The sequence below is a fragment of the Streptococcaceae bacterium ESL0729 genome (assembly GCA_029391995.1).
In the GTDB taxonomy this organism is placed as follows: Bacteria; Bacillota; Bacilli; order Lactobacillales; family Streptococcaceae; genus Floricoccus.
Map to the genome: position 1 here is coordinate 1330074 of CP113924.1, position 99927 is coordinate 1430000.

The 99927-nt window shown below is 40.1% G+C and carries 97 protein-coding genes and 2 tRNA genes (2 of these 99 running past the window's edge); 16 read left to right on the forward strand and 83 right to left on the reverse strand.

Going from position 1 to position 99927, the window contains the following annotated elements:
• The 5 genes from rpoB to nrdD all read right to left on the reverse strand — a co-directional run.
• Positions 1–2191, reverse strand: the 5' portion of a protein-coding gene (gene rpoB, locus OZX68_06565; GenBank protein ID WEV60577.1) for a DNA-directed RNA polymerase subunit beta. 1433 nt of this gene lie to the left of the window's left edge; 2191 of the gene's 3624 nt are visible here — the first part of the coding sequence; its start codon is at positions 2189–2191; the stop codon falls past the left edge of the window.
• A gap of 319 nt (positions 2192–2510) precedes the next feature.
• Positions 2511–4391: a peptidase M13 gene (locus tag OZX68_06570; protein WEV60578.1), complete on the reverse strand. Its 1881-nt coding sequence runs from the start codon at positions 4389–4391 to the stop codon at positions 2511–2513.
• Positions 4392–4496: 105 nt separating this feature from the next.
• A complete protein-coding gene (nrdG, locus tag OZX68_06575) occupies positions 4497–5096 on the reverse strand; it encodes an anaerobic ribonucleoside-triphosphate reductase activating protein (GenBank protein ID WEV60579.1) in 600 nt (199 codons plus the stop codon).
• On the reverse strand, positions 5077–5241 hold the full coding sequence (locus tag OZX68_06580; protein WEV60580.1) for a hypothetical protein: 165 nt from the start codon (positions 5239–5241) through the stop codon (positions 5077–5079). Before OZX68_06580 ends, nrdG begins: the two co-directional genes overlap by 20 nt.
• 89 nt (positions 5242–5330) lie before the next feature.
• Positions 5331–7508 (reverse strand): anaerobic ribonucleoside-triphosphate reductase, encoded by a 2178-nt coding sequence (nrdD, locus tag OZX68_06585; GenBank protein ID WEV61394.1) that lies wholly within the window; start codon positions 7506–7508, stop codon positions 5331–5333.
• A 352-nt stretch (positions 7509–7860) separates the two neighbouring features.
• Here nrdD and OZX68_06590 point away from each other — a divergent pair, with 352 nt between their 5' ends.
• Complete coding sequence (locus OZX68_06590; GenBank protein ID WEV60581.1) at positions 7861–8940, forward strand: M42 family metallopeptidase; 1080 nt, start codon at positions 7861–7863, stop codon at positions 8938–8940.
• Positions 8941–8985: 45 nt separating this feature from the next.
• Here the strand turns inward: OZX68_06590 and OZX68_06595 are convergent, their stop codons facing one another.
• The 10 genes from OZX68_06595 to OZX68_06640 all read right to left on the reverse strand — a co-directional run bounded on the left by OZX68_06595 (position 8986) and on the right by OZX68_06640 (position 17228).
• Positions 8986–10698 (reverse strand): hypothetical protein, encoded by a 1713-nt coding sequence (locus OZX68_06595; protein ID WEV60582.1) that lies wholly within the window; start codon positions 10696–10698, stop codon positions 8986–8988.
• A 143-nt stretch (positions 10699–10841) separates the two neighbouring features.
• Positions 10842–11162 carry a DUF1292 domain-containing protein gene (locus OZX68_06600; protein WEV60583.1) on the reverse strand — a complete coding sequence of 107 codons (321 nt, stop codon included), beginning with the start codon at positions 11160–11162 and terminating at the stop codon, positions 10842–10844.
• A gap of 27 nt (positions 11163–11189) precedes the next feature.
• Positions 11190–11609, reverse strand: a complete 420-nt coding sequence (gene ruvX, locus OZX68_06605; protein WEV60584.1) for a Holliday junction resolvase RuvX — start codon at positions 11607–11609, stop codon at positions 11190–11192.
• On the reverse strand, positions 11609–11875 hold the full coding sequence (locus OZX68_06610) for an IreB family regulatory phosphoprotein (protein ID WEV60585.1): 267 nt from the start codon (positions 11873–11875) through the stop codon (positions 11609–11611). Before OZX68_06610 ends, ruvX begins: the two co-directional genes overlap by 1 nt.
• Before the next feature lie 151 nt (positions 11876–12026).
• Complete coding sequence (rpmH, locus tag OZX68_06615) at positions 12027–12161, reverse strand: 50S ribosomal protein L34 (protein ID WEV60586.1); 135 nt, start codon at positions 12159–12161, stop codon at positions 12027–12029.
• A gap of 154 nt (positions 12162–12315) precedes the next feature.
• The gene (locus OZX68_06620; GenBank protein WEV60587.1) at positions 12316–13254 is read right to left on the reverse strand and encodes a Jag N-terminal domain-containing protein; all 939 of its coding nucleotides are present in this window, start codon (positions 13252–13254) and stop codon (positions 12316–12318) included.
• Between the two features lie 44 nt (positions 13255–13298).
• Positions 13299–14108: a YidC/Oxa1 family membrane protein insertase gene (locus OZX68_06625; protein WEV60588.1), complete on the reverse strand. Its 810-nt coding sequence runs from the start codon at positions 14106–14108 to the stop codon at positions 13299–13301.
• The gene (rnpA, locus tag OZX68_06630) at positions 14109–14456 is read right to left on the reverse strand and encodes a ribonuclease P protein component (GenBank protein ID WEV60589.1); all 348 of its coding nucleotides are present in this window, start codon (positions 14454–14456) and stop codon (positions 14109–14111) included.
• Between the two features lie 96 nt (positions 14457–14552).
• Positions 14553–15929 (reverse strand): argininosuccinate lyase, encoded by a 1377-nt coding sequence (gene argH, locus OZX68_06635; protein WEV60590.1) that lies wholly within the window; start codon positions 15927–15929, stop codon positions 14553–14555.
• Between the two features lie 63 nt (positions 15930–15992).
• Positions 15993–17228, reverse strand: a complete 1236-nt coding sequence (locus OZX68_06640; protein ID WEV60591.1) for an argininosuccinate synthase — start codon at positions 17226–17228, stop codon at positions 15993–15995.
• Positions 17229–17906: 678 nt separating this feature from the next.
• Between OZX68_06640 and OZX68_06645 the strand changes: the two genes are divergently transcribed.
• Both OZX68_06645 and OZX68_06650 read left to right on the forward strand, forming a co-directional pair.
• Positions 17907–18227 (forward strand): hypothetical protein, encoded by a 321-nt coding sequence (locus OZX68_06645; GenBank protein ID WEV60592.1) that lies wholly within the window; start codon positions 17907–17909, stop codon positions 18225–18227.
• A gap of 214 nt (positions 18228–18441) precedes the next feature.
• Positions 18442–18527 (forward strand) — tRNA-Leu (locus tag OZX68_06650).
• Between the two features lie 785 nt (positions 18528–19312).
• Here OZX68_06650 and OZX68_06655 read toward each other — a convergent pair.
• Positions 19313–19837 (reverse strand): dihydrofolate reductase family protein, encoded by a 525-nt coding sequence (locus OZX68_06655; GenBank protein WEV61395.1) that lies wholly within the window; start codon positions 19835–19837, stop codon positions 19313–19315.
• Positions 19838–20031: 194 nt separating this feature from the next.
• On the opposite strand from OZX68_06655, the gene OZX68_06660 reads away from it, so the two are divergent.
• The 3 genes from OZX68_06660 to OZX68_06670 all read left to right on the forward strand — a co-directional run bounded on the left by OZX68_06660 (position 20032) and on the right by OZX68_06670 (position 21883).
• Complete coding sequence (locus tag OZX68_06660; protein ID WEV60593.1) at positions 20032–20697, forward strand: VTT domain-containing protein; 666 nt, start codon at positions 20032–20034, stop codon at positions 20695–20697.
• A gap of 92 nt (positions 20698–20789) precedes the next feature.
• Positions 20790–21188: a CidA/LrgA family protein gene (locus tag OZX68_06665; GenBank protein ID WEV60594.1), complete on the forward strand. Its 399-nt coding sequence runs from the start codon at positions 20790–20792 to the stop codon at positions 21186–21188.
• Positions 21185–21883 (forward strand): LrgB family protein, encoded by a 699-nt coding sequence (locus OZX68_06670; GenBank protein WEV60595.1) that lies wholly within the window; start codon positions 21185–21187, stop codon positions 21881–21883. The genes OZX68_06665 and OZX68_06670 overlap by 4 nt, the downstream gene beginning before the upstream one ends.
• Before the next feature lie 73 nt (positions 21884–21956).
• On the opposite strand, the gene OZX68_06675 is transcribed toward OZX68_06670, so the two are convergent.
• The 14 genes from OZX68_06675 to OZX68_06740 all read right to left on the reverse strand — a co-directional run bounded on the left by OZX68_06675 (position 21957) and on the right by OZX68_06740 (position 37854).
• A complete protein-coding gene (locus OZX68_06675; protein ID WEV60596.1) occupies positions 21957–22664 on the reverse strand; it encodes an aquaporin family protein in 708 nt (235 codons plus the stop codon).
• A gap of 1 nt (position 22665) precedes the next feature.
• The gene (gene glpO, locus OZX68_06680) at positions 22666–24504 is read right to left on the reverse strand and encodes a type 1 glycerol-3-phosphate oxidase (protein WEV60597.1); all 1839 of its coding nucleotides are present in this window, start codon (positions 24502–24504) and stop codon (positions 22666–22668) included.
• A complete protein-coding gene (gene glpK, locus OZX68_06685) occupies positions 24504–26021 on the reverse strand; it encodes a glycerol kinase GlpK (GenBank protein WEV61396.1) in 1518 nt (505 codons plus the stop codon). The genes glpO and glpK overlap by 1 nt, the downstream gene beginning before the upstream one ends.
• Before the next feature lie 120 nt (positions 26022–26141).
• A complete protein-coding gene (locus tag OZX68_06690) occupies positions 26142–27644 on the reverse strand; it encodes a helix-turn-helix domain-containing protein (GenBank protein WEV60598.1) in 1503 nt (500 codons plus the stop codon).
• Positions 27645–27748: 104 nt separating this feature from the next.
• Positions 27749–28414 (reverse strand): metal-dependent transcriptional regulator, encoded by a 666-nt coding sequence (locus OZX68_06695; protein ID WEV60599.1) that lies wholly within the window; start codon positions 28412–28414, stop codon positions 27749–27751.
• Positions 28415–28492: 78 nt separating this feature from the next.
• Complete coding sequence (locus OZX68_06700) at positions 28493–29122, reverse strand: hypothetical protein (protein ID WEV60600.1); 630 nt, start codon at positions 29120–29122, stop codon at positions 28493–28495.
• A 255-nt stretch (positions 29123–29377) separates the two neighbouring features.
• Positions 29378–30295 (reverse strand): metal ABC transporter substrate-binding protein, encoded by a 918-nt coding sequence (locus tag OZX68_06705; GenBank protein ID WEV60601.1) that lies wholly within the window; start codon positions 30293–30295, stop codon positions 29378–29380.
• A gap of 2 nt (positions 30296–30297) precedes the next feature.
• On the reverse strand, positions 30298–31152 hold the full coding sequence (locus OZX68_06710) for a metal ABC transporter permease (protein ID WEV60602.1): 855 nt from the start codon (positions 31150–31152) through the stop codon (positions 30298–30300).
• Positions 31152–31889 carry a metal ABC transporter ATP-binding protein gene (locus OZX68_06715; protein ID WEV60603.1) on the reverse strand — a complete coding sequence of 246 codons (738 nt, stop codon included), beginning with the start codon at positions 31887–31889 and terminating at the stop codon, positions 31152–31154. Before OZX68_06715 ends, OZX68_06710 begins: the two co-directional genes overlap by 1 nt.
• A gap of 141 nt (positions 31890–32030) precedes the next feature.
• Positions 32031–33443, reverse strand: coding sequence for a dihydrolipoyl dehydrogenase (gene lpdA, locus OZX68_06720; protein ID WEV60604.1), 1413 nt, complete (start codon positions 33441–33443; stop codon positions 32031–32033).
• Positions 33444–33446: 3 nt separating this feature from the next.
• Positions 33447–34772 (reverse strand): dihydrolipoamide acetyltransferase family protein, encoded by a 1326-nt coding sequence (locus tag OZX68_06725; protein ID WEV60605.1) that lies wholly within the window; start codon positions 34770–34772, stop codon positions 33447–33449.
• Entirely contained in the window at positions 34765–35745 is a 981-nt protein-coding gene (locus tag OZX68_06730) for an alpha-ketoacid dehydrogenase subunit beta (protein WEV60606.1), read from the reverse strand. The genes OZX68_06725 and OZX68_06730 overlap by 8 nt, the downstream gene beginning before the upstream one ends.
• Positions 35746–36855: a thiamine pyrophosphate-dependent dehydrogenase E1 component subunit alpha gene (locus tag OZX68_06735; GenBank protein WEV60607.1), complete on the reverse strand. Its 1110-nt coding sequence runs from the start codon at positions 36853–36855 to the stop codon at positions 35746–35748.
• A 3-nt stretch (positions 36856–36858) separates the two neighbouring features.
• A complete protein-coding gene (locus OZX68_06740; protein ID WEV60608.1) occupies positions 36859–37854 on the reverse strand; it encodes a lipoate--protein ligase in 996 nt (331 codons plus the stop codon).
• 228 nt (positions 37855–38082) lie between these two features.
• Here OZX68_06740 and OZX68_06745 point away from each other — a divergent pair, with 228 nt between their 5' ends.
• Positions 38083–38790, forward strand: a complete 708-nt coding sequence (locus OZX68_06745; protein WEV60609.1) for a gamma-glutamyl-gamma-aminobutyrate hydrolase family protein — start codon at positions 38083–38085, stop codon at positions 38788–38790.
• Between the two features lie 41 nt (positions 38791–38831).
• Here the strand turns inward: OZX68_06745 and gltX are convergent, their stop codons facing one another.
• The 9 genes from gltX to OZX68_06790 all read right to left on the reverse strand — a co-directional run bounded on the left by gltX (position 38832) and on the right by OZX68_06790 (position 47146).
• The gene (gltX, locus tag OZX68_06750; GenBank protein ID WEV60610.1) at positions 38832–40292 is read right to left on the reverse strand and encodes a glutamate--tRNA ligase; all 1461 of its coding nucleotides are present in this window, start codon (positions 40290–40292) and stop codon (positions 38832–38834) included.
• A 104-nt stretch (positions 40293–40396) separates the two neighbouring features.
• Positions 40397–40876: a 2-C-methyl-D-erythritol 2,4-cyclodiphosphate synthase gene (gene ispF, locus OZX68_06755; protein ID WEV60611.1), complete on the reverse strand. Its 480-nt coding sequence runs from the start codon at positions 40874–40876 to the stop codon at positions 40397–40399.
• Positions 40866–41531 carry a 2-C-methyl-D-erythritol 4-phosphate cytidylyltransferase gene (gene ispD / locus OZX68_06760; protein WEV60612.1) on the reverse strand — a complete coding sequence of 222 codons (666 nt, stop codon included), beginning with the start codon at positions 41529–41531 and terminating at the stop codon, positions 40866–40868. The genes ispF and ispD overlap by 11 nt, the downstream gene beginning before the upstream one ends.
• Positions 41532–41567: 36 nt before the next feature.
• Positions 41568–42647, reverse strand: a complete 1080-nt coding sequence (locus OZX68_06765) for a PIN/TRAM domain-containing protein (protein WEV60613.1) — start codon at positions 42645–42647, stop codon at positions 41568–41570.
• Positions 42648–42821: 174 nt separating this feature from the next.
• Positions 42822–44186: a DNA repair protein RadA gene (gene radA / locus OZX68_06770; GenBank protein ID WEV60614.1), complete on the reverse strand. Its 1365-nt coding sequence runs from the start codon at positions 44184–44186 to the stop codon at positions 42822–42824.
• 24 nt (positions 44187–44210) lie between these two features.
• A complete protein-coding gene (locus OZX68_06775; GenBank protein WEV60615.1) occupies positions 44211–44657 on the reverse strand; it encodes a dUTP diphosphatase in 447 nt (148 codons plus the stop codon).
• A 74-nt stretch (positions 44658–44731) separates the two neighbouring features.
• Positions 44732–45490 (reverse strand): DUF975 family protein, encoded by a 759-nt coding sequence (locus tag OZX68_06780; protein WEV60616.1) that lies wholly within the window; start codon positions 45488–45490, stop codon positions 44732–44734.
• A gap of 427 nt (positions 45491–45917) precedes the next feature.
• The gene (locus tag OZX68_06785; GenBank protein ID WEV60617.1) at positions 45918–46604 is read right to left on the reverse strand and encodes a rhomboid family intramembrane serine protease; all 687 of its coding nucleotides are present in this window, start codon (positions 46602–46604) and stop codon (positions 45918–45920) included.
• Positions 46601–47146 (reverse strand): 5-formyltetrahydrofolate cyclo-ligase, encoded by a 546-nt coding sequence (locus OZX68_06790; protein ID WEV60618.1) that lies wholly within the window; start codon positions 47144–47146, stop codon positions 46601–46603. Before OZX68_06790 ends, OZX68_06785 begins: the two co-directional genes overlap by 4 nt.
• 137 nt (positions 47147–47283) lie before the next feature.
• On the opposite strand from OZX68_06790, the gene OZX68_06795 reads away from it, so the two are divergent.
• Together OZX68_06795 and OZX68_06800 are read left to right on the forward strand one after the other, a co-directional pair.
• Positions 47284–47484 (forward strand): cold-shock protein, encoded by a 201-nt coding sequence (locus OZX68_06795; GenBank protein ID WEV60619.1) that lies wholly within the window; start codon positions 47284–47286, stop codon positions 47482–47484.
• A gap of 168 nt (positions 47485–47652) precedes the next feature.
• Positions 47653–49209: a zinc ABC transporter substrate-binding protein AdcA gene (locus OZX68_06800; protein ID WEV60620.1), complete on the forward strand. Its 1557-nt coding sequence runs from the start codon at positions 47653–47655 to the stop codon at positions 49207–49209.
• A gap of 25 nt (positions 49210–49234) precedes the next feature.
• On the opposite strand, the gene OZX68_06805 is transcribed toward OZX68_06800, so the two are convergent.
• From OZX68_06805 to OZX68_06865, 13 genes are all read right to left on the reverse strand, one after another.
• Complete coding sequence (locus tag OZX68_06805; protein WEV60621.1) at positions 49235–50386, reverse strand: N-acetyldiaminopimelate deacetylase; 1152 nt, start codon at positions 50384–50386, stop codon at positions 49235–49237.
• Positions 50387–50404: 18 nt separating this feature from the next.
• A complete protein-coding gene (dapD, locus tag OZX68_06810; protein ID WEV60622.1) occupies positions 50405–51112 on the reverse strand; it encodes a 2,3,4,5-tetrahydropyridine-2,6-dicarboxylate N-acetyltransferase in 708 nt (235 codons plus the stop codon).
• A 54-nt stretch (positions 51113–51166) separates the two neighbouring features.
• A complete protein-coding gene (locus OZX68_06815; protein WEV60623.1) occupies positions 51167–51967 on the reverse strand; it encodes an energy-coupling factor transporter transmembrane protein EcfT in 801 nt (266 codons plus the stop codon).
• Positions 51960–52814, reverse strand: coding sequence for an energy-coupling factor ABC transporter ATP-binding protein (locus OZX68_06820; protein WEV60624.1), 855 nt, complete (start codon positions 52812–52814; stop codon positions 51960–51962). Before OZX68_06820 ends, OZX68_06815 begins: the two co-directional genes overlap by 8 nt.
• Positions 52790–53629, reverse strand: coding sequence for an energy-coupling factor ABC transporter ATP-binding protein (locus OZX68_06825; GenBank protein ID WEV60625.1), 840 nt, complete (start codon positions 53627–53629; stop codon positions 52790–52792). The genes OZX68_06820 and OZX68_06825 overlap by 25 nt, the downstream gene beginning before the upstream one ends.
• Before the next feature lie 105 nt (positions 53630–53734).
• Positions 53735–54331 carry a hypothetical protein gene (locus tag OZX68_06830; protein ID WEV60626.1) on the reverse strand — a complete coding sequence of 199 codons (597 nt, stop codon included), beginning with the start codon at positions 54329–54331 and terminating at the stop codon, positions 53735–53737.
• Between the two features lie 167 nt (positions 54332–54498).
• The gene (locus tag OZX68_06835; protein WEV60627.1) at positions 54499–55224 is read right to left on the reverse strand and encodes a WxL domain-containing protein; all 726 of its coding nucleotides are present in this window, start codon (positions 55222–55224) and stop codon (positions 54499–54501) included.
• A 435-nt stretch (positions 55225–55659) separates the two neighbouring features.
• Positions 55660–57978, reverse strand: coding sequence for a hypothetical protein (locus tag OZX68_06840; GenBank protein ID WEV60628.1), 2319 nt, complete (start codon positions 57976–57978; stop codon positions 55660–55662).
• Between the two features lie 279 nt (positions 57979–58257).
• The gene (locus OZX68_06845) at positions 58258–60516 is read right to left on the reverse strand and encodes a hypothetical protein (GenBank protein WEV60629.1); all 2259 of its coding nucleotides are present in this window, start codon (positions 60514–60516) and stop codon (positions 58258–58260) included.
• A gap of 364 nt (positions 60517–60880) precedes the next feature.
• On the reverse strand, positions 60881–61426 hold the full coding sequence (gene pgsA / locus OZX68_06850; GenBank protein WEV61397.1) for a CDP-diacylglycerol--glycerol-3-phosphate 3-phosphatidyltransferase: 546 nt from the start codon (positions 61424–61426) through the stop codon (positions 60881–60883).
• Between the two features lie 24 nt (positions 61427–61450).
• Positions 61451–62380, reverse strand: coding sequence for a helix-turn-helix domain-containing protein (locus OZX68_06855; GenBank protein ID WEV60630.1), 930 nt, complete (start codon positions 62378–62380; stop codon positions 61451–61453).
• Positions 62381–62463: 83 nt separating this feature from the next.
• A complete protein-coding gene (locus OZX68_06860; protein ID WEV60631.1) occupies positions 62464–63759 on the reverse strand; it encodes a pitrilysin family protein in 1296 nt (431 codons plus the stop codon).
• On the reverse strand, positions 63752–65044 hold the full coding sequence (locus OZX68_06865; GenBank protein WEV60632.1) for a pitrilysin family protein: 1293 nt from the start codon (positions 65042–65044) through the stop codon (positions 63752–63754). The genes OZX68_06860 and OZX68_06865 overlap by 8 nt, the downstream gene beginning before the upstream one ends.
• Before the next feature lie 145 nt (positions 65045–65189).
• Between OZX68_06865 and yaaA the strand changes: the two genes are divergently transcribed.
• Positions 65190–65540 carry a S4 domain-containing protein YaaA gene (yaaA, locus tag OZX68_06870; GenBank protein ID WEV60633.1) on the forward strand — a complete coding sequence of 117 codons (351 nt, stop codon included), beginning with the start codon at positions 65190–65192 and terminating at the stop codon, positions 65538–65540.
• The gene (gene recF / locus OZX68_06875) at positions 65541–66668 is read left to right on the forward strand and encodes a DNA replication/repair protein RecF (protein WEV60634.1); all 1128 of its coding nucleotides are present in this window, start codon (positions 65541–65543) and stop codon (positions 66666–66668) included.
• 34 nt (positions 66669–66702) lie between these two features.
• Here recF and OZX68_06880 read toward each other — a convergent pair whose 3' ends face one another.
• From OZX68_06880 to rpsB, 3 genes are all read right to left on the reverse strand, one after another.
• The gene (locus OZX68_06880; protein ID WEV60635.1) at positions 66703–68442 is read right to left on the reverse strand and encodes a septation ring formation regulator EzrA; all 1740 of its coding nucleotides are present in this window, start codon (positions 68440–68442) and stop codon (positions 66703–66705) included.
• Positions 68443–68668: 226 nt separating this feature from the next.
• Positions 68669–69703 carry a translation elongation factor Ts gene (gene tsf, locus OZX68_06885; protein ID WEV60636.1) on the reverse strand — a complete coding sequence of 345 codons (1035 nt, stop codon included), beginning with the start codon at positions 69701–69703 and terminating at the stop codon, positions 68669–68671.
• A 90-nt stretch (positions 69704–69793) separates the two neighbouring features.
• Positions 69794–70579, reverse strand: a complete 786-nt coding sequence (rpsB, locus tag OZX68_06890) for a 30S ribosomal protein S2 (protein WEV60637.1) — start codon at positions 70577–70579, stop codon at positions 69794–69796.
• A 262-nt stretch (positions 70580–70841) separates the two neighbouring features.
• On the opposite strand from rpsB, the gene OZX68_06895 reads away from it, so the two are divergent.
• A tRNA-Cys gene (locus OZX68_06895) sits at positions 70842–70912 on the forward strand.
• A 37-nt stretch (positions 70913–70949) separates the two neighbouring features.
• On the opposite strand, the gene OZX68_06900 is transcribed toward OZX68_06895, so the two are convergent.
• The 11 genes from OZX68_06900 to argR all read right to left on the reverse strand — a co-directional run bounded on the left by OZX68_06900 (position 70950) and on the right by argR (position 84400).
• Positions 70950–71171: a hypothetical protein gene (locus OZX68_06900; GenBank protein ID WEV60638.1), complete on the reverse strand. Its 222-nt coding sequence runs from the start codon at positions 71169–71171 to the stop codon at positions 70950–70952.
• 99 nt (positions 71172–71270) lie between these two features.
• Entirely contained in the window at positions 71271–73871 is a 2601-nt protein-coding gene (gene adhE / locus OZX68_06905; protein ID WEV60639.1) for a bifunctional acetaldehyde-CoA/alcohol dehydrogenase, read from the reverse strand.
• Positions 73872–74111: 240 nt separating this feature from the next.
• Positions 74112–74555 carry a low molecular weight phosphotyrosine protein phosphatase gene (locus OZX68_06910; GenBank protein WEV60640.1) on the reverse strand — a complete coding sequence of 148 codons (444 nt, stop codon included), beginning with the start codon at positions 74553–74555 and terminating at the stop codon, positions 74112–74114.
• Between the two features lie 21 nt (positions 74556–74576).
• On the reverse strand, positions 74577–76817 hold the full coding sequence (locus OZX68_06915; protein ID WEV60641.1) for an HAD-IC family P-type ATPase: 2241 nt from the start codon (positions 76815–76817) through the stop codon (positions 74577–74579).
• A gap of 31 nt (positions 76818–76848) precedes the next feature.
• Positions 76849–77853, reverse strand: coding sequence for a Holliday junction branch migration DNA helicase RuvB (gene ruvB, locus OZX68_06920; protein WEV60642.1), 1005 nt, complete (start codon positions 77851–77853; stop codon positions 76849–76851).
• 164 nt (positions 77854–78017) lie between these two features.
• A complete protein-coding gene (locus OZX68_06925) occupies positions 78018–78185 on the reverse strand; it encodes a hypothetical protein (protein WEV60643.1) in 168 nt (55 codons plus the stop codon).
• Positions 78186–78280: 95 nt separating this feature from the next.
• Entirely contained in the window at positions 78281–78871 is a 591-nt protein-coding gene (gene ruvA / locus OZX68_06930) for a Holliday junction branch migration protein RuvA (protein ID WEV60644.1), read from the reverse strand.
• Between the two features lie 14 nt (positions 78872–78885).
• On the reverse strand, positions 78886–80871 hold the full coding sequence (mutL, locus tag OZX68_06935) for a DNA mismatch repair endonuclease MutL (GenBank protein ID WEV60645.1): 1986 nt from the start codon (positions 80869–80871) through the stop codon (positions 78886–78888).
• 100 nt (positions 80872–80971) lie between these two features.
• Positions 80972–83548 carry a DNA mismatch repair protein MutS gene (mutS, locus tag OZX68_06940; protein WEV60646.1) on the reverse strand — a complete coding sequence of 859 codons (2577 nt, stop codon included), beginning with the start codon at positions 83546–83548 and terminating at the stop codon, positions 80972–80974.
• A gap of 23 nt (positions 83549–83571) precedes the next feature.
• The gene (locus OZX68_06945; protein WEV60647.1) at positions 83572–83955 is read right to left on the reverse strand and encodes a YlbF family regulator; all 384 of its coding nucleotides are present in this window, start codon (positions 83953–83955) and stop codon (positions 83572–83574) included.
• Positions 83945–84400 carry an arginine repressor gene (gene argR / locus OZX68_06950; GenBank protein ID WEV60648.1) on the reverse strand — a complete coding sequence of 152 codons (456 nt, stop codon included), beginning with the start codon at positions 84398–84400 and terminating at the stop codon, positions 83945–83947. Before argR ends, OZX68_06945 begins: the two co-directional genes overlap by 11 nt.
• A gap of 202 nt (positions 84401–84602) precedes the next feature.
• Here argR and argS point away from each other — a divergent pair, with 202 nt between their 5' ends.
• On the forward strand, positions 84603–86294 hold the full coding sequence (gene argS / locus OZX68_06955) for an arginine--tRNA ligase (GenBank protein ID WEV60649.1): 1692 nt from the start codon (positions 84603–84605) through the stop codon (positions 86292–86294).
• Positions 86295–86392: 98 nt separating this feature from the next.
• Entirely contained in the window at positions 86393–86575 is a 183-nt protein-coding gene (locus OZX68_06960) for a hypothetical protein (GenBank protein WEV60650.1), read from the forward strand.
• A 95-nt stretch (positions 86576–86670) separates the two neighbouring features.
• On the opposite strand, the gene rpsU is transcribed toward OZX68_06960, so the two are convergent.
• From rpsU to OZX68_07030, 14 genes are all read right to left on the reverse strand, one after another.
• Positions 86671–86847, reverse strand: a complete 177-nt coding sequence (rpsU, locus tag OZX68_06965) for a 30S ribosomal protein S21 (protein WEV60651.1) — start codon at positions 86845–86847, stop codon at positions 86671–86673.
• 307 nt (positions 86848–87154) lie between these two features.
• On the reverse strand, positions 87155–87868 hold the full coding sequence (locus tag OZX68_06970) for a YebC/PmpR family DNA-binding transcriptional regulator (protein ID WEV60652.1): 714 nt from the start codon (positions 87866–87868) through the stop codon (positions 87155–87157).
• Between the two features lie 65 nt (positions 87869–87933).
• Positions 87934–89052: a nucleotidyltransferase gene (locus OZX68_06975; GenBank protein ID WEV60653.1), complete on the reverse strand. Its 1119-nt coding sequence runs from the start codon at positions 89050–89052 to the stop codon at positions 87934–87936.
• Between the two features lie 5 nt (positions 89053–89057).
• Positions 89058–89795, reverse strand: coding sequence for a class I SAM-dependent methyltransferase (locus OZX68_06980; GenBank protein WEV60654.1), 738 nt, complete (start codon positions 89793–89795; stop codon positions 89058–89060).
• Between the two features lies 1 nt (position 89796).
• Positions 89797–90156: a ribosome silencing factor gene (gene rsfS / locus OZX68_06985; protein WEV60655.1), complete on the reverse strand. Its 360-nt coding sequence runs from the start codon at positions 90154–90156 to the stop codon at positions 89797–89799.
• 32 nt (positions 90157–90188) lie between these two features.
• Positions 90189–90779 (reverse strand): bis(5'-nucleosyl)-tetraphosphatase (symmetrical) YqeK, encoded by a 591-nt coding sequence (yqeK, locus tag OZX68_06990; protein WEV60656.1) that lies wholly within the window; start codon positions 90777–90779, stop codon positions 90189–90191.
• Entirely contained in the window at positions 90772–91374 is a 603-nt protein-coding gene (locus tag OZX68_06995) for a nicotinate-nicotinamide nucleotide adenylyltransferase (protein ID WEV60657.1), read from the reverse strand. The genes yqeK and OZX68_06995 overlap by 8 nt, the downstream gene beginning before the upstream one ends.
• Before the next feature lie 21 nt (positions 91375–91395).
• Positions 91396–91704, reverse strand: coding sequence for a ribosome assembly RNA-binding protein YhbY (gene yhbY, locus OZX68_07000; protein WEV60658.1), 309 nt, complete (start codon positions 91702–91704; stop codon positions 91396–91398).
• Entirely contained in the window at positions 91705–92826 is a 1122-nt protein-coding gene (yqeH, locus tag OZX68_07005; GenBank protein ID WEV60659.1) for a ribosome biogenesis GTPase YqeH, read from the reverse strand.
• A gap of 72 nt (positions 92827–92898) precedes the next feature.
• Positions 92899–93438: an ECF transporter S component gene (locus OZX68_07010; protein ID WEV60660.1), complete on the reverse strand. Its 540-nt coding sequence runs from the start codon at positions 93436–93438 to the stop codon at positions 92899–92901.
• 1 nt (position 93439) lies between these two features.
• Positions 93440–94258: a bifunctional hydroxymethylpyrimidine kinase/phosphomethylpyrimidine kinase gene (gene thiD / locus OZX68_07015; protein WEV60661.1), complete on the reverse strand. Its 819-nt coding sequence runs from the start codon at positions 94256–94258 to the stop codon at positions 93440–93442.
• Between the two features lie 96 nt (positions 94259–94354).
• Positions 94355–94882, reverse strand: coding sequence for a YqeG family HAD IIIA-type phosphatase (locus OZX68_07020; GenBank protein ID WEV60662.1), 528 nt, complete (start codon positions 94880–94882; stop codon positions 94355–94357).
• A 61-nt stretch (positions 94883–94943) separates the two neighbouring features.
• Positions 94944–96098 carry a molecular chaperone DnaJ gene (dnaJ, locus tag OZX68_07025; protein ID WEV60663.1) on the reverse strand — a complete coding sequence of 385 codons (1155 nt, stop codon included), beginning with the start codon at positions 96096–96098 and terminating at the stop codon, positions 94944–94946.
• A 120-nt stretch (positions 96099–96218) separates the two neighbouring features.
• On the reverse strand, positions 96219–96839 hold the full coding sequence (locus tag OZX68_07030) for a 1-acyl-sn-glycerol-3-phosphate acyltransferase (protein WEV60664.1): 621 nt from the start codon (positions 96837–96839) through the stop codon (positions 96219–96221).
• A gap of 123 nt (positions 96840–96962) precedes the next feature.
• Here OZX68_07030 and OZX68_07035 point away from each other — a divergent pair, with 123 nt between their 5' ends.
• Positions 96963–97715: a tRNA1(Val) (adenine(37)-N6)-methyltransferase gene (locus OZX68_07035; protein WEV60665.1), complete on the forward strand. Its 753-nt coding sequence runs from the start codon at positions 96963–96965 to the stop codon at positions 97713–97715.
• Positions 97702–97986: a GIY-YIG nuclease family protein gene (locus OZX68_07040; protein WEV60666.1), complete on the forward strand. Its 285-nt coding sequence runs from the start codon at positions 97702–97704 to the stop codon at positions 97984–97986. The genes OZX68_07035 and OZX68_07040 overlap by 14 nt, the downstream gene beginning before the upstream one ends.
• Before the next feature lie 18 nt (positions 97987–98004).
• Here OZX68_07040 and OZX68_07045 read toward each other — a convergent pair whose 3' ends face one another.
• From OZX68_07045 to OZX68_07055, 3 genes are all read right to left on the reverse strand, one after another.
• Positions 98005–98229: a DUF1797 family protein gene (locus OZX68_07045; protein WEV60667.1), complete on the reverse strand. Its 225-nt coding sequence runs from the start codon at positions 98227–98229 to the stop codon at positions 98005–98007.
• A 127-nt stretch (positions 98230–98356) separates the two neighbouring features.
• Positions 98357–99688, reverse strand: a complete 1332-nt coding sequence (locus tag OZX68_07050) for a glycosyltransferase family 4 protein (protein WEV60668.1) — start codon at positions 99686–99688, stop codon at positions 98357–98359.
• A protein-coding gene (locus OZX68_07055; protein WEV60669.1) for a glycosyltransferase family 4 protein crosses the window boundary here: on the reverse strand, positions 99685–99927 show its end. It continues 756 nt past the right edge of the window; 243 of the gene's 999 nt are visible here — the last part of the coding sequence; its start codon lies beyond the right edge, outside the window; the stop codon is at positions 99685–99687. Before OZX68_07055 ends, OZX68_07050 begins: the two co-directional genes overlap by 4 nt.

A 99927-nucleotide genomic window follows, 5' to 3' on the forward strand; every position in this document is an offset into this window, starting at 1 on the left:
TGTCTCCAACCTTAACAAGAGTACGTTGGTTGTAAGAAGTTCCTGAGTTTGAACGACGGAACTTAGTTACGTTGTAGATATCAAGTTCTCCAGATTCACGGCGGATGCGGATTTCAGCAGCATCAGCGAACTCAACAGTTCCTGCGTGTTTTGAAATCAGAGCCGCTCCTGAATCGTGGGCTGCTTGGTGTTCCATACCAGTTCCGATGAATGGTGCGTGTGGATCAATAAGTGGTACTGCCTGACGTTGCATGTTCGCTCCCATAAGGGCACGGTTTGAGTCATCGTTTTCCAAGAAAGGAATACAAGCTGTCGCAACCGCTACTACCTGTTTAGGTGATACGTCCATGTAGTCAATAAGTTCAGTTGATACCTCAATATTGTTACCTGTGTGACGAGCCATTACAGTATCATTTGCAAAAGTTCCATCTTCATTAAGTGGAGAGTTTGCCTGTGCTACTGTGTAGTTATCTTCTTCATCAGCTGTTAGCCAGTGGATGTCGCTAGTTACAAGACCTGACGCACGGTCAACCTTACGGTATGGGCTTTGGATGAATCCGTATTTGTTGATTTTTCCGTAGCTTGAAAGGTTGTTGATAAGCCCGATATTTGGTCCCTCAGGGGTCTCGATTGGACACATACGACCATAGTGGGTGTAGTGTACGTCACGAACTTCATATCCAGCACGGTCACGTGTAAGACCACCAGGCCCAAGGGCTGATAGACGACGTTTGTGCGAAAGCTCTGAAAGCGGGTTATGTTGGTCCATGAATTGTGAAAGTTGAGATGACCCAAAGAATTCTTTGATTGCAGCTACAACTGGACGGATGTTAAGTAGAGCTTGAGGAGTCATGTTCTCATTGTCTTGACTTGACATACGTTCACGGATAACACGTTCCATACGGCTAAGACCGATACGAACTTGGTTTTGAAGTAGTTCACCTACTGAACGGATACGACGGTTACCAAGGTGGTCGATATCGTCAACCTTACCAATGTTATCATTTAGACCAAGCCAGTAGTTGATGCTTGCAATGATATCAGCTGGGGTAATTGTACGAACTTCAGAGTCAATTTGACCATTACTAATCACGTTAACCACACGTTCTGGGTCAAGAGGTGAGTAAACTTTAACTACTTGAAGGTTAACAGCTTCGTTTAATACTGCATCATCTGACGGGTAGTAAGTAACTGTAGCTAAACCATTATCAAGAGCTTCAGTGATATTATCAAGAACTTCACGAGTTACAAGAGTATCAGCCTCAACTAGGATTTCTCCTGTTTCTTGATCAACTAAAGGTTCAGCAAGTGTAAGACCTAAAAGACGGTTCTTAAGAGCTAGTTTTTTGTTTACCTTGTAACGTCCAACTGGTGCTAGGTCATAACGACGTGGGTCGAAGAATCTTGCCACAAGAAGGTTACGAGATGAGTCAGCAGTTTTTGGTTCACCTGGACGGATACGGTCGTAGATGTCTTTAAGAGCTTCTTCAACACGAGTGTCGTTTTGATTCTTGTGGATGTCTTTTTCGATTGTGTTACGAAGGATTTCTGAGTCCCCAAGAATCTCAAAGATTTCTGAATCAGCACCAAACCCTAGGGCACGCATCATTACTGTAAATGGTAGTTTACGAGTACGGTCAATACGAGCATAACCGATATCTTTAGCATCTGTATCAAGTTCGAACCAGGCACCACGGTTAGGGATGGCAGTGTGGCCATATCCAACTTTACCGTTTTTATCTACTTTATCGTGGAAGTAAACACCAGGGCTACGAACCAACTGACTCACGATGATACGTTCAGCTCCGTTGATAACGAAGGTTCCCATTTCAGTCATAAGTGGGAAGTCACCAAAGAAGACTTCCTGAGTTTTGATTTCTCCAGTTTCCTTATTAATAAGGCGGAAGGTTACAAAGATTGGTGCTGAGTAGTTTGCGTCATGAGCACGAGCTTCTTCGATTGTATATTTAGGCTCACGCATTTCATAACCAACAAACTCAAGCTCCATTGTATCTGTGAAGTTATTAATTGGAAGCATTTCTTGGAATACATCCTTAAAGCCTTCATCAAGAAATTGCTGGTAGCTATCTGTTTGGATTTCAATTAAATTTGGCAAATCAAGAACTTCTTTGATTCGCGAAAAACTGCGTCTTGTACGGTGTTTACCGTAGGCAACATCATGTCCTGCCAATGTAGTTTCTCCTCTTTCCTATTTTACAAATCATTGCTTATAAATAGTTATTTTAAAGTAGTCTGAAAATTTAGAAGGTTTAAGTTTCAGTAACTTAGCCTGAAAAATAAGGTCTAAAACGGCAAAAAAAGCAACGGTCAATTCCTTCACCGCTGCTCACTACACCCGTATGGACAATATTTCATACCAGGTGTACCGACAAACTATTTCTTTCCATTATACACTAGTTAGTATTAATGTCAAGCTTTTTTTATATTTTTTTACATTTTATTTTTGATAAAAATACTCTGATAAAAGTTCCTCATAAATAGAAAGCTTTTTACCAAATTTTAACCCTATCTTCTGGGGCCCGCCACATAGAGTCTCCTTCTTTAACATCAAAGACTTCAAAGAATTCGTCCAGGTTGGTTGGTTGGACATTTGCCCGAAGTTTGGCTGGAGCATGGACATCAGAGCTTAATAACATTTGTGTGTATTCGTCCTTGGCTTTATTCCGCCAAACGGTAGCCCATTGCTCAAAGACCTCACGCAGATTAGCATCTGGCTCCAGCTGGCTTGCTGTCATGGCTGCTGTAAGCCCTCCAGCATCTGCGATGTTTTCACTAACAACAAGGGTTCCATTAACCTTGCCACCTGCAATCTCAAGTCCTTCAAACTCATCAATCATCAGCTTTTGCTTCTCTTCAAAGGCCTTGAAATCTTCTTCAGTCCACCAATTTTCCATGTTACCGAATTTATCAAAGAGAGCACCATTATTGTCAAAGGCGTGTGAGATTTCATGAGCAATAACAGCTCCAATCCCCCCGTAATTTTGACTACTGCTTTGACTTACACTATAGAAAGGTTCTTGGAGAATAGCTGCTGGGAAGACAATGGTATTACTGTCTGGACTAAAGTAGGCATTTACCATGTGAGCTGGCATATGCCATTCAGTCTTGTCTACATCCTCAGAGTATTTTTCATAGTGCCTACGAGTGCGGATTTTGCTAAAGCCTTGAACATCCTCATAGATACTAGCGTCTCCTACCCTAAATTTGTTGTAGATTTCAGGTAACTTGTCTGGATAGCCAATAAAAACTGTCATGGCATCAAGTTTTTCAATGGCCTTACCAATTGTTTCCTTAGACAACCAATTATTGTCACTTAGACGCTCCTGGTAGATTTTAATCATTTGAGCAGTCATACGTTTAACATCCTGCTTGGCCTCTTCACCAAAATACTTATGACCATAATAAAGTCCAACTGCTTGAGAAAATTGCCCTGTCGCAAGGTCATAGGCATGTTTTTCCTGGCTACGGGCCTCAGAAATACCGCTTAGGAAACGACCAAAGGCTCCACCTAAAATTCGAAGATCATCTGATAGGTAACCTGTCGCAGATCTCGCTGCCATAACAAGCATGTATGACTTGATAAGTTCAAAATTTTCTTCATTTACAAGGCTATTAAAGTTTTCAAAGAACCTTTTCTCATAAACAAGAACTCGGTCAGGAAGCTCCCCAATCAGCCCTCTCATTAAGCGGTCGAAATCAACTGTTGTAAGCTTACCTACAAATTCGCCAATCTCTACTGGATTATAAAGATCTGCATATTTAGCCCACTCCTCACTTGTATTTACATAAGGAACCAAGAGAGAATCAAACTTCAATGTATCATCAGCTAATTTTTCAGCCCTGTTCTGGTCATAGCCAAACTCCTTTAAAATATCAATGGTATTTTGACGGTAAAAGGCTAAAAGTTCATCTTTTCTAGGATGATTTTCTGCGTAATAGCTTGTATCAGGCAGGATGAGTCCAACACTTGAAAAATATAAGGCATTATGGATGGCATCCTTCATATCAGGAGATACTGAAAGTCCAAAAGGCGGTGTTGTACTTGAATTTAAAATAAGATCTGCCAAATTTTCATCAAAATCAGCAAAGTCTTTAATTCCTTCAATTCGGGCCAACTCAGCTTTTACAGGCTCCACTCCAAAATTCTTACGAGCTTCAAAATCTCCTGCTTTTTTATAAAATTTAATAAATTCATGCATTACAGGCTCTGCAAAATCAACAGGACCTGAAAAATCTTCCATGAGGGTTTTCTCATTATTAATCACCAGCTCATCAAAGGCAGACATTCTTGGTTTGTCACTTGGAATCTCACTTTTTTCCAACCAATCCTTGTTAACTGCTTCAAATAAATCATCTTGTATACGAACCATATCTTCCTCCTTTATTTTAATAGTATTGTATCAAAAATTCTGAATAATTTCTAAACTTATAGAGACTATAGAAAAAAACACCCGTACTTTAAACGAGTGTTCCTTTTATAATAATTTATTGCGGTCAACCTGCTCAAAGCTTGTACTACCATCCTTCAGTTTATCCCAAAGAATAAGGCGCCCTGCTTCAAGTGATTTTTTTACATCAATAATCCTTTGATTGCTTGATCCCCTAAACTGAAGAAGAAGATTCTTTTTATTAATATCAAAACGACCATCGACCAAAATATCAATATTCTCCAGTAATTCAAGTTTATCCGTGCTATCAAGTGCGAGCTCCTCCCAGGTATAGCCTGTCCATGACCAAATATCCTTTTGAGGAAGCTCCCTTCTGATTCTTTTAACCAGTGGAAGAACTACGCCTGTGTTCAAAAAGGGTTCACCGCCAAGAAGGGTCAAGCCCTGAACATAAGATTCTCTCATGTCAGCCATAATCCTCTCCTCAATCTCCTTAGTATAGGGGCTACCGAAGCGGAAACTTTGAGCACTTGCATTATAACAGCCCTCACAGGCGAAAGGACAACCCGATACATAGAGACTATTTCTCACACCTTCGCCGTCAACAAAGTTAAAGGGCTTATAATCAGCTATGTAATTCTGGCTTAAATCTTCTGCTAGCCACTCTTTAGGCTTTGGATTCTTCATTAGCAGCTTGTCCTTTTTTACCAGCTAAAAATTTAGCACGCATCTCTAAAATTCGAGCCTGCTTGTCTGATTTTACATTAGAATGTTTCTCGTGGAACTTTTGATTTTGAGCACGTCCCTTGTCATCTAATTGATATTTTCCCATAACTACCTCCTTATCTTTTTTTAATACTTATTCCTAATTTTCTAAGGTTCTATTAATTAATGTTCTATTTTAGATAATTAACCAACTAATTAATCAGCTAAAATATGGCCAACTGAACCGTTCATATGCTTAACCCGGCTGCTGATTTCCTTGTGGCGACCATTCACCATTGGACGAGCCTGAGGATTCCCCAGGTAACCGCAGGTTCTTTTAACCACATCAACTGTTGCAGGATTTGAATTACCGCAGTTAGGGCATTTAAAGCCTCGCTCAGTTGGTGCAAAATCGCCCTCATAATGACATTCATAGCATTTGTCGATTGGAGTATTGGTACCAAGGTAGCCAACTCGGTCATAGGCATAGTCCCAAACAGCTTCTAAAGCCTTTGGATTCTGCTGGAGCATGGGGTATTCACAGTAGTGAATGAATCCGCCACTGGCATAGACTGGATAGTCTTTTTCAAAGTCCAGCTTCTCAAATGGGGTTGGGTTCTTTCTGACGTCATAGTGGAAACTATTTGTATAGTATTCCTTGTCTGTGATGTCTTCAATGACACCAAATTTTTCCGTATCAAGCTTGCAGAAGCGGTCAGTCAGTGACTCTGAAGGAGTTGAGTAGACTGAGAAATGGTAGTCATACTCGTCTGACCAGGCTTCAGCGGTCTGCTTCATTAATTTTAGGATGTCCAGGGTAAACTCTTTAGCCTCAGGATTCGACTCCCAGTTCCCCCCGTAGAAGACTGTCGCAACCTCATAAAGCCCAATGTATCCCATGGAAACTGTAGCCCTGCGATTTTTGAAGAGCTCATCAACTGAGTCTGTTTTAGCCAAGCGTCCTCCGAAGGCCCCATTTTGGTAAAGAATCGGAGCATTGGCTGGGCTTGCTTCTTTGACGCGTTCAATCCGGTAGACAAGGGCATCACGCAAGATGTCCAAACGTTCTCCAAAAATATCCCAGAAACGGTTCATGTCACCTTTTGATTCAAGAGCAATCCTTGGCAAGTTAAGGGTCACAACCCCCAGGTTCATGCGGCCTTCAACCTCATCTTCACCCTGGTCATTCTTCCAGCCCTGTAAGAATGACCTACAACCCATTGGAACCTTGTAGCTGCCTGTGAGCTCAACAATCTTGTCATAGCTTAAGACATCTGGATACATGCGTTTTGTGGCACATTCAAGAGCTAGCTCTTTGATGTCATAATTGGGCTCGCCCTCATGTAGATTTAGCCCATCTTTTAAAGTAAAGATAAGTTTTGGGAAGATGGCTGTCCGTCCCTCGCGGCCAAGTCCCTTTAGTCTGATTTCTAAAATGGCCCTTTGAATCTCACGGGCAAACCAGTCTTCTCCCAGACCAAAACCTAAAGATGTAAATGGGGTTTGACCATTTGATGTAAAGAGGGTGTTAATCTCATACTCAAGAGACTGCATGGCATCATAGATGTCTTTTTTAGTCTTGGCATAGGCATACTCTTCCTGACGGTCTTCTGCTACCCACTCGCGGGCATCAGCCAAGTGTTTTTCAAAGTTCAATTTGGCGTAGGGAGCAAGTAGTTCGTCAACCCGGTTGGCTGAACAGCCCCCATACTGACTTGAAGCAACATTTGCGATGATTTGGCTCATCTGAGCTGTTGCCGTTTGAATCGACTTGGGTGATACCACCTCAGCATTACCAATGTTAAAGCCGTCACGAAGCATGCCCTTAAAGTCAATCAAACAACAGTTGGTCATGGGCGTATACGGATGGTAATCAAGGTCATGGTAGTGAATATCACCCTTTTGGTGGGCATTGGCCACATGACTTGGCAAAAGACGCAGACCAATTGACTTACCAACAATCCCCGCCGTCAAATCCCTTTGGGTGTTAAAGACATCACTGTCCTTGTTGGCATTTTCATTGACCACAGCCTGATCCTTATTTAAAAGTTTATCAATGGTAAAGTTAATGTCAGTTGCCTGCTTACGAGCCTCATCTTGTTTAATCCTATAGGTCCTATAGGATTCATACAGATTGAACTCTCCATTTTCTTTAAGAATTCTTTCAATGAGGTTTTGAATTTCAGAGACTTCAATTTGCTGACTAGAATTTGTGGCAAGATCTGATAAGATGCTATCAAGCAGCTGGCTGACTTTAGCTGATTCATCTCCACCTTCTATTTTACTAGCCTTAAGTAGGGAATTGTAGATTTTTTCAACTTCAAAATCAAGCACCCTACCATCACGCTTAATAACTTGAATTTCCATAATTTTTTCATCCTCTAATTTTTCAATTAAATCCATTTGGCTCTCCTTGTATAGATTTAAGTATAACAAAATAATATTTAATTTCAATCTTGACTACCACCATATATTGTGTTATTTCCGTCCTAAAACAACATCTAACACTATATGTAGTATCTATAAGACAAGATGCAAAAGTCTTAATTCATCAAAAAAACTTGTCCAAGCTTGATTATAACTTGATGGATTATCTGGCTTATAGGTCAATCGAAAGTGCATTGAGCTGATTTTTTAACCAGGAAAATCCAGGATTTCAAGATATGCTATGTCCCAGAAAAAACAGTGACACTTTAATATATGAGAAACTTATGATAGAATGAACATGAATTTTAGGAGGTTAAAAATGAACATTAATGAAGAACAATTCTTATATGAACTAAGTAATGCCGACGGTATTGCTGGTCATGAGGGTGAAGTCCGTGAGATTTTCAAAAGGGAAGCTAAAAAATATACTTCTGATATTGAATTTGACGGTCTTGGAAGTGTTGTTGCACGCCTTGGTCAAGAAGGACCGCGTGTCCTTATGGCAAGCCACATGGACGAGGTTGGTTTCATGGTAACAAAAATCACTGATAATGGTTTTATCGAATTCCAGACCATCGGTGGTTGGTGGGCACAAGTAATGCTTGCCCAACAGGTTACTATTACAACAAGAAAAGGGGACAAGATTCAAGGTGTTACTGGATCTAAGCCACCGCACGTTTTAAGCCCTGAGGTTCGTAACAAGGTTTATGACATTAAGGACATGTTTATCGATCTTGGTATGTCAAGCCGCGAAGAGGTTGAAGCCCTTGGGATTCGTCCTGGTGACATGATTACACCAAGAATTGAGGCAACTCGTTTAAATGGTGGTAAATTCCTCCTTGGTAAGGCTTGGGATAACCGTATCGGAACTGCTATTGTCCTTAAGGTACTTGAAAACCTTAAAGGTGACGACACAGTCCACAACCAAATGTTCCTTGGAGCAGATGTTCAGGAAGAAGTTGGTCTAAGAGGAGCTCAAACCTTAACCCACCTAGTTAACCCAGACATCGCCTTTGCTGTTGATACTGGTACAGCTGGTGATACTCCAGGGATGACTCCTAAGGAAGCTGATAGCGTGCTTGGTAAGGGGCCTCAAATCCTTATCTTTGACGCTTCAATGATTCCCCATCAAAAACTTTTAAACTTTGTAACTGATGTAGCTGACGAATTACACATTCCTTACCAGCTAACAGTAATCGCTGGTGGTGGGACTGATGCTGGTAAAATGCACCTAAGCCACAATGGTGTACCAAGCCTTGCGGTCACTGTTCCTGTGCGTTACCTCCACAGTCACACTTCAATCATCCACGAAGATGATTACCTAAACACAGTTAAACTTCTAACTGAAGTAGCCCGTCGTTTGGATGACAAAACTGTAGCTGAAATCAAAGCTTATTAAAAGAAGGTAAGAAAAGTAAAAAAAATCCTACTCACGTAGGATTTTTTAATTACTAAAATTTTCCGTATCTGCGGGCATCTCATCATCAGATATGATTAGACCACTTACATCAAGAACTTCTGAGCTACTTTCAGAAGCTGGCTCACTAGTTGCAGGTTCACTAGAAGATCTTGCGATTGCCTCATCACTAAGTGCTTTTTCGTAAATACTATAACTTGGTGCATCAAATTTGACCGGTAGATAAGCTTCTTCTAAAATTCTAGCTATATTTTCTGGGACTTCCTTTTGGCTGTCAGCAATAATAAACTTAGGTGTTTTTTCATTAAAGCGTTGGTTATAATCAGTCATATATTTAGCTGGATAGTAGCTAGGGACTGGAACAGCACTAGCCACCCTCCTTGATAGATTATAAATATCCTTACCGTCGTCAAGAATAAGAATCTTATCATTTGCTTCACTGGCTGAGCTAATCATATTGGCAACCAGCATCTCCTCCTGATAAGGCTCCATACTCTTTAAAAGCCCAAAGAGTGAGTAGGAACCAAGGGCCAAGATTCCCACTACAGGTAAGAACCAATTGAGCTTAAGATAGGTCAAGATACTAAGTTTTTGCCTAGGAATATCCTCAAACATCGATGGTATAAATGGAACCACCAAAGGAAGGATAATAATTAAAGAGGCAAAGGAATTATTTGGTAGAAAGGCTAAAACTAGAATGGTAAGAAGGGCACTCATAAAGAGGCTTAGGAAGAAGGGCCTTCTAGCTCTTAAACCACCCACTAGTTTGGGACCAAATAAACTTAGGAAAATAAGAAGGTAGAGGCCTGCTGTTTTCAAACCTTCCATATCAAAGGCCATTCCCTTGAAAGGTAGGACAAACATCTGTTCATAGGCAAGGCCCAGATACTGATCCTTCAAAGGAAGGTAGCAGGCTGGATAGATGACAAGCATGGCTCCAAGAAGTAAAAGAATCAACTGATATAAAGTTTGACCAAATGCCTTTCTTGCAAGACCGCAAACCAGATAAGATAAAATCCCTACGACGGCAAAGATAAATACTACAGGCATTATAAGGATTCCCACAGTCAGGTAAAGACCTAAAAGGAAAAACTTACCATCAGAAACCTCTCCCTTGAAGTAATCAAGAAGAATATCGACTGAAGCTATCAGCGGTATGATAGCCATCTGAGCTGAAGAGTCTCCCCCTCCTGCCAGGATAAAAATTAGGACAAGGTTAAAAATACTAGAAATTCTCGCTAATTTATAGCTGCCGCCATTTTTAAGGATAAGTCTGCCCAGCATGATTGATGAAACAATCAAGCATAAAAGCTCAATCCCCCATAAAATCCAAGTATCATTACTTAGATTCCCCAGCTGATTTATCAAAAAGAAGATAATCCCGTCATTTGAATAAAAATGCTCATAAGGATATTGACCGTGACTCATGGCAAGCCCAGAATAAAGATTTTCTGCAACCTTTTCTGCTGGACTAAAAGGGTTTAGGGGCATAGATTTAAAGCTAAAGGACACTAAAATAGCCAAAAGAATAATCAAGGGATAGGTCTTCAACTTTCTATAGCTTTCAGCATATCCGCTGGTACTATGGGTAGGCTGATTTTCAATTGCCTCTTCTTCTAGGTATTCAAATGTTGACTCTAAGTCCTCATCATCCCTTAATGGTTCATCTATGGGTTTACTGGGTTCATTATTGGCACGCCCATTTTTACTAAAACGGCGGGCATAGGTTTTTTTACTCATCTTAACTCCATCTCCAAAATATTAAGTCAATAATAGCAAAAAAAGGAAGTTTTCGCAATTAAGGTAAACAAGGGTCTCCTTGTCCTCCAATAAGCAGAGGCTTCAAAAGTAAAAAAAATCCTGGGATTACTCCCAGAACTTTTTTATTCTTCTGTTTCTTCAACAAATGAATTGAATACTTCTTCAATCATATTCCATTCTTCTTCAGCATCCTCAGCGATTGGTTGAAGTTCCCCTTCAACGCCATTTTCGTCTTGAGTATAAGCATAGGCTTGAATTTCAATCTCGCCATTTTCATCTTCCTCAACACCGCTTGGAACAACAAGAATGTAGTTTTTACCAAATTCTTCTTGGCCATCAATGGTCAAAAGAATTTCATAAAGTGACTCATTTCCTGCTTCATCAATTAAAGTAATGAATTCTTGATTGTGGTCGTGATTGTGATCATGATTATGTTCTGTCATTGTCTTCTCTTTCCTATCTTTATTTTCTTATCTGTGGATTTCTAAATAGTTTTGCAGGATAATTACCGCCGCTAACTTATCGATAACCTGCTTACGCTTACCACGGCTGGTATCATTTGAAATAAGCATCCGCTCAGCTTCTGCTGTTGATAAACGCTCGTCTTGGTAGTCAACTGGAAGACCATAACGCTCTTCAAGAAGAGCCCCGTACCTTTGGCTGGCCTCAGCCCTTGGGCCAAGTGTGTTGTTCATGTTCTTTGGTAGACCCAGGACAAAACGACCTGGTTTTTGCTCTTTTACAAGCTCATCCATCCGTTCTAATCCAAAATCACCTGCTTCTTCGTCAATCCTTATGATTTCAAGACCTTGGGCAGTAATTCCAAGGAGATCACTTACAGCAACTCCCACAGTCTTACTACCTACGTCTAGGCCTAAAATTCTTTCCATCAAATATCTGCACCTTGATTCTTTAAATATGATTTGATTAACTCTTCAACGATATCATCACGATCAAAGCGACGAATCATGTTTCGAGCATCATTGTGACGAGGGATATATGCCGGGTCCCCTGATAAGACATAACCTACCATTTGATTAATCGGACTATAACCCTTTTCTTCAAGTGCCCTGTAAACAGAAAGAAGAGTCTCACTCATCTCTTTTTTACTTGAATCATCAAATTCAAAGCGAACTGTTTCATCTGTGAATCCCATAATCTCACCTCTTTCTAACTATAGGTCTAATTATAAGGTATTTTGTGGATATTTTCAAATTATCCTACCCGTATAAGAAAGGATATAAAGGTCACGCGGGCAATAAAAAAATCGCAAGCGCTCGAGTTCGCTCTACGATTTTTTTGAACTATTATGCAGAGATTACTGCACGTCCTTTACGACGACGTGACGCTAATACGCGACGTCCGTTTTTAGTAGCCATACGTTTACGGAAACCGTGTGTTTTTTGGCGTTTACGTTTACTTGGTTGGTAAGTACGTTTCATTTCTGGAACCCTCCTGTTTTATTCTATTTATGTCTAGCCTAGGCTTTACTTGTTCGAATACTAAACATACCAAACTATTTTAATATATTTAAGTCTAGTTTGTCAATAGCATCTTTTGTAATTTTATTCATTTGTTCATTAAGTAGTAAGGAATCTACATGCCCTTTTCCCTATAAACAATAACAGACCTTTTTGAATCTTGTCCCTTAGAATAGCTTGTGATTCCTGCTTCTTCTGAAATAAGATTGTGAATGAACTTTCTCTCATGGGACTGTAAATCCTCAAGTTCAACAACCTCGCCAGCTTGGGCTTTTTCAACGGATTTTCGAGCCAAGGACTTTAGGTAAAGCTCCCGTTTGACCAAATAACCTGCAACATCAATGGTTATTTTAATGTAATCTTTGGCTAAAAGACTTGCATAGGCCTGGGTTAGGGCTTGCAGGCTTTGTAAAATTTTACCGTGCTTGCCAATCAAGAGGCCGCCTTGATCAGAGCTTAAATCAATTTTTATGAGGCCATGATTCTCCATATAAGAAGAGCTGATAGAGGCCTTAATCCCCATATTAAAAATTATCTCAAGCAGGTAGTTTTCAACCTGGATCAAAAGTTCATCTTTGGGCTCACTTACTTTTTCAAGTGATTTTTCTATATCAGGCAAATCTTCCTTACCTGTCTCTGAAATAAGCTTTTTAACCCCTAAATTATCGTCAAGGGCCAGATTAAAACTTTCCCTGGCCTCCTTCATGATCAACTCTTTTTCCAGATCACTAAGGCCTGTTTGACTCTCTTTTTCAGCCAGGCGAACAGCCTTAACAACATGACTGAGCTCAAGGGTCAAATCCTTATTACTTTTAACTTTTTTTCGGTCAAAGCTCTTTATCCGGCTGCCCTTTAAAACTTCATAATCAGCCCTTCTTTGGGTTTCTTCATCAATTATTTCAATATCAACCCGGGCTCTTTTAACTCCAAAGCCCAAAAAACCCTTTTTCTCATGCTGAACAATACTTATATGAACTTTTTCACGGCCAACATTAAGACCTCTAAGACCTCTTTCAATTGCTTTTTCAACCGTTTCGCCAGTAAAAATAGTCATATTTCTCCTTCAAAATCACTTTCCGCTAAAATAAATTTTAGCTATCATTTTTTCTTTGTCGCCTTTTTCAGGGCTTTTTCCTTGGCACGAATCTTGGCCTTTTCTGCTTCAAGGCTTGCTTCACGTTCCCTTTGAATCTTGAATGGATTATTTAAAAGCAAGGTCTGGAAGGCTTGGAAGGCATTTGATACCGTCCAGTAAAGGGTCACCCCACTTGCCATATTTAAGGACATAAAAAGAATCATTACAGGCAAAAGGTAGGTCATGCTTGTGGTCATATTGTTTTTTTCACTTGTAGCCTTCATGGTTAGCCATGAGCTTACAAAAGTAAAGAGGGCCGCAAGAATTGGAAGGATGTAGTAGGGATCCTTTTGGGAGATGTCAAGCCATAAAAAATGACCATCCCTTAGAAAATCAACACGGGTTAAGGCTTGATAGAGCCCCGTTAAAATTGGAAGTTGGATTAAAAGGGGGAGGCATCCAATCATGGGATTGGCATTATTTTCTGAATAAAGAATTTGCGTTTCTTCGCTTAAAAGCCTGCGGCTTTCAGGATCTTTACCAGGATACTTAGCCTGAAGGGCCTTAAGTTGTGGCTGAATCTCTTGTAGTCTTCTGCTTGATTTGATTTGAATATTCATCAAAGGCAAAAGAGCTGTCCTAATAATTAGGGTAAATAAAATAATACCAATACTAATTGAGCCACCAAAGGATAAGAATTTAATAATCTGAGCAAAGGCATAAACCAATTTTTCCCAAACTCCAGGTGTTGCTGCTGTAACATCACTTCTTCCACAGCCTGTAAGGACTAGAAGCATGACGAGGCTTAAAAGGCCCGCTAATCTTTTTTTCACTTAATCTAAGTCTCCATCTCTATAAATATTTGCATGCTTTAAGGCATGTTTGAGGTTCTTTTTGAGGTCCACAAAGTCCAAATCCTCAGCACCCGCACGGGCGATAACCAAAAAATCATAATCCTCAATACTTGGAGAAAATTCCATTAGGGCATGGCGAATGAGCCTTTTTACTCTGTTTCTACAAACAGCATTACCAAGCTTCTTGCCTACTGATATTCCCACCCTGAAATTTTCCTTTTGGGCTTCATCCCTGTAGACAACAAATTTTTTATTGGCAAAACTATTCCTTTTTCCTAAGATTCTTTGAAAGTCTTGGGAGCTTTTGATTCGATATGATTTTTTCATTGAATCCTCACTTTACTAAATTACATTCAATCTTCCCAATTATAACATAAAAGCCTAAAAACGTACATAAACAGTACATTTTTAGACCCTAATTTCTTAAAAATCTTCTTTTTTAGCTCTTCTTATCTGGTCTTTGACTGAATCAAATCCTGTTCCCCCATAAGAATTACGCCTAGCTACAGCAGTTTTTGACTCTAAATAATGGTAGATATCTCCATCAATCAAATCTGACAAACTTTGATAGTAATCAAGGGGTAAATCTTGCAGGTAACAAGCCCTTTTAGTACACTCCAAGACTAGTTTACCCACAAGCTCATGGGCTTTTCTAAAGGGTAGACCCTTTGAAGCTAAGTAATCAGCGAGTTCAGTCGCATTTGAAAAATCTTTCTTGGTTGACTCTTCCATGACCTCCTTGTTTACTGTCATAGTCTCAAGCATCGAAGCCATAATATCAATGGATTTCATAATGGTATCTGCTGTATCAAACATCCCCTCCTTATCTTCCTGTAAGTCCTTATTATAAGCCAGAGGAAGGGACTTCATGACGGTCAAAAGACCAATCAAATCGCCATATACCCTCCCTGTTTTCCCCCTAATTAACTCCGCCATATCAGGATTTTTCTTCTGGGGCATGATACTTGAGCCGGTTGAAAATTTATCAGAAAGGCTTATAAAATTAAATTCATGGCTGCACCAAAGGATTATCTCCTCACAAAAGCGACTCAGATGCATCATAAGGATACTTGCATTACTTAAAAATTCCAGGATAAAATCCCTATCGCTGACAGCATCCAAGGAATTTTCATAGGGCTTTTCAAAGCCTAGTAAATCTGAAGTAAGCTTTCGGTCAATGGGAAATGTGGTCCCCGCAAGGGCTGCTGCCCCGAGAGGCGACAGGTCAGTGTGCTTTAGATTAAAGTTAAAGCGTTCAGTATCCCTTGTAAACATTTGATAATAGGCCAGAAGATGGTGACCAAAACTTATGGGCTGGGCGTGCTGCAAGTGGGTATAGCCTGGCATTATGGTCTCAGTATGCTCACTTGCAAGTTTTAATAGAACCTTTCGTAAATTTGTAAGTTTTTCATCGACCTTCAAAAGAACCTTCTTGAGATACAGGTGCATGTCTGTTGCAACCTGATCATTTCGGCTACGAGCCGTGTGAAGTTTCCCAGCCAAGGCTCCAATCTCTTTATGAAGCTTAACTTCCATATTCATATGGATATCTTCATTGGCTTTGTCAAATTCAAGCTCACCTGCTGCACATTTATCCTCAAGGGTCAAAAGACCACTCCTGATGATTTCAGCCTCTTCCTCATTTAAGACTCCTGTTTGAGCAAGCATGCTTAAATGAGCTAGACTTCCTGTTAAATCCTCTTGAGCCAGCTTTTGGTCAAAGTCAATCGACGCTCCAAATTCCTCCACCCAGTCATCAAGAGAAGCTTCAAAACGACCTCCCCAAAGTTTTTCTTCCATCTTCCTACCCCTATCTTTACTTTACTTATCTTTATTCAACCCATGTAATTTTATGCAGCTATTTTAGTGGGCCCCATTAGATTCTTTGACACCCTCAGCTTCCTTAAGGACCTTGGCCTGAACCTCGCTATTGACCTTTGTTGGTAGGCCCCAAAGCTTGATGAAACCAACGGCAGCATCCTGATCAAAGGTATCAGAACTTGTATAGGTTGCAAGATTTTCATCATAAAGGGAATTAGGTGATTTTCTGCCGACAACCACAGCCATGCCCTTAAATAAACGAACCCGAGCCACTCCATTGACTGGCTTTTGGGTCTCCTTAATGTAAGAAATCAAGCTATCAGTTGCTGGATTAAACCAAAGTCCATTATAGATTAGATTTGAAAATTCATTTTCAATAATGGGTTTAAAATGTGCCATCTCCCTAACTGTTGTCAAATCTTCTAGCTCCTTGTGAGCAGCCAGTAAGGTCACAGCAGCAGGACATTCATAGATTTCACGAGATTTAATCCCGACCAACCTATTTTCTACATGGTCAATCCGACCAATCCCGTGGTTACCAGAAAGGCCATTCAATTTCTCAATCAAATCAGCAAGCTTTAATTCCTCCCCATCTAAGGCTGTAGGAACTCCCTTTTCAAAGGTAATTTCAATATATTCTGGCTGATCAGGTGTGTCACTGATGGCCTTAGTGATACCATAAGCATCTTCAGGAGCCTCAATCCAAGGATTTTCTAAAATACCACATTCATTGGCCCGCCCCCAAAGGTTTTGATCCACTGAATAAGGACTGTCTAAAACAGCAGGAACCGGGATACCGTGAGCCTTAGCGTAGTCAATCTCCTCCTCCCGGCTCCACTTCCATTCACGCACAGGAGCAATGACCTTAAGACTAGGATCTAAGGCATTTATGGCAACCTCAAACCTGACCTGATCATTTCCCTTGCCCGTACAGCCGTGGGCAATGGTTGTTGCTCCGTACTCATGAGCCGCCTCTACCAATTTTTTAGAAATCAAGGGGCGAGATAGGGCCGATACTAGGGGATACTTTTGTTCATAGTAAGCATGACCTTGCAGGGCATAGAGGACATAGTTCTCTGCAAACTCATCCTTCACATCAATCACCTTAGAGATGATAGCACCTGTTGCTAGAGCCTTATCATGGATAAAATCCAAATCCTTGCCCTCACCTAAATCAAGACACACAGCTATAACATCATAGTCCTCAGCAAGCCACTTAATGGCTACAGATGTATCAAGTCCCCCAGAATACGCCAAAATAATCTTTTCCTTCTCCATCACTTACTCCTTTTTATGTATAATAATTCATTTGTACGTATAATAATACATAAATATGAATCAGTCAAGTATTTTGTTAATTTTTATTTACTTTCGAGATAATATTTTAATTATTTATAATCAAAAATTCATTAAATATAAAAAGCACCCATCAATCAAAGGGTGCTAGAAGTGCTAGTTAACCGAATCAATATGGCTATAAATAAATCCCATCAAAAGAGCAAAGATTATTGTTAGAGGACCCTTGATAAAATGTCCTCCTAATAAACCACATACCCCTAAGTAAAACAATTGCAAGCAGCAGATTAGTAGTATTACCTTCTTAATTCTTCCCTTGCTCATAGGGCAATCATTGTTGGAAGCCATGCAGCTATCCAAATCATCCTAATAAACATAAAATCCTCCCAATAATGTGCTTATTGTATCATGGTTTTTTCCCAGAGAACAAGGCTCTTCCTGCTCATATTCCTAGTAAGTTTTCTAAAGGGGAAACTGATTGGCTAGCAGATTCTGATAACAAAAGGACAGACAAATTAGACGTAAACAATTCCTGAGGGACTCAGACCCAAAGGCCCTCTAAGTTATAAGTTGACCATGCGACAAGTTTAAATTTGAGTAAGACCAGGGCTTATGTTACATTTAGGTTGTCGCCGAACCATCTTATTATAAGGAGAATTTATGAAAAAGAAAATTTTAACTCTAGCCTGTCTACTTGGGCTTACAGGTCTTGCAGGCTTCCAATTTTTAGGAAACACCAAGACAGCAAGTGCCAATGACTTACAAACAGTAAGCTCCCAGCAAGTAAATCTTGTGACGACTGACCTTCTGGCTAAGTCAGATCAGGATAAGAAAGAGGATAAAAAAGAGCACGGATACCACTGGAAATGTTGGACTTGCGGTTATTCTAGCCACAAACACATCTTTGCATCCACAGCTGTTAGTGCAGCAAATCTTCATTACATAAAATATGAACACAGGACTTCCGTTATTCCAAACTAAATTATAAAAGGGCTATCAAGGAGCAGGTTTGCTCCTTTTTTGTATCTGATGAAGTTTATAGGCTTTAGGAGATATGTTAGGAAAATTTAACCACCTTTTTAGCATAGCCCATAAAGCTACTTGCTAAAAATCCCTTAAGCTTAGCCAAATTTACTAAAATTTCAAAATTAATCTTGTCAAAGTAGGTTACTAATGTTATACTAGTAGGGTACTAGCGGAGATGGCGGAATTGGCAGACGCGCAAGACTAAGGATCTTGTGACCGTTTTAGGTCGTGAGGGTTCAAGTCCCTTTCTCCGCATTGAGTATGTAGAGTCCTAAGGGGCTCTTTTTTTATCCTTTTGTTTATCTCCTAACTGGGCTTAAGGGTCACTAGAGGACGATTAAAACTTATATTATAGACATTTGCGTAAATACAGGCATACAAAAAGCAATCATCTCGATTGCTTTTTAATTATTCCACAGACTTGCAAGCATTTTGAAATCTGATTTTCCTGTCGCTTTCCTACTCAAAAAAGTAACTATTTAATCACTCTTTTATGATAAATAGATTTTATACAAGAAACAACTAGCACTGATAGGTAGATAAGATTAAGCATAAATAGAATAACCACAAGGTTAATACCAAAGCTTGAAGAGATGATCATAATCAGTAAGGTCAAGAAAAGTAAGGGATAATACAATGTTAAAAATGATATTGTCCTTGTATCAAATATCGCTCTCATCATTAAACTTGATTTAATCCATGATGTTAGAAAAATGGTGCCAACTACATCACCTATCGAAAAAAACAAAAGGACTAAGTATTTGTTGTGCCTTGATGTAGAATCCCCCAAGCCAGCAAAATGGGAAGCAATATTTTCCGGCAAAAAGGGTAGGGATAGGAGGAATAAAACAAGTGTAACTATTAGCACTAAAAGTAAACTTTTGGATTTCATCTTACTACTTTCCTTCTTCAATCTAAAAATTAAGGTAGATTATGCCAAGTTTTTCTCTATTTTACGACTTTCATAAGCCTTATACAATAAGCATAGGTTAATTAACAACATCTAATCAAGATATGGGCCTTTTAACAAGCCATATCCCTTAAACTTTTTTCTTAAAATGAAGTTCGACCATCTCACCCATGACCGTTGAATCAAGGAAATCAAGCCGGTAGTTATAATCACCCTCCTCAAACAATCGCTTACCCCTTCCAAGTAAAACAGGGGCAATCTGCACCCAATATTCATCAATTAAATTTTCCTCCAAAAGGGGCTTTAAAATACCGCCACCACCAACAATCCAAATGGCTCCGCCTGTTTTTACCTGTTGGGCCTTAATGATATCAAGGACGTCACCCTCAACAAAGGTCGTATTGGGATGCTTGCCCGTCTTTTGATGTGAAAAAACAAGCTTTTCCTTACCAGGATAGAGCTCAGCCTCCCCAAGCATCTTTTTGGTCTCCTCATAGGTCTTTCTACCCATCACAAAGGTTTCGACAGCCGCTTCAAATTTTTCATAGGTTGAAACATTGTTTAAATCAGTCTGTAAGAGCCAGTCCAAATTATCATTTTCATCAGCTAAAAAACCATCCAAACTTATGGCCCCATAAAATACAATTTTCCTCATCATCTTCCTCCCCGCAAGTTTCTAATATCTTCATAGGAATGATAATATAAATTTATCTATAAAACAATTTAAAGCTCACAAAATCATAGATAGCCCTAAAATCCCTAGTTTGAACCCTAATATTTTCGCCCTATGCTATAATAATGTTAAGATAAGAATCAAGCTTCATAGAAAAAGAGAGAAAAAGGAGGATTATGAAAAAACTACTCACCCCAAGAAATGTGATTGTTGCTACAAGCTTATTGATTTCAGCCATTATCCTATATAAAATAATTTTAGAATATCTACCAGATTTAAAACTCCTTGTTAATCCAGCAGGCAACAAGGAATTATTTGTTGAACAATTTAGGTCCCACGGCAATAATGTCATCTTTTTTTTAATTATTCTTATTACCATTATTAATGCCACACCAGGCCTATCATCTGCCTTTATCTGCATTCTTTCAGGGCTGACTTTTGGGCCCCTACTAGGTAGCCTTGTTAACATCGTAGGTAGCCTACTTGGCAACCTGCTTTCCATTGTTGTCATGGGAAAATTTACTACCCTGGCAGAGAAGGCCAGATCCAAAAAATGGGTTAAAAAGATTGAACACGCTAAAAATCCCAGCCTAGAACTTGTAATCGCCTATATCATTCCTATAATTCCCGTTTTTTTGGTCAACTACACCCTAAGTATCTTCAAATTTTCCCTGGCCAAAAAAATATTCATCATCCTCCTAGGTGTCCTCCCTACCTCAATTATTTATGCCTACGGGGGAAATTCCATCCTTGAAGGTCATATTAAGGGAATCATCATCTTTGTAGCCATTACTCTAGTTATCGTCTTTTTTACCTATTTGCTTAAAAAAAGTGATGACTAGTTGAATAAACTTCAATCCACCCTTAAAAGAATTGAATTTTACAGGTCAAAGGACTATCATAGATGTGAACTTTAAATATCTAGGAGATTTCCATGAAAATATACTTTCAACTACTAATCATCTTCGGCCTATCCTTCATTGGGGACAGCCTATCAAACTTCTTCAACCTGCCCGTTCCAGGAAGCATTATTGGCATGATTATCCTCTTTCTTTGCCTGCAATTCAAACTTCTTGACCTTGAAAAAATTGAAGAGGTCGGTGATTTTTTGATCAACAATATGACCATCCTCTTTCTTCCAGCAGGGGTTGGAATTATGGCCAAGTGGTCGATGATTTCTGCCTACTGGTGGCAAATAAGCCTCATTATCCTTTTGATGATGATTATCAATATTTTTATTTTGGGCCGGGTGGTACAGTTTGTTAAAAACAAATACGAAGGAGATTATCCAGGACTTGTAGACCTTACAGAAGACAAGGGGGACGCAAAATGATGCAACTTACTCAGTCGCCCCTCTTTGGTCTAACCCTAACCATCTTAATCTTTACCCTCTCTTCAAAGGTCAATGAAAATGTACCTAGAGCCTGGACCAATCCCCTCCTTCTTTCAACCCTTGCCATTATTGGATTTTTACTTGTTTTTAAAATTCCCTATGATAATTACTACAAGGGAGGCGAAATTTTAAATGATTTAATTGGCCCATCAACAGTCGCCCTGGGTATCCCCCTTTATAAGACCTTCCATCTAATGAAGCATCATATTAGGTCAATCACCATAAGTATTGGGCTTGCGGCCCTTGTAAATACTACAATCACAGCCCTTTTAGTAAAATTTTTGGGCCTACCAAAACTTGCTCAATTGTCCCTCTTTCCTAAATCAGTAACGACTGCCATGGCCATGGGAATTACAGATAAAATCCACGGGGTCGTCACCATAACAATTGTAGTGGTTGTAGCAACAGGTATCCTAACAAGTGCCCTGGGTATCCCCCTTTTAAAATTATTTAAAATAGATGATCCAGTAGCTCAAGGCATTGCCCTAGGTGGCACAGGACATGCCGTTGGTACAGGATCAGCCATCATGCTTGGAAAAACCCAAGCTGCTATGGCAGCTCTTTCAATTGGGATGACTGGTATCATGTATGTTATCTTTGTGCCCCTTGCAGCCCACATCATCTTAGGCTATTAGACTGAAAGAAAAAGAAAAAAGAACCCGCCTTATCCTTATTGAACTATTAGGTAAGGCTAGGTTCTTTTTTATTTTAAAGGGGAAGGACTGAAAAGACTAAAGCAGCAAGCACTGCCCCAACAATTGGTCCAAAGATTGGCACCCATGAATAGGCCCAGTCAGAGTCACCCTTGCCCTTGATGGGAAGGATTTGATGGGCTAAACGAGGGCCCAAATCCCGAGCTGGATTTAAGGCGTAACCTGTAGGGCCTCCAAGTGATAGCCCAAGGGCTAGGATTAGGCCACCGACTGCAAAGATATTAACGCCACCTGCAAAATCCTGCATGCCAAACGATAGGATTCCAAAGAGGAGGACAAAGGTTCCAATTGCTTCTGTGACGAAGTTTGCTGCATAATTCCTTACAGCAGGCCCTGTCGCAAAGGTTCCCAAAATTGCATCCTGATTCTTAGTTTGATCCCAGTGGGGCAAGTAGGCAAGCCAGACCAAGATAGCCCCCAAGAAAGCTCCTGCCAGCTGGGCTAGAATAAAGGGGATAACCTGCGAATAAGGTGTAGCTCCATTGATGGCCATGGCGATGGTCACAGCTGGATTAAGATGGGCTGGGCCCAAGTAACTTGACATGAAGGCCGCCATGGTAACAGCCATACTCCAACCAAAGGCTATGGCAAGCCAACCTGCTCCTTCTGCCTTTGACTTCTTAAGATTTACAGCAGCACAGACACCATCTCCCAAGAGGACAAGAAAGAGGGTTCCGATAAATTCTCCTAAAACTGGTGCCATTTTACATATCTCCATTCTTTAAGTAGGCAAGGTCTGACTCAGCAACAACCTCCTTAAGCTTATCTAAGGCAAGCTCCTTCTTAGACTCATCCCAGGCCAGATAGTCAGCCATTGCTTCAACAACAGGACTTATTAGATCATCAAGGCTGTCCCTTTCAAAAAGAATATGATTAGTTCTTCTCATTAGATAATCACTAGGCCACAAGGTCATCTCTTCACTAAGGGCATAGAGGAGGCGAGCTGATTCAGCCAGGCTAAGGCCAGGATAGGCTTCCATGTCACGAGCTAAATCAAATATTTTAAGGGAGTTCATGCCATAAAAATCAGCTATGTACCTTGCCTCTTCTTCAGAAAGACCTGCCAGAAGACCTGCCTTCATATTTTTTTCAACCGTCTCTTCAACCTTAGTATTGTCAAAGTCTCCACCTGACACTGGATATTCCTTGGAATCAACTTCTTTAAACTTTTGTCCGTACTTACTTTCCAGTAAATCACGAATTAAATCAAGGGCCCCTTGAGCCATCTTACGGTAGTCAGTAATTTTACCACCAGCTAAGGTAATCAAGCCATCGTCTTCTACATCAAGGTAAGAGCCACGAGATACCTGTGAGGGAGAAAGCTCTTTTTCAGCTCGGCTGCTTTCAAGATTATTAAGGACTTCCTCCACATCTTCTTTGGTGGCCTTCTTGTCCTTATAATCAAGGACGATATCAATAACCTGCTCAAAACTCTTGTCTGATACACTTCCATTATCGCCCCCATTGTAGTCAGAGCCAGAATTCCCACCTAAAAGAGGTCGAAGGCCTGCCCAACTTGATTCAATATCAGAAAGCTTGATATCTGCTTGAGGGTATCTGTAGTTAATGACCTCTAGGAGGTAGTCAACATCCTCCTGGGTAACCTTGGGGTCAAGATAATCTCCCTTATAGTCAGTATCAGTTGTTCCAAAATAAGTCTTATCCTCTCTTGGAATGGCAAAGACCATTCGACCATCGTGCTTTCCAGTATCAAAGTAGGTAGGTTGAGGTACAGGAAGTTTTTTGGCATCAACCACCAAATGAACTCCCTTGGTTGGTCGCATCATAGCTTTTACAGGGCGGGTAAAATTAAGGCTTCTTACCTTATCAACCCAGGGACCACCAGTATTAATCACAAGCTTGGCCTTAATTTCAATTACTTGATCACCTTCAAGATCACGAGCCTTAACGCCATTTATTTTTTGCTGGTCATCATAGGTAAAACCTACAACTTTCATCCGACTGATGGCATAGGCTCCGTCTTCAACGGCCTTTTTAATATTTTCAATTACAAGCCTTGCATCGTTATTTCTAAAATCAAGGTAGACCCCAGCCCCCTCTAAGCCGTCCTTTTTAATATAAGGCTCACGCTCTAAAACCTGCTCAGGTGTTAGGGTGTAGTTTTCATATTTTGTACCAGTAACATTAGCCAGTCTATCATATAAGTCCATAGCCACCTTGACTGAAAACATATCAAAGGTTGTTGGCCCTTCGTCATTATAAATCGGTAAAAGCATGGGGTCTGGCTTAGGAATATGGGGAGCAATCCTTTGTACGACTGCCCTTTCTCCTACTGTATCAGCCACAACTTCCACATCAAAATTCTTAAGGTAACGAATGCCTCCGTGGACTAGCTTGGTTGACCTTGATGAGGTTCCTTCAGCAAAGTCCTGCATTTCAATAATTCCTGTTTTCATGCCAGCCGCTGCTGCTTGAAGGGCTACACCAGCCCCTGTGATACCTCCACCAATGACTAATAAGTCAAGCTCACCCTCTTGAATTTTTTCTATTGATTTTTCCCTCGAATACTTCGAAAACTCCATTATTTTTCCCCTTCCTTATCACTAGCAAATAACCTGGTCGCCTTAACAGCACGTTTCCAACCCTTGTATAAATCTTCCCTGCGACCTGCATCCATATCGGCTTCAAACATATCTCCTAGGGCATAAAATTCACGGATTTCATCAATGTCCTTCCAATAACCTACTGCAAGACCTGCTAGAAAGGCTGCACCAAGGGCTGTAGTCTCAAGATTTCCAGCCTTTTGAACGGGTACATCTAAGATGTCTGACTGAAACTGCATGAGGTAGCTATTGTTGGCAGCTCCCCCATCAACCTTGAGGACAGGAATGTTGATCCCCGTATCAGCCTCCATGGTCTCAATAACATCACGCACCTGGTAGGCAATTGATTGCAGGGTAGCCTTAACAATATCGTTGTCGCTTGTTCCGCGGGTTAGACCAAACATCGAACCCCTTGCTTCCTGATCCCAATAGGGAGCACCAAGTCCAACAAAGGCTGGCACCACATAAACTTCATCATCATTGGTCGATTTTTTAGCGGCCGCTTCTGAATCACTTGAGTTTTCAATCATATGTAGGCCATCTCTCAACCACTGGATAGATGAGCCGGCTACAAAGATACTTCCTTCAAGGGCATAGTAGATTTTTCCGTTAATACCGTATCCAATAGTTGTAAGTAGCTTGTTGTCTGAATACTGAGGACTTTCCCCTGTATTCATAACGATGAAGGAACCAGTCCCGTAGGTATTTTTCACCATCCCAGGCTCAAAGGCCATCTGACCAAAGAGTGCTGCCTGCTGGTCTCCTGCCATTCCTGAAATTGGAACCTTACTACCAAAGAAGTGATAGGCCTGAGTTTCTCCGTAAATTTCTGAATTTGAAGCCACCCTTGGAAGCATGGCCACAGGTATATTTAGGAGGTCCAAAATCTCTTGGTCCCACTTCAAGTCATTAATATTAAAGAGCATGGTTCTGCTGGCATTAGAGTAGTCAGTCACGTGGACATCACCATCAGTAAGCTTCCAAACCAACCAGCTATCAATGGTACCAAATAAAAGCTCTCCCTTTTCAGCTCGCTCCTGGGCACCTTCAACATTATCTAAAATCCAGCGAATCTTGGTTGCTGAAAAATAAGCATCGATTACAAGCCCTGTTTTCTTGTGGAAAAAGTCCTCATAACCATCCTTCTTGAGCTGATTAGCGATACCTGCTGACTGCCTTGACTGCCAGACAATGGCATTATAGATGGGCCTACCTGTCTCCTTCTCCCAAATAATGGTTGTTTCACGCTGGTTAGTAATACCAATTCCTGCAATCTGATCAGGCTTAATCCCTGACTCAATAAAAGAACCTGCTATTACTGATTGCACTGAATTCCAGATTTCATTGGCATTATGCTCAACCCAACCTTCTTGGGGGAAGTACTGGGTGAATTCCTTTTGGGAACTACTTATGTGATTACCTTTTTTATCATAAATAATTGCCCTTGAGCTTGTTGTACCTTGGTCGATGGCCATAATATATTTGTCTTCCACAATTTTTCCTCCTAATGTATCCGCTTTCTATAAAGCTATAATATCCTTTTTTTAAAAACTTTTACCATCAAAATATCACATGATTTCATCAATTTTTGACAGTTTTTTCTAAAAAACCTTATTTTATATGCCTTCAGAAAGATTATTTGAAATCTTAATTTCTTCGATTAAGGCTTCAATCTGCCTTAAATCATAATTACTTTCATATTCAGACAGACGATACAACTTGCAATTTTTATTGACCTTGATTGACTGCCGGCAGGTTATTAGAAGATCATAATCCTGCTTGGGATTATAGCTTTCAATATTGATCCCCTCCTGACCCATTCTTAAATTTTGATAAAGATAGTGACTATAATTTAGGGCAAATATGGGCAGACTTTCTTGGTCGATGGCAATATTGACTAAACCTGTACTATTAAAGTCAATGAAGGAGAGGATATTGATATAGCTTACCAGCAGGTAATTTTTGACCCCGCAGGCAGGTTCCTCCTTCTTATAGTTCTTAAGCTCCTTGAGGGCAATAGCCTGTAATTTACTAGCCAGCCTAAACAAATCCCTACTTATGAGATTTTTTTGCCTCCTTAAAAGATTAGTCCAGTCATACCTTTCTAGGGAACCATCAAAGAAAAAAAGGCGATTACTACTTTTAGCCAAATAAAAGCCAACCTGCTTTTCAAGCTTAAGCGATATCCTCCTAGTCGGATAGTGCTTCAAAATATACTCCCTAATATAGACATCAAGCATGGCTGTCGGAAGCCTCTTACTCCGCAAAAGCTCATAGCCATACTGCCTCTTCTCATCAAGAAGACCCAAGGAGTTGACAAAGGCATAGAGGGCCAGACTTTCAAAGTCAACATTCTTAGAATGAAGCTTCCTAGCATAGACCTCAACAAAGGGCCTAATATCCTGGTAGAGTTGGTCCACCTGAAAAATTTTATTAGCCCGTCTTAAGGGAATTTTTTTATCACCCAGTAAACGAATCCGCAAGCGACTGATTTCCAGCCAAATTAAGAGCCTGGCCTCAAGGTCTGAGCTGACCTTATCAAGGGAAAATTCAGCCAACAAATCTCTTGCTACCTGCCTCACCTGCTTCTTTGAAAAATATTCACCAAAGAAGCTGGTAGAATTTTGGTACATGTATTCAAAAATAAGGAAGTAAAAATAGCGAATCTGGATTTCTTCCCCTTCCATACTGCCATTTTTGATGAAAAGACCGAATTCTTTTAGTAATAGATTAAGTTTTTTTATCCTGCGAAAGATTGACGATTCACTGATCGAAAATTTTTGGGCCAGGTAAACAATCGATAGCTTCTGCTCAACCATAAGCTCCCTTAAAAAAAGGAACTCAAGACTATCCTTGAGATAAAAGGCTGTAATTCGGTCAAGATTAAGGCCAGGCCTAAGGCTTAGGCTTACAAAAGTTTGGCTAAGCTTGAAGCTAATCCCACAACTACCCATAAGCTCAAGCTCACAAAGCTCCTTCATATAGAGTTTTAGCGTATTGATTGATAGATTAAGGTGATGACCAAGCTCACTTAAACTAACCTCATCATTTAAGATTAAATAACGCAAGAGCTCAATCTTTAAGGACTCTCTTTTATCAAGTAGTGCTTCTATTCTCATACCTTCTCCAAATCTTATAAAGTCATCATTATCTACCTCAAGAATATAATCATTTGGAAACACTGTCAAAAATTTCACCCATTTAAAAGAAAAAAACCAGGACTTTAGTCCTGATTTTCTGGATTTTTAAGGGCATAAATTTTATGGGCAAAGTCAGGACTTATAGCTATCTTGGCTCCAGGAAGAATAAGTGAGATCTCATCGCCTTCCTTAAGGAGTTCAGTTTCCTGATCAAGCTTTAAGCCACTTTTTTCAACAAAGTCTAAAAGCTCAGTTGAGTCATCAAATCGTTTAATAAGGATTTTATCGCCATCTTCAAAGTCAAGAAGGGATTCCCCGTACTCTTCATGGATAATCTCACCCTGCTTAATTAGGCTACCGTGAGGGCAGGTAGTTGGCTGGCCTAGAAAATTATACAGGCGGTAGAAAAAATCTGGGTCCTTAACATGCTCAAGCTCTTCTGCCAAGTCATGGACCTCCCTTAGGGAGTAACCCAGCTTATCGTACAGGAATCGCTCAAAAATTCGATGGTTGTTGATTATTCTTGCCGTATCATAAGCCCCCTTATCACTAAGAATTGCTCCCTTGTAGGGGGTATAGCTTATATAGCCCTTCTCTGCCAACTTCAAAAGCATTTCAGAGACCGATGGAGGTGAGACCTTGAGTTTTTGGGACAGCACCTTATTGGACACATGATTGTTGAGCCCTCCATTTTGATATATAGCTTTTAGGTAATCTTCTTGGTTAGCATTATTGACATGTTTCTTCATCTGACCGTCCTCTCTTTCCTTAATTCTACCATTATTTTTTAATAAAAAAACCTATATGTAATATATAGGTTTTCTTGTTTAGAATGTAGATGTTAGTTCTGCTGTGTATTTGATTGTCGCCACTACCATATCACCAGGGCTAACGCGTAGATCTTTTCCAACGAGATTTGATTCTACTGAAATGCTTTTAAGTTCCTTAGTAGAATATCCAGCCTTAGGACCAAGTTCATCATACGCGAATACTTTTGTACTTACGCCTGGGCTAAGTTTGACTGTTGGGTTACTAGAAGATTTAAAAACAATAGTTGCTAATTTAGCAGGAATTCTAGCTAACTCTTTCCCACCTCGGTCAGTCTGTATTATATCGTTTGCCAAGGTTGCCGATACTGCCCATTTAGTCTTACTATTGGAACTAAAAACTTCTATCTTATCATTAGCAATATCCTTGTACTCAATTGTAAAATTAGTGTCAGTCAGGACTATTGTACTTGCAGTATTATCAGTCGAGATTGATTTAAGCTTTACAGTATCACCACCTTCTACAAATGATGCCTTAATATTTTGATCCTTTGTATCCGTAATTGTAGGCTCTGCTGGCGGGTTTGTTGGCGGGTTTGTTCCATCAGCGTGGACCAGGTTAGTCCCGCCAAGGGCAACTGTGGCTAAGAATACTGTAGCCAGTGCTAGTAACTTCTTAAATGAATTCATGTCACTACTCCTTCTATTTTTAAAAGGGCCAGGTAGAAAGAATAATTTTATAAATAATCAATAATTTCGGTTGTGGGTTTTCTACCTGACCTTAGGTACAATATTACTAGAGGTAATATTTGGGCAACAGGATACAGTATAACATACATGTATATATACCACAATATTTTGTATTTTTATGCATAAAAAATAAAAAACTCACAAAATAGCGTGAGTTTTATTAAGAAAATATTAATTTTTAAAAGTACTAAAATTTTATTTTAGACCTTGGTAAATATTATTTATGTTCCACTCCATCATTTGATAGTAACTATCACCTTCCTCACCTTCCTTGGCTAAAGAATCTGTAAAGAGCTTGGAAGCAATCTTGCGACCAGTGTTTCTTGCCACAGCTTCCATGGTTTTAGGTGAAACGCTTGTTTCAACAAAGAGGGCCGGAACATCACGCTCCTTAACAATATCATCAATCCTTACCATCTGCTCAGGTGTACCTTGATTATCGGTGTTAATTTCCCAGATGTATTCAGCATCCATGGCGTAGCGTTTAGCAAAATACTTAAAGGCACCCTCACTGGTTACAAGAACCCGTCTTTCTTCAGGAATTTCAAGTAATTTTTTGGCCCCTTCTTCATCTAATCTTTGCAGTTTAGCAATATAGCTTGCGGCATTTTTTTCATAGACATCCTTGTTTTTAGCATCGTATGAAACCAGCTGATCCTTGATATTTTCCACGTATTTTATTCCGTTTTGAATATTAAGCCAGGCATGGGGATCTTCTGTCTTTTCACTTGAATCTTCCGTCAAATAAAGGGGAGTCACACCTTTTGTAAGCTCATAGGCATGGTCTTCCTTTCTTGAGTTAACAAGCATCTTTTCAAACCAACCCTTGGCTGTCTCAAGATTAAAGCCATTATAAAAAACCAAATCAGCCTTATCCATCTTCTTACTATCCTCAGGCGTTGGCTCATAGGAGTGGGGGTCAACTCCAACAGGTACAATATTATTAACTGAAACCTTATCACCACCTACATTTTTAACCATGTCTCCGATGATTGAGTAGGAAGCAACAACATTTATCTTATCACTATCTGCATCTTGACTCTTTTTAGAACAAGCAGCTAAGGCCACAAAAGAGGCAAGCATTAAGACTAGATAAGTTAATTTTTTACGCATTATTATTTACTCCTTTTATATTTAGTAAAATTGATAAAATTATTTTTCGGTGAAAGAACAAATGAAATCATGAAAACAAGGGATCCAATCAAAACAATGGTTGCACTTGTTGGCAGATTATAGTGAAAGCTGATAAAAACTCCCACCAGGCCATAGAGAACACCCAAAAGGCTTGAGCTTAAAATCATCTTAGACAGATGCTTTGTCCACAAGTAGGCCGTGGACGAAGGAATAACCAGCATGGCAACGACAAGGACAATCCCAACCTCTGAAAGAGAGGATACTGTAAAAATCGTCAAAAGAAACATGAGAAGATAGTGGTAAAAATCATTTTTTAGGCCGTAGGCCTTAGAAATAACCGGATCAAAACTTGTAATCAAAAGCTCCTTGTAAAAGAGGCAGATGATAAAAATTACCACAAACATCAGGATGACTGACTGAAAAATCTCCTGGGGCGTGACCGCCAAAATATTTCCAAAGAGGACATGATTCAAATCAACTCCACTCTTAAGATTACTAATTAGGACAATTCCTAGGGCAAAAAATGAAGATAAAACAATCCCAATTGCCGTGTCAGCCTTGAGTTTACTTTTCTTGCTGATAAATTCAATCAGCATGGCCGCAAGGATTCCAAAGATACTGGCACCTATTAAGGCATTGATTCCAAGCATGTAAGATACCGCAACACCAGGTAAAACTGCATGTGAGAGGGCATCGCCCATGAGTGACAGCTGCCTTAAAACGATAAAACTTCCAAGAATGCCAGACACTATTCCCAAGGTCACTGATATAAGGAGGGCATTGGTCATACTCACTGGAAGATTTAAAAAATCAGCCAACCAAAATAAAATATCCATTAATTTTTTACCCCCTTTAAATCAAGATCAAACAAGGTCTGTCCGTAAGCCCGCCCAATCATATCTCTAGTGAAAATTTCAGCTACTGGGCCAGCTCCCACTAGTTCCTTGTTGATAATAATTAGGTTATCAAAATAGTCCGTTACCTTATTAAGATCATGATGGACAGTCAGAATGGTCTTCCCCTGGGCCTTCAAATTATCAATAATATCAATGATTATTCTTTCACTCACCATATCGATTCCAACAAAGGGCTCATCTAAAAAGTAATAGTCAGCTTCTTGAGCCAGGGCACGTGCAATAAAAACCCTTTGAAGCTGTCCACCTGAAAGGCTCGATAAGGGAGCATTCTTATAATCCTCTAAACCCACCTCTTCTAAGGCCTTAAGAGCAAGCCCCCTTTCCCAAACGCCAGGTCTTTTAAAAAGTGGTAATTTGGGATAGGTTCCCGTCAAGATTACCTCAAAAACTGTAATCGGAAAGGACAAATCAATCTCACTTCTTTGGGGAACATAGGCAATCCTCCTCTTCAAAGATTGGATAGTTCGGTCATTAAAATAACCGTCTCCCCCTGCCTTTTTTATCAAGCCCAAAAGGGACTTTAAAAAAGTTGATTTACCAGCCCCATTGGGGCCAATTATTCCAATTGAACTTCCTAGGGCATCGATTTCAAAATTGATATCCTTTAGGGCCTCACGCCCCCCGTAGGAAACACTTAATTCCTTTACTTTAAACATAGAAACCTCTTATTTTTTGATTTTAAATATTTTATAATAATTACTTTGTTAATTTAGTTTAACCTAAATTTTATTTTTAGGCAAGCCTTAATTATTTATTAATAAAAAAAGTAATGGGTAAGATGCCCATTACTTGATTTTTTAAATATGGATTGGTAGACCATCAGCAAGTTCACTTGTATCCATGATTGCTTCACCCAAGGTTGGATGGGGATGGATGGTCATTGAAATATCTTCGCTGGTTAGACCATTTTCAATGGCTAAGGAGAATTCACTGATCAAATCACTAGCTCCAGGGCCTGCAATTTGAGCTCCAATGATGACATGTTCCTTCTTGTCGCTTACAATTCGGACAAAACCATTTGTTTCATTCATGGTGATGGCACGCCCATTGGCTGCAAATGGGAATTTTGAAACTATAACATCAAGTCCCTTCTCTTTGGCACTCTCAGGAGTTTCTCCCATGGTTGCAAGCTCAGGATCACAGTAGGCAACAGCTGGAATGGCTACTGCACAGTTGGTGAAGTCTTCTCCTGCAACTACTGCTGCAGCAACTTTTGCTTCGTAACTTGCCTTATGGGCAAGCATTGGTCCCTCAACAATGTCACCAATGGCATAGATATGAGGTACACTTGATTGCTGGCGATTATTGACAACAATCTGACCGCGGTCAGTAAGTTTAACATCTGTGTTATTAAGCCCAACCTCATCAGTATTAGGACGGCGACCAACAGAAACTAGACAGTAGTCAGCTTCAATTGTCTCTTCCTTCCCATCAACCTCATAGGTAACCTTAACAGAATTTTCATCCTGTTCAGATTTTTTAGCCATGGCATTAGTTATGACCTTAATTCCCTTTTTAGTAAACTGCTTAAGGGCTACATCAATCATCTCTTGGTCAAAACCATTTAAAATATGTGGCAGTCCTTCAAGAATTATAACCTCAGACCCCAGATTGGCATATGCACCTGCAAGTTCTGAACCAATAACCCCACCACCGATAATAATAAATCTTTTTGGAACCTCTGGAAGAGAGAGGGCACCAGTTGAATTTACTACTCGTCCTTCAAATTTGAAGTTAGGAATTTCAATGGGACGGCTTCCTGTCGCCACGATACATGACTTAAATTCAAGCAGATGAGACTCATCACCTGAGATAACATTTAAGACTTGATTGTCGTTAAAACGAGCTTCTCCTCTAAGGATTTCCACCTTATTCTTTTTAAGGAGCATCTCAACTCCTCCAGTCAGGGTTTTAACAACCTTATCATTCTTCCATTTCTGAGTTTCTTCCCAATCAAGGGTTGCTCCCTTAGAATGAACTCCCATGATTTTTTTCTCATCATGGATTTGGTCATAGTAAGCATGACCTGCATTAATTAGAGCCTTTGATGGGATACAGCCCACATTAAGACAGACTCCACCAATGTTATCACGCTCAACAATAACGACCTTTTGTCCTAACTCAGCTGCACGGATGGCCGCAACATAACCTCCAGGACCACTTCCAATAACAACTAAATCAACACTTTTTGCCTGAGAACCTACAACCATTTATTAAACCTCCATCAGCATGTAGTTAGGATCAGCAAGTAATTTTTTCAAATAATTTATAGCTGATTGGGCTAACATTCCATCAATTAACCTATGGTCAAATGAAAGAGATAGTTTCATCATGTTACCAACAACAATCTCACCCTCTTCATTGACAACTGGCTCTTTAGCAATTGTTCCAAGCCCTAGGATTACTGATTCATTAACGTTAATAACCGGAGTAAACCAATTTCCACGGGCAGAACCAATATTTGAGATGGTGATAGTTGATCCACTTGATACATCAGGTGTCAATTTACCGTCCCGTGCCCTAGTTGCAAGGTCTGCAATTTCACTTGCAATAGCCAAAATAGACTTGCTGTCAGCATTTTTCACTACTGGGACAAAGAGACCACTTGGGGTGTCAACAGCAATTCCCACATTAATAGCTTCAGGGTAAACAATCTCAGACTTGGCCATATCGACATGGGCATTTAGATCTGGGAATTTTTTAGCCATGGCTGATAAAGCCTTAGCCACATAAGCTAGATAGGTTAATTTTACTCCATCTTTTGCTGCAATATCCTTGAAGTTAGCTCTATGTTCCATAAGCTTTGTAACTTCAACTTCTTCAAAGAGGGTTACATGTGGAATTTCTTGCTTTTGGCTAACCATGTTTCTTGCAATAGCCTTCCTGATTGGACTCATCGGAACGCGACCTTCTTTAACAGGAGCTTGTGGTGCTGATTTTTGGCTTACTGGGCTAGCTTCTACTTGAGGAGTAACCTCTTGAGCTTGTGGTGCTGCTTGAGCCTGTGGACTTGCTTGTCCTGCGTCCTTGAAGTTCTTAACATCTTGTAGGGTAACTTGACCGTGACGGCCTGTTGCTGGAACCTTGGTCAAATCAACGCCGCTAATTCGAGCGAGCCTTCTAACCGATGGCATAGCCCTAATTTTTCCGTCAATAATCGGAGCTCCAATTTTTTGAACGGGAGCCTCTTCGACTGGAGGGGTTGGTTGGACTGGTGCTGGTTGAGCTGGTGTTTCTGCTGGAGCAGGGCTTGGTGCCTCACTTGCTGCTGGACTTGCTTGACCAGCTGCAGCACCACTTCCATCTCCATCAAATTCTACCAAGGGAGCTCCAACTTCAACAACAGTACCCGCTTCAACGAATAATTTTGTTACTGTACCACTGTAAGGTGAAAGAATTTCCTGAAGTAATTTATCATTTTGTACTTCTGCTAGGGTATCATCTTCCTTGACCTTGTCACCAACCTTTACAGACCATGATGCAATCTCACCCTCATGCATTCCCTCACCGACATCGGGCATTTTAAAAATCTCAGTCATATTCCACAATCTCCTTAACTTTTGCTACAACATCATCCACTTGCGGTAACCAGTCGTTTTCTGCCATTGAGAATGGGTACACACTATCTGGTGCTGAAACACGACCGATTGGTGCCTTTAGACTTAAGATGAAACGTTCACTGATTTCTGCCATAATGCTACTTGCAATACCAGCTTGTCTTTGTGCTTCTTGGGCAACTACCACGCGACCAGTTTTTTCAACACTCTTACCAATTGTTTCAACATCAATTGGAGATACTGTTCTAAGGTCAATGACCTCAACTGAAATTCCTTCTTTCTCAAGGTTTTCAGCTGCCTTCAAACAGTTGCCAACCATTCCACCATAGCTAACGATAGTTATATCGCTTCCCTCACGGGCAACAGCTGCCTTATCTAGGGGTGTTGTGTAATATCCTTCTGGTACTTCTGCCTTGACTGAACGATAAAGTTTTAGGTTTTCAAGATAGATGACTGGATCATTTGATTCAATGGCTGCCAGTAAAAGACCCTTGGCATCAGCTGGATTACTTGGCATGACCACCCTTAATCCAGGAGTTTGGGCCATTAAGCCCTCCAAATTATCCGCGTGCATCTCAGGCGTATGAGTTCCACCACCATAAGGCGAGCGGACAACAATTGGGAATTGCTTGGTTGCACTAAAACGGAAGCGATTCCTTGCCATTTGAGCTGCAATGGAATCCATTACCTCAAAGATGAAACCAAAGAATTGAATCTCCATGACTGGGCGAAAATCTTCTGTTGTAAGACCTATAGCCATTCCACCAATGGCACTTTCTGCTAGAGGAGTATTGAAGACTCGGTCTTTTCCATATTTGGCATTAAGGCCTTCTGTAGCCCTAAAAACTCCACCATTTTCACCAACGTCCTCACCAAAAACAAGGACATTTTCATCCCTTTCAAGGGCAAGATCAAGTGCTTCTGTGATAGCTGCAATATAAGTTTTTACTGCCATTTATTTTCCCTCCCCTTCAAACTTCTTAATTTGCTCTTCCATGATAAATCCTGGTTGTTCAAAGGTATTTTTGATGAAATCTGATACCTTTTGTTTAGGTACATTATCAGCCTGTTTGACTGCATCATCGATTTCACTGTTGACTTCTGCCATGTATTTTTCCTCAATATCAGTAGACCATAGGCCTTTACCTTCAAGGAATATACGCATCCTGATTAGTGGATCTTTTTTATACCAAGCTTCAATGTCTTCTTTAGTCCTATAACGAAGGGGATCGTCTCCACTCATTGAGTGTGGCTCCAAGCGGTCACAAAGGGTCTCAATCAAGACCGGACCATTACCTGAAACTGCCCATTCACGTGCCTTTTTAGCAGCGATATAGCAGGCCAAAGCATCCATTCCATCAACAACAATACTTGGAATACCAGCACCCCAACCCTTAGAAGCCAAGTGTGGTGCAGAACTTTGAAGATTACGCGGAGTTGAGATGGCAAAACCATTATTTTGAATGAAGAAAACGGCATTAGCCTTATAAGCTCCTGCAGTATTCATTCCTTCATAGGTATCCCCTTGAGAAGAACCACCATCGCCTGTATAAGTATAAGCGACTGACTTCTTGCCCCTCATCTTCATTCCAAGGGCGATTCCTGCTGCTTGAACAAACTGAGCTCCAATAATAATCTGTGGGAACCAAGTTTTTACATCACCCATTTGGTTCCCAATTTGATGACCACGGCTCCACAAGAAAGCCTTGTAAATAGGAAAGCCCTTGTTAATCATTTGCGGAATATCACGGTAACCTGGCATCAAGAAATCATCATCAGTAAAGGCATAACTTGTCGCAGATTGACTGGCTTCTTGACCACGAGTTGGAGCAACAAAGCCCAAGCGTCCCTGTTTAGCAAGTTTTGTGCTTCGCTCATTGAGGACATACTGCCTAATCATAAGCTTCATAATATTGACCAAGTCGTCATCACTGATACCTGCTTCATCAAAAAGCTCCTGATCAACTAACTTCCCATCATTATCTAAAACTTCCAGTGTTGGAAATTCTAAATCTTGGGCTTCCATTTGTTTCTTAAAATCTAAAATTTCAAGACCTTTTGTCATATACTAAACCTCCTTAGCACTTTCAAACAAACTTGCAACTTCTTCAGGGGTAATTGTTCCAAAATATTTCTTAGATTCATATTTTTTAAGTAAATCAAGAATTTTCTCTTCATCAAAAGGTAGGCCAACAAACTTAGGAACAATGTTGTCAACGTCTTCCACATCAAGGAAGTCCCCTTCAAATGTTATTGATTGGATAATACCCTTTTCAACCTGAGCCTTAATATCAATGATTCCACCTGTGAATTTTTCATGGGCATGATAATTGAATTTTGGACTTTGGCCGTAATTCCAATCCCAACTTGAAAACTTATCCTTGGCAGCCTTTTTAATCTCAGCCAGTTGGTCTTCATTTAAAACAATCTCTGCATCCTTATCATGGTCAGATAATTCATACCTTACAGCTTCATGGAATTCTTCAAAGGTAAGTTCTGGTACCACATCATGGATATTTCCTACCCTGCTACGCACGCTTTTCACAGCTTTTGAAATGAATTTTTCATCACTTACATTAAGAGCTCTGACAAGAGTTTCAACATTACTGTTAAAAAGTAGGGTTCCGTGGTGCATGAGGTAGCCGTTGGCATAACGCTGGGCATTACCACTTATCTTCTTACCATCTACCATAAGATCATTACGACCGCTAGCAACAGCTGGAATTCCAAGTTTATTTAGGGCCCGAAGCATGGGTTCCACAAACTTCTTCCAATCAACCTTGTCAGGATGATCCAAAGGAATAATGAAGGTAAAATTAAGGTTACCTAGGTCATGATAGACTGCTCCCCCACCTGTAACTCGCCTAACAACCTCAATTTCATGCTCCTTAATAAAGGGTGCATTAATCTCTTCAAAGGTGTTTTGGTGTTTTCCAACAATCACGGCATTTTTATTTTGCCAAAGGGCAAACACGGGCTCACTGGGCTTCAATTTAGTTAGTAACCACTCATCCATGGCAATGTTAAATGGAGCCGTTTTATTATTATTAATGATATATCTCAAGTGCTTCTCCTTTTCTCTAATCGCCACATATAGCAGCAATCCTAGCAATCGCTTACAATTTTCATTGTAAGTTATTTTGTGATTTTTTACAAATTATTAGGTTTTTTCTTCTATAATAGGGCTTTAAAAGCAATAATTTAGCCAACTTAAGTCAAATAGCTTGTTAGTAGATGATTTTTCTGTTATGTTTATACTTACGCTATAAATAAAGACGAAATGAGGTAGAAAATGGCTATAATTGGTATTGCAGGAACAACCTTTAATGAGACAGAGGAGCTTCCCTTTCATGGTAACAAGGTAATTTACACCAGAAAAGGATTCACCGATGTTATCCAGGATTTAGGGCACACTCCTATTATTATCCCCCAAGACCAACCTGAAAAGGCTGCGACCTATATGAAGCTTGTTGACAGACTCCTTCTAACTGGTGGCGAGGACGTAAGCCCTCGTTTTTACGGGGAAGAAGCTTCTACAAAGCTTGGGAAGACTGACTCTAGTCGAGATTTGTTCGAATTCGCCCTGATTGATGAAGCTGTAAAAGCCAACAAACCTATTTTAGGTATTTGCCGAGGCTTGCAGGTTCTCAATGTTAAATTTGGCGGTAGTCTCTACCAAGACATTTCCCTTTCAGGCAGCCAGATAAAACACCTGCAAATTCCTACCAAGCAAATTTTCTCAACCCATCCTGTCAAACTAAAAGACGGGGGCATCCTTGACTTTTTAGGCAAGGAGCACTGGGTTAATTCCTTCCACCACCAGGCTGTTAAGGAACTTGCTCCAGGATTTGACGATATCGCTTACGCAAGTGATGGCTTGATTGAAGCCATTCATAACAAGGAAAATAGGGCCCTAGGTATCCAGTGGCATCCTGAAGCTACCTGGGATTTATCAGCTGGTGACAAGCAAATTTTCTCCTACTTTCTCAATCAACTTTAAAATAAAAAAAGCAAGATGACTCACATCTTGCTTTTTTTATTTTATTTAAGGCTGTCTTCAAGGTGCTTAACAGCTTTTTCTTTTCCAAGAAGGTAGATTGTGTCAGGAAGTTCTGGACCGTGCATCTCACCAGATACCGCAATACGGATTGGCATGAAGAGGTTTTTCCCTTTGATTCCTGTTTCCTTTTGGACTTCCTTGATTAGTGGGAAGATGTTTTCCTTCTTGTAGTCAACGTCAGGAAGGTTTACAAGTTTGTTCTTGAAGGCCTCAATAACGACTGGGCTAGTTTCAAGTTCAAGGATTTCGCGGGCTTCGTCAGATAGCTGAGGGAAGTCGCCGTAGAAAAGGTCAGTAAGTTCGATGATTTCTTCACCGTACTTAAGTTGAGGCTTGTAAAGGTCAACAAGGTAAGGTGATTTCTCGTCAAGACGTCCTGCTGCTTCAAGGAAAGGTTTTGCAAGTTCAAAAACAGTTTCTGAATCAGCTTCCTTGATGTACTGGTTGTCCATCCACTCAAGTTTCTTCTGATCGAAGGCTGCTGGTGACTTGCTTAGACGACGCTCATCAAAAAGCTTAACCAACTCTTCCTGTGAGAAGATCTCTTGCTCACCACCTGGGTTCCATCCAAGAAGGGCGATGAAGTTGAAGATCGCTTGGCTCATGAAGCCTTTCTTGCGGTAGTCTTCGATGAATTGGAGGGTATTTGTGTCACGTTTAGAAAGTTTCTTACCTGTTTCGCTGTTGATGATAAGAGTCATGTGACCAAATTGTGGTGCCTCCCAGTTAAGGGCTTCATAGACCATCAGCTGTTTAGGTGTGTTTGCGATGTGGTCGTCCCCACGGATAACGTGTGAGATGTCCATTAGGTGGTCGTCAACTACTACTGCGAAGTTGTAAGTTGGGTAACCGTCGCGTTTTTGGATGACCCAGTCACCACCGATGTTTTTACCTTCAAATTCGATTTCACCCTTTACCATGTCGTCCCACTTGTAGATTGAATCTTCAGGTACTTTTAGGCGAACAGTCGGTACGATTCCAGCTGCTTCGCGGTCTGCGATGTAGGCAGCTTTTTCTTCTTGGTTCATACCAGTGAATTCAGAGATGTAAACTGGTGGAAGACCTTTTGCTTCAAGAGCTTCGCGGTCAGCCGCAATCTCTTCTTCAGTCTTGTAAGACTTGTAGGCACGCCCACTTGCTAGAAGTTCTTCGACATATTTTTGGTAGATGTCAAGACGCTCAGACTGGCGGTAGGGCCCGTATTTTTCGTTAGGATTTTGTGGGCTTTCGTCCCAGTCCATTCCTAGCCAAGCAAGGTTTTCAAGCTGGCTGCGTTCTCCGTCTTCAACGTGACGTTTCCTGTCAGTGTCCTCGATACGGATGATGAAGTCTCCTCCGTAGTGGCGGGCAAATAGGTAGTTGAAAAGGGCTGTACGGGCATTACCGATATGTAGTAGTCCTGTTGGTGATGGTGCATAACGCACGCGAATTTTTTCTGACATGTTTCCTCCAATTATACAGATTAAAAGGGCAAGCCAAGGCCACCCTCAAAGGTCAATGACCTTTACTTATAGATAAGTATAACACAAATGTTTTTACAAACAAATTAAGATTTTTCAATTAAAACAACGGCCTCACAGGCCATACCCTCACGCCGGCCAACAAAGCCAAGTTTCTCTGTCGTTGTGGCCTTGATGTTGATATTTTCTACTTCCGTATGAAGGATTCTTGCAATATTCTCCTTCATTTTGTAAAGGTGGGGCTTCATCTTAGGTGCCTCAGCAAGAATTGTTGCATCAACATTTCCAATTGTAAAACCAAGAGAGACCATTTTTTCATAGGTATCTGAAAGAATCTTTGTTGAAGCTATCCCCTTGATTTCTGGGTCAGTATCTGGAAAGGCATGGCCAATGTCACCAAGGCCCAAGGCCCCAATAATTGCATCAGTAATAGCATGAAGGAGGACATCAGCATCACTGTGGCCCAAAAGACCATAGGGATGATCAAGTTCAACCCCACCAATAATCAACTTTCTACCTTCAACAAGCTCATGGACATCATAGCCCTGACCAATTTTAATCTTCATCTTCCCTCCTTAAAATAAGCTCAGCCATAAAAAGATCATCGGGGGTTGTAATCTTTATGTTGCTATAAGACCCTTCGACAAGCTCAACCTTAGAAGTCGAAAATTCTTCCAGAAGGCTAGCATCATCTGTCCCTAAAAAGCCCAAATCATGAGCTTTCATATGAGCCCTTCTGATTTCTTCAGTCTCAAAAAATTGAGGAGTTTGGGCGGCATACAAGCGTGCCCTGACAGGGGTCTTCTCAATGTGTCTACCATCATCTGACATAAGCTTGATGGTATCCTTAACAGCTACGGCAAGGATTGAATTAGGATGATTCATGAGAAGTAAAAGCTTATTCTTAGAAACAAAGGGGCGGGCTCCATCATGGATCATAACATAGGGTGAACTTACAAGTTCTAAGGCATTCCTCACACTATCCTGGCGTTCCTTACCACCTTCGACAAAGTAAACCTCATCACCCACATAGGATTCAAAAATTTCCCGTTCAGCTTTTTTTCCAACTAAAAAAATTCTATGGCAATTTTCGTCTGCCTTAAAAAGGTCCAAGGAATACTCAAAGATTGGCTTACCCTTTAATTTGAGAAAAACCTTATTCTCCTTAGCTTCCATCCTACGACCTGATCCAGCCGCTAAAATTATTGCATCATATTTCATCTTACTTATTTTATCTATCTTTTCTTTTTAATTATTTTATGCTTCAACCAACTTGGCAAAAATCATACGACCTGCATTTGTTTGGATGGAGCTTGTGACCTCAGCCCTTACCATGTCATCAATCTTGTCATCAGTATCTTCAACAACAATCATAGTACCATCTGGCATGTAGCCAATCCCCTGGTGACGCTCAGTTCCCTTTTTAATGATAATAACATCAAGCTCTTCTCCTGTTACAACCTGAGGCTTAACAGCATTGGCAAGCTCATTGATATTAAGAACCTGAATCCCTTGAATTTCAGCTACCTTATTAAGATTGTAGTCATTGGTAATCAAACTTGCCTTAATCTCACTTGCCAGCTTCAAAAGCTTGGTATCGACCTCATGAATATCCTCATAATCCTTATCACTTGTTTCAACATGAATATTTTTAAGCCCTCGAATGGCATTTACAAGGTCTAAACCTCGCCTACCTTTTGCCCTCTTAAGCTTATCATTACTGTCAGCAATCAACTGGAGCTCAAAAATTACAAAATTAGGAATTAGAATGGTACCGCTGATAAAACCAGTTTTTAAAACATCAATAATCCGCCCATCAATGATCGAGCTTGTGTCAAGAAGCTTACTATCGTGGTAAGGAGAATTTACCTTTACCTGGTCACCTGCCTTGTCATCTACTTGAAAATTTTTCTTCTTAGAAAACATAGACGAAATCTCACTACCTCGGCTAGAAAAAATCCTAAAACCAACATAGGCAAAACCAATCATCAGAGCAAGGGGCCCAATGCTACTAACATAGGGTAAATCTAAGGCCCAAAAACCAACACTGGCAATAGTTCCAGCTATAAGTCCCAAAAGACTTCCAATTGAATTTAAGGCAAGCTTTTGCAGGTTCAAGTGACTAATATACTCATCAAGCTTTGCAAGACCCCTTAAAATTGGCTTATCAACAACAAATGATAAAAATAAAAAAATAATTGCACCAATAACGCTATTGATAAAGTCACTGTTTTCAAGAGCTGGCTGCCTTAAAAACGACCACAGATGAGGTAAAAAGGCTTCTCCAACACTAACCCCAATAACGACTATTAAAATTTGAACTATTAACTTTCTCATATACACCTCCTTGTATCTATATCTACCCTTCTACTGTTATTCTACCATAATACCACTTAAATCTAAGATTTAAAGTAGTTTATCAGTTTATTTTTACAAAAAAAGATTAAAGATAAATAAAGATATCAAACGGGTCAGTATTAATATGAGCTACTAGGCTTGTAAGACTAGATGTTAGCCAAATACTACCTTTAAGACTTCGTTGACTGTCGTAAGTCCAATGGCTTCAATTCCTTGCGGAATAACCAAGCCTTGCAGGCTATTTTTAGGCAGGTAAACCTTCTTAAAGCCTAATTTTGCTGCCTCATTGATCCTACTTTCAATCCTGTTGACCCGTCTAATTTCACCAGTTAGGCCAATCTCTCCGATGAAGCAAACATCAGCTGGAGTTGGAAGCTCCTTATAACTTGAGGCAATGGCTACTGCAACAGCCAAATCAATGGCTGGTTCATCAAGTTTTACTCCGCCTGCTGATTTTAGAAAGGCATCCTGATTTTGCAGGAGGAGGCCTGATCTTTTTTCAAGAACAGCCATAATCAAGCTGACCCTGTTAAAATCAAGGCCTGTTGTCGTCCTTTTGGCATTACCAAACACAGTCGGTGTTACAAGGGCCTGAATCTCAACCAAAATTGGTCTCGTTCCTTCCATGGACACGACAATAGCACTTCCAGTAGCTCCAGCAAGACGCTCCTCTAAAAAGACTTCTGAAGGATTTGTTACCTCAACCAAACCAACTGACTGCATCTCAAAGATACCAATCTCATTGGTTGATCCAAAACGATTTTTAACAGCCCTTAGTATCCTAAAAGTGTGCTGGCGTTCTCCTTCAAAATAAAGGACAGTATCCACCATATGTTCAAGCATTCGAGGTCCAGCAAGACTTCCTTCCTTGGTCACATGACCCACAATAAAAATGGCAATGTTATTAGTTTTTCCAAGTTGCATGAGTTCTGCTGTAACCTCCTTAATCTGAGATACAGACCCTTGAACACTAGTAATTTCAGGACTCATGACTGTTTGAATGGAGTCAATTATTACAAAATCAGGCTGCAATTTTTCAATTTCTGCCCTGATATTTGCCATATTGGTCTCAGCATACAGGTAAAAATCGCTATTCACATCTCCCAGACGCTCGGCCCTAAGCTTTATCTGCTGGGCACTCTCTTCCCCTGAAACATAAAGGACACGCCCCCTATTAGCAAGCTGGGTTGATACCTGTAGAAGAAGGGTTGATTTTCCAATTCCTGGGTCCCCTCCAATCAGAACAAGGCTACCTGGAACAACTCCTCCGCCCAAGACACGATTAAATTCATCAAGATCAGTTTCAACCCTTAAGGTTTCCTGACTTTCAACCTCCTCAAGCTTCATGGGACGGCTCTTCTCACCACTTAGGCTTACCCTGGCATTTTTTACAGGGCCTGCTTCAACCTCTTCAACAAAGCTCCCCCAAGCTCCACAGTTGGGACAGCGTCCCAGATATTTAGGCGAATGATAGCCACAATTTTGACAGATAAATGTTGATTTTGCTTTCTTGGCCAAGGTGACCTCCTAATCTTTTAAACTTTATTTTCCAGTGCTTCCAAAACCGCCAGTTCGCTCACCAGTTGCCAAATCTCCATCAGCTACCAAATAAGGCATAAAAACGCCTTGAGCTATTCGTTCACCCTTCTCAATAAGGACATCCTGATCAGTAATATTTTTCATTTGGACAAAAATTTCACCCTCATTATTGGGATTATTATAATAATCCTTGTCGATGACACCGACTGAATTGATGAGGACAATTCCCTTCTTTCGTGGGTTACTGCTTCGGTCATAAAGGTAAAGGACCTCCTCATCCTGCATGTAGGCCTTAAGACCCGTTGGTACTAGGCCAATTTCAGAAGCCTTTATAACAAATTTATCGGAAGCTTCTATGTCATATCCAGCAGCATGCTTGGTTGAACGTTTGGGTAAATTAACTCCCTTATCTTCATAAGCACTTACGACTTCAAATCCACGAATTTTCATTATATCTCCAATACTATATACGTTTTCTTTCTTAATTATAACAAAAAATACCTACAAGTTTGTAGGTATGATTTTTAATATAGGTCAAGGCCTTCTTTTTCAGGGGCAAGTTTAAGGTAGAAGTTTTGCAGGCTGGTCCTATAATATGGTAGGACGTAGAAGATAGCTAGTCCTAGGGTCAATCCCACCAAAATAAACCATAAAATAAAGCTCAGGTTAAAAAGAAAGAATTTGAAGCGGTGTCCTGCCATAAGATTTTTACTCTTACTGATGCTCTCTCTGGCCGAGATTTTTATACCCTGGTCTATATAATCCTTGTAGATATTTGTTGCCTGAGCATATGAGTAACTTTTAGCTATGACAAAAATAGTCCCAAATATTCCTAGTAGAATAGGAAGGAGGTAAAAAATTGGCTCCAAGCCCTTGTAAGAAAAGGCCATCAGAAGAATGGTTATAAGGGCCGCAAACAAGACAATCAAAAGGGCCAAATAGATGCTAACTAAGATATTAATTATAACAACAGGGAAAAAATACTTCTTTTGTAAAATCTCTGACTGTTGATCAAGGGGACGACCGCTCGGACGACCTAGACGCAAGTTATCAAGGGTGACATAGTCAGCACTATTTGATGTAATAAACATGGCCACAGTGATTAAAAAGGACAGGATGCTTGGAAAACTTATATAAAAATTATCGTAGCTAACGTCAACCTGGGAACCAAGGCTTGCACTCATGATTGAAAGGATTATTGTAATCGACCATAAAATCAGGCTGTACTTCAGATTTCCATTAACAAAAGCCTTAGCCTCCTTCTTAATTGATTTAAAATTCATAAAAAACTCCTTTATACTTTTTTATTATGAAACTTTTATTTATTATAATAGTTTTCAGGCCAATATACAAACTAAACCCATAACCAAAGTGCTAAATTTACCAAATAAAAGGCAGCATAGGCCCCCACCTATGCTGCCTTCCACATGACTAGTCCTGAAAAATGCCCTTATTTCTAAAACTAGCTGTGAAACCTATCCTTTTCTTTCCCAAAAAAGCTCCATACAGGCTCGTCCAACTTGAATTATCAGCTATAATCTTTTCTTTTTCATGTAAAATAAATTCAGTATGTCAAATACCTGCTAAAACTCCGTAACCTATTTTTCCTATCAAAATAGGTTAAATCGGATACCGTATATCCACTAGTATAATACCATAAAATTTTTTTAAAATAAACGCTTACCTATCTTTAGGGTAAGCATTAACCAGCTAAAATCCGAATTTTAAAAAGGGTATAGCAATGAGAATTACAAGAATGGTAATAAAGATAAGGACTGCTAGGAACCTAACTGACCTACTTGTTCTAACCCTATAAGTCGGAAGATTGACCGAAAATACCAGAATTAGGCCACCCAAGGCTCCACCCACATGACCCAGAAGGCTAATGCTTGGATCAAAGAGATTAAAGGCCAGATTAAAGAGAATCAAGGCCAAATATCCCTTAGAAAACTCCTTTAGGGCCTGAATTTTACTAATGTAGCCGAGGCCTACAACAGCTGCAAAAATTCCAAAAAGAGAGGTTGACGCACCTGCTGAAAGAGAAAAGGTGTCAAAGCAAAAGACAAAGGCATTTCCGAAGATACCAGAACAAAGGTAGAGGATTAGATAATTAAAAGAGCCAAAAATCTCCTCCAAATCCCTACCAATGAAATAGATGATAAAGGTATTAGATAAAAAGTGCATGAGTCCAATATGAACAAAAATCGGACTAACTAGCCGCCATAGATGGCTGGGATGTTCAAGAATATCTGGGCCCCACAAGGCCCCAGAGGCTAAAAGATTCCTTGGGCTTGTCATATTTGAGCCATATCTCACATACATGCAGACAAAAACAAGGCTTGTAAGAGCCGTCAAAAGATAGGTCACCCTATGTTTTTTATTATAGGTAAAATTCACTTGTCTTCCTCGCTTCCTTCATAGAAAAAGATCTCATCAACCCTTTCATCATAAACTTCCGCCTGAATCTTATCCCTTTGAAAATCAAAGGCAAGACTTAGGGTAGAACCCTTAAAATGACTAAGATAGCGGTCATAAAAACCGCCCCCATAACCTATGCGGTAGCCACTTTCCCCGTCAAAAACAAGGCCTGGCACCAAAAGCAAATCAGGCACACCTTCTTGGCTAACTCTTGGTTCCAAGATACCAAATTTCGATCTAATTAACTTATCTGGCTCATAGGGGAAAAAGGCCATTTTACCGGGACCCATAACTCTTGGAATAAAAATATCCTTACCCCTAGCCCTTAGCTCCTTGATGAGGTAGGAAGTGTCAAATTCAAAGGGCATGCTCATAAAAAGGCCAATTTTTTGGGCCTTAAAAACCTGCTCATGCTCTAAAAATTTTGAGCTGAGATAGGCTTCCTGCTTCTTCTTCTCTAAGCTATTTTGTTTTTTTAAATGCTCAAGCATTGCTTGACGACTTATTTCTTTTCTTTTCATATTATCTATGATATACTAAATTTGTATTTTAGTTAAGAATTAAATCAGTGCTTGTTCCATTCTGTAAAAGGATTCAAATGTTACACACTTTTAAGGCTAAAAGAAGATACAAATAAATTTTAGGAGTGTGTAATATTATGGCACAAGGTACTGTTAAATGGTTTAACCCAGAAAAAGGATTTGGTTTCATCACTGCTGAAGATGGTAAAGATGTATTCGTACATTTCTCTGCTATCCAAACTGATGGATTCAAAACTCTTGAAGAAGGTCAAGCAGTTGAATTCGACGTTGAAGATGGTCAACGTGGACCTCAAGCGGTTAACGTTACAAAAGCTTAATTTCGATTAAGTAAGAAAGTCAGCCTAGGCTGGCTTTTTTTTGTAGCATTTTTTATAGTTTTTCCCTAAATTTTACGACTACACTTGTAAACGATGATAGCTTTTGTTATAATTTGACCTTACCCTATGCTTATATATTATAAAAACAATCATAAATAGGAGAGTCAGATGAAAAAAGAAGCAAAAACAGGAATTTCAAGAGTTAGATACAAGGCCATCCTTTGGGGAAGCATTCTCCTGGCCTGTAGCCTACAAGTCCTAGCTGCCTGTAGCCCAGCAAAATCTTCAAAAGATGGAGATAGACTAGAAATTATTGCAAGTTTTTATCCAGTCTATGCCTTTACTAAGGAAATAGTCGGAGATACAGGAGAGGTTAAGCTTCTTGTACCAGCAGGTAGTGAAGCTCATGACTATGAACCATCTGCCAGAGACCTTGCAAATATTAGTAAGTCAGATGCCTTTGTCTACCATAATGACAATATGGAAACCTGGGTCAAAAAAGCCCAAGAAAATTGGCAGAAAAGTGACCTTAAGCTTATAAATGCTACTAAGGATATCCTACTTCTACCAGATGATGGCACGAGTCACGATCACGACCACACTGGTAGCGACCACAAGCACGAATATGACCCCCATACTTGGACCTCACCTTATATGGCCATTAAGGAGGTCAAAAGTATTGAGCAACAACTAATCACCCTCTATCCTGATTTGGCAGATAAATTTAGGGAAAATGCTAGTAAGTATCTGGAAAAACTAGAAGCCCTTGATAGTGAGTTTACAGAAAAGTTAGGCCAGGCCCAGCAAAAGAACTTTGTCACCCAGCACTCAGCCTTTCGCTACCTTGCCCTTGACTACGGCCTAAATCAAGTCCCCATTTCTGGCTTAAATCCTGACAAGGAGCCATCAGCTGCCCGCCTTGCGGAGCTTAAAAAATATGTGGCAGAAAATGACATTAAATATATCTACTTCGAAGATAACACCAGCGACAAATTTGCCAAAACCTTAGCCAAGGAAGCAAAAATTCAAGTAGCTTCACTTAATCCCCTTGAAAGCCTAACGGATAAGGACCTAAAGGACGGGAAAGACTATATTTCTGTCATGAAGGAGAACCTTGCTTCCCTGATGAAGACAACTAGCCTTAAAGGTACAGATATAAAGGCAGAAAATCCATCTGAGACTACAAAAACTGTAGCAAATGGCTATTTTTCAGATAGTGATGTCAAGGACCGCAGCCTAAGCGACTACAAGGGAGACTGGCAATCCGTTTATCCCCTCCTTCAAGCAGGAGATCTTGATCAAGTTTTTGACTACAAGGCAAAAATTAAAAAAGACATGACCGCTCAAGCCTACAAGGAATACTACCAAAAGGGTTACGCAAGTGATGTCAATCAAATTAAAATCACAAATGACAGCATGACCTTCATCCAAAATAGTGCCAGCTCAAGCTATAAATACAAGTATGTCGGCTATAAAATTTTGACCTACAAAAAAGGAAACAAGGGAGTCCGCTACCTCTTTGAAACAGATGATCCTAATGCTGGTCAATTTAAGTACATTCAGTTTAGCGACCATAATATAGGACCTGTAAAAAGTAGTCATTTCCATATCTTTTACGGAGGTGAAAGCCAGGATAAACTTTTAGAAGAAATAGACAACTGGCCTACCTATTACCCGCAAGACATGTCTTCTTTTGAAATTGCTGAAGAAATGTTAGCCCATTAAAAAAGACTGCCTAAGGCAGCCTTTTTTATTTAGCAGTTCTAACTTTTAAGTAGTCACTGATTTCCTTAACAGCAAAGGCCAGAGCATCCTCGTCCGGTGTCATCTTAGGATGGTGGAGGGCATAAGGACTATCAACTCCCAACCAGAACATAACTCCAGGTGTCTTATGAAGGAGGTAACCAAAATCTTCTCCGGTCATACTTGGGCCAACCTCTCTAAAGTCAACAGAGTCCTTGTCCTCAAAATAATTCATTAGCTTAAGGGCCAGGTCTGGATTATTTTCTACCGGTAGGTAACCCTTTTGATCCAAGATAACATGAGCTTCCACCCCGTAAGATAAGGCAATCCCTTCAGCCATCTCCCTGACCCTTTTTTGGGTTAAAAGATTCATTTCAGTGGTAAGAGTTCTAACTGTTCCCCTGACTGTTGCTTCTTCCGAGATTACATTGTCTGTATTTCCTGAATTGAAGGATCCAATTGTCACAACAGCTCCCTCAACGGGGTTTACATTTCTACTGACAACTGACTGCACTTGGGTTACAAAGGCTGCAGCTGCAACCAAGGAATCTCTGGTATTATGCGGAAAGGCTGCGTGTCCTCCCACTCCTTTAAAGGTGATGTTCAAACTACAAGTTCCTGCAAAAAGAGTTCCTGCATTGGTTGCAATTGTTCCAACAGGTAGATCAGGATTTACATGAAGACCATAAAATTCATCAGGTAGCCAGTCACCAAAGGCACCAGCTTCGTACATAAGCATGCCCCCAGCCTCATTTTCTTCAGCTGGTTGGAAGAGAAAGAGCATGTTATTTTCAGGTTGCTCAATAAGCATCTCCTCTAAAAGTCCAAGGGCAATGGTCATGTGAAAATCATGACCACAGGCATGCATGCGACCTTCATGAGTTGACTCAAAATCAAATCCAGTCTGCTCAACGATTGGAAGACCATCAATGTCTGTTCGCCAACCAATTGTCTTTTGCGGATTTTTACCTTCAAGCATGACTAAAATTCCAGTCTGCCAGGTTTTAATCTTAACAAAATCCTTACTAGCTGCAAGCTCCTTGATTTTATCCATCAAGTAGCTGTGAGTTTTAAACTCACACAGACCAATCTCGGGAATTTGGTGGAGGTCTCGTCTAACTTCTACTAAATTAAGTGAATTAACTTTTTTATTATCCATATTATTCACCACTAGTAATTACAAGGTTCTTAAAGCTTCTTCAAGGGCTGTTTTAGCTTCTGTTTGAGCATCAATTTCCTTGATGACGCGGGCTGGAACGCCGGCCACAACTACACCTTCTGGAACATCTTGAGTTACGATTGCTCCTGCTGCTACAACTGAATTTGATCCTACTTGAACTCCTTCAATAATAACGGCATTTGCTCCCACAAGAACATTATCACCCACACGAACAGGATCAGCACTGGCTGGCTCAATCACACCAGCAAGGACGGCTCCAGCCCCAATGTGGCTATTTTTCCCAACAGTTGCACGCCCACCAAGGACAGCCCCCATGTCAATCATGGTTGATTCACCAATGACTGCTCCAATATTAATGACTGCACCCATCATGATGACAGCATTATCACCAATCTCAACCTGGTCACGGATAATGGCACCTGGTTCAATCCTTGCCTTAATCTCCTTCATATCAAGTAGGGGTACAGCAGTATTACGACTATCATTTTCAATCACATAATCAGCCTCTGCTAAATCACTTAATAAAGGTTTAATCTCCTCCCAGTCTCCAAAAAGAAGACCAAAGCTCTTGTCAGCTGCCTTAAATTCCTTAACTGTTGCAGGCACCTGACCAATCTCACCCTTGTAAGTCACCTTGACTGGTGTCTTTTTCTCAGCTTGTGCAATAAATTGAATAATTTCTTGAGCATTCATTTTTGAAGTCATTTTTTCTCTCCCATAACTATAATAAAGTAAATTACCTACAAATTTCCTAAAATATTACTTGTAAATATTCCAAGTATATAATATTACAACCAATGCTACAAATGATAAGACAAGTCCCGTATCACAAAGCTTCCACTTGAGGATACGATACTTGCTTCTTCCTTCACCACCGCGAAAACCCCGGCTTTCCATGGCAATGGCCAAGTCGTCTGCCCGCTTAAAGCTTGACACAAAGAGCGGTATTAAGATGGGAATGACGCTCTTGATCTTCTGCATGAGATTACCCTCGCCAAAGTCCATCCCCCTCGATCTTTGGGCGTTCATGATTCTTGTGGTGTCATCCATAAGAGTCGGAATAAAACGCAGGCTAATCGAGAGCATGAGACCAATATCATAGACAGGCACCCCCAATTTTTTAAGGGGAGAAAGGCCTGTCGCCACCCCGTCAGCCAGGGTCAAAGGTGCTGTTGTAAGAGTCATAACCGTACTTAGAACCACAATTAAGATAAGCCTTAGGGCCATGTAGAAGGCATTAAGTAAGGCTCCTGCTGTAATCTTTAAAAACCAAATCTCAAATAAAAGCTCGCCCGACTGGGTAAAAAGAATCTGAAAGAGAGCTGTAAATAAGATAAGACCAATCATGGGTTTTAAACCTGTGTAATAGTAGGAAAGCTTAATCTTAGATAGGAGAACGGCTAGTAAGGTATAGACTGAGAGAATCAGGTAACCTACTAGGTCAGTCGCCATAAAAATCACTACAACAAAGGCAAACATGACTAAAAGTTTGCTCCGAGGGTCCATGCGGTGAACAATTGAGTTGCCTGGAAGATAGCGGCCCATTATTATTTTATCCATGAAGCTTATCCTCCAACATATCAGCCAACTCCCCTCTAGTCACAGGTAGATGGTCAAAAATCATGCCCCGCTCCCTAAGTTTTAGGGCAAAATCAGTGGCCTTAGGCACACCCAGCTGATTTTCCTTCATAAAGTCAACATCCTGGAAAATCTGACCAGGCTGACCTTCCTTGGCCAAGTGTCCCTTATCAAGAATGTAGACGTAATCAGCATAGTCTGCCACATCATCCATCAAATGGGTTACAAGGACAGTCGTAAGCTTGTGCTTGTGGTGGAGGTCATAAAAAAGCTCCATCATCTGGATTCTAGCCTTGGGATCAAGACCTGCAGTCGGCTCATCAAGGACCAAGACCTCAGGATTCATGGCAAGGATTCCAGCGATAGCAACCCGCCTCATCTGACCACCTGAAAGTTCAAAGGGTGAACGGCTAAAGAGGTCCTCACTAATACCCACAAGGGTTAGTTTTTCACGGGCCAACTCTTCTGCCTCCTTCTCTGAAACTCCAAAATTCTTAGGGCCAAAGGCCACGTCCTTTAAGACAGTCTCTTCAAAAAGTTGGGCTTCAGGAAATTGGAAGACCACGCCCACCTTTTTCCTAATTTTTTTGAGGTCCTTATTTTTACTGTCCTTAGTAATCTCTGTGTCAAAGACACAAATCTTACCCTGACTAGGTTTCACAAGACCATTTAAATGCTGGAGCAGGGTTGACTTTCCAGACCCCGTATGACCAATAAGGGCCGTATACGAGCCCGTTTTTATATTCATATTTATATCAAAGAGAGCCTGACTCTCAAAGGGAGTCTTCTCCTGGTAGACATAAGCTACTTTTTCAAATGTAATTGCCATAAATAATCAACAAGCTCCTCTTCATCCATGTATCCATCAGGAAGCTCAAAGCCCCTATCTTTCAAATCAGCCTTGAGATTTGAAGTAAAGGGAACATCAAGTCCGATGGCTACCATATCCTCTTCCCCTTCAAAAATCTCCTCAGGCCTTGCAATCTTAAGAACCTGACCATCACCCATGACGATAATTCGATCAGAATTTACTGCCTCATCCAGGTCATGAGTTATGGAGATAACGGTCAAACCGTACTGATTCTTTAAATCCTTGACAACCTTCATGAGCTTGTCACGTCCGCTAGGATCAAGCATGCTTGTTGCCTCATCAAGAATGACAAGGTCAGGCCTTAGGGCAATAACGCCTGCGATTGCTACCCGCTGCTTTTGACCACCTGAAAGTCTAGCAGGCTCCTTGTCCTTAAAGGCCGACATACCGACTAAATCAAGGACCTGATCTACCCTAGCTCCCATCTCTTCATGGCTTAAAGCCTGATTTTCCATGCCAAAGGCTATATCATCTTCAACAGTCGCCCCGACAAATTGATTGTCTGGATTTTGAAAAACCATGCCAATTTTTTGGCGGATGTCCCAGACATTATCTTCCGTCAAAAGGCTTCCTGCGACCTTGATTTTTCCATCAAGCACAGGCATTAACCCATCAATCAAACGTGCAGTTGTTGATTTGCCCGAACCATTTCGGCCAATGATGCTTACCCATTCCCCCCTATAAACATCAAAACTCACACCTGATAAGTTAAGCCTATCACTATCTTCTTCATACTTATAACTTATGTTTTCAATTTCAAGAATTTTTTCCATTCTATAATTATATCATGCAAGGAGCTTCTTTGCATAGCCAGGGCCTGGGCTGGCTTAAGGGTTCTTATATAAATAAAAAAAGAAGGGATATCCCTTCTTGAAAACTTATGTTTTAGGTACCTGGTACAAGTCATAGCTAATCTTGCCTGAAATACTATCACCAAATTTGAGCTTGTTACGTGAATCTTCAAATGAAATCCTAATATCTTTAAAAAATTGTGTAATAAATCCAGTATTCTCCCACGTATTTTCTTGCTCCGATTTAGCGATAATAAAATCATGGCCTGTAGTAGCTCCACTTGCGACATTCCCAAAACTTGTAATCTTATAGGAGGCCTTACTCTTAACTTCCGTCAGATGATTTTCGGGAATACTTGCCTTCAGATACCAGCTCCTACTACTTTGATCATTAAAAATCTCAATTTGATTTTTTGACTTGGGTATCTTACTGGTAAGATTTTGCCTCCTTTGGTCAAAGTAATTTTCAAACATATAGGTGTCTGGTATATAGGTCATGGAGAGTTGGTCTGAGAGCGGTAAATCCCCACCACTTTCATAAAAATCAGCCATACTAACAGGTGATTTGCCATCCTCAATGATTATGGCAACAGGTGTTGAATCAAGCATTTCATTTGCTCTAGCAAGAATCCCTCCCGTAAAAAGGCCCGTAAAGCTCAACAAAATTAAAAAAAATCTTAACATCTAAGACTTGTGTCCTCCTAATAATTTCTTGGTTGAATAAATCTATCCAACCACCTTAGTATTATACACAAATTTCGTGAAATTTTTCATAAATTTTTTGAGATTCAAGATATTTTGCAACAAAAAAAGAAGAACCGAAGTTCTTCTTAATGACTTGAGCTAAAAAATTAGCTTGGGTCTGTAACCATGTAAAGTTGGTAATCGATAGTACCGTTGACTTGGTCACCAGCTTTAAGTTGGTTCTTGCTGTCTGTAAAGTTGATAGAAACTGCTGTAACTTGGGTTGAGATAGTACCAGTGTTGTTTGCTGATGAAGGTGAAGCAGCACTCTTAGCTACAACTCCGTTGTAACCTGTAGTTGCAACGTTAGTTGCAGTACCGTTACCGTTAGCTCCATTAGTTGTAATGTTGAACTGTGTTACAGGAAGATCTGCATCAGGTGTTCCAGGTGTTCCTGGGTTTACTGCACCAAGAGTAAGAGCTTGTCCACGTACTTCAGCTTTAACATTCCATACACGGCTTCCACGGTCATTGAAGACTGTAATAGCATCAGTACCATCACCAGGTGTACCACTACCGATAGTCCCTGAAGCAATTGAGTAAGTACCATTAGATACCTTTTGTGAAAACTCGTACTTAGTTGGTACATGCTCTAGAGTCAAGCTAGTTTGTCCAGGAGCAACTGGTGATGTTGGATCTGTTGGAACAGGTGGGTTGATTGGGTCAGGATTTGGGTGAACAGTGTCATCATCTAGAATTGTGATGTTAAACTGTGAATTGTTTGTTTGTCCTGTAACCACGTGATTTTCATCAGCAGCGAAGGCTGTAGCAGCTCCAGATCCAACAAGAACAGCACCAGCAAGACCAAGTCCTAGTAATTTCTTTGCATTCATTAAAGAATACCTCCTAAATATAATGTACTAAGGTTCATAGGTAAACCTGAGTAGTGATGATTGTATACCTATAATCAAGCACTGCGCTGTCTTATAGTCTCCGGTAATCGTGCTTAATCTGATTATCCGGTCTATCAGTATCCTTTTAAAGGGGGAAAGATACTCATAGACCAGATAAGCAAAGTAAGTCATAAACCACCGAAGGTATATACTTGCCTAAGTAAAACTTTGATTCCGATAAGGTAGCTAGTGAATATGATTCAAAGCACACCTATCTTATTTGTTGTGAATATAGTAACAGATAACTTAGATTATAAAGAAGCTATTTAACCATGTTTCATCCATATACTACTACAATATTATATTACCATTAGACTTATTATTTTTCCACTAATTTGTATTAAATAACATACTTTTTTGCAAGTTACTTAATCACTAGGGAGCATTAACAAGGGTCCAGGTAATACCTAGCGAGCTATAGCTATTTATGGGAATGTAGTCGTCACTTTTTAGAAGGACGCCCTCAGTCTCAAGCCAAGACTTGTTGTAAGTAATGCTTCCATTACCATCAGTCGAGGTGGTTGTACCCGTAGTCATAGTACCATTTGACGCCTTACCAAAGACCGCATTATTATTAAGGGCACTTGCAGTATCAGATGGATTTTTCTTCCAAACCAGGCTAAAAGGTGCACTTCCTTGGACAGTAGCTACCAAATTCCAGCCAGGAGTTGTGTTAATGCGTGAGTCTTTGACGCTAAAGGCCATACTGTTACCACTATCCCTATTGAGGATACCCTTGGTATTTACCATGTATCTGCCAGTCCAGTTAAGTTGTGACGGAACACTCTTTAGGGCTACCATGCCATCAACACTAACGTTCATAGCTAAGACAGCGTTTACATTGGTATTTGCTGTACTTTTAACAGGTGTTAGATTGCCATCAAGAGTTTTTCTAAAGGCCTTGATAAGGAATTGTCTGTTATTAAGCTTAACAGGTAGATTAGCTGAAGGGATGGTAAAGTTAACTTGTGCAAAAGTCGCATCACCAGGGGTTGAAGCAATATTTGCTATATCAGCTCCCACCTGAGTATTGGTAACTGAATCCCATAATTGGAAGACCAGGTTGTTAAAGCGTCCTGGATCATTCCAGTAGAAGGAACCTGTATAGTTAGCCGCATTATCTGTTGCCGTAGTAAGTGAGATATTTTTGGTGCTAGTATCACTTCCATCACTTGACCAAGCAAGACTGACTGGGGTATTTCTAACAAAGGACATGAAAGTCGTCTGTGTCAAACTTTGTGTCTGACTTGGTGAACCTGTCGTAAAAGCAGGACCTCCAGTCCTTGTATAAACATCATTGATACCAGTCCAGGTACCAGGATTATCCTGGCTAACAAAGCTCTGATAGTTACTATTGGTAGGCGTATTGATGTAGGAATTATAACCCAAGGTATTAGCTCCAAAGGTATTGAAGTTAATATTTACATTACCTCCGACTGGCTGACCATTATTTGGAGATAATCCACCTTCAATCAAAAGTCTAGCTGCATCATTAATATTGAAGTTACCTTGACCATTTATACTCATGGCATCTCCATTGGCTGATGAGAAGACAGCACTAGAATTTTTAGGCATGTTTACTGTGATATTTTGAAACATAGATGTATTAATTGAGTGGATATCTAGGTTGGCACCTTCAGCCAAGGTAAAATTTGGTGTGAAGCCGGTCTGATTTATAAATCGACCTGTTCCCAAAACAGGCGTCACTTGTTTTGCATAAAAAGTACCATTCTTACCAATATTAACATTTACCTGACTAGCACCACTATAGATTATATCGTGCCTAGTTGTTGGGACAATAAAGCTTGCATTTTCTCCAATTGTTATATTAACAGGTGCAGTAGTAGTAGCTGAGTATATAAAACCCAAATTATACTGATTATTATCATTAACTGTCGTTGTACTATTGTCTTCGAAAACAAAGTTAGAACCCTCTGCAAATTCTTGTGAATACGGGCCACCCATCATATTGAAAGTATTAGTCCCCCGAAAAACAACCTTATTAGTTCCACCAGTCAAATAAATAGGCTGCGAACCATAGTCAGAAAAATAGCTAAGGTTCTCGACAATCAAAGTATTGCCAGTTTGTGAATCTGAGCCTGCTGGAGCAATCCCATAATAATTTCCGGCATTCATTGTGTTGTTAGATCCTAAAAGACTTGCTTTCCCAAAAGAAATATTCTTGTAGTATATCGTTATGTTATTACCACTAAAGTACAGTCCCTGTTGCATATTTCCACCACCATATGTGATAGCCCATTTTCCCTGACCATCAACCGTGATATTACGCTTAACTGGATAGCTATTAGTACCAAATGATAAATCAGCGGTCAAAATGATATTACTAATATTGGAGTTTCCAAGTGCAGTTGTTAAATCCGTAAGGCTCCCAACATAGGCAGTCGATGCATCCATGGTTGATACAGCAGCCAAGGGGCCAATAGACCTAGCTGCTGGACTAGCTGGAACCTCAGAAGTCGAGCTGCTATCAGAAGACGTAGAAGCTACAGATGATTCGCTGGCGTTTGAAAGAATTTGGCTAGATGAAAGAGACGAACTCACTTGTTCAGAAATTGAAGACGTTCCTGAAGGTTCTGAACCAACTCCTTCCGCAAAAATTGAACCGCCTTTTAGTAAACCTACAGACAAACAAGATAAAAGCATGGCTCCTTTAAAAAAAACTCGATATCTCAATTTGTCCCTCCTGTACTTCTATCCATCAAAACAGCAAACTCTAACCGCTTTAATGAAGTTATTTTAATAAATTAATGTATACATATCATATCGTGAATTGGATATGTGAACAAAAATACAACAATATTATTGGTAATTTATAAATTCATGTGTATATCTTACTTTATTGTTATGGATATGATATCACAGCTTTTATAAAAAATCTATCTTTTTGATTGGTTTTTTTACAAAAAAATTACAAAAAAAGAGGACTAAGTCCTCTCAATAAATTCAGTTATTTTATGGGGTTACAGCTAGAAGCCAAGTGATGGTAACATTACTGTAACTTCCAATACTTAGATAATCACCAGTGTAAGCCAAGACCCCCACATCCTCAGCCCAGGTCTTAGTATAGTTGTTACTGCCATCCCGACTGACATCATTGTTTGTGAAAACTGTCTGATAGTCAAGGTCAACAGGACTACTACCACTGTCTGCCTTCCAAAGAAGAGCATACTCATCAAATCCACTTACAAGAGTCTTTAAAACCCAGTGCTGGGGGGTGGGTCTTACATCATTAACTGTGACTGAGATGGTATTACCCGTATCCCTTGTAAGAATTCCCATTGATTGTGACATGGTACGATTGGTCCAGGAAAGATTGGTCGGGGCTGATACAAGAACTAGGGGCGGATCTGTTACGGTTAAGTTAAGGGTCAAAGGTGGCCCCGTAGTATCCTCTACCTTCTGACCATTCGAGGTGGTCTTATAAACCCTGATGGTAAAGGTGTATGACCCGACTGGAATATTAGCTGACAATATATAGTAGGTAAATGAATGGTAGTTGGTCGTTCCATCAGTGGTGGCTCCTGTGAAATCTGGTCCCACCTGATTGTTTGAGCTATCAAAAATCCTAAAGGTCAAATTGCGATTTGCCCCCTGGTCTCGCCAGTAGAGGTGGTCCCCAAAGTCACCAATAGCTGTAGTGACTGATTTGGAAGAGACAATACTTCCGTCAGCCCAGGACAAGAGAACGGGGGTTCTCCGCTCAAGGACAAGCTTGGTTGCCCCGTTTAGGGCAGTAACTTCAGCTGGTGCAAAGTTAGTCGTATTTCTGGTAAAGTTCCCTCCTGATGCGACCGTCCAGTAATTGGTGTTGGTCTGAGTAAGAAGAGGATTAGGGTTACTGCCGACAAAGGCATCATAGCCCGTTGTTCCATTACTAAAGGTTGAAAAATTAATCCTTAGGTTATTTCCAGCAACCTTACCTGATGTTCCTTGAAAACTAAGCCTTGAAGCATTATTGATATTAAAGGTCAAAAGATAGGAGTTGGTTTGGGTAGTAATGGCCTGACCAGACGCTGAGCTCCAATAGACCTCGGAATCCCGTCCCTGGTTGACCGTCATATTTTGAAAGACCGATGTTAAAGCGGTCTGAGCACTAAATTTACTACCAACACCCAAGGTTATAGTAGGACTAAGACCATCCTGATAAATGAGTCTTCCATTACTATTACCTGATTTTGGGGTAGTAGTAGTAAAATTCAAGACACCTCCATCTGCAATATTTATAACTGGATTATAACCTGAATAAATAAAATCATGTTTAGATGAAATATTAACAGTGGCACCTGCCCCTACCTGCATGTTTAAGCCCGTATTATACGCCCAAATAAAACCTGAATTCTCAGTATTAGTATCTGTTATATTGGTGGTACTTCCTGCAGAAAAAGTGATATTACATGTTTCTGCAAACTCCTGAGATCCTGATCCTCCGCCCATGATAAAGGTGTTGTTTCCGCTCAGGGTTAAAGAATCAGAAATTGCTGGTAGGTAGAAGGGCTGGGCTCCGTAATCTGAATAGTAGCCAATATTTTGAGCGATTATAGCCCTTCCACTTCCTGTACCTCCAGGTGCAATAATACCATAGTTATTATTGGCATTGGTCTGGCTATTACTACCAAGAGCTGCTTGAACACCAAAATTTACATTCATAAGAGTAATAGTTAGATTATTGGCCCCAAAAACTAGGCCTAGATTGGGAGACCCAGAACTTCCCGGCTGACCATAGGTTATGGTCCAGCGACCACCCATACCATCATTCTTATCCCCATTGATGGTCAGATTCCTTGGAATTGAGTAAGCTCCAGCCCCCAGGTTAATATTATTTGTAAGATTAATGGTATCAACAGTCGGTAGGGCTAGGGCAATAACTAAATCTGCTACACTCCCCACAGAGTAGCTAATCCTAGGTGACACCATGGTTGATGATTGGTCGTCATTAAGACTAGCTTCAGGCTCTTCTGATGAGGCCTGTCCAATAGAGCTTGAATTATCTGACATGGATGAAGTGTCTTGGCTGACCCATGAATTTGATGAGCTTTGATCTAAGGAGCTCGTAGAAGCTTCTGACTGAGAGCTTTCAACTATTGACTGATTGATGGAACCAGGCTCCACCGAATTTGAGCTCTCAAGGGCTTGGATACTTAAGGAATTAAATCCACAAAAAAGAAAAACTACCAAGACTAAAAAATTTTTCTTCAAAAAATTATTTTTCAATTGTAATACCTCGCTTACCGCTCAAACCTTTAATTTATTTATATAAGTTACATAATTAAAGCACATATTTCACTAATTATGTAAAATAAATTACATGATATTATAAAATAATGTACCCTAAATATACATAATTAAATGACGAATCCACTAAAAATCTTAAAAATATCCTTATTTTTAAGTATTATTCGCTATTTTATGAAAAATAAACCTATAATATTGGAAAAATAATAATATTTTGTTATAAAATATTTGGTCTAAATTTCACTAATACAAAACAAATATTAACACAATAAAAAGTAAAAATCTAATTTAAGGTAGACTTTGCAAGCTTTTTTCGCAAAAAAAAATAGACAGCTTGTGCTGTCTATTTAACATCCTTGAAAACTTTGGTATTTTTGGCAAAATAATCATAGCCTGAATAGATTGTAAAGAAGAGGCAGATGTATAAGGTAATATTACCCAGGGTCTTCATTCCAAGAAGGAGGAAGATGATGGCAAGCATCTGACTTGCAGTCTTTATTTTCCCAGGCATGGCGGCAGCCAAGACTGCACCTCCATTTTCGACTAATAAAAGGCGAAGACCTGTAACTGCAAGCTCCCTACAGATGATTACAGCAACCACCCAGGCAGGAGCAAAGCCCAAGGCTACTAGCATGATGAAGGCTGCCATGACAAGCATCTTATCAGCCAAGGGATCGGCAAATTTACCAAAGTTTGTTACTAGATTGTCCCGTCTTGCGATATAGCCGTCAAGCCAGTCAGTAGCACTTGCAAAGGCAAAGATAATTGCTGCTAGAAGGTGGGTTAGGGGGATACCAAAGACCATTAGAGATCCTGGTAGGGATAAGATTATAATGAATACTGGAATCAAGATGATTCGTAGAAGGGTTAGTTTGTTGGGTAGATTCATCTCCATGAAAGGGAGCTCGCTTTCTTAATTTTGGTAGGTAATGTTAAGGGTTATTGTGCCTGTTGTGGCCGTAAGGTTTGCTAGGTCAAGATTTTGACCATTAATCTTGATGCTTACACCTTGCACAACACCCAGAGTTATAATACTAGTAGTTGTTCGGTCAGTAAGTTTGGTTTGAGCTGACTTATTTGTAGGACTTAGGATAAGACCTGTGGCCAAATCTGAGTTGGTCACAGAAATCCATGAGCTGACATTATCTGCTACAGTAAGCTCGATACTTACAGGATTACTTGCATCAGTAACCTGAGCTGTTATGGCAGCCCCTGTGCCTGTAAGCGTGATTTGTTCCGCCTTTTTAGGAGCTTCCTTACTGGTTTCATCCTTACTTGTGCTTGTACTTGACTGGTCCTTATTTTCAGAGGTTTTTTGCTGATTGTCTTGTTCACTACTTATGTGACTACTTGTTTGACTGCTGGTCTGGCTTATTTTGTCACCAGTTGGCAGCAAGGCCTTGGGACGATTTAGAAAAACAACCAAAAAGACACCAACCAGGATTAAAAGGGCTGCACCTGAAAGTAAAATTAAGGGCAAGCGTGCCTTAAGTTTTTCATGAAAACTTTTTCTTTCCCTCTCCTGCTCCCTCTCATCTATTTCAAAATCGGCTAGACTGGCCTTGAAATCATCTGTATATGAATCAAGTACCTCCTCTTCTCCGATTTTTTGACCACTTTCATAGTAGTTGATTAAGGGACCATAATCAATACCCAGACGGTCTGAGTACTGCTTGATATAAGCACGCACATAGAAGCTTCCTGGAATAAGCTTATAGTCATCTGCTTCAAGGGCTAAGATATACTTTCTCTTGATTCGTGTCGTCTCCACAGCTTCATCAACAGTCCAACCCTTCTCTCGCCGCATATGGGCCAGGAATTCTCCAGCTGTTTTAGCTTTCATACTACCTCCTTTCTCAATCTTTCTTTCTTAATTATTTGTTACAAGTATACAATTATTTTAATCATTTTTAAAGGTCTAAGTACCTAGCCCTCTAGTCGCTTCTTAATACAAAAGACACTTTTTTGCAGGGAAGCTAGGAATTTTCTTCCATTGTCTCTTACAAGTTCCAAGTTAATTTTTTCTAAAACCTGCGGATAATCAAAGAAGGTAAGTCCTTCGTAGATATTTGATGCAAATTGATTGGCAATAAATTCAAGAGAATTCATGCTCTTAAAGTAGTTGCCCAAGTAATCCTTCTTGATGAGCCTTAGATGATCTTCAGTAAAATCAGGGTCAAGCTCAAAATTATTTAAGGCAGCCGTAAGCTCTTCTTCTAGGAACTTTATGTCCTCGCTGTCGCAGGTAAAGCTTGCCATATGAAAACGCTCATGAAGCTCAAAGTTGTAGTCAAAGGAGTCGTCGATTACCCCTTCATTGTAGAGCCTTTCGTACCTTTTGCTGGTCGAACCAAAGAGCATGGTCAAAAGGAAGAAGTTGGACATCCTATAGGTTAGAAGTTCCTTGCCATCTTGCGGCAAGAGATCTCCTCCCCTAAAGCCTAGGGCAAATTTGCTGTTTACAAGATCCATCTCTATCTGCCTATAGGCTAGGGAATCCTCAGCTTCAAACTCCCTTCTTTTGATTTGTCGGGCTTGTGGCAAGGTCTTTTGGGCCTGATTATTGCGGACGAAATCCGCCATCTGTTTGATATCAAAGGGACCTGTGATGAAAAGACTCATATTTTTTGGCTGATAGAAGGTCTTATAATTTTCGTAAAGGTCACAAGCTGTAATGTCACTAATACTCTTGGGACTACCAGCTATATCAGCAGCAAGAGGGGATCCTGGATAGAGATTTTCTAGGAGACCAAAGTAAAGCCTCCAGTCAGGGTCATCTTGATACATCTGAATCTCCTGGGTGATGATCCCCTGCTCACTTGCCACACCCTCCTCGGTAAAGTAAGGCTCCTGAACAAAATCCAAAAGTAGACCTAGACTCTCATAAACCTCTTCACTTGTCGAAAAGAGGTAGCTGGTTCTTTCAAAGCTTGTAAAGGCATTACTGGCTGCTCCAAGTCTTGCAAAGTCTTGAAAGACATCGCCAGATTCTTTTTCAAAAAGTTTATGCTCCAAAAAATGGGCAATTCCTTCTGGATAAGTCTTGAAAGAATCTCCGTCATAGGGAGTAAATGATGTATCTAAAGAGCCAAACTTAGTGGTAAAAAGGGCATAGGTCTTATTGTAGGAAGGCATAGGCAGATAATAGACCCTTAGGCCATTTGCTAAATCTTCCTGGTAGAGGGCCTCTTCTACCGCCTGGTATTCAATCTTCTTAAGCATCCTGGTCATCTCCCTTCAAAAAATAAATGGTCTCTAGGCTTACAAGCTGTGCAACCCTTACAACATCTTCTGAACTAACCTCAAAAAGGGCTTCAAGCCAGCTTTCCTGATCCTTATAAAGATTTGGAAACTCAGCTTGAATAAAGGCCTGCTCAATCAAGTTAGCTGGAGAATCTTGTGCTAGCTTATAAGAAGTTTCAAGCATTTTTTTGGTTTGTTCAAGGTCTTCCTGGCTAAAATCACCAAGCCTCATGGCTTCAACTTCTTGGCCGACAAGAAAAATAACCCTGTCTTTTTTAGCAGCTTCAATCCCTGCTCTAATCCTTAAGAATCCTCGGTAAGAATCAAGGGAGCTTGAAGCATAGTAAGCAAGCCCCTCCTTCTCCCTAACATTCATAAATAGCTTGGAGTGAGCAAAGCCACCTAAAATCCCATTGTAGACCAAGAGAGCCATATAAAGACTATCTCCAAAGTAGACAGGAAGATTGTAGGCAAATTCAATAATCGACTGATTGGCTGGCTTATCTTCTTCAACAAGCTCAAACTCCTTGAGCTCTTGCCTGTAAAAGTAGTCGGTAGGTTTTGGAGACAAGGTATCATTTGCTCGGTCTGTAAAAGCAAATTTTTTAAAGCTTTCCTCAATAAAAGCTTCAGTCTGGTCATCAAAATCCCCCAGAACAAATAGGTCAATCTCATCTTCCTTAAGCATTTTTTGGTAATACTTATAGGTGGTAAAACGGTCCTCAGCCCTAACGAGATCAGCTGTGGCACTACTTGGAAGCTTCATGTCACTATCCGTGAAATAAAGGCTGGTCAACCTCTGACTGGCGTAGTAGGACCTGTCTTCAACGCTTGCTTCCAAATACTTTATGAGATTTTTTTGCTCCCTCAAATAGGTCTCACGGTCAAAGGACAGCTGCCCCCCGCTTGTACTAAGAAGGGGATTAAAAATCACATCACCTAGGAAGGTCAAAGCCTCCTGTAAAAGGCCTGGATCCTTTACCAAATTAGGATTAACAAGGGATAGATTAATGGTTAGAAGGTGCTTTTTACCCTTTTTGGCCACCCTGGTTGAAAAAGTAGCCCCGTACATGTCTGAAAGCTTCAAGTCAAGATCTCTGTTACTGGTAAGATTTTTATTGCTGGTCTCCCACAGGTTTGAGATTAAAATCCTGTTGGCTAAAATTTGAGCCTTAAAATCAGCCTTAAAACGAATGACAAAACTTACAGTCTTGAATTTCTTCTCCTTTATTATAGTCAGATTAACACCTTTTTTTAGCTGCATATTCCGCCCTTTCTTCTCCTTGAATGATGTTTTCATTATAACAGATTTAGCAGGAAAAATTGCTAATCTTTATTTGGATTTGATCTCATGGGAAAGATTAATTTACAGGCTAAGATTATCTACCATTTTATGGTAGAATAGGGGCATGAATTATATACTATTTGATGAATTTATCACCCTTGGCAAACTGCTCAAGGAGATTGATATGATAAGTAGCGGTGGGGCCGCTAAGGCCTTCCTCGCTGAGAACACTATTATTATGAACGGGGAATTTGAGAACCGTCGCGGAAGAAAATTACGGGTGGGTGACCGCCTTGAATTTCCAGATTTTAACCTAGTCATCGAGATTTCTGCCCCAAGCGAGGAGGAAAGGGCTGAATTCCTAGAAGAAAAGGAAGAAAAAGAGCGAGTTAAGGAAATCGTTGCAAGACTTAATAAGGAAAATAAAAAAACAACCAAAAAACCTGCCAAACCTCGCTTTCCTGGAGTAAAATAAATGAAGCTAGAAAATATCTCTCTTAGAAATTTCAGGAATTATGATAGTTTGGACCTTGACTTCCATCCCAATTTGAATATCTTCCTGGGGCAAAATGCCCAAGGTAAGACCAACATCTTAGAGAGTATTTACTTCCTAGCCCTCACCAAAAGTCACAGGACTTCAAGTGACAAGGATCTCATCAAGTGGGAGAGTAGTCAGATGAAGGTGGCTGGCAGCCTTAAAAAAAATCACACCAAGTTACCTCTTGAAATCAACTCGGGTAAGGAGGGGCGAAAGACCAAGGTCAATCACCTAATCCAGCAAAAATTAGCTGACTATATCGGTCAGATGAAGGTTATCATGTTTGCTCCAGAGGACTTATCAATCATTAAAGGTAGTCCCAGTCTAAGAAGGCGTTTTATCGACATGGAAATCAGCCAGCTTAGATCCATCTATCTCTATGATTCCATCTACTACAATAAAATCCTCAAGGAACGCAATGCCTACCTTAAGTTTGATGGTAAAAAGATTGATGAAACCTATCTAAGCGTCCTTGATGACCAATTGATTGATTATGGTAGTAAAATTATCGAGCACAGGATAAGTTTCATCAGACATTTAGAAAATTTAGCCCAAAAACTTCACTTTAAGTTGAGCCATGGTCTTGAGGATTTAACTATCAGCTATAAGTCTAATGTTAAGCTAAGTAATGACCAGCCCACCCTTTCAACTATCAGGGAAGACTTTAAGAATCAAATCCACAAAAATAGGGAAAAGGAGCTCATCCGCCACCAGACCTTGGTTGGGCCTCATAGGGATGACTTAGAGTTTTTTATCAATGGCATTAATGTGGCCGACTTTGGCTCCCAGGGCCAGCAAAGAACGACAGCCCTATCTGTCAGGCTGGCTGAAATTGATTTAATCTTTGAGGAAAGTGGTGACTATCCCATCCTCCTTCTTGATGATGTCATGAGTGAGCTTGATAATATGAGACAGCTTGATCTACTTGAGACCATTCTTGGGAAGACTCAAACCTTTATTACCACAACAACCCTTGATCATCTTAAAAATCTACCAGCCAACATGGAGGTCTTCCAGGTGGAAAAAGGTAGTATTTCCCCTCAAGATAAACTAGCCGAAATATAGAAGACACAAAAAAAGAGGCCAAGCCTCTTTTTTCTTATCTAATTTCCCTGTAATCAGGAATTTCTTTGTTGTTAAAGTAGAAGTTACTGATACGGTCAACTGCTCCAGGTTCAACAGATTCAAGAGCATCTGAGATATCCTCACGGGCCTTATCATATTCCCATTCATTATCGAAAATATCTACTGCACGGTTGAAGGCTTTTGCTACCTCACCATCAGTTGTCTTATAGCGATTTGAATACTGGATTAATTGCTCTGAAAGGTTGGCATCATCAGCCAAACGGTCAGTTGCATCCTCTAAGATATCCATATCTTCATTGCTAATATCTAGTAGATTTGTAATAGTATCGATGTTAACGCGAGTCTTATTAAGTTCCTTGAAAAGTGACTCTACACGAGATGTAGCCATGTAGAACAAGTCAAGATAAGCCTCAGGAAGACCTGGAAGATTTAATTTTTCAACATAACGCTTGATGGCCCTAAGTTCGATATCAAAGGTATCAGCCTGTATTTGGGCTTGCTTTTCAATAACCTTAAGCTTAGAAAGAGATTCATTAATCATGACCTGATTGTCTTCAATCTCTGTTAGGGTAGCAAGAATTTCATTCAGGCGACCATTAAGGCTTGAGCTCGCTTCACTTGCTTGGTCAACATCAGCAAGTAAGTCCTTAGCATCTTGGCTAACTTGATCAATTTGAATCTGGTAAGAGCGAACCTGTCCCATCTCATTAGCTGTTAGGACATAACTTTGCGAAATATGGTCAATTTCAAGGAGAAGATTTTTATTGTTATCACGTGTGTGAGCGATAAATCCTTCAACCATACCGATATTTTTTTCAAGTTGCTTGCTGGCTGTATACTCAGCTTCAAAAATCTTATAAAGAGAAGCAATCTCATCTTGGATCAACTTAAGTTCAGCCTCTGCATGCTTAAGATCAAAGCGTTCTGAAGCTTCCCTTGTCTCCTTGATACGCTTAGAAATACCTTCCATCTCTTGGTTAAAGTCAATCTCTGCTGGCAATTTGTAACCAAGTTCCTTGAATTTTTTCTCCCCGTCTTTGAGTTCAGCAATACTTGCTGGCAACTCTTCATCAAGGGCCTTTACGATTTCAGGAATTTTCTTGGTAATTTTACCAAGAGCAATAGTATGCTCCTCAGCAAGTTCAAGAACTTCAGCTGCTTCAATCGGGTCACCTGTTGAATTTAAGGTAACAAAATTTGAAAAATCTTCTTCAATGTTATTCAACTGCTTGTTGATTTCGTCAATGGTTGTTCCATAAATATCAGCATGTTCAGAGATTTCATTGCGAAGTGACTCATAAAGGTCAAGCGAAGCTTGAATTTTTGAGCTATTTTTCTCTTCCTGGACTGTTAAATCCTTGATGGCCAAACGAATGGCTGAGACATCAGACTTCATCAACTCAAGTTGTTTTTCGCAGGCATCAATCTCGCCCTTAACATTTAAAAAGTTAAAGCCACGATTTAATTCCTCTGCCTCAAAAAGGTGTTTTTCAAGGTCAGCAAAAGAATTGGCTGAAAGATCAACCCACTTTTGGTTCCATTCCCTGTAAACACTTTGACTTTGTCCAATCAAATGCATCTTTTTAACTGCATCAATCTCACTTTGCGTTGGAAGGTCAAATAATTCTTCCTTCTCCTCCTCAAGCTTATGGATACGCTTTTCATTGCCCTTGCGTGTAACCATGACAAAAATATATCCAGCTAAAGCCGCAACGATTATGATTATTAAGCCCCAAATAATTGTTGTTGACATATATAACTCCCCTAGTCCTCTAGTCTAAATTGTACTTTCAATTATATCATATTTTAAATGATAGTGGTAGCTTAAAAGAAAAACATCCCTTAAAGTCTGGGATTAAATTCTTATATATTTCCTAAAAAAAGAAAGAAAAAGACCCGATTCTGTCTAGCAGAACCAGGTCTTCTTGCCCATCTCTAATTTGACTTTAGGTCAATCTATGAGAGAACATAATGGTTGATTATTTGCTTGCTGCTTTTGTTTGAGCTGCAACTTCTGCTGCAAAGTCATTTACAGCTTTCTCAATTCCTTCACCAACTTCGAAACGTACGAATGCAACAACTTTTGCATTTACTGAATCAAGGTAAGCTTCAACTGTTTTGCTGTCGTCCATGATGTAAACTTGAGCAAGAAGTGTGTAAGCTTGGTCAACTTTAGTGTTGTCAAGCATGAAGCGGTCCATCTTACCTGGAATGATTTTGTCCCAGATTTTTTCTGGTTTACCTTCAGCTTTAAGCTCAGCTTCGATGTTTTCACGAGCTTCAGCAAGTACTTCGTCAGTGATTTGAGCACGTGATCCGTATTTAAGAGCTGGAAGTGCTGGTTTGTTAACCATAGCACGTGATTCGTTATCTTGCTCGATAGCGTGGTTCATTTGTGCAAGCTCATCAGTGATGAATTGTGCATCAAGTTCTTTGTATGAAAGTACTTGTGGTTTCATAGCAGCGATGTGCATTGAAACTTGTTTAGCTAAAGCGTCATCTCCACCGTCGATAACAGCGATAACTCCGATGCGTCCACCGTTGTGTTGGTAAGCACCAAAGTGTTGTTCGTCAGTTTTTTCAAGTAAAGCAAAACGACGGAATGAGATTTTTTCCCCGATTGTAGCTGTAGCATTAACGTAAGCTTCTTCAAGAGTTTCTCCGTTAGCCATTTTAAGGGCCATAGCTGCTTCGTTGTCAGCAGGACGTCCTTCAGCGATAACTTTAGCTGTTTCGTTAACAAGTGTTACGAATTGATCGTTTTTAGCTACGAAGTCAGTTTCAGAGTTGATTTCAACTACTGCTGCAACGTTACCGTCAACGTAAACACCAGTAAGTCCTTCAGCTGCTACACGGTCAGCTTTTTTAGCTGCCTTAGCCATACCTTTTTCACGAAGAAGCTCAACAGCTTTTTCCATGTTTCCATCAGTTTCAACTAATGCTTTTTTAGCGTCCATAACACCAGCACCAGAGATTTCGCGTAGTTCTTTAACTTGAGCTGCAGTAACTGCCATTTTTCAGTCTCCTTGATTGATTTTTTATTAAGAAAAGGCGAGGCCAAAGCCCCGCCTTAGCGTTTGTAACTTTATAAAGTTATCCGGTTCTTACTTGTTGTCACCTTCAACAACTTCAACGATTTCTTCGATTGAGTCATCAGAAGAAGTTGCAGTTGCTGCAAGTTTAGCTTCAACAGATTCAGCTGCATCTTCACCTTGACGGCCTTCGATGATAGCGTCAGCCATTTTACCAGTGATAAGTTTAACGGCACGGATAGCATCATCATTTGCAGGGATGATTACATCGATTGGATCTGGGTTAGCGTTAGTGTCAACCATAGCAACGATTGGGATATTAAGTTTTGTTGCTTCTTGAACAGCGATTTGTTCTTTATGTGGATCAACAATGTAGATAACGTCTGGGATGCGAGGCATATCAGCGATACCACCTAGGAATTTTTCAAGACGTTCACGTTGTTTGTTAAGTAAAACAACTTCTTTCTTAGGTAAAACTTCGAAAGTTCCATCTTCTTCCATACGGTTGATTTCTTTAAGACGTGCGATACGTTTTTGGATAGTTCCCCAGTTAGTTAGGGTTCCACCAAGCCAACGGTGGTTAATGTAGTATTGACCAGCACGAAGTGCTTCTTCTTTAACAGCTTCAGCTGCTTGTTTTTTAGTACCAACAAATAGTACAACAGCTCCATCAGCAGCTGCATTACGCATGTAGTTATACGCACTATCTGCCATTTTCACAGTTTTTTGTAGGTCGATAACGTGGATTCCGTTACGTTCTGTGAAGATGAAAGGTTTCATTTTTGGGTTCCAACGGCGTGTTTGATGACCGAAGTGAACACCTGCTTCAAGTAGTTGTTTCATTGAAATGACTGCCATTTTGCAAGTCTCCTTTATATTTTGTTTTTCCCCTCTTCCAATCATCAACTTGCCAAAAAGACCCGTGGGCACATAGAAGACAATCCGATTGAAATGTGAAATTATAGCTGTAATAACAGCCTTTTTATTATAATCTATTTAATCCTTTAATTCAATAGTTTTTTATAAAAAGTCTAGCTTTGTCCTAGTCTTTTTCCCAGCAAAAAAGAGTTTACAAAAGTTCCCATTCAGGTTATAATACTAGTATTGCATCAATTGATGTGGCGGCATAGCCAAGTGGTAAGGCATGGCTCTGCAAAAGCTTGATCGTCGGTTCAAATCCGTCTGCCGCCTTATAAGATAAAAAAAGAAGACTTCGAGTCTTCTTTTTTTATCTTAAACTTACCAGATGGACAAGGTTAACCACAAAAATTGCTAGGGCAACTAGCAAAATAAGGACGAGTAAAAGACGATAAAGCCCCATTCCCTTCTGATCAGATGCCGTCTTGCTTCCAGCAAGGTCATCATGCCAAAAACGGTAGGTAACATAAATTACTAGGACAACTAGCAGTAAGCTTAAAAGCAATGAACTTAATAATAACCAAGTAGCCATAATTTCTTTCCTCCTAATAAATTTTAATTATAAAAATAAGTTTATTCATAGTCAAAAAAAGCAGCCCCTTACTAAGTAATAAGTAAGGGCTACTTTTTTCTATCCCTTGTAGTCGTAAGCCACTTGGATAATATTTTTGAGTTCTGAGATTAATGGTTCTTTTGGATTGGCAGTCGTACATTGGTCCTCATAAGCTTTTTCAGCCAGATGATCAATATCTAAGGCCATTTGTCCTTTGGTGATTCCTTGACTCTTCCAGTTCATGTCAATTCCAACTGAAACTCCCAAATCATAAACTGCCTTAGCAAGAGACTCTACTAATTCTTCTGTCGTATTTCCAGGAAGTCCTAGGAAGCGTGCGATATCAGCATAGTCTGTATCGGCACGGAAGAAGTCATATTTAGGGAACATGGCATGCTTTTGAGGGTCTTTGGCATTATAGCGGATAACATGCGGTAAAAGAATGGCATTGGTGCGTCCGTGAGGGATACTCCAAGCTCCACCAACCTTATGGGCGATTGAGTGGGTAATACCTAGGAAGGCATTGGCAAAGGCCATACCAGCAATAGTTGATGCATTATGCATTTTTTCACGGGCTTCCTCATCCCCATTTTTAACTGAATCTTCAAGGTAGTCAAATACTAACTTAATGGCTTGAAGGGACAATCCGCGAGTATAGTCGCTTGCCATAACTGACACGTAAGACTCAATAGCATGAGTTAAAACGTCCATTCCAGTATCAGCTGTAACACTTGCTGGGACTGACATTACAAGTTGAGGGTCAATGATTGCCACATTAGGGGTTAGGGCATAGTCAGCTAGGGGATATTTTGTGTGGTCATCGCTATCAGTAATTACGGCAAATGGTGTAACCTCTGAACCTGTACCTGATGTTGTTGGGATACAGATCAGCTCAGCCTTTTTAGCATAAGGAATCTTGTAGGCACGTTTTCTGATATCAAGGAATTTTTGTTTGGCACCAAAGAAGCTTACGTCTGGGTGCTCAAAGAACATCCACATGGCTTTGGCAGCATCCATGGCAGAACCACCACCAAGGGCTACAACAACATCTGGATTAAAGTCCATAAAGACTTCTAGTCCCTTGTAAACAGTGTTAGTTGATGGATTTGGCTCAACATCTGAAAAAATTGCAACTCGTGGGTTATTTGGATTTTTTTCAAGCTGGGTACGAACTAAGTCAGCATAACCAAATTTAACCATTCCTGGATCACAGACAAGCATTACTCGCTCCGCCTCAATCTGCTGGAGGTAGGTAATTGAATTTTTTTCAAAGTAGACCTTGGGTGGTAGCTTAAACCACTGCATATTATTCCTTCTTTTAGCTAAGGTTTTTACATTAATCAAATCAAGGGCAGAAACATTATGAGAGATTGAATTGTGACCATATGATCCACAACCAAGGGTTAAAGATGGAATCATCTCATTATAAATATTTCCAATTCCACCTTCTGCTGACGGTGTATTTACAAGGACACGGCAGGCTTTCATCCGAAGGCCAAAACGGATTTGTAAGTCTTCATCTTCTGTATGAATGACGGCTGTATGTCCAAGACCACCTAGATTAAGCATGGCTTCAGCCTTGTTAAGGCCATCTTCTTCGCCATCTGATTTAATAAGGGCTAAAACTGGAGAGAGCTTTTCACGCGATAAAGGATAATCTTCTCCCACACCAGCAATCTCTGCAAGAAGAAGTTTAGTTCCCTTTGGTACCTTAATTCCTGCAAGTTTTGCAATGTTTTCAGCTGAATGACCAACAATCTTTGGATTTACTGCGTGGCCATCAGGCTGCATAACAACAGCTTCAAGTTTTTTAAGCTCATTTGGGTTTGAAACAATATAGCAATTGTGTTTTATAAATTCCCTCTTAACCTGCTCGTAGATTGACTTATCAACGATTGCTGCCTGTTCGCTGGCACAAATCATTCCGTTGTCAAATGTTTTAGATAGGATAATGTCATTTACGGCACGTTTTACATGAGCGTCACTTGCTAAGTAGCTCGGTACATTACCAGGACCAACTCCAAGAGCAGGCTTTCCGGTAGAGTAGGCAGCTTTTACCATAGCAGAACCACCTGTCGCAAGAACTGTAGCCACACCTGGGTGATTCATCAGAAGACTTGTAGCCTCAAGACTAGGTCTTTCAATCCATGATACACAATTTTCAGGAGCTCCTGCCCTAACTGCTGCATCTCGAACAATGCGAGCTGCCTCAGCCGATGATTTTTGTGCTGATGGGTGGAAGGCAAAAACAATTGGATTACGAGTTTTAAGGGCAATCATAGCCTTAAAGATGGTAGTCGATGTTGGATTTGTTGTAGGAGTTACCCCGCAAATAACACCAACTGGCTCAGCAATATGGATAAGTCCTGCCTGGTCGTCACGGTCAATGACACCGACTGTTTTATTATCTTTAATGGCATTCCAGATGTATTCAGAAGCATACATGTTTTTAATGGCCTTGTCCTCATAGATTCCACGCCCAGTTTCTTCAACAGCCATCTTGGCTAGAGACATGTGCTCATTTAAGGCAGCCATACTCATCTCGTGAACAATGTGGTCGACCTGCTCTTGATTGAGTTTTTCAAGCTCCTTAAGGGCATAGTTGGCTCTACCGACCAACTCATTAATCATCAGCTCAGTTTCTGAAACTTCAACAGTTTCCACAGTCTCTACTACCATCTTTTCTCCTTTATAAGTCATTTATAAGTTTGTTAATCATTTATCAAAGTTATTATATCACAGTTTATGTAAAAGTAAACCATTTTTTGATAATTTTTTCACTATATTTGGCTAAAAAATCTTATTATCGGCCTTAAATCTTATATATAGAATATTTTTCGCTAATTTTTGTTAAATCTTATTTTTAAAAATGTTATAAAAGTAACAAATATCATCAAAAAAAGAATCTCTTGGAGATTCTTACTTGAGTTGATCAATTATTTTCCTACTTCCGCTTCTTACAAGCTCATAGGTTTCATCAAAATCACCGGTGAAATAAGGGTCAGGAACACTTTTTCCTTCAATAAATTGATGAATTTTTCCCTGATATTCTTCAGGCGACATGTTCAGAAGGTCCCGTTGATTATTTTCATCCATGGCATAAATGTAGTCAAAATTTTTAAAATCGGCATCAGAAATTCTTCTACTTGTCTTTGTACTATCATAGACAATTCCGTGCTCCTTAAAAATATCAAGGGTTCCCCCGTGGATTTTATTACCATGTTCCCAACTACCAGTCGCAAAACTCTCTACTTGATAATCATCAGAAAGTCCCGCTTTTTTAAGCTCATCCTTAAAGACAAACTCAGCCATGGGACTCCTACAAATATTACCCAAGCAAACAAAAGCTATTTTCTTCTTCATTATCTACCTCTATTATCTTTCCTATCTTCTTAATAGTCTTACCTTCTCTAGTCCCCAGTAAATCAAGACAACCATGAGCAATAAGAGACCGCAAACCAGGTAATCAACTCCGTTAAAACTTCCTATATTCTTATCAATAAATAAAACATCAACGACAAGGGCTAGGATGGCTGAAATAGAGAGAACCAGGAGTAAGATTTTATTATAGTAATTAAGGGGACGACTTACTACCCCAACCATTAATAAACCATTTAACATGGCTATAATCAAGCAAATGAGGCTCACCTTGCTGTAGTCACTAATAAAAATATTTGCAAGAATGCTTGATACTATAAGGGTCGAGCTTCCGATACAGGCATTTACCAAGACATCTCGCATAAAATTATCAGCTACCTTGGCCTTACTTTCTTCAAAGGTCAAGAAGAAGGAAGGCACACCAACTGTAATGGTCGACAAAAGGGTCAGCTCGATTGGTGTAAAGGGAAATCTTAGGGCAAACAGGATGGAGATGACTGAAAAGGCAATGGAGAAGAAGGTCTTAATCAAAAAGAGGGACTCAACCTTTTGAATATTATTGATAACCCGTCTACCTTCCATCAAAATATCATAAAAGACACCAAAATCATCTGTTAAAAAGATAATATTTGAAACACTTTTGGCAGCACTGGTGGCTCCATTCATGGCAAAACTCACATCTGCTTTTTTAAGGGCTAAAACATCATTCACCCCGTCTCCACTCATGGCTACTGTCCTACCTTCATCCTGGAGGATTTCAACCATCGCCTCCTTCTGACTAGGCGTTACCCGGCCAAAAATATCATATTTTAAAACAACCTGACGAAAGTTATCATCTGCGACCTGGCTCATGTCAATGGCCCTAGCATCTCTTGAAAAACCTGCTTCATGGGCTACTCCAAGGACAGCCAGGTGATTGTCCCCACTTATTATCTTAATATCTACATTCTGACTAGAAAAGTACTCAAAGGTTTCCTTGGTATTGTCCTTGATTTCATCAGATAAGATGACACTACCAACAATCGATAAATCATGCGGACTTTCAAGATAATCCTTGCTCCAGGCAAGGGTCAAAATCCTATAACCCTCAAGTTTTGCTGCCTGAAATTTTTCTCCCGGCTCCTCTTTGAGGTCTAAAAACTCCGCTGCTCCAAAGAAGTAAGTTCCCTGACCTTCAACTTGAATATAGGAATACTTGTTTTTACTTGAGAAGGCTCCAATTTCCTTAACCTGCCAGCTTCTTTTGAGCCTTAAGGCCTCTTTAAGGGCCCTACTTGTAGCATTCTCGTCATCAAAGTAAGAAAGATAATTCTCAAGAATATCCTGGGTTTTAGGGTCAATATCAACAAGCTTCATCCTACCTGTCGTGATTGTTCCAGTCTTATCAAAACACAAGACATCGACCCGAGCCAGGGTCTCAACGCAGTAAAGTTCTTCAACCAGCACCTTTTTACGGGATAGTTTGAGGGCAGATACTGCAAGGGATACACTTACCAAAAGAACCAAACCTTCAGGAATCATCCCAACAAGGGCTCCAGAGCTTGTAAGGACGATTTCATTATAGCTAAAGCCCTTATAATAACCCCTAAGTGACATCAAGATGGCCAAGGGAATTAAAAGAAGGGAAATAATCTTTAAGATTTCATTCAAACTATCCCTAAGCTTTGAAGGATACCTTTTAAAGGTCTTGGTCTTCTGGGCAAACTTATTAATATAACTTGCGTCCCCTACGGCTTCAACCTTGATTAGGCAGTGGCCGCTTAGGACATTACTACCACTTAGGAGCTCTTCACCCACGCCCTTTAAAATACTTTCACTTTCACCTGTTAAAAGGGACTCATCAACCTCTATCTGGCCTGATATGATTCTTCCATCAACTGGTATTTGGTCACCTATATTTAGGTGGAGGTAGTCTCCTTGGACAATTTCCTCTGAATAGATTTTAACCGTTTGCTTATCCCGGTTAACTTGGTACTCACTTCGACTTAGAAGCTCAAGTCGTTCAAGGGCAAGCTTGGAGCGAATCTCCTGGACGCTTCCAATAACTGAGTTTACCACAATAACGAAGACAAAGGTCAAATTTTCAAAACGTCCCGTTGTAGCAACAACAAGGGCCAGGACTAAAACCATCCCATTGATGAAGGTAAAGGTATTTGAAAAAATTATCTCCCAAACTGATTTGGTTATCTTATCAGTCGTTATATTTTTTTTAGCAGCCGCAACTTCTTGGCTTGTTATATATTCCAAATGTTCCTCCTCTTACATCATTAAATATCTGCTAATCCTCTGCAAGGAAAGGAAGACCCAAGTGGTCATAGGCAAGTTTCGTTACCTTCCTACCCTGCCTAGTTCTTACAATAAATCCCTTTTGAATCAAATAAGGTTCATACATATCCTCAATGGTCTCACGCTCCTCAGCAATATTTACTGCTATAGTTGAAAGACCAACAGGACCCCCATTATACATATCAATCATGGTTGTAAGAATTTTTTGGTCGATATAGTCAAGACCTGCTCGGTCAATATCAAGCATGCTTAAGGCCTGATCCGTCACTTCCTCGTCAATCAGACCAGACCCCTTAATCTGGGCATAGTCCCTAACCCTTTTTAAAAGACGATTGGCAATCCTTGGAGTACCACGACTTCTAAGGGCCAATTCAAGTGCTCCCTGGTCACTTATTTCAACATCAAATAAGCCAGCCGTTCTTTTTACAATCTCCTCAAGGTCATGAACCTCGTAGTATTCCATATGGGCAGAAATACCAAAACGGGCCCTTAAAGGATTTGAAAGCATACCAGCACGCGTCGTAGCACCAACTAAGGTAAAGGGGGGAAGCTCCAGGTGAACGCTCCTGCTACCGTCCCCACTACCCAGCATGATATCAATATAAAAGTCCTCCATAGCCGAGTAGAGAATCTCTTCTACATTCATGGGCATTCGGTGAATCTCATCAATAAAAAGGACATCACCTGGCTCAAGCTCATTTAAAAGGGCAACCAAATCCCCTGGTTTTTCAATGGCAGGCCCTGATGTCTGCTTGATATTTACACTAAGCTCCTGGGCGATAATAAAAGCCATGGTTGTCTTCCCAAGACCTGGGGGGCCAAACAAAAGAACATGGTCAAGACTTTCCTGCCGCATGCGGGCAGCCTCAATAAAAATCTCTAATTGCTCCTTTACCTTGTCCTGGCCAATATATTGGGCTAGCCTTTGGGGTCTTAAGGAAAGTTCATTTGAAAGTTCCTGACCCTGAGCCCTACCATCTAAAAATTCATTTGTCATTGTCACCACTCTCCTAGCTTCCTATTAGCCTTTATTATAGCATAAGACCAAAAGGGATAAATCGGCCAAACTATGTAAAATATAGAAGCAAGCTTATCAGCTCAAGCTTGATTAACCAAGTCCAAACAAAAAGATTCAGAGCCTTAGACTTTGAATCTTTTTAATTATTTTTTCTTTTGAAAAAACATTTTTACTTGATCATGGAAACTAGTCCCAAGATTTCTCTTAATAATCCCCATACGCGTTACAAGACTTATTAAAAAGACATCGAGGATTAACCAAAAAACTCCCCAACCACCTAAATCACTTAAAAAATTAAGCACGATATCCACCAAACCTTCCTACAAGAAGGATACAGCTCCAAGGGGAAGCTGTCAAGTTTTAGTTAGGCTTAGGTACCATATACTAGCAATACCAGCACTTCATACTAACGCATCATAAATTTAAGGGCTGATTTGATGTAACCCTCGGTTGTATCAGAACTTCCTTCCAGATTCTTCCTAACCTTCTTAAGCTCACTAGCCTTATAACCCAAGGCTTCAAGGGCTTCAAGAGCTTCTTCAAGGGCTGTATTTTGATTTTCCACCTGCCCCTCGGCAAATAAATTACCACTTGGATTAAGCTCAAATTTCCCTTCAAGGTCTAAAACCATCTGCATGGCCGTCTTTTTCCCAACCCCAGGAAATTTCATCAGATACTTGGTATCACTGGCATGGATGGCTTCAACCAGACCCTCATTATCGGAACTTGCAAGAATGGCTAAAGCAGATTTTGGACCAATCCCTGAAACACTAATTAATTTTAGGAAGAGTGCCTTCTCATCCTCACTCATAAAGGCATAAAGGGTGTGGGCGTCATCTCTTATGACCTGATGAACATAGACCTTAAGCTCCGTTTCCATCAGGTGAGAAAAGCTATAGGGATTAGCCACCTGAAGGAGGTAGCCAATGCCTGAAACTTCAACAACAATATAGGTAGGAGTAATCTTTACTAAAACTCCCTTAATGTATTCATACATATATCTACTTTCTATTAAAACTCTAAATCCCAACCACCCCTGTGATTTTCTTGGATTCTTCTAAACATTTTTTCCATGTCGGCCTTGGTAAAATGGACCAACACAGGCCGACCATGTGGGCAATTGTAGGGATTTTTACACCTAGATAAATCCACTAAAAGCTGTCTTGCACTAAAATCGTCAAGATAATGATTGGCCTTGATAGACTGCTTACAGCTCATCATAATGGCAAGATCAGCCCTATAGTCCTTAACGCTCACCTGGCCTAGATTTAAAAGCATGTCAATCATCTGATAGACCGCCCCTTCAACCTCAGCTTCTCTCATCCAGTCTGGATGTTCCCGCAAGATAAACTGCTGGTCACCATACTCCATTAGATTTAAGCCAACCTCCCTTAAAAGAGGTAATTTTTCCTTGATTAAAAGAAAATCATTCTTAGGAAAATCAAAAAGATAAGGAATTAAGAGCTGCTGCTTACGGTCTTCCACCTGACCAATTTTTTCCCTGAAATATTCATACTTAATCCTCTCCTGGGCAGCATGCTGATCAACAATATAAAGACCATCACGTCCCTGGGCAAAAAGATAGGTACCGTGCATCTTTCCAAAAAATTCAAGCTCCGGGAAGGTTGACTTTTCTTCGCTTTCAAGTTTTTTTGCAAGACCACTTAAATTTTTTACATTTTTTTTATCAAGATGACTAAATTCTGGATGTTCCCCGTCCTCGAAATTAGGAAGACTTTCCCTTTTAGCCTGCCTAGCTCCTTGATTTGGCTCATCTTCTAAAAGCTTATCAATTACTTGATTAGAGAGGTAAGAGCTGGTGTTCTCCCCAGTAGCTTCCTTGGGATAGGATTTAGTCTCCACTAGCCCTTCTTCAGCCACAAAGAAATCCTTTTTTTCCTGGTCATAGGAAAGATTGGAGCTTTTTAAGGGAAGGCTGGTCTGAATGCCCTTAGCCTCCCTTGTTTTTAAAGACTTTTGCAGATTGTCTAAGGCATCTGGAATCAAAGTTTCCTTATTTAAGCTCTCAGCAATCAGCCTTGATATGAGGTCCATGAGCTCCTTTTCCTTGGAAAGACGGACTTCCTGCTTGCTTGGATGGACGTTAACATCAATCAAAAAGGGATCCAGTCTAATATCAAGGACAGCCAGCGGAAAACGCCCTACCATAAGCTTACTACCGTAGCCATTAATAAGAGCCCGGTTGATCAAGAAATTCTTAATATAGCGGCCGTTGATTAAAACCGTAATATAATTTCTGTTGGCACGGGTCAGCTCAGGCAGGGAAATATAACCTTTAATATCAAAATCAAGGTCACTTCCTGAAATTTCAATCATTTTTTTAGCGGTTGCTAGACCGTAAACCCCAGCAAGGGCTGCACGCAGGTCCCCGTTTCCTGCAGTCTTCATCAGACTTCTTCCATCACTTATAAGGGTAAAGGAGATTTCCGGGTGAGCAAGACTCTGGCGATTAAGGACATCACTGATATGAGAAAGCTCTGCCTGCATACTTTTCACATATTTTAGTCTGGCAGGGGTGTTAAAAAACAAATTTTCCACCCTGATTTTTGTTCCCTGCCTTTTGGCCATGGGCTTAATTTCTTTAATATGACCACCTTCAGCAAATAATCTACTTCCTACCGCCTCTTCAGCAACACTTGTTTCAATGGTCATAAGGCTAACACTTGCAATACTTGGCATGGCCTCTCCCCTGAAACCAAGACTTTTGATGCGAAAGAGGTCATCAATTGTCTTAATTTTACTGGTAGCGTGACGCTTAAGGGCAAGTTCAATATCATCACTCCTAATGCCCTCCCCGTTGTCTGTTACAACAATTGATTTAAGGCCACTTTCCTCAATGCTGACAGTAATTTGGGTGCTACAAGCATCAATGGCATTCTCAACAAGCTCTTTTACAACACTTGCTGGTCGCTCAACTACCTCACCAGCCGCAATCTTATCAGCCAAGTAGGGATCTAATTCTATAATTTTTGCCATCTTTTCTCCCTCTTTTAATCCAATCTATGATAATTATAACAAAAAAGTGGCTGACCACTTTTTCATCTAATATTTTAAAATGTAAGTTTCAGTAAAAGAATTAAAGTAGACCCTTTAATTCCCAAAGGAAGTTCATTGAATCCATCAGGGTCATACTTGTTAGATCAAGATTACGGATTTTTTCAATAATTTCTTGATCCTTCTGTGGGTCCGCAAAAAGATCCAACTGCTGAACTTTTTCTTCAAGCTTATTTTCTACTGTATTTTTTACTTCAGATTTATATCCTGAATTATTTTCTTTTGATTTTTCTTCCAAGGAAGCCAAGATAGATTCAGACCTCTTTAGTAAATCTTCTGGAAGCCCAGCAATCCTTGCCACATGGATTCCATAAGACTTATCAGCTGGATCGTCTTCAATTTTATGGAGGAAGGTAACTGTCCCGTCTTTTTCAAGGCTTGAAACATGGACATTTTTCAGGCCCTTAAGGCTTTTTGAAAGCTCGGTCAGCTCATGATAATGGGTGGCAAAAAGGGTTTTTGCATGAATATTATGAGCAATATATTCAATGATTCCCTGGGCTAAAGCCATACCGTCATAGGTCGCAGTCCCCCTGCCTAGTTCATCAAATAGAATCAAACTCCTACTAGTCGCCAGACGAATGGCATTGTTGGCCTCCATCATCTCAACCATAAAGGTTGACTGACCCGAGGTCAAATCATCACTTGCCCCAATTCTTGTAAAAATAGCATCAAACAAGGGTAAGACTGCCCTTTGAGCAGGTAGATAGGAACCCATTTGAGCCATGATTACAGAAAGAGCCAACTGCCGCATGTAGGTCGATTTACCACTCATATTAGGACCAGTAATCAGCTGAATTTCAACATCCTCAGGCAGAATAATATCATTTGGTATGTACTCCTGCCTGCCAAGAACCTTCTCAACTACAGGGTGCCTACCACCTTCAAGAACCAAGTTTCGTCCTTCTTCAAGGATTTCTGGCCTTATGTACTGGTAATTTTCTGCTACAAGGGCAAGGGATAGAATGCAGTCAAGCTCACCAACAGCCCTTGATAAGGCTTGAATTCTTGGAATGTAAGACTCAACTAAGGCTCTCAATTCCAAAAATAAGTCATACTCATAGACTGATGATTTTTCCCTGGCTTCAATCATCTTCCCTTCAATCTTGGCCAATTCCTCACTACCAAAACGCTCAGAATTTTTAAGGGTTGCCTTCCTAAAGAAGTGTTCAGGAACCTGGTTTAAATTACTATTGGTAATGTGGAAGTAGTAACCATCCTTACGATTGTAGTCAATTCTTAGGGCATTAATGCCTGAAGTTTTCCGCTCACGCACCTCAAGCTCTGAGATCCAAGCCGTCCCGTCCCTTAGAGTAATCCGGTAGTCATCAAGCACTTGATTATAGCCGTCCCTTATAATACCACCTTCAGTTATGGATTTTGGAGCATCTTCAGAGATACTATCCTCCAAAAGTTTTCTCAGATCATAAATTTCATCAAATGATCCAATCAAAGTATCTAAAGTAGGACTTGCAATACTTTCTAAAATCCCCCTAATCCTTGGCACCTGTCTAAGGGTATTTAAAAGCTGGAGGAGGTCTTGACCGTGAGCCTTACCAAAGGAAATCTTACTTGAAAGCCTTTCAATATCATAAACTCCCTTTAGGGCCTCAAAAAGATCAGCCCTTTCAAAGAAATTATCAAGAAAGACCTGAATCAGATCCTGCCTCCGTCTAATCTTGTAGTCCTGGATAAGGGGACGCTCGATCCATGAACGCATCATTCTAGTTCCCATGGCCGTCTTGGTTTCATCTAAGAGACCAAAGAGACTACCCTGCTTCTTACCTGTCTTAAAATTCGCTGTAAGTTCAAGGGAACGCTTGGTGGCATAATCCATCTTTAAAAAGTCGGTTAATTCATAGGTCCTTAGTTCCTGCAAGTGACTTAGACTTCTTTTTTGAGTCTCTTTAACATAGGTTAAAAGTTTTGCGGCAACACTTTTTTCAAGGGGACTTAAGGAAGCTCCAATCAAATCAGACTCCTCTGCAGTAAAATCTGCTTCCTTTTGATAACTTACTAGAATATTAAGTTTTACCTTAATTAAATCAAGCTCGGCATCACCTGCCTCATAACCCAAAATAATTTCCTTAGTTTGAAGGCTTGCGGCTTCATTTAAGACATCTAAAAAATCATCAATCCTTGTTACGTAAAACTCACCTGTTGCAAGGTCAATATAAGAAAAACCATATGATTTTCCGTCGTAGTCAACAGCCGTTAGGTAATTATTAGTCTTGTCACCATTTAGGCTGTCAACAGCTGTACCAGGTGTTACGACCTGGACAACCTCCCTTTTTACAACTCCCTTGGCGGTCTTTGGGTCCTCGGTTTGTTCAGCAATGGCTACCTTGTAGCCCAAATCAACCAGAATATCGATATATTGCTGGGCACTGTGGTAGGGCATACCTGCCATGGGAATTGGATTTTTAGCATTTTTATTCCGGCTCGTTAAGGTTAACTCTAAAATCTGAGCAGCTCTTACGGCGTCATCATAAAAAAGCTCATAAAAATCACCCATCCTAAATAAAAGTAAGGCATCCTGATAATCAGCCTTAATATTTAGATACTGCTGCATTCCTGGTGATATTTTTTCCTCTGCCATTTTCTACCTTCCTAAGGATTCAGCTACACGTCCTTTTTATCCTCAGATTCAGACGGTGACTGCAAACCTTCATTAATCTTTCTTTCAAGCTCTCCTGAAATATAATCCAGAAGGTCACTAACATCTAAAAGTCTAGCCCGATACTGCCTGATGAGTAAATCATGATTCAAATCTTCCTCAATCTCTGTCGCCCTCTTTAGGGTTTCCGCATAAGCCTTATCCTTTTCAATTTTTTTAAAAAGAACTGCCTCCTTTTGCAGGTCCTTCATCTCTTTTTCCATCTGCCAAATAGCTGGATTTTCCTTGACCTTATTTTCTAGCTCCTTAAAGTCACGGACATAATCAAGCTCAGCCAGACTAGCCTTCAATTCCTTAAGACCAGCCTCATAATCCTCTTTACTCTTCATGAGAAATAGCCCTATCCACCTCAGCGTGAAGGTTTTCAGCATCTTCAACACTTGCACAAGTTACCAAGAGGGTATCAGCTCCTGCCAGAGTACCAAGGATTCCCTCGTGCTTTGATTCATCCAAAATATTAGCCAAAATATCAGCTTCTGAAAGTCTGGTGTGAATCACCACCATAAACATGACACTTGATACCCTTAAAACATGATTACGAAAACTTTGATCAAGCCCTTCAAAGGGATTTAGTTCACTATCAAGCAGGGTATAAAAGGACCCAGAAGAGGACCTATTTTTAATAATCCCAAGCTCCCTAATATCACGTGACAAGGTAGCCTGGGTAGTACTTGCCCCGCTATCCGCTAAAAGACGGCTAAGACTATCCTGGGTTTCAATTTTATTTTCCCTTATTAATTTCTTAATAAGCTTATGTCTTTCATTCTTCTTCATGCTTATAATTATACTAAAAATTATTCATTTTATAAATATAGGATGCTCATCAGCCAAAAGTAATTATTTTTCACTCAAAAGCTCTAGCTTTATAAGCTTTAAGATTTCCATAACAAATCCCTTACAAATGGTGAAAAGGTTAAATGAAAAACAACTTTATGTTATAATATTCAGAGCTAAACAAATAAAATAGGAGACCCTAATGGACGATAAAAAATTAGTTGCTGGAAAAATTTTTGCAGCTCTTGATGGAGCCCTTGAGCTTCAAGATATCGAGAACCTACTCGAAAAACCAAAAAACTCTGACATGGGAGATATCGCCTTCCCAGCCTTTACTCTGGCTAAATCAATGCGTAAGGCCCCACAAATGATTGCAGCTGACCTGGCTGAGTCAATCGATAAAGTTGGCCTTGAGCGTGTTGTCGCTACGGGACCCTACCTTAACTTCTTTTTAGACAAGAACGCTGTTTCAACCAAGGTTCTTGACGAAGTTGTAGCACGTGGTGACCACTATGCCGACCAAAATATTGGTGAAGGTGCGAACGTTGCCATCGACATGTCTAGCCCAAATATCGCAAAACCTTTCTCAATTGGACACCTGCGTTCAACTGTAATCGGGGACGCTCTGGCTAACATCTACAAGAAAATCGGCTACAAGCCAATCAAGATCAACCATCTGGGAGACTGGGGTAAACAGTTTGGGATGCTGATCGTTGCCTACAAGAAATACGGGAACGAAGAGGCTGTTAAGGCCCACCCAATCGATGAGCTGTTAAAACTCTACGTCCGCATCAACGAAGAAGCTGACACTGACCCAACAGTAGATGAAGAAGCTCGTGCCTGGTTTAGAAGGCTTGAAGACGGAGACGAGGAAGCACTTAACCTTTGGAAATGGTTCCGTGATGAGTCCCTTCTTGAGTTCAACCGCCTCTATGAAAAAATGGGAGTCGAGTTTGACTCTTATAACGGTGAAGCCTTCTACAATGACAAGATGGATGACATTGTAAACCTACTTGAAGAAAAAGGACTATTACAAGAATCTCAAGGGGCTACAATCGTAGACCTTGAAGAATATGGCCTAAACCCAGCCCTTATCAAGAAGTCTGACGGTGCTACCCTCTACATCACTCGTGACCTTGCGGCCGCTAAATTCCGTAAGGACAATTATGACTTTGCAAAATCAATCTATGTCGTTGGTGGAGAACAAGCTGGCCATTTCAAGCAACTTAAGGCAGTCCTTGACCAAATGGGATTTGACTGGGCTAGTGATGTTGAACACGTGCCATTTGGTCTAGTAACCCGTGATGGTAAAAAACTTTCAACCCGTAAAGGGAACATCATCCGTCTTGAACCTACAATGGACGAGGCCGTTGAGCGTGCCCTTAAACAAATCGAGGCTAAAAATCCTAATCTTGCCAACAAGGAAAAAATTGCCCATCAGGTAGGTGTTGGTGCTGTTAAGTTCTTTGACCTTAAAAACGAACGTACAAATGGATATGACTTCAGCCTAGAAGACATGCTAAGCTTCGAAGGTGAAACTGGACCTTATGTTCAGTACACTCACGCCCGCATCAAGTCAATCCTTCGAAAAGCTAACTATGTAGCTGACCCAGCAGTTGTCGCAAACTTTGATGACGCTGAGTCTTGGGAAATCATCAAGCTGATTCAAGAGTTCCCAGCAATCATCCGCCGTGCTGCTGACCGTAATGAACCATCAGTAATTGCCAAATATGCAATCAACCTAGCCCAAGCCTTCAACAAATACTACGCCCACGTCCGTATCCTTGAGGAAAATGACGGACGCAAGGCCCGTCTAGCTCTTGCTGATGCAACTGCTACGGTAATCAAAGAAGCCCTCCGCCTACTAGGTGTTGAAGCTCCAGAAGAAATGTAATGAAAAAAGTGCTAGTGCACTTTTTTTGTTTTTTTCTTCTAAATATTTTTCCTGCCTTCCTTTAATGCTACAATGAAGCCATACATAAAGGAGACAAAATGAATAAAAAAGTATTTTTTCTAGTTCTTATTTTTTGGTTATTCCAAGACCTCTTGGAGTACTTGCTTCCAAGTACCTCTCCCTGGCTTAGTGGATTATCTTTTTGGCTTCCCATCTTCTATGTGACCTACCATCTGCTTCGTTATATCTACCTGTGGCTAAAGACTCCTGCTACCAAATAAAAAAGGTTAATTGAAAATCCCTCTTGTTATTGAAATTTTATAAAAGAAAAAATACCTGGCCGCGGCCAGGTATTTTCCTCTAGTTAGTCATCTAATTAGAATTTTTTACGTTTACGAGCTGCTTCTGATTTACGTTTACGTTTTACAGAAGGTTTTTCGTAGTGCTCACGTTTGCGAGCTTCTTGAAGAGTTCCAGCTTTTGTTACAGAACGTTTGAAACGACGAAGAGCATCATCAAGAGATTCATTTTTACGAACTACAGTTTTTGACATATTTTTCACCCCATTCCCGTTTCATTGTTATGCAAAGAAGCATACCAATCAATTCTATCATAAATAGATATTCTGTCAAGTCCTAAAGAAATTTATTTTATTGTTAAAATTTATTCACCCTAATAAATCTGCTTTCTTTACATCCTTTATACACATCCGTAAATAGACTTGTAATCTTTCTTTACATGATTAAAGAAAATAAGGGCTAAAATCCTATAATGACTGAATCCATATCGTGACAACTACCTGTAAATGATTTACTTAAATCTTTACAAAAGAAAAACCAGATTGCTCTGGTTTAGTCTTTTTATTCAGCTACATTGTGGTAGACTTTTTGAACGTCATCGTCGTCTTCAAGAACTTCAATAAGTTTTTCGAAGATTTCAAGATCATCTCCAGAAAGTTCAACCTCAGTTTGAGGGATCATCTCAAGCTCACTTACTGAGAATTCAGAAACTCCGTTAGCTTTTAAGGCTTCCATAGCACGGTGGAAGTCTTCTGGCTCAGTGTAGACGATGATTTGGTCATCTTGAGCTTCAACGTCACGAACGTCGATGTCTTGGTCAAGCAGGTACTCAAAGATGGCATCTGTGTCGTCACCCTTGAATCCAAGAACTCCTGTGTTGTCAAACATATATGAAACAGCACCACTTGCCCCCATGTTTCCGCCATTTTTACCAAAGGCAGTACGGATGTTTGCGGCAGTACGGTTTACATTGTTTGTAAGAGTGTCAACGATGATCATTGAACCGTTTGGCCCAAATCCTTCATAACGTCCTTCAGTGAAGGTTTCGTCAGCTCCACCCTTAGCCTTATCGATGGCACGGTCGATGATGTGTTTTGGCACCTGAGCCTGTTTAGCACGTTCAAGAACCAGGCGAAGCGCAGCATTTGCTTCTGGATCTGGATCACCTTGTTTGGCAGCCACGTAGATTTCTACACCAAATTTAGCGTAGACCTTACTAGTTGCTCCGTCTTTTGCTGTTTTCTTAGCGACAATATTTGCCCATTTACGTCCCATTGTGGACCTCCTCTGTTAATTTCCTACATATTTTACCATAAATTTACTAACTATTAAATTATATCTTAAGCTTTGATATAAGGGATACGGCCATAATTTTGCTCACAAATTCCAGGGTCTCCAAGCCTATAAATATCATCTGCTCTTTGGCTCAAAGGGTCCCACGGATCTTTCCCGACTCGAGAAATAAATTTAACCTGATCCTTTAATTCCTTAACATGACTTCGGCCTCTAGCACTCATGGCTAAAATTCTAACTCCCTGAGTTTTTTCCAAGGAATCAAAGTCTGTCTTTTTAATATCAAGTAAAACATAGGTTAAAAGCCTTCTTACTCGGGCCTTGGTATAGCGTTTGGTATGAACCTTATTGACTAAATCATCAAAATCACTAGCCTTCCGGCTAGCAGCCTTAATCCTAACCTCAAGCTCTTCATTCATTTGAAAAATTGAACTAAGATTAGTTGAAATAATCTTATATTTTAAAAGTTGATAAAAGTTCTTCCAACTAACCGCTGGTTTGTGCTGAAGAAGGTCATAACTTTCAGTAGGAAGAAATGATGCCACATCTTCATTCTTTTCAAGTCCCTGCCTAATGGCAGTAGCACTGGCAAAGTCACCTGCAAGCTCTTGTGAGTGAAAGGCTTGACCCTGTCTTTTTATCCCGTTCATCCTTATGGATGGTTTATATTTAGCTATTCCCTTTAAATAAGCAAGAGCCAAAACGTGATTAGGGGAGTCCCCACTAAAACTTATTCCTGTAAATTCAGACCACATGGCCTGAGTTTTTTCAGGATAAGACATACTTTTTGGTAACCCAGCTAAATAAGCATCCATCTGAGGTTTTTGATTGCGATAAATCTCGAGAACCTGGTCATAGTCGATATTAGATTCTGTCCCGAAGACAAGATTATCAATCCCCACCCTAGCTAGCAGTTCAAGAGAGCCGTTAGCAAAAAAGTCAGCCCCCTGAACACTTGAAAGAACTGGAAGTTCTAGAACCAGATCAGCACCGCAAAGAACTGCCATCTGAGCCCTAGTCCACTTATCAATAACAGCCGGTTCCCCTCTTTGGAGCCAGTTACCACTCATAACAACAATCTTTGTACCTTTTGCCTGGTCTAAAAGGTACTTATGACCATTGTGAAAGGGATTAAACTCAGCTACAATACCTGTAATAGTTGCCATAAATTCTATTTTTTACACACGAAAAACCAGCGTGCACTATCTTCTTTGGGCTTCTCATCTTCAAAGTCTGCATAAACCTCAACTGATGAAAAACCTGCATTTTCTAGCATAATTTGATAGTTGTAGATAGTATAGGTTCTCTCGTCATGAATTTCATCCCGACGGATAAATTTTCCATCTTCTTCATCTTTTACAAAGAAGGTTAATTCATGGGTGATTGAATGCTCATGAAGTCCTGGATAGCTATCCCAGACAAAGGCAAAGTCTTCATCATTTTCATGGTAGCTGTAGCCAGGGAAAACCTGATCAATTTGATGGGTCGAATGAACATCAAAAATAAGGGTTCCTTCATCATTTAGGCTTGAATAAACTTCATCAAAAACCTTTTGAACTTCTTCTTGATTAGGCATGTAGCAAATTGAATCCGAATAGCAGGTAACTAAATCATAGGTATCAATTTGTCCCAAGTCCCGCATATCTCCTTCAATCCAAGCAACATCAAGATCTGCATCAACTGCTCTGTTATAGGCAATGGTAAGCATTTCTTCAGAAAAATCAAGGCCATAGACCTTGTATCCTTCTTCTGCAAATTTGAGGGAAAGTTTTCCAGTACCACAGGCTAATTCAAGAATTTTTTTAGTATTTTTTGAAGCATGTCTGATTGAAAAATCATACCAAGCATCATAAAGACTATCATCCATGATGCTATCGTAAACACGCGCAAAATCCTCGTAAATTGCCATCTTAATCTAATCCAATCATTCCTGAAATATCAACTAAAGGTGCATCTGACCAAAGTTTTTCAAGATTGTAGAAGCTTCTTTCATCATGTGAGAAGACACTTACTACAACGTCAAGGAAGTCAATTAAAACCCAACCACTATTTGGATTTCCTTCAATGTGGTGGGCACGCAGGCCAGCCTCTTCAACCTTATCGACAATATTGTCAACAATGGCTCCGATTTGGCGGGTATTCATAGCTTCCATCACGACAAAAGCATCACTCACACCACTAATTCCCTTCATATCCATTACTACGATATCAAGGGCTTTTTTATCATCAGCTGCCTTGACAACTGTTTCAATAAGTTTATTTGTATTCAATTTATTCTCCAATATTTTTTATAGCTACATGCCTACTTTAAATAGGAAATATAAGCATTGTAGGTTTCAATCGTTTGCGGGTAAACGCGAACTTTTTTACTTAAAAGATGCTCCACTGTCCTTTGAGTTTCAAAAGCTACAGCCGCATCCAAATCTTTTTTAGCTAGTTTTCGTGCCTTATCAACACCAGGAAAGTCCCTATGGGGCTCAATATAGTCAGCAACATAAACAATTTTTGCAAGAGTGGTCATGGAAGCTGATCCAACAGTATGAATCCTTATGGCTTCAAGAATATCAGCATCCTCTAGTCCCAAGTCCTCTTTAATCTTATAAATTCCAACCATACCGTGCCATACGTTATTGCCCCAATTCAGAAGGTCTGGATCTAATTCATATCTAGCAATAAGCTTCTTAAATTCCCCTTCAGAAAGCTCCTTGGCATAATCATGAAGAAGGCCAGCAAGGGCTGCCTTATCCTCATCGACTCCATAAATTTTAGCGAGTTTTCTGGCTGTCTCTTCGACTGACAAAACATGCTTAAATCTATGGTTACTCATTTGAGCCTTGATTTTTTCAAGAAGCTCCTTTCTTGTTAAACCAAGTTCAGAATAGTATTTAGTCATAAAGCCCCTCCCTTAAAATATATTCAAGAACAGAATTTGGTAGGAGGTAATTAGGCTTCATACCCTCTTTAACATATCCCCTGATTGCACTTGATGAAATATCCATTGTCGGAAGGTCAACCCAAATTAGAGGATAGCTTGTACCCACCCTGTATCTTGGTCTTTGAACCCCAACAAATTGAACCATTTTTACAAGCTCATCAATCTTATAAAATTGACTCAAACTAGCAACTCTGTCCCCACCTAAAATGTAGTAAAAATCAACATCAGGATTTTCCTCAATTAACATCTTTACCAGGTGATAACTGGTAAGACCTGGATTTTGATGGGCGTGAAGATCAATCCCTATGTTATTTTGTTCAAAGTCTAAAAGAGCAAGTTCAAGCATTTTAATTACATGATTTGATGAACTATAAAGGGGAAGGAGCAAGACCTTCTCCAAATTTAGAGACTGGCAAACCTGATCGGCAATAAGCAGGTGCCCATTATGAACAGGATTAAAAAATCCCTCAAAAATTCCAATTTGCCTACGATTCTTTTTATCTTCCTGATAGGGTTTAACCTTTGTAAAAGGTGTCAATAATTCAAAGGGCATCTTCCTAGCCTACTTTCCTTCTTAAAGGCCTTTAACCTTTTGAGAAATTTTACGGTTTTCCTTACGATCTGAAACCTTATAAAGAACAACCATGCGACCAATTATTTGAACCACATCAAAGCCCATCTCTTCCATGGCGTAAGCTACAGTATCAACTGTCTCATCAGTATTTTGTAATAGAGTTACCTTGATAAGTTCACGAGCATCAAGGACATTTCTAATGCTTGTTTTGACCTCATCATTTAGGCCGTTTTTCCCAACTTGAACAATTGGGTTTAGGTGGTGGGCTTCAGATCTTAAATATCTTTTTTGTTTTCCAGTTAATGTCATTTAAATAATACTCTTTCTTGTTAATATATCGACTCCTTCAGGAACCCAGCAGGCTACGACTCCAGCTTGAGCCATACGAATCCATCCTAGTCCTGAAAAGACGATATCAGTTTTTTCCTTGATTGAAAATTCAACCCGGCGAAGTTTTGGAAATTCCGCGACCTCATCCTTTTGCGGCGGAGTTAAAAGACCTCCAACATGCTTTTCATAGAAGTCACTTGCTCCCTCAAGTTTAGTCCTGTGTAGTTTTAGGTCACGGGCAAAATAGGCCGTGAAACCTTGTTTTTCACCTTGAATATAATCAAAGCGGGCAAGACCTCCTAAGAAAAGAGTTTGTTCAGGATTTAGCTGATAAGTAGCTGGCTTAATTTCCTTACTTGGGCTAATTAATTTTAAGTCTTTTTTTCCTAGGTAATGAGCCATTTGATGGTGGTGAATGATCCCCGGTGTGTCGACCAGGTTACTTTCCTCATCAAGTGGAATCTCAATTTTATCAAGGGTTGTTCCAGGAAAGCGGCTGGTTGTAATTACGTCTTCTTCACCGGTTGCAATCTTAATAATTGAATTAATTAGGCTTGATTTACCAACATTTGTCACCCCAACCACGTAAACATCGCGGCCCTTGCGGTATTCATCGATTTTTTCCATCAAGTTTCTTACATCATCTTGATTAAAGGCACTAGTTAGAACCACATCAATAGGACGAAGGCCTTCTTCATGGGCCCGCTCTTTCAGCCACTGGGTAAGTTTTCTAGTTCCTACGGCGTGCGGTAGGACATCTTTTTTATTCCCCACCAAAAGGACATCATTCTTTTGAACAAAACGATGAAGTGAGGGGATAACAGACCCATTAAAGTCAAAGATATCAACTACATTTACGATTAAGGCATCAGTATTTCCCAGCTCATTAAGCAGGCGTAAAAAGTCCTTATCAGTCATTTCAACATCTGCTACCTCATTATAGTGACGCAGGCGGAAACAGCGTTGGCAGTAAAGCTCCCCTGTTTCAAGACCCTTCTCAATTGCAGATTTCGGCGTATAGCCAGATTGTTTATCGTTATCTACCTGTAAGCTTGCTCCGCAGCCAATACAGTGTAAGTCTTTCAAATCTAAATTATTCATATCTCCATTATACCAAAAAGCCCCAAGCTTAACCACTTGAAAAGGCTTGGGACAGACTTAATTCATCTAATTTTAATCCTGTAATTTTAATGCTCGCATAGCACTTCTTAAAGGGAAGTAAAGTAAACATACAGCAACAATTGTAATACTTATATTAATCAGGGTAGCGGGTAATTTTGCAAGGGCCAGACTAAAAGAAGCATGGAATTCCTGACCCAAATATAATTGAATCACTAAATTTTTCAAAAAAGTCATTCCCAGTTTAGCAAGGCCTGTTACAAGTCCAATAACAAATAATTGACCAACATTTTTTGGATTTTTCTTAAAATACAAGAAGGCTAGATAAGCTGCTCCTCCTACAATAAAAGACTCCCCTATAAAATAGGGTGCTTCGCTGGCATAACCATTTAAAATATCAAAAATAGCAAAACCCAGTCCTCCTGCCAAAGACCCTTTAAAGTAGCCCAAAAGTAAGACAGCTAGAAGTAGGGTAGCATTTCCCAAGTGAACAAAGGCACCAGTTGGCAGGGGAATTTTTATACTAGTAGCAATAACGACCAAACTTGCAAATAAGGCCACCAAAACAGTAGCTTGAATCTTTTTATTTCTCATATTAATCCCCCATCCTCTTTTCTGCCTGATTATAGGCACCATGCCAAACATGACCCAGGTATTTGTTAATCTCAACTCCCTCTTTAATGGCTGCTGCCACAAAATTTTTGGCCAGTAAAATGGCATCAAGCATCTTCATATCCTTTGCCATACCCGCTGTAATGGCTGCTGCCAAGGTACAACCAGCCCCGTGATTGAAGTCAGTTTGATACAAGTCACCTTCAAACTCGTAAAAGTCACAGCCATCATAGTAAATGTCAAGAGCCTTATCAATCCCCAGTCTATGCCCTCCTTTGACTAATGCTTGGCTAGGACCCATATCGACAATTCTTTTTGCGGCTTCTTTCATGTCACAGGCATTCCTAAGGTCGCCTAGTCCCGATAAGATTCCAGCTTCAACAAGGTTAGGAGTCGTTATCAAAGCCCTGGGCAGTAAATATTTCTTAAGGCCTTCAAGGCTTTCTGGCTGAAGGATTTGAGCTGTCCCCTTACAGGCAATAACTGGATCAACTAATAATTTTTCACAAGCATATTGGTCAATAAACTCGCTTGCAACCCTTGTATTTTCATAACTTGCCATCATACCTGTTTTAACAGCACTAATCTCATTTCCTGCAAGGGCTGATTTTAGCTGGTCTGCAAGTAAATCACAACCCAAATCTGTCACCTTGTGCTTCCAGGCATCATCATAATCCATGGTCACAATCGACGTAATACTTGAAATTCCAAATAAACCGTATTCCTCAAAGGTTTTAAGGTCGGCTTGGATGCCCGCACCCCCTGTTGAATCAGACCCTGCAATGGTCAAAACTTTTCTCATAAAACTCCCCATTTTCACTTTTCAATCAATAATTTTCAGTAATTACAGTCAATTATATGAAAATATATCTAGCCAGTCGAGTATTTACCAAAAAACTTATATCTTACTCTTCCATTCAAGTGGCCCATCTTGAGCAATAATTTTCTTAAGAACCCTACGCTCACGCGCCCGGTTAAACTTAGTCTGCCAAGAATCACTTTCAACAAGCTGCTTAACAAGAATACTGCGAAGTCCTGCCCTATGGGCTGCCCTAATATCCGTCATCAGCTGATCCCCTACCATGACCGCGTTTTCTGGCTTTTCATTAAGGATTTTTAAGGCCTTTTTAATGCCTCTTGTAAAAGGTTTCATAGAGCGGCTTACAAAGGGAACATCAAAATTTCTCACAGCATGCCCTACCCTCTTATGGGTATTGTTAGAAACAACGATTACTTTAATACCCTCATCCTTCATCTCCTTAAGCCAAGCGTGAAGCTCTGCACTTCCTTCTGGGTTATCCCAAGCAATCAAGGTGTTATCTAGGTCAACTAAAAGGCTTTTTATCTGATGTTTTTTTAAACTTTTGGCGTCCAGTTGGTAAACTGCTTCCAATAAAAAATCTGGTTTGTAATTTTCAATATTCATGTAGCTATTATACCCATATTCTTTCCATATTAAAAGGGACCTAGGTCCCTTCCTTAAGCTATTATTCAAAGCCCTTCTTTAATTTATCAAAGAAGCCTTCCTTGTGGGGATGAACATCTTCACCACCTGCCTTAGCAAATGCTTCAAGAGCCTTACGTTGCTCATCATTTATCTTCTTAGGAGTTACAATATTTACGATAACTGTTTGATTACCATTACCACTACCATTAAGCTTTTGAGCTCCCTTACCTTTAAGACGGAACTTAGTTCCAGTTTGAGTTCCAGCAGGAATCTTAAGTTTTGCCTGACCATGAACAGTAGGTACCTCAAGCTCTGCTCCAAGAGTAGCCTGAACAAAGCTAATCGGTAGATTATAGAAGATTTCACTACCTTCTCTTCTGAATTTTGAGCTTTCTTGCACATTAAAGATTACATACAGATCCCCGTAAGGTCCTCCGTTAACCCCAGCATCACCTTGTCCTGAAAGTCTTATATGTTGGCCAGTTTCAACCCCTGCAGGTACCTTGACCTTAACCTTATGAACCACCTTGTCACGACCACTACCGTGACAGGTTGGACATGGATCTTTAATTTCTTTACCCCTACCATGACAGACATCACAGGTAGCTGTTGTCATAATACGACCATATGGTGTACTAATAGCAACTTGGATTTGACCACTACCATGACACTTAGGACAGACAATAGGCTCTGTTCCAGGTTTTGATCCACTTCCATGGCAGGTATGACAAATTTCTTCCCTGTTGTACTTGATTTCTTTTTCGACACCAAAAACAGCCTCTTCAAAAGTCAGGTTAATCCTGTACTGCAAGTCATCACCCTGACGTGGTGCATTAGGATTGGCCTGTGCTCCACCACCTCCACCAAAGAAGCTAGAAAAGATGTCTTCAAAACCGCCAAAACCACCGCCTGAAAAGCTTGAGAAACCATCGAAGCCGTCAAAACCGCCTGCTCCGCCACCAAAGCCACCTTGGGCTCCAGCAAAACCATACTGATCATAGGCTGCTCGTTTTTGAGAATCGCTTAAGGTTTCATAAGCTTCTTGAATTTCCTTGTACTTATCCTCGGCACCAGCGTCCTTGTTAATATCTGGATGATATTTTTTTGAAAGCTTCCTATATGCTTTTTTTAACTCATCATCACTAGCTGTCTTTGAAACACCTAGGACCTCATAATAATCCCTTTTTTCTGCCATCTTCATACCTCGTTTATATTATCATCATATTTTAATTTTAACTGTGTCTTCATTTTACCATTTTTGACCTTTAAAATCAAAAAAATTAGCACTTAAATATATTGAGTGCTAATTGCTTTATTATTTGGGAATATACTTATAATTTGGATCAAGCTCAGCATCCAAGTCCTTAAAGGCCTTGTTTATTCTTCTAGTTATCTCCTCAACCCCAGCTTCATTAGCCCTTGGAATATCAGAGACATCAATGGGTTCACCAAAATTTAATTTAACCTTCTCACGCTTAAGAAGGGACTTAAAGCTTATTGGCCCCTGATAAACAGCCGGAACAATCCTAACCTTGGCCATTTTGGCAATAACAAGAACCCCGCCTTTTATGTCGTCAGAGTGACGGCTTCCTGTTGGGAACATAACAAGCGACTTATCGCTTTCTTTTAGAGCCTTGACTGGAATCTTGATGGCACTTGGTCCAGGATTTGCTCGGTCCACTGGAAAAGCACCACATTTTTTAATCCACCAAGCAAAAAGCTTATTTTTAAATAATTCCTTCTTGGCCATAAAAACAAACTGCTTGGGTCTAGTTGCATAAGCCAAATAAACAGGATCCCATAAACTCCTGTGGGGAGCCACCAGAATATAATTTTCCGACTTATCAGGAACCCTATCAACATTATAAAAATTAGCCTTACCATTAACCACGTAAAGTATAAATGTCACCAAATTTCTTAAAAATGCGTAAAACATATAACCACCATGCCTTTATTTAGTCAATCAATTGTATAATAAATTCTTAACAATGGCAATAAGAATAAGTCTCCAATGATCCTTTCTAGTGCCCGCCTCCCAATAATCTGCTATAATATTTGCATGACTATAGAAATTTTAAAAGATGGGGAGCGAATTGATCAACTCCACTCATCTGATGTAAAAATTATTCAAAATAAGGACGTTTTTAGCTACTCAATTGACTCAGTCCTCCTCAGCAGATTTGCAAGAATTCCTCAAAAAAATGCAAAGATTGTTGACATGTGTGCTGGTAATGGAGCCGTCGGGCTTTTTGTCAGTAGTAAAACCAAGGTACCAATCTATGAAATAGAACTTCAGGAAAGACTTGCCGATATGGCCCAAAGATCTGTGGCCCTTAATGGACTTAAAGAGCAGGTTACAGTCATCAATGATGACCTGAAACATTCCCTTAATTACCTAAAAGCGTCAAGTATCGACCTGCTTTTATGTAACCCGCCTTATTTTAAGGTTGACCCTGACTCCAATATTAATAATAATGAGCACTATACAATAGCCCGCCATGAAATTACCACCAATTTGGACGAAATTTTAGACATTTCACAAAAACTCCTCAAAAGTAATGGCCATCTAGCTATGGTCCACAGACCTGACCGATTTTTTGAAATTTGCCAAAAGATGATTGAGCGAAATATTATCCCCAAAAAAATTCAATTTGTTTATCCAAAGAAGAATGCCAATGCAAATATCCTCTTGATTGATGCCATTAAAGATGGCCGAAAAGGTGGGGAGCAGATTTTACCACCACTTATTATCCATGAGGATGACGGCTCATATACCAAGGAAGTTTTTCAAATTTACTATGGACAAGAATAAGGCCTATTTCTATGTCCTCCTTTGTCAGGATCGTAGTTTTTACGGGGGATACACGACCGATTTAGCTAAGCGAGTCGACACTCATAATAAAGGCTGTGGAGCCAAGTATACCAAAACAAGACTTCCGGTAAAGTTAATCTACTGGGAAGCCTTTGCTAGTAAAAATGAAGCCCTCAAACGTGAGTACTGGTTTAAAAAGAAATTAAATCGCAGGCAAAAGGAGAAATTCCTTCTTGAAAAAGGAGCCAACAAAAAAGACCTTATCAGATAAAGCTGATAGGTCTTTTTATTAGTAAAGTAATTCGAAAAGTTCAATCGCAACAAGGTCAATGCTATCAAATGTCGCAAGTTCTTTTGTTTCAGAATATTTTAAAGTAAATGTTTCAGTTTCTCTTTCAAAGGTAACTTCTGCAACTACTAATCCTTCACGTTCAAAGTTACGTGATTCTTTTTCGTTCTCACCTTCAACCATTGCTGTAAGGCGGCTAATGATTGCTACTAAATGTGATTTCATATTTTCTTCCTTTATTTAAATTAATTATCTCTTGTAATTCTACCATAATAATTAAACAATATCAGCAATCTGGCTAAAAAATACGCAAATTATAGAGGCCAAACCCATGATTTACAGGGGATAAAAACTAATCTTCATTAAAATCAGTCCATTCTTCACTATTATTTTCCGGATGTTTTTTCAAAAAACCACCAGCCTTTTTAGCAAATTTAGCTACCTGTTTGGGCGTTCTAGCAACTCCCTTAATAATAGTTATTGGACTTTTTAAAACCATCTCAGACAGGGATTCATCCTTAACTTTACCATTAAACTTATAAGAAATACTTGTATCCAAGTAAAATTCATAGACCTTCTCGCCAAAGTTTTCAGCAGAAATCTCATAAAGCTTATCTGCCAGTAATTCAGAATCCATTTGTGGAGTATTTTTAATTGTATCAATTGTTACTTGAGCCAAATTCTGTCCTTCGTCAAAAAGACGACCAAACATTTTATTTGAAACAAGACCCCTCAAGTAAGCATTATCACTGGCAATAATTGGGGTAGCTGATGCCAAGCTTTCAATATAAGTTAATCCCTGAGTCTCACTTGTTGAAGCACTAATTGTAAAGTCAGCCGCATGATAGTAATAAGCTGTCTCATCAGATGCTACCATCCCCATAAAGGAAACATAATCTCCAATATTCAATTTCTCGACTAATTTCTCAAGATCTTCCCTATAAGGTCCATCTCCTACAATAATTAATTTTACAGGTACCTCACGAATAATATCAGGCATAGCTTCAACTACCTTTTGAATATTCTTCTCATAAGATATCCTTGAAATACTCAAAAGCATGGTCTCATCTTCGGAAATTCCTAGTTTTTTTCTAAATTCCTTAACCTTTTCCTCTGTTATATCAGGGCGATTAAACTTATCAAGCTCAATTCCTGTTGGAATTATTCTACGGGGAATCTTTATCCCGTAACCATCTACTGTTTCAGCAACCATGGCACTCGGACAAATAAGTCCATCCATTTTGTAGAGAAAAACTTTCATCATATATTTAACCATTCCTGGATGAATTAAATGACCCTTAGCTATGTAATGAACATAGTCCTCATATTTTGTATGCAGGGTGTGAATGACTGGAATATCAAGTTGTGAAGCCACAAATTTACCCAGGTAACCTACCCCAAACTCGGTCTGAACATGAATAATATCAAGTTGATGCTTTTTGGCGATACTGCTAGCATGGAAGAGTCCACGCATGACAATCCGCCTATCAGTAAAGGAGATGAAAGGCACACTTGGTAGCCTAATAATGGTCTCATCATTACTGTCATTTGAATGTGGATCTGTCGTTGTAAAAATGTAGACCTCATGTCCCATGGTCTCCAAGGTTTCCTTAAGTGTCTTTATGCTGCTTGCAACTCCACTAACCTGAGGAAAGTAAGTATCCGTAAAAATTCCAATTCTCATAATTCATCCACCTGCCTATAGGCATCAGCTAGCTGGCGAGCCACCCTATCAAGAGACCTACTCTCAGCAACCTTATAACCTTCCTCTTTCTTATCAATCTGCCCCTCAACGATGGCCCTTAGTTCCTTAGTAAAATCCTCAACCGAATGACCCTTAGTCACCTGACTATCATCCAACCAATCTTCAAAAACAGGAATATCCCTGACTAGAACATTTTGATGGCTGGCTAACCCTTCTAA

What these genes read in the sequence shown, in the direction of transcription:
- OZX68_06570 (WEV60578.1), bottom strand. Translation starts at nt 4,391, where the DNA reads ATGGTTCGTATACAAGATGATTTATTTGAAGCAGTTAACAAGGATTGG.
- nrdG (WEV60579.1), bottom strand. Translation starts at nt 5,096, where the DNA reads ATGAAGAATCCAAAGCCTAAAGAGTGGCTAGCAGAAGATTTAAGCCAG.
- OZX68_06580 (WEV60580.1), bottom strand. Translation starts at nt 5,241, where the DNA reads ATGGGAAAATATCAATTAGATGACAAGGGACGTGCTCAAAATCAAAAG.
- OZX68_06590 (WEV60581.1), top strand. Translation starts at nt 7,861, where the DNA reads ATGAACATTAATGAAGAACAATTCTTATATGAACTAAGTAATGCCGAC.
- OZX68_06595 (WEV60582.1), bottom strand. Translation starts at nt 10,698, where the DNA reads ATGAGTAAAAAAACCTATGCCCGCCGTTTTAGTAAAAATGGGCGTGCC.
- OZX68_06600 (WEV60583.1), bottom strand. Translation starts at nt 11,162, where the DNA reads ATGACAGAACATAATCATGATCACAATCACGACCACAATCAAGAATTC.
- ruvX (WEV60584.1), bottom strand. Translation starts at nt 11,609, where the DNA reads ATGGAAAGAATTTTAGGCCTAGACGTAGGTAGTAAGACTGTGGGAGTT.
- OZX68_06610 (WEV60585.1), bottom strand. Translation starts at nt 11,875, where the DNA reads ATGGGATTCACAGATGAAACAGTTCGCTTTGAATTTGATGATTCAAGT.
- rpmH (WEV60586.1), bottom strand. Translation starts at nt 12,161, where the DNA reads ATGAAACGTACTTACCAACCAAGTAAACGTAAACGCCAAAAAACACAC.
- OZX68_06620 (WEV60587.1), bottom strand. Translation starts at nt 13,254, where the DNA reads ATGACTATTTTTACTGGCGAAACGGTTGAAAAAGCAATTGAAAGAGGT.
- rnpA (WEV60589.1), bottom strand. Translation starts at nt 14,456, where the DNA reads ATGAAAAAATCATATCGAATCAAAAGCTCCCAAGACTTTCAAAGAATC.
- argH (WEV60590.1), bottom strand. Translation starts at nt 15,929, where the DNA reads ATGGAAGAAAAACTTTGGGGAGGTCGTTTTGAAGCTTCTCTTGATGAC.
- OZX68_06640 (WEV60591.1), bottom strand. Translation starts at nt 17,228, where the DNA reads ATGGAGAAGGAAAAGATTATTTTGGCGTATTCTGGGGGACTTGATACA.
- OZX68_06645 (WEV60592.1), top strand. Translation starts at nt 17,907, where the DNA reads ATGAAAAAGAAAATTTTAACTCTAGCCTGTCTACTTGGGCTTACAGGT.
- OZX68_06655 (WEV61395.1), bottom strand. Translation starts at nt 19,837, where the DNA reads ATGAGGAAAATTGTATTTTATGGGGCCATAAGTTTGGATGGTTTTTTA.
- OZX68_06660 (WEV60593.1), top strand. Translation starts at nt 20,032, where the DNA reads ATGAAAAAACTACTCACCCCAAGAAATGTGATTGTTGCTACAAGCTTA.
- OZX68_06665 (WEV60594.1), top strand. Translation starts at nt 20,790, where the DNA reads ATGAAAATATACTTTCAACTACTAATCATCTTCGGCCTATCCTTCATT.
- OZX68_06670 (WEV60595.1), top strand. Translation starts at nt 21,185, where the DNA reads ATGATGCAACTTACTCAGTCGCCCCTCTTTGGTCTAACCCTAACCATC.
- OZX68_06675 (WEV60596.1), bottom strand. Translation starts at nt 22,664, where the DNA reads ATGGCACCAGTTTTAGGAGAATTTATCGGAACCCTCTTTCTTGTCCTC.
- glpO (WEV60597.1), bottom strand. Translation starts at nt 24,504, where the DNA reads ATGGAGTTTTCGAAGTATTCGAGGGAAAAATCAATAGAAAAAATTCAA.
- OZX68_06690 (WEV60598.1), bottom strand. Translation starts at nt 27,644, where the DNA reads ATGAGAATAGAAGCACTACTTGATAAAAGAGAGTCCTTAAAGATTGAG.
- OZX68_06695 (WEV60599.1), bottom strand. Translation starts at nt 28,414, where the DNA reads ATGAAGAAACATGTCAATAATGCTAACCAAGAAGATTACCTAAAAGCT.
- OZX68_06700 (WEV60600.1), bottom strand. Translation starts at nt 29,122, where the DNA reads ATGAATTCATTTAAGAAGTTACTAGCACTGGCTACAGTATTCTTAGCC.
- OZX68_06705 (WEV60601.1), bottom strand. Translation starts at nt 30,295, where the DNA reads ATGCGTAAAAAATTAACTTATCTAGTCTTAATGCTTGCCTCTTTTGTG.
- OZX68_06710 (WEV60602.1), bottom strand. Translation starts at nt 31,152, where the DNA reads ATGGATATTTTATTTTGGTTGGCTGATTTTTTAAATCTTCCAGTGAGT.
- OZX68_06715 (WEV60603.1), bottom strand. Translation starts at nt 31,889, where the DNA reads ATGTTTAAAGTAAAGGAATTAAGTGTTTCCTACGGGGGGCGTGAGGCC.
- lpdA (WEV60604.1), bottom strand. Translation starts at nt 33,443, where the DNA reads ATGGTTGTAGGTTCTCAGGCAAAAAGTGTTGATTTAGTTGTTATTGGA.
- OZX68_06725 (WEV60605.1), bottom strand. Translation starts at nt 34,772, where the DNA reads ATGACTGAGATTTTTAAAATGCCCGATGTCGGTGAGGGAATGCATGAG.
- OZX68_06730 (WEV60606.1), bottom strand. Translation starts at nt 35,745, where the DNA reads ATGGCAGTAAAAACTTATATTGCAGCTATCACAGAAGCACTTGATCTT.
- OZX68_06735 (WEV60607.1), bottom strand. Translation starts at nt 36,855, where the DNA reads ATGACAAAAGGTCTTGAAATTTTAGATTTTAAGAAACAAATGGAAGCC.
- OZX68_06745 (WEV60609.1), top strand. Translation starts at nt 38,083, where the DNA reads ATGGCTATAATTGGTATTGCAGGAACAACCTTTAATGAGACAGAGGAG.
- gltX (WEV60610.1), bottom strand. Translation starts at nt 40,292, where the DNA reads ATGTCAGAAAAAATTCGCGTGCGTTATGCACCATCACCAACAGGACTA.
- ispF (WEV60611.1), bottom strand. Translation starts at nt 40,876, where the DNA reads ATGAAGATTAAAATTGGTCAGGGCTATGATGTCCATGAGCTTGTTGAA.
- ispD (WEV60612.1), bottom strand. Translation starts at nt 41,531, where the DNA reads ATGAAATATGATGCAATAATTTTAGCGGCTGGATCAGGTCGTAGGATG.
- OZX68_06765 (WEV60613.1), bottom strand. Translation starts at nt 42,647, where the DNA reads ATGAGAAAGTTAATAGTTCAAATTTTAATAGTCGTTATTGGGGTTAGT.
- OZX68_06775 (WEV60615.1), bottom strand. Translation starts at nt 44,657, where the DNA reads ATGAAAATTCGTGGATTTGAAGTCGTAAGTGCTTATGAAGATAAGGGA.
- OZX68_06780 (WEV60616.1), bottom strand. Translation starts at nt 45,490, where the DNA reads ATGAATTTTAAATCAATTAAGAAGGAGGCTAAGGCTTTTGTTAATGGA.
- OZX68_06790 (WEV60618.1), bottom strand. Translation starts at nt 47,146, where the DNA reads ATGAAAAGAAAAGAAATAAGTCGTCAAGCAATGCTTGAGCATTTAAAA.
- OZX68_06795 (WEV60619.1), top strand. Translation starts at nt 47,284, where the DNA reads ATGGCACAAGGTACTGTTAAATGGTTTAACCCAGAAAAAGGATTTGGT.
- OZX68_06800 (WEV60620.1), top strand. Translation starts at nt 47,653, where the DNA reads ATGAAAAAAGAAGCAAAAACAGGAATTTCAAGAGTTAGATACAAGGCC.
- OZX68_06805 (WEV60621.1), bottom strand. Translation starts at nt 50,386, where the DNA reads ATGGATAATAAAAAAGTTAATTCACTTAATTTAGTAGAAGTTAGACGA.
- dapD (WEV60622.1), bottom strand. Translation starts at nt 51,112, where the DNA reads ATGACTTCAAAAATGAATGCTCAAGAAATTATTCAATTTATTGCACAA.
- OZX68_06815 (WEV60623.1), bottom strand. Translation starts at nt 51,967, where the DNA reads ATGGATAAAATAATAATGGGCCGCTATCTTCCAGGCAACTCAATTGTT.
- OZX68_06820 (WEV60624.1), bottom strand. Translation starts at nt 52,814, where the DNA reads ATGGCAATTACATTTGAAAAAGTAGCTTATGTCTACCAGGAGAAGACT.
- OZX68_06825 (WEV60625.1), bottom strand. Translation starts at nt 53,629, where the DNA reads ATGGAAAAAATTCTTGAAATTGAAAACATAAGTTATAAGTATGAAGAA.
- OZX68_06830 (WEV60626.1), bottom strand. Translation starts at nt 54,331, where the DNA reads ATGTTAAGATTTTTTTTAATTTTGTTGAGCTTTACGGGCCTTTTTACG.
- OZX68_06835 (WEV60627.1), bottom strand. Translation starts at nt 55,224, where the DNA reads ATGAATGCAAAGAAATTACTAGGACTTGGTCTTGCTGGTGCTGTTCTT.
- pgsA (WEV61397.1), bottom strand. Translation starts at nt 61,426, where the DNA reads ATGAATCTACCCAACAAACTAACCCTTCTACGAATCATCTTGATTCCA.
- OZX68_06855 (WEV60630.1), bottom strand. Translation starts at nt 62,380, where the DNA reads ATGAAAGCTAAAACAGCTGGAGAATTCCTGGCCCATATGCGGCGAGAG.
- OZX68_06860 (WEV60631.1), bottom strand. Translation starts at nt 63,759, where the DNA reads ATGCTTAAGAAGATTGAATACCAGGCGGTAGAAGAGGCCCTCTACCAG.
- OZX68_06865 (WEV60632.1), bottom strand. Translation starts at nt 65,044, where the DNA reads ATGCAGCTAAAAAAAGGTGTTAATCTGACTATAATAAAGGAGAAGAAA.
- yaaA (WEV60633.1), top strand. Translation starts at nt 65,190, where the DNA reads ATGAATTATATACTATTTGATGAATTTATCACCCTTGGCAAACTGCTC.
- recF (WEV60634.1), top strand. Translation starts at nt 65,541, where the DNA reads ATGAAGCTAGAAAATATCTCTCTTAGAAATTTCAGGAATTATGATAGT.
- OZX68_06880 (WEV60635.1), bottom strand. Translation starts at nt 68,442, where the DNA reads ATGTCAACAACAATTATTTGGGGCTTAATAATCATAATCGTTGCGGCT.
- tsf (WEV60636.1), bottom strand. Translation starts at nt 69,703, where the DNA reads ATGGCAGTTACTGCAGCTCAAGTTAAAGAACTACGCGAAATCTCTGGT.
- rpsB (WEV60637.1), bottom strand. Translation starts at nt 70,579, where the DNA reads ATGGCAGTCATTTCAATGAAACAACTACTTGAAGCAGGTGTTCACTTC.
- OZX68_06900 (WEV60638.1), bottom strand. Translation starts at nt 71,171, where the DNA reads ATGGCTACTTGGTTATTATTAAGTTCATTGCTTTTAAGCTTACTGCTA.
- adhE (WEV60639.1), bottom strand. Translation starts at nt 73,871, where the DNA reads ATGGTAGTAGAGACTGTGGAAACTGTTGAAGTTTCAGAAACTGAGCTG.
- OZX68_06910 (WEV60640.1), bottom strand. Translation starts at nt 74,555, where the DNA reads ATGAAGAAGAAAATAGCTTTTGTTTGCTTGGGTAATATTTGTAGGAGT.
- ruvB (WEV60642.1), bottom strand. Translation starts at nt 77,853, where the DNA reads ATGACAAATGAATTTTTAGATGGTAGGGCTCAGGGTCAGGAACTTTCA.
- ruvA (WEV60644.1), bottom strand. Translation starts at nt 78,871, where the DNA reads ATGTATGAATACATTAAGGGAGTTTTAGTAAAGATTACTCCTACCTAT.
- mutL (WEV60645.1), bottom strand. Translation starts at nt 80,871, where the DNA reads ATGGCAAAAATTATAGAATTAGATCCCTACTTGGCTGATAAGATTGCG.
- mutS (WEV60646.1), bottom strand. Translation starts at nt 83,548, where the DNA reads ATGGCAGAGGAAAAAATATCACCAGGAATGCAGCAGTATCTAAATATT.
- OZX68_06945 (WEV60647.1), bottom strand. Translation starts at nt 83,955, where the DNA reads ATGAAGAGTAAAGAGGATTATGAGGCTGGTCTTAAGGAATTGAAGGCT.
- argR (WEV60648.1), bottom strand. Translation starts at nt 84,400, where the DNA reads ATGAAGAAGAATGAAAGACATAAGCTTATTAAGAAATTAATAAGGGAA.
- argS (WEV60649.1), top strand. Translation starts at nt 84,603, where the DNA reads ATGGACGATAAAAAATTAGTTGCTGGAAAAATTTTTGCAGCTCTTGAT.
- OZX68_06960 (WEV60650.1), top strand. Translation starts at nt 86,393, where the DNA reads ATGAATAAAAAAGTATTTTTTCTAGTTCTTATTTTTTGGTTATTCCAA.
- rpsU (WEV60651.1), bottom strand. Translation starts at nt 86,847, where the DNA reads ATGTCAAAAACTGTAGTTCGTAAAAATGAATCTCTTGATGATGCTCTT.
- OZX68_06970 (WEV60652.1), bottom strand. Translation starts at nt 87,868, where the DNA reads ATGGGACGTAAATGGGCAAATATTGTCGCTAAGAAAACAGCAAAAGAC.
- OZX68_06975 (WEV60653.1), bottom strand. Translation starts at nt 89,052, where the DNA reads ATGGCAACTATTACAGGTATTGTAGCTGAGTTTAATCCCTTTCACAAT.
- OZX68_06980 (WEV60654.1), bottom strand. Translation starts at nt 89,795, where the DNA reads ATGGCAATTTACGAGGATTTTGCGCGTGTTTACGATAGCATCATGGAT.
- yqeK (WEV60656.1), bottom strand. Translation starts at nt 90,779, where the DNA reads ATGACTAAATACTATTCTGAACTTGGTTTAACAAGAAAGGAGCTTCTT.
- OZX68_06995 (WEV60657.1), bottom strand. Translation starts at nt 91,374, where the DNA reads ATGCCCTTTGAATTATTGACACCTTTTACAAAGGTTAAACCCTATCAG.
- yhbY (WEV60658.1), bottom strand. Translation starts at nt 91,704, where the DNA reads ATGACATTAACTGGAAAACAAAAAAGATATTTAAGATCTGAAGCCCAC.
- yqeH (WEV60659.1), bottom strand. Translation starts at nt 92,826, where the DNA reads ATGAATAATTTAGATTTGAAAGACTTACACTGTATTGGCTGCGGAGCA.
- OZX68_07010 (WEV60660.1), bottom strand. Translation starts at nt 93,438, where the DNA reads ATGAGAAATAAAAAGATTCAAGCTACTGTTTTGGTGGCCTTATTTGCA.
- thiD (WEV60661.1), bottom strand. Translation starts at nt 94,258, where the DNA reads ATGAGAAAAGTTTTGACCATTGCAGGGTCTGATTCAACAGGGGGTGCG.
- OZX68_07020 (WEV60662.1), bottom strand. Translation starts at nt 94,882, where the DNA reads ATGAATATTGAAAATTACAAACCAGATTTTTTATTGGAAGCAGTTTAC.
- dnaJ (WEV60663.1), bottom strand. Translation starts at nt 96,098, where the DNA reads ATGGCAGAAAAAAGGGATTATTATGAGGTCCTAGGTGTTTCAAAGACA.
- OZX68_07030 (WEV60664.1), bottom strand. Translation starts at nt 96,839, where the DNA reads ATGTTTTACGCATTTTTAAGAAATTTGGTGACATTTATACTTTACGTG.
- OZX68_07035 (WEV60665.1), top strand. Translation starts at nt 96,963, where the DNA reads ATGACTATAGAAATTTTAAAAGATGGGGAGCGAATTGATCAACTCCAC.
- OZX68_07040 (WEV60666.1), top strand. Translation starts at nt 97,702, where the DNA reads ATGGACAAGAATAAGGCCTATTTCTATGTCCTCCTTTGTCAGGATCGT.
- OZX68_07045 (WEV60667.1), bottom strand. Translation starts at nt 98,229, where the DNA reads ATGAAATCACATTTAGTAGCAATCATTAGCCGCCTTACAGCAATGGTT.
- OZX68_07050 (WEV60668.1), bottom strand. Translation starts at nt 99,688, where the DNA reads ATGAGAATTGGAATTTTTACGGATACTTACTTTCCTCAGGTTAGTGGA.